Source organism: Citrobacter portucalensis (genome assembly GCF_023374935.1).
GTDB classification, from domain to species: Bacteria; Pseudomonadota; Gammaproteobacteria; order Enterobacterales; family Enterobacteriaceae; genus Citrobacter; species Citrobacter portucalensis.
The window spans coordinates 2189146-2303967 of sequence record NZ_CP092466.1 but is presented as its reverse complement, the minus strand read 5'-3'; the positions used below and the strand labels follow the sequence as shown (position 1 = coordinate 2303967).

The following is a 114822-nucleotide window of genomic DNA, read 5'->3' as shown; positions in this document are numbered from 1 at the left end:
AGCAAAGTCGTTGAAAAGCTGCCGTCCATCGCAGACAAAGACATCGGCTTTATTTTGAAAAACACCGGTATGGTGCTGCTCTCAAGCGTCGGTGGGGCCAGTGGACCGCTGTTTGGCACCTTTTTTATTCGCGCCGCCCAGGTGACTCAGGCTCATCAAAGCCTTACGCTTGAAGAGCTGTATCAAATGATGCGTGATGGCGCAGAAGGTGTGATTAGCCGCGGTAAGGCTGAACCTGGCGACAAAACCATGTGCGACGTCTGGTTACCGGTGGTCGAATCTTTACGTCAGTCCTGCGAGCAAAAGTTAAGCGTACAGGCAGCGCTGGAAGCGGCAAGCCAGCAAGCGGAAGCCGCAGCACAAAGCACCATCACCATGCAGGCTCGCAAAGGCCGTGCCAGCTATCTTGGTGAGCGCAGTATTGGGCATCAGGATCCCGGCGCAACGTCGGTCATGTTTATGATGCAAATGCTAGCTCAGGCGTCCAGAGAGTAAGGATAAAGCGATGGTAAACCTGGTTATTGTTTCTCACAGCGCCCAACTGGGCGAAGGCGTCGGGACGCTGGCCCGGCAGATGTTAATGGGCGGTGATTGCAAAATCGCCATTGCCGCAGGCATTGATGATCCTGAGAATCCGATTGGCACCGATCCGATCAAGGTGATGGAAGCCATCGAGTCCGTGGCCGATACGGACCACGTGCTGGTGATGATGGATATCGGTAGTGCATTACTGAGTGCGGAAACCGCGCTGGAACTGCTCGACCCTGGCATTTCCGCCAAAGTGCGTTTGTGCGCAGCACCACTGGTTGAAGGCACACTGGCCGCGACGGTTAGCGCCGCCGCGGGTGCTGATATCGATCGGGTCATCCGTGATGCCATGAACGCCCTCGACGCCAAATGTGAGCAACTGGGTTTACCTTCGCCATCCGCAGCGAAACCCGCATCTGCTGCACTGTCTCCCGATGCAGATGCCCGTTCTGTTGCCATTGTGGTGAAAAACCCTAACGGCATCCACGTTCGACCGGCTTCGCGACTGGTTTCCGCGTTGTCTGGTTTTAACGCCGACATGTGGCTGGAGAAAAACGGCAAATGTGTGGTTCCTGATAGCCTGAATCAGATAGCTCTGCTGCAGGTACGCTGTAATGACACGCTACGCCTGATTGCCAAAGGCGAACAGGCAGAGGATGCGCTGGCCGCATTTAAACAGCTGGCAGCAGAGAATTTTGGTGAATCGCTCGAGTCCGCTAATGCTGATAACAAGGCAACTCAGGCTCCCTCAAAAGTCACGGGGACGGCATTCTGTTACACGCCGTTCTCGCCCGAGGTAAACCCGCAGCCAGTCGCATCACTCCAGGCTGAGCAGCAGCGATTACAGAACGCCATCCAAAGTACGCTGAACGACCTGAGCGAACTCACTGCACTTGCTGAAGAACGATATTCCGCAGATATCGCCGCCATCTTCTCCGGTCACCACACGCTGTTGGACGATCCTGAACTGTTTGAAATGGCCTGCGATGTAATGCGCGAAAAGCAGTGCAGCGCCGCCTGGGCCTGGCATCAGGTGCTGAGCGATCTCAGCCAGCAGTATTTACAGCTCGATGATCCTTATCTGCAGGCGCGATACATTGATATTGAAGATTTGCTGTCTCGTTCACTGCAGCATTTGACGGGAGAGAGCGCTCAAATTCCCGCGTTCTTGCGCCCCACTATCCTGGTCGCTGATGTCATTTATCCGTCTACGGTCCTGCAACTCGATCCGAAGACCATCAAAGGTATCTGCCTGCGGGACGGCAGCGAAGCCTCGCATCCGGCGATTATCGCTCGTGAAATGGGTCTGTGCTGGATGTGTCAGCAAGGCGCGGCTCTCGATAGCATCAAGATGGGCGATACTCTGACCATTGACTGCGTCTCACAGCGGATAACTCGCGTAAACTGATACCGAAGCACCCCCTTTCCAACAAAGGGTGTGCTTCTTCTCTATTCGCGTCGGGAAATGTCTGTTTATTCGCAAAATGGGGAGCCGATCACGCGCAACGGTCATTCCTGAACTAAGGTTTTCTCATGGTAAATGCCGCTACTTCGGCACGCCGCTAAGGAGATTAACCGATGATAACGCCAGCAACTCGCCATCCTGGCCTGCTCTCTGTTGCAATAAAACTGACGCTCGCAAGCACCTTTTTTGCCCTTTCCTCTTTTACCGTCAACGCCGAGGACGCACCAGCCGCTACGCCTGCGCCGCCTGATATTCTGCTTGGCCCCCTGTTTAACGATGTACAAACAGCCAAACTGTTTCCTGACCAGAAAACCTTTGCGGACGCGGTGCCAAACAGCGATCCATTAATGATCCTTGCCGATTACCGGATGCAGAAAAACCAGTCCGGATTCGACTTACGCCATTTTGTGCAAGTAAATTTCACCTTGCCGAAAGACGGCGAGAAATACGTGCCCCCGGCCGGGCAATCATTACGCGAACATATCGATGGCCTGTGGCCGGTACTCACCCGTTCGACAACCAACGCTGAAAAATGGGATTCGCTGCTGCCGCTCCCGGAGCCGTATGTGGTACCTGGCGGGCGTTTTCGCGAAATATATTATTGGGACAGCTATTTCACCATGCTGGGGCTTGCCGAGAGCAATCACTGGGATAAGGTCTCGGACATGGTGGCAAACTTCGCTTACGAGATTGATTCCTGGGGACACATTCCTAACGGTAACCGCACCTACTACCTGAGCCGTTCGCAACCGCCGTTCTTTGCCTTTATGGTTGAACTGCTGGCGCAGCACGACGGAAATGATGCGCTGAAAAAATACCTCCCGCAGATGCTCAAAGAGTACAGCTACTGGATGGAAGGCGTCGAAACACTGCAGCCCGGTCAGCAAAATAAGCGCGTGGTTAAACTGGATGACGGCACCATTTTGAACCGCTACTGGGATGAGCGCGATTCGCCTCGGCCAGAGTCGTGGGTAGAGGATATCGCCACCGCTAAAAGCAACCCAAACCGCCCAGCCACAGAAATCTACCGCGACCTGCGTTCAGCTGCCGCGTCCGGCTGGGATTTTAGTTCCCGCTGGATGGACAATCCTAATCAGCTGGGCACTCTGCGCACCACCAGCATCGTTCCGGTCGATCTCAATGCGTTGATGTACAAAATGGAAAAAATGATCGCCCTCGCCAGCAAGGCTGCTGGTGATGATGCCAAAGCGGCGCAGTACGATGGCTTCGCTAATGCCCGACAAAAAGGGATCGAGAAGTACCTGTGGAATGACAAGGAAGGCTGGTATGCCGACTACGATCTGAAAAGCCACAAAGTACGCAACCAGCTTACGGCTGCCGCCCTGTTCCCGCTGTATGTCAATGCAGCGGCAAAAGATCGCGCCAGTAAAGTCGCCACGGCCACCCAGGCACATCTGCTGCAACCGGGCGGCCTCGCTACCACGTCGGTGAAAAGCGGCCAGCAGTGGGATGCCCCCAATGGCTGGGCCCCGCTCCAGTGGGTCGCAGCATCCGGGTTACAGAATTACGGTCAGGATGCTGTCGCCATGGACGTGACCTGGCGATTCCTCACCAATGTTCAACACACCTACGATCGCGAGAAAAAGCTGGTTGAGAAGTATGACGTGAGCACCACTGGAACCGGCGGTGGTGGCGGTGAGTATCCGTTGCAGGATGGTTTCGGCTGGACCAACGGCGTAACGCTGAAAATGCTCGACCTGATTTGCGCCAAAGAAAAGCCCTGTGACAACGTACCCGCGTCGCGACCTACCCCGGCAAGTACATCGCCAGTCGAGCCTAAAAAACAGACTCAACCGACGCCATAACATCATAGCCCGAGCCGTTTTACTTCCTGAATCCGCGCTTCGTCGCGGATTTTTCTTTCTTATATTTCCCCCTTCCAGCTGTCTCTATGGCCTCTAGCCCTTATGGGGTATCCGGGGTTTTCATCCGTGAGAAATTGATTCTGAACATGTTTTTATTCGCTATATATGTAAATATATAGCGATTTTGTAACCTTCAGGATACCGATAATGCCACTGTCAAGACGGATGTTTGCCCAACTCGTGGCATCTGCACTGCTGCTACGCCATCTTCCCGCGTTTGCTCAAACCTCGCTGACTGTGGCCATTGGAGACTCTCCGAATCCAGAAACGACCCAACGCGTGGTCAGCGCGGGCGCACCTGCTGACATGCTGCTGCTGGCCGTCGCACCGGAAAAACTGGTGGGACTTTCCTCCTTTGATTTCTTTCGCCAGACCGCCATCCCGTTTAACGATAACATTCGGACTTTGCCGAAACTCGGCAGGCTGGCGGGGCGCGCCAGCACACTCTCGCTTGAAGCACTCCTGGCGCTTAAACCTGACCTGGTTATTGACTGCGGTAATGCCGATGAAACCTGGCTTTCTCAAGCCAGACAAGTGAGCGCACAAACACACATTCCCTGGCTGCTGATTAACGGCGAATTGCGCCATACCCCAGAACAGCTGCGCGCAGTCGGTGAAGTATTGGGCGTCGTCTCGCGAACCGCAATGCAGGCCGCTCTGGCCCGTCGATTTATCGATGATGCAATAGCTTTCTCGCATTCACCCGCGGCGAATCTGCGTTTTTATGCCGCGCGCGGTGCCAGAGGACTGGAGACTGGTTTACAAGGTTCTCTGCATACCGAAGCAGCAGAACTATTGGGGTTGCACAATGTGGCGCACATCCCCGGACGACAGGGGCTCACACAGGTCTCAATGGAAAATCTTCTCAGCTGGCAGCCGGATATTATCCTGGTGCAGGATGCGGTGACAGCGCAGTTCCTACGAGAAGATCCGGTCTGGCAAGGAGTCAAAGCGGTTGCTGACCGGCGCATTCTGTTTCTCAGCGGTCTGCCGTTTGGCTGGCTGGATGCACCTCCTGGCATCAACCGTTTACTGGGGTTACGCCGCCTTCATGCCTGGCTTGATCCTCAGGTTAACGCGAGCTTTAAAGCCGATATGCAGCGCTACAGTGAATTGTTCTGGCACACCACGCTAAGCGACGCACAGTATCAAAGGTTGGTGGCAGTCTGATGAAAACATCAACCCTCGGTTTTCTGATGATTGCTGCGGTGGTGCTTTGCGCGAGCGTCGCTGCGGTATCAGGCGCGTATCGCCTGGATGCACAGCAGGTTCTGAATCTCGTGGCCGGTACAGATGGAGTTCCAATGCAGGACAAAATCGTTTTCTGGCAAATCCGCCTGCCACGCATACTGGCTGCATTGCTGCTCGGCGCGGCGCTGGCGGGCGCAGGAACCACCTATCAGGGCATGTTCCGCAACCCACTGGTCTCGCCAGACATTCTCGGCGTGGCGGCGGGTGCGGGTTTAGGTGCCTGTTTAGCAATCCTGTTAGGTTTACCGATCCTGTTCATTCAGCTGTATGCGTTCATGGGCGGTTTATTCGTGGTCGCCGGTGTCTGGTTGATTACCCGGCGAGTCAAGCGTCACGACCCGGTGTTAACGCTGGTGCTGGTCGGGATTGCGCTGGGTACGGTATGCGGTGCGGGAATTTCGCTCATCAAAACGCTGGCCGACCCGTATACCCAACTCCCGTCTATCACCTTCTGGCTGCTTGGCGGTTTATCGACGATCACGCTGCACGATCTGTGGTTCTCGGCACCGCTGATCTTCGCAGGACTGATCCCGCTATTGCTGCTGCGCTGGCGCATGAACCTGCTCACCCTGTCGGATGATGAAGCACGATCGCTTGGGATCAATGTCTCGCGATTACGACTGGGACTGATCGTCTGCGCAACGTTAATCACCGCCTGTACCGTCGCCATCGCGGGCATTATCGGCTGGATTGGGCTGGTTGTTCCGCACATCGGCAGACTCCTCAGTGGCAATAACCATCAGCAGTTGCTGCCGGTTTCCATGGGGGTCGGTGCCATTTTGCTGCTGCTCACCGATACCCTCGCCCGTACGCTGAGCAGCACGGAAATTCCGCTGGGGATCCTGACGGCATTTATTGGCGCACCGTTCTTTTTGCTGCTTTTGCTACGGGGAAATCGCCCATGACGCTACTGACCGTCCGCCATGCGTCGTTGGGATACCACTGTCACCAGCCCGTGTTACGCGATGTCTCATTTCAGGTTTCGCCCGGCTCCATCTGTTGTCTGATTGGGGCCAACGGCAGTGGAAAAACCACTCTGATGCGCACAATTCTCGGCGTTCTTTCGCCGCTTCACGGTGACATTCTGCTTGATGGCATCGCCATAAATCATCTCAACGATCGGCAACGCGCCGCCGCTATCGCCTGGGTCCCTCAGGCGCATGACGGTGCGTTTGCCTTCACTGCGCTGGACATGGTGATGATGGGGCTGGCCCCGCAACTGCAGGCATTTGCGGTTCCCGGCGCTAGAGAGCGCGAAATTGCTCATCAACAGCTGGCAATGCTGGGAATCTCTCACCTGGCGCCCCGGCGCTGGAACACGTTGAGTGGCGGAGAGCGGCAACTGGTATTAATTGCCCGCGCGCTGGCGCAACGCCCGCGCCTTTTGTTGCTGGATGAACCCGCTTCCAGCCTGGATTTTGGGCATCAGATCCGTCTGCTCGACACACTGGTGACGCTGAAAAATTCAGGTATGGCCCTGCTAATGTCGACCCATCATCCGTTACACGCCCGGGCAATCGCCGACAGTGTGGTACGCGTTGAACCGAACGGTGAAGTGTCGCAGGGGCTTCCTGAACAGCAGCTCGCCACCGATCGTCTGGCTGCGCTGTATCGCGTTACACCGTCACAAATCGCTCATCATCTCTTTGGTTCACACAATTAAGGAATAAGAATGCTCATTGACGACATTGATTTTGCCGATCTTTACCGTAAACAGTTACAGCTGGCGAACAGAACCGAGAAAAAGCCGGAGCACTGGGATAAGCGTGCGGAAAAAATGGCGGAAAATTGTGCCTCATTAACCGACAGCTATCTGTTGCAACTGTTGGGAAAAATCGACCTGAAAGGGGCGGAGTCGCTGTTTGACATGGGATGTGGTCCCGGTACGGTCTCGCTGGCGCTGGCTAAAAAGATGCCAATAATTTACGGCGTAGATTACAGCCAGGGCATGCTTAGCGTAGCTGCCCGCCGCGCTGCGCAAATGAACGCCCGTCACGTGCAGTGGGTGCAGCGGGCCTGGGAGGAACACTGGGATAATTTACCCCAGTGCGATATCGCCGTCGCCTCGCGCTCTACGCTGGTTGCCGATATGCGCCAGGCGATGACCAAACTGAATAATCAGGCCCGACTGCGGGTTTACACCACTCATCTCGTCAGTTCATCTTTCGTTTCCCCCACCATTCAGCGTGCACTGGGCCGCGAAGTGATTGAGCTCCCCAACTATATCTATGCGCTTAATGTCCTGTATCAGATGGGGATCCACGCGCATGTTGATTTTATCCGCGGGCCCAACTGCCAGCAGGACAACAGCACCTGGACGCGTTTTCTGGAAAACGTGCGCTGGAGTATGGGTGAACTGAGCGCCGATGAGGTCGAACGTCTGGAAACCTGGTATCAGCAGCAGGATCCACGCGCAATTGCCCCCGCCAGCCGTGACTGGGCGCTTATCTGGTGGGACAGCGTGCCGCCGGAGGCGCTGCGATGATCTACTTTTCGCAGGCGCAAACCGACGCGCTGCTGCTGGAAGATATTCAGGGCGGCGATCTGACTACCCGCGCGTTGGAAATCGGCGCACAGCCAGGCGTTATGGCGTTTTATCATCGCCAGGGCGGATGCGTTAGCGGCACCGCCGTTGCCAGACAAATGCTCACATCATTAGGGCTGACCGTCAGCAACAGGGTGGCCGATGGTGAACAGGTAAGTGCAGGACAGCGATTGATTCGCGCACATGGGAATGCGGCGGCGCTGCACCAGGGCTGGAAAGCGGTACAAAATGTCCTGGAGTGGAGCTGTGGGGTTTCGGGCTATCTTGAGAGCATGTTGAGCCAACTGCGCCAACGCTATCCTGATGGGCAGATTGCCTGTACCCGCAAAGCCATTCCCGGCACGCGTTTGTTGGCGACTCAGGCAATACTCGCCGCGGGAGGCATTATCCATCGCGGAGGATGCGCCGAAACGGTACTGCTGTTTGCTAATCACCGCCATTTTCTTACCAACCCAAACGACTGGTCAGGTGCGATTGCGCGCTTACGCCGCCATGCGCCAGAAAAAAAGATTGTGGTTGAGGCAGATACGCCAGATGAGGCATTAGCCGCGCTACGCGCCGCGCCCGATGTCCTGCAACTCGACAAATTTACCCCTGAGCAAGCAACAGAAATTGTTCGCCAGGCCCCTTCTCTGGCCCCCCATTGCACGCTGGCGCTGACTGGCGGCATTACCCTCGCCTCGCTGGCGAGTTATCTCGACTGTGGCATCAGACTTTTCATCACTTCCGCGCCTTACTACGCTCCGCCCGCGGATATCAAAGTTAGCCTGAGCCCGGACGCACGTGGCATATAACATTAATAAATGGACTAAAAATAATGAATTTCAACAAAAGTTGTCTTTACACAGCCCTGTCGTTTGCTTTCGCGCACAGTGCTTTTGCTGGGCAGGAAAGCGAAACCATGACCGTCTGGTCAAGTCCGGCCTCCGCCGCAACCACTACGGTTCTCGGCCAGGAAACGATGCAGCAACTGGATAAGCAAAACGTGGCGCAGGCACTGAGCGTTGTCCCCGGCGTCGTGCTGCAAAAGTCAGGCAACCGCAATGAACAGCAGGTGAAAGTCCGCGGTTTTGACAGCCGTCAGGTTCCCGTCTATTTTGACGGCGTGCCGGTATACATCCCCTATGATGGCAACCTCGATTTAGGCCGTTTTCTGACCTCCGATATCGCTTCGGTTGAAGTCTCCAAAGGCTACTCGTCGCTGTTACAAGGGCCGAACCAGATGGGCGGCGCCATCAATATCACCACCCAAAAGACTACCAAACCGATTGAAGGCAGCATTGGCTATCGCCAGGGCTGGAGTCGTAGCAAAGACAATGCCCACGATATGCACGCTTCATTTGGCGCCAGCAATGATCTCGGCTACATCCAGCTCAGCGGCAGTCAGTTGAAGCAGGATTTCCTTGGCTTACCGCACGGTGTGGACAACCCTATTGCGGGCAGCAACGGCAAGATGATTAACTCCTCCGCCGATGACAAACGCGGTATCGTGAAGCTGGGCTTTACCCCACGTGGTAATGACGAATATGTGCTGACCTATATTAATCAGGACGGTGAAAAAGATAACCCGCCGTACGCTGGAGCCAGCAGTCAGAAATCACGCTACTGGCAATGGCCACAGTACGATAAAGAGAGCTATTACTATCAGGGCACCACCCATCTGGGCGATCGTTTCACCCTGAAAAGCCGTCTGTATCGCGATACCTTTGAAAATACGCTGATGATGTACAACTCACTTGCCGATCTGAAAAACAAGAAAGGCAACTACAGTCATTATTCAGACTATAGCGATGGCGCTGGTCTGCAGCTCGCTGCGGATATGCGTGAAAACGACCTGCTCTCTTTCGCCGTAAACTGGAAGGATGATGTTCACCGCGAGAAAGGCGCTCCGAATGCAGCTTACGACCGTTACGAAGACCGCACCTGGTCCGTTGCCAGCGAATACCAGTGGGCAGCGGCGGATAACGTCGATGTCGTGGCGGGAATAAGCTATGACTGGCGCGACAGTCTGGAAGGCATGAAGCACGAGAAAAACGGCAGCGTCACCCACTATGATGACAACAATCAGTCAGCTTTCAACTGGCAGATGATGACCAAATATCACTTCGATAATGCTGACACATTAGCGCTGTCCTACTCTGACAGAACGCGTTTCCCTACGCTTAAAGAGCGCTACACCACCTCGAAACCGGCCTATAACCAGGTGGCGCTGGTCAATCCGCAGCTTAAACCGGAACGCGCCCGCAGTGTGGATCTGACCTGGAATGGTTCACTTGGCAAAGACTGGGGATTCGAAGCCAGCGTCTATTACAACCGCATCAGCGATGCCATTCTTTCGCACAATATTGATGCCGATACCATCCAGAATCAGAACAGCGGCCGGGTGGATTACACCGGTCTGGATGCAGGCGTTAAAGGTAAAGTCTTTGATATGCTGGATGTTGGGCTGAGCTATGGCCTGATTCATGCGGACGTCAAACGCAGCGACATCGGCAAAATAACCGATTTGCCGACGCAAACCCTCACCGCATGGATGACGCTGAAACCGTGGGATCCGCTCAGCATTACGTTGTCTGAAGAGGCCCGTTCGTCGAGCTATAGCAAAAGCGACGGTTCACAGAAAGCCGCTGGTTTCGCCATTACCCATTTACGCGCAGACTACGCCATCGGTCACGGGTTTAGCGTTAACGCTTCGGTCAATAACCTGTTCGATACACAATACGTGTACAGCGAAGGATTTATCGAAGAAGGCCGTAATTACTGGGCTGGGATTGAGTATCAGTTCTGATTTAACGATGCAAAGAAACGGCCCCACTTGGGGGCCGTTCGATTAATCTCGTCGTACAAGCCGGAAGACTCCCAGCACAACAATTGCGCCGACCACGGCCACCAGGAAGCTGTGGAGATTAAACCCGCTGACATCGCCGCCAATACCAAACATCGTTGCCAGCCATCCACCGACCACAGCACCGACGACACCCAGAATACAGGTCAGGATAAATCCACCGCCATCACGCCCCGGCATAATCAGTTTGGCGATAACCCCCGCAATCAGACCAAAAATAATCCAGGCAATAATTCCCATTTTCAGGCCCTCTTTCCAGTGAACGCACGCGCAAGACATTCCTGCGCCAGCACTTAAAGTATAGGCAAGCCATCGCGACATGCTTTTATCACGCAGACTTAATTCATTGGGTTTGGTAAAAAATTTCATCCATTTGTATTAAGTTCCGTCGATTAATGCCGATAACCCAACGACAAACCAGGCATCCAGGAGTCATTAGGTGTGAGTAACTACAATGAGCAGTTCCTGAAGCAAAATCCGTTAGCGGTGTTAGGTGTACTTCGGGACTTAAAGTCGCAGCAGGTTCCACTGCGTATCTCTTGGTCAGGCGGCCAGTTCATCAGCAAAATTCTGACCGTCAGTCCCGATGAACTGATCATGGATTTTGGCAGCCAGGAATATGAAAACCAGGCCGTACAGCGGGCCAGCCAGATCTCAATTATCGCCGAAACGCAGGGAGCCAAAGTAGAATTCACCCTGCCACAGCTGAAAAAAGGCGAGTATCAGCAACTGCCGGCCTTTATTTCATCGTTGCCACCTTCTCTGTGGTTTGTGCAGCGTCGGGAATATTTCCGCATCGGCGCTCCGCTGCACCCTCCCTATCGCTGCACGGCAAAAATGCCGGACAACAGCACGCTGTGTTTTCGCTTATTCGATTTGTCGCTAGGCGGTATGGGCGGGCTGTTAGAAACGGCAAAACCAGAGGGGTTGGCAGAAGGTATGCGCTTCGCGCAGGTTGAACTAAATATGGAGCAATGGGGGGTGTATCACGTTGACGCCCAGCTTATTTCCATTAGTGAGCGCAAGGTTATCGATGGGAAAAACGAAACGATTACCACTCCCCGCCTGAGCTTTCGTTTTCTCAACGTCGGCCCGGCGGTGGAGCGGAACTTACAGCGGATTATTTTTTCCCTTGAACGCGAGGCCCGGGAAAAGTCGAATAAGGTGCGCGAATAAACTCACACGAACTACATCACATCCAGCGCTTGTTGAAGCTTCCAGATATAGCGCGGGGCCTGCGGCGCCGGATGATTGTCCGCAACATGTTCAATAAATTCATCCGGGCTGAGGTCGTTGATTTTATTGATCGCTTTTTTCCTGTCGGAGGAGAACGTGCGTAGCAGTGCGCCCGCACCGTTGGCGTACGATACTACCAGCGCATACTGCATCACCTGCGGATCTTCAATCCCGGCCAGCGGCCCGGTTTCGAGAATACTCAGATATGCGGCCCCCATGGAGATATTGCGCTCGGGGTTTTTCAACTCACTGGTCGACGGCTCTCCGCTCCAGCCCATGCGGCGATAAACATCGCGTCCTGAAGTTGAGGCTTTCAACTGCATCAGACCAATCGCATTGGACTTACTGACCGCATTCGGATTTCCGCCTGATTCAATGGCGATAATAGCGGTAATCAATTGTGGACTGACACCCCAGGCCGCACCGGCTTTTTCACTGATCGGCATCCATTGCATTGCGCGTTTAACCGGAACTTCAGCATTCCACGGCGGGTTTTTGTAATCATGTTTTGAACTACAGCCCGCAAGTAATACAACCAAAAAAGCAAACCATCTCAATTTCACGTCATCTATCCTTATAGCCGGAACCTGTCGCTGAGGTGACAACGACATACCTACGCGGCATGATATACATTTGGTTTTAGTTGTAGCAAGGAAATGCCATGTCCCGGTTTCACTTAATTGCCCCGTCGGGCTACTGTATCAATCAGCAGGCAGCCTTACGTGGGCTTGCGCGTCTTACTGAGGCCGGTCATCAGGTCGACAATTCAGCGGTCATTGCACGCCGCTGCCAGCGTTTTGCGGGGACAGAGGCAGAAAGGCTTGCTGATGTGAACTCGCTCGTTAATCTGAAAACCCCCGATACCATTGTGATGGCGGTACGCGGCGGCTATGGCGCGAGCCGTTTACTGGAAGAAATTGACTGGCAGGGGCTGGCAGCTCGCCAGCAACAAGATCCGCTACTGCTGTGCGGACACAGCGATTTTACGGCGATCCAGTGTGGTCTGCTGGCACAGGGGAATGTGATTAGCTTCAGCGGCCCGATGCTGGCAGCGAACTTCGGCGCCGAGGAGATGAACGCATTCACCGAGCACCATTTCTGGCAGGCATTGCGTAATGTCCAATTTACCCTCGAATGGCAGGGTGACGGTCCGCAGTGCGCGACTGAAGGTACTCTGTGGGGCGGAAATCTGGCGATGATCATTTCGCTGATGGGTACGCCGTGGATGCCGGCTATCAAAAACGGCATTTTGGTGCTGGAAGACATTAACGAGCATCCATTCCGTATCGAGCGCATGCTGCTGCAGCTGTACCACGCCGGAATACTGGCCCAGCAAAACGCCATTATCCTCGGCAGTTTTAGCGGCAGTGCGCCGAATGATTACGACGCGGGTTACAATCTTGATTCAGTTTGTGATTTTCTGCGCGCCAGACTGTCCGTTCCGTTGATCGGCGGCCTCGATTTTGGCCATGAACAACGTACCGTCACCCTGCCGTTGGGAGCCAGTGCGGTGCTGAAAAATGATAAAAACGGCACTCAGCTCACCTTAAGTGGGCATCCGGTACTAAAATCGTAAAAAAAGCGGCTAATAGGGCTAAGTAAAACGCTGTTTCTGTCGTTATTATGGTAGGGTTTATTAATACGAAACAGCGTAATTCAGGAGTAACCGAACGTTGGATGCCGCAGCAATTATTAGCCTTTTTATTTTGGGTTCCGTTCTCGTCACCTGCAGTATCTTACTCAGTTCATTCTCATCACGTCTCGGTATCCCAATTCTGGTGATATTTCTCGCTATCGGTATGTTAGCGGGCGTGGATGGTATAGGCGGCATACCTTTCGATAACTATCCTTTCGCCTACATGGTGAGTAACCTGGCACTGGCGGTTATCCTGCTCGACGGTGGGATGCGCACCCAGGCCAGCTCTTTTCGCGTTGCGTTAGGCCCGGCGCTATCGTTGGCGACGGTCGGTGTGCTGATTACTTCCGGACTCACCGGCATGATGGCCGCGTGGCTGTTTCATCTGGATCTTATCGAAGGACTCCTGATTGGCGCGATTGTTGGTTCAACCGACGCCGCGGCGGTCTTTTCCCTGCTTGGCGGTAAGGGGCTTAACGAACGCGTTGGCTCTACGCTGGAAATTGAATCCGGTAGTAATGACCCGATGGCCGTGTTTTTGACCATCACGCTCATCGCCATGATCCAAAACCACGAAACCGGTTTAAGCTGGATGTTCGCGGTGCACATTATCCAGCAGTTTGGCTTAGGCATCGCTATCGGTCTGGGCGGTGGATATATGCTCCAGCAGATGATTAACCGCATTTCGCTGCCTGCCGGACTGTATCCGCTACTGGCGTTAAGCGGTGGGATCCTGATTTTTGCCCTGACCACTGCGCTGGAAGGCAGCGGTATTCTGGCGGTTTATCTGTGTGGTTTCTTGCTGGGTAATCGCCCCATCCGCAACCGGTTTGGCATTCTGCAAAACTTCGACGGTCTGGCCTGGCTGGCGCAAATCGCCATGTTCCTGGTGCTCGGACTGCTGGTTACGCCGTCCGACCTGCTACCTATCGTGGTTCCTGCGCTGATTTTGTCTGCGTGGATGATTTTCATTGCCCGTCCACTTTCGGTTTTCGCCGGACTGCTGCCGTTTCGCGGCTTCAATCTGCGCGAGCGCATTTTCATCAGTTGGGTGGGTCTGCGCGGTGCGGTACCCATCATCCTCGCCGTCTTCCCAATGATGGCGGGTCTGGAGAACGCGCGCCTGTTCTTTAACGTCGCGTTCTTCGTGGTACTGATCTCGTTGCTGTTTCAGGGAACCTCTCTTTCATGGGCCGCTAAAAAAGCCAAAGTGGTGGTCCCTCCCGTCGGCTGGCCCGTATCGCGCATTGGCCTGGATATTCATCCGGATAACCCGTGGGAGCAGTTTGTTTATCAGCTCAGCGCAGATAAGTGGTGTGTGGGCGCCGCGCTGCGCGACCTGCATATGCCGGAAGAAACGCGAATAGCCGCCCTGTTTCGTGACAACGTGCTGTTTCATCCCTCCGGCAGTACGCGTCTGCGCGAAGGCGATGTATTGTGTGTTATTGGCCGCGAGCGCGATCTCCCGGCTCTTGGCAAGCTGTTCAGCCAGTCGCCACCTGTGTCGTTAGACCAGCGCTTCTTCGGTGATTTTATTCTTGAAGCCAGCGCAAAATATGCCGATGTGGCGCTGATTTATGGCCTGGAAGATGGCACCGAGTATCGTGATAAGCAGCAAACGTTGGGTGAAATTGTCCAGCATCTGCTTGGTGCCGCGCCCGTCGTCGGTGACCAGGTGGAATTCGCGGGTATGATCTGGACTGTGGCCGAGAAGGAAGATAATGCAGTGCTGAAGGTCGGTGTTCGCGTTGCTGAAGATGAGGATGAGTAAAGCGGATGTTTTGCCGGGTGGCGGCTGCGCCTTACCCGGCCTACAAAATGCACTGACTCTGAAGACCTGATAAACGCAGCAGCATCAGGCAATGCTATATAAAGTTACACCGTCACAACTGGCACGCGTAGCGCCAGAGAACACATTAACTCGTAGCCTACCGTACCTGCGGCGGTGGCCACATCGTCAATTTTAATCTCTTTGCCCCACAGCTCTACCGGCGTCCCGATCCCTGCCTGCGGGCACGGTGTCAGATCTACCGCCAACATATCCATTGAGACTGTCCCCACCGTCCCGGTACGTACACCATCCACCAGCACAGGCGTTCCGCTTGGCGCATGGCGTGGATAACCGTCGGCATAGCCGGTCGCTACAATGCCAATGCGCTGCTCACCGCTGGCAGTGTAACGTCCACCGTAGCCCACCCGATCGCCAGCTTTCAGCGTTTGTATGCCGATGATCTCACTGCTCAGCGTCATCACTGGCTTCAGGCCGGTATTGGCGATGTCCCGCCATTGTCCCGAAGGCGACGCACCATACAAAATAATGCCCGGACGAACCCAGTCATAATGCGCTTCGGGGTGCCACAGCGTGGCGGCCGAATTCGATAGTGACCGTCTGCACTCCAGCCCTTCAGTCGCCTGCGCAATACGCGCCATAGCCTCCTGGATACCTTCCGGGTGCTCTGCATCGGCAAAATGCGACATCAGCGTCATTTCGCCGACGTTGGGCATAGCCCGCAGCTGTTGCCAGACCGTGGGAACTCTTTCCGGTAAAAAACCAAGGCGGTTCATACCACTGTTCACCTTCAGGTAAACATCGAGCGGCGCCTTCAGGCGCGCATTCTGCAATGCTTTTAGCTGCCAGTTACTGTGTACACAGGTGGTGAGTCGATAATTGTCATATACCGTCAGGTCTTCGGCGTGGAAAAAACCCTCCAGCATGAGTATCGGGCCTTTCCATCCGCGCTCGCGCAGGGTTATCGCCTCTTCAAGATTGAGCATGGCAAAACCATCGGTTGTGCCTAGCGCATTCCAGACGCGTTCAATGCCGTGTCCGTACGCATTGGCTTTCACCACCGACCAGACGCGAGCGTCCGGCGCGGCCTGGCGGGTAATGGTCAGATTTTGTTTCAACGCCTGCAGGTCAATGCTGGCCAGTATCGGGCGGGTCATCTCACGTCCTTATCAGTTATGTGCGCCATGTAAATGCCGTGGACGGGAGGGGGTAAACCCTGGACTGTAACGCGCCACGCTCAGATCGTCATAAGGTATGGCTGGCGTGCGGCCAGAAAGGATATCGCTCAGCAGCTGACCGGAGCCGCAGGCCATGGTCCAACCCAGCGTGCCGTGGCCGGTATTGAGCAGCAGATTCTTAAAGCGGGTGCGCCCCACCACCGGCGTTCCGTCCGGCGTCATCGGACGCAGTCCGGTCCAGAAGGTTGCCTGCTCCACATGACCGCCGCGCGGGAAGAGATCGCGTACGACCATTTCCAGCGTTTCACGACGAGGTTGTAGCAGTTCTGTATTAAAGCCGACAATCTCCGCCATGCCGCCAACGCGAATACGATTGTCAAAGCGGGTAATAGCGATTTTGTAGGTTTCATCAAGGATAGTAGAAACCGGCGCACCGTCGTCTTGCGCCACCGGAATGGTCAACGAATAGCCTTTGAGCGGATAGACCGGGATATCAACGATCCCTTTCAGCATTGCCGTGGAGTACGAACCAAACGCCATCACATAGGCATCGGCTTTAACTATCTCTTCGCCGCACTGGACGCCATAAATCTGCTCACCATCGCTCAGCAGCTTATCGACCGGGGTATTAAAGCGAAACTTAACGCCTGCCTGCTCCGCCATCTGCGCCAGACGCTGGGTAAACAGCTGGCAGTCGCCGGTTTCATCATTCGGTAAACGCAGACCGCCGGTCAGCTTGTGCGCCACTTCTGCCAGTGCGGGTTCGACTTCCGCCAGACGGTTTGCTTCTAGCAGTTGATATGGCACGCCCGCATCTTCTAGCACGGCGATGTCGCGGGTAGCGTTCTCATACTGTTGAGCGGTACGGAAAAGTTGCAGGGTTCCGCCCTGGCGCCCCTCGTACTCGATACCGGTAGAGGCGCGCAGCGCTTTCAGGCAATCACGGCTGTATTCCGCCAGTCGCACCATGCGTCCTTTATTTTCCATGTAGTGGCTGGTGTCGCAGTTGCGCAGCATCTGCCACATCCATTTCAACTGGAACTGGGTTCCGTCAAGACGGACGGCCAGCGGAGCGTGGCGCTGAAACATCCACTTAATTGCTTTTAGCGGTACGCCTGGTGCCGCCCATGGTGCTGCATAACCTGGAGAGATTTGCCCCGCGTTCGCCGCACTGGTTTCCAGTGCCGGACCGGGCTCACGATCAATGACGGTGACATCGTGTCCAGCCTGACTTAAGTACCAGGCGCTGGTCACGCCAACGACACCACTTCCCAGTATGACAACTCGCATAGCCACTCCGTTAACAGTAAAAGAACAATCATCTAATTACATCTTGATAACTCAGTTGAAAATATTATTCAACATATGGCTTTTTTATGGTGACTTACCTCACATATAGCGGTGATGGCTGGGGACTCTCCGCTTTGGCATCTCCTGCTGTGCGTTATTTTTATCCAGCATAAAATTTTGCGGCCATGCCATTTTTCGACGCCTCGCTAACGTGAAATCGCAAAGAAAAAATTTCTGCCGCAGCACGTTTTTTAACACCATGATCTATGCTTGACATGAGGTACTCCAGACAGAGAGTGCCGCCAACAATGAGGGTGCGCGAATGGCTACGATTGATTCCATGAACAAGGACAGCACACGGTTAAGCGATGGACCCGACTGGACGTTTGATCTGCTGGATGTCTATCTGGCAGAGATAGACCGCGTGGCGAAACTCTACAGACTGGATACCTACCCGCACCAAATCGAGGTGATCACCTCCGAACAGATGATGGACGCTTATTCCAGCGTCGGGATGCCGATCAACTATCCTCACTGGTCGTTTGGTAAAAAGTTTATTGAAACCGAGCGCTTGTATAAGCATGGTCAGCAGGGGCTGGCCTATGAGATCGTTATCAACTCCAACCCATGCATCGCGTATCTGATGGAGGAGAACACCATCACTATGCAGGCGCTGGTGATGGCGCATGCCTGCTACGGACACAACTCCTTTTTCAAAAACAACTACCTGTTCCGAAGCTGGACGGATGCCAGTTCCATTGTCGATTACCTGATCTTCGCGCGAAACTATATTACCCAGTGTGAAGAGCGTTACGGCGTGGATGAAGTCGAAAAGCTGCTCGACTCCTGCCATGCGCTGATGAACTACGGCGTTGACCGTTACAAACGCCCGCAAAAAATTTCCCTACAGGAAGAGAAAGCCCGTCAGAAAAGCCGTGAAGAGTATCTGCAAAGCCAGGTGAATATGTTGTGGCGCACGCTGCCGAAGAAAGAGGAAGAGAAAACCGTGGCGGAAGCCCGGCGTTATCCCTCTGAGCCACAGGAGAACCTGCTATACTTCATGGAGAAGAACGCCCCGCTGCTGGAGTCCTGGCAACGTGAAGTCCTGCGCATTGTACGCAAGGTCAGCCAGTATTTTTATCCGCAGAAACAGACGCAGGTGATGAACGAGGGCTGGGCCACTTTCTGGCATTACACCATCCTGAACCACCTTTATGATGAAGGTAAAGTCACCGAACGGTTTATGCTGGAGTTTCTGCATAGCCATACCAATGTGGTATTTCAGCCGCCCTACAACAGCCCGTGGTATAGCGGGATAAACCCTTATGCCCTGGGGTTTGCCATGTTCCAGGATATCAAACGTATTTGTCAGTCGCCGACCGAGGAGGACAAATACTGGTTCCCGGACATAGCGGGTTCTGACTGGCTGGAAACCCTGCATTTTGCGATGCGCGATTTCAAAGATGAGAGCTTTATCAGCCAGTTCCTGTCACCAAAGGTGATGCGTGATTTCCGTCTGTTCACCGTGCTGGATGACGATCGTCACAACTATCTGGAGATTTCAGCGATTCATAACGAGGAAGGATATCGTGAGATCCGCAACAGGTTGTCGTCGCAATACAACCTCAGCAACCTGGAGCCGAATATTCAAATCTGGAATGTCGATCTGCGTGGCGACCGTTCGCTCACCTTACGCTATATTCCGCATAACCGCGCACCGCTGGATAAAGGACGCAAAGAAGTGCTCAAGCACGTACACCGGCTTTGGGGTTTTGACGTGATGCTGGAGCAACAGAATGAAGATGGCAGCGTGGAGCTGTTGGAGCGTTGCCCGCCAAGGATGAACGGTCTGTAAATCTTATTGCCGGAGGCGGTGTAAACACCTAATCCGGCCTTCGAAGTGCACGTATTGTAGGCCGGATAAGACGCTTTGGCGTCGCCATCCGGCTTTGAGCAATTAACGACCCTGAATCGCCAAATCGCCCGGCAGGCTCTTTTGCATGCGATGCCAAATTTCGCCACTGTCGTGACCATAGCGGCGCACCGTTTCATACACCTGCTCATGAGCGCCCTGCTCGCAGAGTTCTGACAGTTTACGGTAGAAGCTCAGCGCCAGCGCGCGCGCTTCCGGATTGGCAAAATAATGACGGCCAATGCGGGTATATAATCCTTTCATACCGTTGAGGATCAAACCGTAAATCGGATTGCCGGAGGCAAATGCCAGGCCGCGGAAAATGTTATAGTCCAGATCGGCAAATGCGTCAGCGTGGTCGGCCACCTGATTTGCCGTCGCCAGAACCTCCTGTGCTTTATCAGGATGCTGGCGAAACGCAGTGCGAACAAAGATCGTCGAAATATTGGTACGCACGGACAGCAGATTATCAATCAACTGCGGGACACTCTCGTGATCGAGACGCGCCAGCGTTTCAAGAATATTCAGCCCGGAGGTTTCCCAGAAGTTATTCACCTTCGTCGGTTTGCCGTGTTGAATGGTCAACCAGCCATCTCGCGCCAACCGCTGCAATACTTCGCGTAGCGTGGTACGTGTCACCCCAATAAGTTCGGAGAGTTCACGTTCAGCGGGCAAAATAGTGCCAGGTGGGAAGCGGTTATTCCAGATACTTTCAATGATGTACTCTTCCGCGAACCCAGCCGGGCTTTGCGCCTTAATGACCATAGTAAAAATTCCATTACACAGCAAAACATAGTTACACACATCATACCAGATGGGTATCTTAGCTGATAGCTGACGCAATGAAGAAAAAGTGGATCAAGGCTTCATTTTCCAAATAACGCTACAGTACAGCCAACCTTACCAGTCTCGTGAATAGCTTGCCTGTGCTCCCTCCTCCCGCTAAGCTTTGCGGTCAAACATAAAAACATGATTTCATTTTTAAAGGTAGGGAAATCACCATGGAGCTATCATGGGGCCGCGCTATGTGGCGCAATTTTTTAGGTCAATCACCAGACTGGTACAAACTTGCACTGCTTGTCTTCTTAGTCGTTAACCCGATTATTTTTTTCATCAACCCTTTTATCGCCGGCTGGTTGCTGGTGGCCGAGTTCATTTTCACGCTGGCGATGGCGTTAAAATGTTACCCACTGCTGCCAGGCGGGCTGTTGGCTATTGAAGCTGTAATTATTGGCATGACCAGCGCCACGCATGTGCGTGAAGAGGTTGCCGCAAACCTTGAGGTGTTATTGCTGCTGATGTTTATGGTGGCAGGCATCTACTTTATGAAGCAGCTATTACTGTTTATTTTCACTCGTCTGCTGCTCACTATTCGCTCCAAGACGCTGCTGTCACTGTCTTTTTGTGTTGCAGCCGCTTTTCTCTCTGCGTTCCTCGATGCGTTGACCGTCGTTGCCGTGGTAATCAGCGTTGCGGTCGGTTTTTATGGTATCTACCATCGCGTTGCTTCTTCTCGCGCGGAAGACAACAACATGCTCGATGACAGCCATATCGATCAGCACAATAAGGTCGTTCTTGAGCAGTTCCGCGGTTTTCTGCGTAGCCTGATGATGCACGCGGGGGTCGGTACGGCGTTAGGCGGCGTGATGACCATGGTGGGTGAGCCACAAAACCTGATTATCGCCAAAGCGGCTGGCTGGCATTTTGGCGACTTCTTCCTGCGTATGTCGCCAGTTACCGTCCCGGTACTGATTTGCGGCCTGTTAACTTGTGTGCTGGTCGAGAAATTGCGCTGGTTTGGCTATGGCGAAACGCTGCCGGAGACCGTCCGTGATGTCCTGCAACAGTTTGACGATCAAAGCCGCCAACAACGTACCCGCCAGGACAAAATCAAACTGATTGTCCAGGCGATTATTGGCGTCTGGCTGGTCGTTGCTTTGGCACTGCATCTGGCAGAAGTCGGATTGATCGGTTTGTCGGTCATCATTCTGGCAACCTCGTTGACCGGCGTCACCGACGAACATGCGATAGGTAAAGCCTTTACCGAGTCGCTACCCTTCACCGCGCTGCTGACCGTGTTCTTCTCTATTGTCGCGGTGATTATCGATCAACAGCTCTTTTCGCCGATTATTCAGTTTGTTTTGCAGTCGTCTGAACATGCACAACTGACGCTGTTTTATCTCTTCAACGGCCTGCTGTCTTCGATCTCTGATAACGTTTTTGTTGGTACGATTTATATCAATGAAGCCAAAGCCGCGATGGAACATGGGACCATCAGCCTTAACCAATTTGAGCTGTTGGCGGTGGCGATCAATACCGGGACCAACCTGCCTTCGGTGGCCACGCCTAACGGCCAGGCTGCATTCCTGTTCCTGCTGACCTCTGCACTGGCACCGTTGATTCGCCTCTCTTATGGTCGCATGGTGTGGATGGCTCTGCCTTATACTCTCGTCCTGACGCTCGTCGGCCTGCTTTGCGTCGAGTTCACGCTAGTTCCGGTGACCGAGTGGATGACTCAAACGGGCTGGTTAGCTACACTTTCATAACAATTAACCGGGCGAATCACTGCCCGGTTTGACTTTTTGCATGATAAATATCCGATTACGCAAATTTTCAATTCCCGCTAGTGGCGCATAAAGTGAATTGGTTTAAACTGCGGTCTCTACGCATGTTGCAGGGAAATGATTATGTTGCGATTTTTAAACCAGTGCTCCCGAGGTCGTGGAGCATGGTTATTGTTGGCGTTAACCGCCTTTGCGCTGGAGCTCGTCGCGCTGTGGTTCCAGCACGTCATGCTGCTAAAACCTTGCGTGTTGTGTATTTACGAACGTAGCGCATTATTTGGCGTGATGGGGGCAGGGCTGGTGGGTGCTATCGCACCAAAAACACCGCTGCGCTATGTGGCGATGATAATCTGGATTTACAGTGCCTGGCGCGGACTTCAGTTAGCGTATGAGCACACCATGATCCAGCTGCACCCATCCCCGTTTATGACCTGTGATTTTGCCGCACGCTTCCCAAGCTGGCTTCCACTGGACAAATGGCTGCCGCAGGTGTTTTTAGCGTCCGGTGACTGTGCTGAGCGCCAGTGGTCTTTTTTAACCCTGGAAATGCCGCAGTGGCTGTTGGGGATCTTCGCCGCCTACCTGGTGGTCGCCGTGCTGGTGGTGATAGCACAACCGTTCAAACCGAAAAAACGTGACCTCTTCGGTCGCTAACAGAGACGCTCCTTCGGGAGCGTTTTTTTTGCTTTAAATTCATTGCCTGCTGGCATCTATAAGATGTATATTAAATACATCTTATAGATGCCACACCAAGGAGATGTCTTATGTCCCATTTACGCATCCCGGCAAACTGGAAAGTTAAACGCTCTACTCCCTTCTTCACAAAAGACAACGTCCCAGCAGCACTGCTTTCTCACCATAACACTGCAGCAGGCGTTTTTGGCCAGCTTTGTGTGATGGAAGGTACGGTAACGTATTACGGCTTTGCCAATGAAGACGCAAAAGATCCTGAAGTGAAAGTGGTGATTAATGCCGGTCAGTTTGCGACCAGTCCGCCGCAGTACTGGCATCGCGTTGAATTAAGCGACGATGCGCAATTCAACATCAATTTCTGGGTTGAAGATGACAACCATGGCGATGAGATGTATCAGGCGAAAAAGTCTTAAGCCTTAACGCCTGCTAATCGATGGGCGGCTTAGTCCGCCCATGAAGGTTTGTTCAAAATATGATCCTGCCAGTCACGCACTTCCGATTCTTTCACCGCAATATGACGTACTGAAATACGTTCACCGTGCATCGCCGCTTTTGATCCCGTCAGCAGTGGATGCCACTCCGGCAGCCCTTTACCTTCCGCTAGCAGACGATACGCACAGGTCATCGGCAGCCATTCAAAGGTAGGCAGATTATCGCGCGTCAGTTTGATACAGTCAGGCTCGTACTCGAATCGGCGTTCGTAATTACGGCACTGACAGGTTTTGATATTGAGCTGCTTACACGCGACGTTAGTAAAATAGATTTCGTCGGTGTCTTCATCCATCAGCTTATGCAGGCAGCATTGACCACACCCGTCACATAATGACTCCCACTCGGCATCGGTCATTTCATCCAGGGTTTTACTTTGCCAGAAAGGTATGTCGCTCATCAGGGTATCCGCTATTGCAATAAAGCTGCACCTTATAACCAGTCTGGCACGCTGATGCAAGTTTTGCCGCCCGAAAAGGCGGCAAGAAGAGATTACAGCACGCGTGTCGTCAGCGTTTGACCATGAAAACTGATAGCCAGCTCATCACCGCTGTTTAACGGCCCAACGCCCGCTGGCGTCCCCGTCAACACAACATCGCCCGCTTTGAGGGTAAAGAAACGACTCATGTAGGCAATCAAAGGAACGATGTGATGGATCATATCCGCCGTGGTGCCGTGCTGGCGCTGCTCACCGTTAACCGTTAACCCGAGCATCGTATCCTGAGGATCACCATTAAATTCCGCCACCGGAATAAACCCTGACAGCGGGCAAGAGTTATCAAAGCCCTTCGCTTTTTCCCACGGCTGCCCCGCCTTCTTCATTTTGCCCTGAATATCACGCAGGGTCAGATCCAACGCGACGCCATAGCCCGCGATGGCTTTGCGCACATGTTCTTCCGTCGCCTGACGTAGGGTCGCGCCAATTAGCACAGCCAGCTCAACTTCATGGTGAACCGAACCCATATCAGATGGGATCACCAGCGGCTGGCGTAAATCGCACAGCGCGGTTTCCGGTTTAATAAACAGCACCGGCTCTTCCGGGGTACTTCCGCCCATCTCTTTAATATGATTAGCATAGTTACTCCCTACGCAAACCACCTTACTCACCGGATAATCCAGCAGAGCACCATGCCAGTTATGATGTTGATACATTACTTTCCCCTAACGTAGTTATCAATTTCAGGTACTGCATCGATGGGGCGTGCTGCTGCCGGATGCAGTTTAACGTTTATCGTCTGGTGTATTTTGTTTCGTCGCGGCCAGATGCTGTTTAAGTAAATCTTCTGGCGGCGGTGGTATTTGTAAATAATAGCCCTGCTCGGTGAGTGCCTGTTTTACTTTTTCCAGATCGGCATTAACCAGCTTTTTACGGCCATCAAGCGGCAACATCATTGCCAGCGTCGGCTGACCAAATCCTTTCATCAGTTCTTCAGGAACTCGCGAGAAATCGTCTTTTTTTTCGACATATAAATAGGTCTGGTCACGTTTACTGCTTCGGTAGATCACACAAAACATATCTTTTACTCTGAATTCACGGAATGGTGGCTTGCCTCAATATAATACTGACTATAACATGCCTTATAGTCTTCGGAATATCACCCCGCGCTGGGGATGATAAATAGCAAATTGAGTAAGGCCAGGATGTCAAACACGCCAATCGAGCTTAAAGGCAGTAGCTTCACCTTATCAGTGGTTCATTTACATGAAGCAGAACCCGAGGTTATTCGTCAGGCGTTGGAAGACAAAATCGCGCAGGCACCTGCTTTTTTAAAACATGCTCCCGTAGTGGTTAACGTGAGTAGTCTTGAAAGCCCGGTAAACTGGTCAGCGCTGCAGAAGGTTGTCGCGTCTACCGGATTGCGCATTATCGGCGTTAGCGGATGCAAAGACGCCAGACTCAAGGCTGAAATCGACGAAATGGGTCTTCCTTTACTGACTGAAGGTAAAGAAAAAGCTATTCGTCCTGCGCCCGTTGAGGCCCCGGCTCCCGTCGCTCCGCCACAAAACGTTACTCCCATCACAAAAACACGATTAATAAATGTGCCGGTTCGTTCCGGTCAGCGCATTTATGCACCACAATGTGATCTGATTGTTACAAGCCACGTCAGTGCAGGCGCAGAGCTTATCGCTGATGGCAATATTCATGTTTATGGAATGATGAGAGGCCGTGCGTTGGCAGGCGCAAGCGGTGACCGGGAAGCGCAAATTTTTTGTACCCATCTGACGGCAGAACTGGTGTCTATCGCAGGTGTTTATTGGCTGAGTGATAAAATCCCAGCAGAATTTTATGGCAAAGCGGCACGTCTGCAATTAGCAGAGAACGCTTTGACAGTTCAACCGTTGAATTGATCCCTTTTTAACAAGGAATTTCTATGGCACGCATTATTGTTGTTACTTCGGGTAAAGGGGGCGTTGGCAAAACCACCTCCAGCGCGGCCATCGCTACAGGTTTGGCCCAGAAGGGAAAGAAAACTGTCGTTATTGATTTTGATATCGGCCTGCGTAATCTTGATCTGATTATGGGTTGTGAACGCCGCGTCGTTTACGACTTCGTCAACGTTATTCAGGGCGATGCGTCGTTAAATCAGGCGCTAATCAAAGATAAGCGTACCGAAAATCTCTTTATTCTTCCGGCCTCACAAACTCGCGATAAAGACGCGCTGACGCGTGAAGGCGTCGCGAAAGTTCTGGACGATCTGAAAACGATGGAATTCGACTTCATCGTCTGCGACTCTCCGGCGGGTATTGAAACCGGTGCGCTGATGGCCCTGTATTTTGCCGATGAAGCGATTATTACCACCAACCCGGAAGTCTCCTCTGTACGTGACTCTGACCGTATACTGGGTATTCTGGCGTCGAAATCTCGTCGCGCGGAAAACGGTGAAGATCCAATTAAAGAGCATTTGTTGCTGACGCGCTACAACCCTGGCCGCGTTAATAAAGGTGACATGCTGAGCATGGAAGACGTACTGGAAATTCTGCGAATCAAGCTGGTTGGCGTGATTCCTGAAGATCAGTCAGTCCTGCGCGCGTCTAACCAGGGTGAGCCGGTTATTCTCGACATCAATGCTGATGCCGGTAAAGCCTATGCTGATACCGTAGACCGTCTGTTGGGAGAAGAACGTCCTTTCCGCTTCATTGAAGAAGAGAAGAAAGGTTTCCTCAAACGCCTGTTCGGAGGATAAGTTATGGCATTACTGGATTTTTTTCTCTCGCGGAAAAAGAGCACAGCGAACATCGCTAAAGAGCGACTGCAGATTATTGTTGCGGAACGTCGTCGTAGTGACGCCGAGCCACATTATTTACCGCAGCTGCGTAAGGATATTCTCGACGTTATCTGTAAGTATGTACAAATTGATCCCGAAATGGTCACGGTACAACTTGAACAAAAAGACGGCGATATTTCGATCCTCGAACTTAACGTGACATTACCTGAAGCAGAAGAGTCTAAATAAGCTCTTTTGTCGCTAAATCATGGTTACGAAAAAGGCAGATTATTCTGCCTTTTTTATTTTCTGTCTCTGACTAACCTATCGAGCATTTATTCCAAAGTAAACTTTGGGTAGTTTTCGGCAAAATAGCGGCGCAAATACTCAACCGTAATACGGATTTTTGCCGACGTCGCCAGCCGGGAGACATAAACCGCCCATATATTGGCGGGTTGATAATACTCAGGCAATATATGCACCAGATGTCCGCTGGCAATGTTGTCGCAAACGTCCCACCACGAACGCAAAGCAATTCCCTGCCCATCCAGACACCATTGATGTACCACTTCGCCATGGTTAGACGACAGCGGCCCCGTAACCTTTATTGAGTGTGCGCCCTCTTTATTACGCATTTGCCAGATACCAAACGGATGGTCGCGTTCTTTAATAACCAGGCAGGGAAAAGTAGAAAGATCGTTCAGTTGTTTCGGCACTCCATGCTGCGCCACAAACTCCGGCGAGGCGCACAGAATACGATAGTTAGTCGCCAGCTTGCGGGCAATCAGGTTCGGCGCGATATCATCCCCGATACGAATATCGAGATCGACGCCCTCATTGACCATATCTACCAGACGGTCTTCAACATCAAACCTCAGTTCTAACTGCGGGTACTCTTTTGCCAGCGCAGACAGCGCCGGAGCGACCACCCGGCGGCCAAAACCAAAGCTACTGATAATTCGTAGCATCCCCTGCGGGATCTGCCTGGCATCGGACAGCTCGTCCATCATCTGATCGACATCCTGCAGGATCCGCTGTGCCCATTCGTAGATCCGCTCCCCCTCTTCCGTGATGGTTACGCGCCGCGTTGTTCGGTGCAACAGCACCACGTTCAGCGTTTGCTCCAACAGGGCAACGCGCTTACTGATAAAAGCCGGAGATACGCCCAACTCTTCGGCAACGGCGGCAAATCCCGCACGACGTGCAACCAGCATAAAGACGCGTAAATCATTTAGCAGCGGCAGATTATTCATGATCTGTGTTTTATGTTTCACCAGTTAGGGGGATTAACTATTAATAAGTCAATTATAGGATACGGGGAAAGTCAATTTTGATGGCGTACAAGTGAGAGCTGCTATGAAGAAAACCTGTCGTATTGCCGCTATCCCCGGAGATGGCATTGGTAAAGAAGTCCTGCCTGAAGGCATTCAGGTGTTGCAGGCAGCCGCCGAGCGTTGGGGGTTGTCACTCAGCTTTGAGCAAATGGAATGGGCCAGCTGCGAGTACTACGCCCATCACGGAAAGATGATGCCGGATGACTGGCATGAGCAGTTACAATCCTTCGATGCTATCTATTTTGGTGCCGTTGGCTGGCCGGACACCGTGCCGGACCACATCTCATTATGGGGCTCGCTGCTTAAGTTTCGCCGCGAATTCGACCAGTATGTCAACCTGCGCCCGGTACGTCTGTTTCCAGGCATACCTTGCCCGCTGGCTGGCAAGCAGCCTGGAGACATTGATTTCTATGTGGTGCGCGAGAACACCGAGGGAGAATACTCTTCACTCGGCGGACGCGTAAGCGAAGGTACAGAACACGAAGTGGTTATCCAGGAGTCGGTCTTCACCCGTCGCGGCGTCGATCGTATATTGCGTTACGCTTTCGAGCTGGCACAAAATCGCCCGCGTAAAACCCTGACCTCGGCGACCAAATCCAACGGCCTGGCCATCAGCATGCCGTACTGGGACGAGCGTGTAGAAGCAATGGCGGCTCACTATCCCGAGATCCGTTGGGATAAACAGCATATTGATATACTCTGCGCCCGCTTTGTGATGCAGCCGGAGCGTTTTGACGTGGTGGTTGCCTCCAACCTGTTTGGCGACATCCTTTCCGATCTGGGTCCAGCCTGTACCGGAACGATTGGCATTGCGCCTTCAGCCAACTTAAACCCGGAACGCACCTTCCCGTCTCTGTTCGAGCCAGTACACGGTTCGGCCCCCGATATCTACGGCAAGAACATCGCCAACCCTATAGCGACTATCTGGGCTGGCGCCATGATGCTCGACTTCCTTGGCAACGGTGATGCTAACTATAAAGCCGCACACGACGGTATTCTGGCTGCAATTGAGCAGGTTATTGCCAGCGGCCCGAAAACACCGGATATGAAAGGCACTGCCACCACCCAACAGGTTGGTGAGGCCATCTCTCGGGCATTGCGTTAGAGGTCAAACCACGGAATATGAGCCGCGTCACTGACGCGGCTTTTTTATGCTTTTTATGGCGCCAATAACCTGCGCCAATTCACCTTTTATTATTTCCGTTCCGTGTTTTATTGCTTCACGCATCGAGCAATTGTTTAATTCATGTAAAGAACAAATAATAAAATTGTTAAATGTAAGATCACTGATTCCCTACAGCATGATAACAACGACAGGCTAATGCCATACGCGGGCAACTGTGCCCAGGAGATCCCATGTTGAGCAACGTTAAGAAAAAAGACATGCCGCTGATAGCCATCAGTCTGGTGGCTATTCTTTTCATCGCCGCCACACTTAGTCTCTTCCCTCAGCAGTCTGCACAAGTCGCAAATACCCTTTTTAACGGCGTTACCCGGATGCTGGGTTCCGCCGTGCAGATCCTCGTTCTGATGGCGATGGGTCTGGTCGTCTGGCTGGCCACCAGCAAATACGGCAATATTCGTCTGGGAGAAGGAAAAGCGGAATACAGCACGCTGTCCTGGCTGTTTATGTTTATTTGTGCCGGACTAGGTTCCTCCACGCTCTACTGGGGCGTTGCTGAGTGGGCCTATTATTACCAGACCCCGGGTCTGAATATCGCTCCGCACTCGCAAAAAGCGCTGGAATACAGCTTACCCTACTCTTTTTTCCATTGGGGAATTAGCGCCTGGGCGACCTATACGCTGGCTTCATTAACCATGGCCTACCACTTTCATGTGCGGAAAAACAAAGGGCTGAGCCTGTCCGGAATAATCGCCGCTATCACCGGCGTGCATCCGCAGGGCGTCTGGGGCCGGCTGGTTGATTTGATGTTCCTGATCGCCACAGTTGGCGCGTTAACCATCTCTCTGGTTGTCACCGCCGCCACCTTTACCCGTGGTTTATCTGCTCTCACGGGTTTACCGGATAACTTCACAGTACAGGCGTTTGTTATCCTGTTCTCTGGCGGCATTTTCTGTCTGAGCTCCTGGATCGGCATCAACAACGGCTTGCAACGTCTGAGCAAAATGGTCGGCTGGGGGGCGTTTTTACTGCCGCTGCTGGTGCTGATTGTCGGCCCGACCGAGTTCATCACCAACAACATCATTAACGCCATCGGTCTGACGACACAAAACTTTTTGCAGATGAGTCTGTTCACCGACCCGCTAGGCAACGGTGAGTTCACCCGCAACTGGACGGTGTTCTATTGGCTGTGGTGGATCTCCTACACCCCTGGCGTGGCAATGTTTGTCACTCGCGTATCCCGAGGTCGCAAAATCAAAGAGGTTATCTGGGCGTTAATCCTGGGTAGTACCGTTGGCTGCTGGTTCTTCTTTGGCGTGATGGAAAGCTACTCCATTCACCAATTTGTGAACGGTGTGATCGACGTACCGCAGGTTATGGCCACGTTAGGCGGCGAAACAGCCGTACAGCAAGTGTTGATGTCGTTGCCTGCCGGGAAACTGTTCCTGGTGGCGTATCTGGCGATCATGATTATTTTTCTCGCCTCGCATATGGATGCCGTCGCCTACACCATGGCGGCCACCAGCACGCGTAACCTGCAGGAAGGGGAAGATCCGCAACGTAGCTTACGTCTGTTCTGGTGCGTGGTCATCACCCTGATCCCATTATCGATTTTGTTCACCGGCGCGTCCCTGGAAACCATGAAGACCACGGTGGTTCTGACCGCACTTCCCTTCCTCGCCATTCTGTTGGTGAAGGTTGGCGGTTTTCTTCGTTGGGTACGGCAGGACTATGCCCTCGTTCCTGCACATCAAATTGAAGGTCATCTCCCCGAAACGCCAGTGGACGTCCCCGTCGCACCACCGGCCGCGACATTACTCAAAGGCGACAATTAAGCGCCAGTAAAAAATCCTCTTACTCACAAATTAAAGGTATTCCAATGAGCAATCTGAGCCCTGAGTTTATTCTGCCGCAAAATTTCTGTGCCAACCCGCAGGACGCCTAGACTATCCCTGCCCGGTTCTATACCGACCATCAGGCCTTCGAGCACGAGCAGGAGAAAGTGTTCGCTAAGAGCTGGATTTGTGTAGCCCACAGTAGCGAACTGGCGAAACCCAATGACTATGTAACCCGGGAAGTGATTGGCGAGAACATCGTGCTGGTACGTGGTCGCGATAACGTGCTGCGCGCGTTCTACAACGTTTGCCCGCATCGTGGTCATCAACTGTTGAGCGGCGAAGGGAAAGCGAAAAATGTGATTACCTGCCCTTACCACGCCTGGGCATTCAAGCTTGACGGTAACCTGGCGCATGCACGTAACTGCGAAAACGTTGCCAACTTCGACAGTGAGAAAGCACATCTCACCCCGGTACGGCTGGAAGAATATGCCGGATTCGTGTTTATCAACATGGATCCGAACGCGGGCAGCGTAGAAGAACAACTCCCAGGTCTTGCAGACAAAGTTATCGAAGCCTGCCCTGATGTGCATGACCTGAAGCTGGCGGCGCGCTTTACGACCCGAACTCCAGCCAACTGGAAGAATATTGTCGATAACTATCTGGAGTGCTACCACTGCGGCCCGGCTCACCCTGGTTTTTCCGACTCGGTTCAGGTTGATCGTTACTGGCATACTATGCACGGCAACTGGACGCTACAATACGGTTTAGCCAAACCGTCAGAGCAGTCATTTAAGTTCGAAGAAGGTGTTGATGCCGCCTTCCACGGTTTCTGGCTGTGGCCGTGCACCATGCTCAACGTCACGCCAATCAAAGGCATGATGACCGTTATCTACGAATTCCCGGTGGATGCGGAAACCACGCTGCAAAACTATGACATTTACTTCACCAACGAAGAGCTGACCGAAGAGCAGAAACAACTGATCGAATGGTATCGCAACGTCTTTCGTCCTGAAGATTTACGTCTGGTTGAAAGCGTGCAAAAGGGGCTGAAATCGCGCGGGTATCGCGGTCAGGGCCGCATTATGGCCGACACCAGCGGCAGCGGTATCTCCGAACATGGCATTGCCCATTTCCATAATCTGGTCGCGCAGGTGTTTCAGGAATAACCCGGGGCTGTAACGACAGACACCGGCGCGTCGTTGAACCGCGCCGGACAGATTTTTTAGGGAGTGCCGCAATGTCTGATTATCAAATGCAAGAAGTCCGGGTCAGTCGGATTGAGACCATTACCGCGCAGGTAAAACGCTTCACCCTAATGCCAACCTCAGGCCAGCCGTTGCCTGCGTTTCAGGGTGGCAGCCATATCATCGTGCAGATGCGCGATGGCGAGAACCTATACAGCAATGCGTACTCGCTGATGAGTTCACCCTTCGATACCAGCGCCTGGCAAATCGCCGTACGACTGGAGGAGGCGTCCAAAGGCGGCTCACGATATCTGCATCAAAAGGTGAAACCCGGCGACACGCTCACGATCTCCACGCCAAACAATCTGTTCGCCCTCGCTCCTCAGGCACAACAACATCTGTTGATTGCTGGAGGTATCGGCATCACACCGTTTTTATCGCATATCCCGGAACTGGAACACTCTAAGGCGCAATGGCAACTGCATTATTGCTCTCCCAGTCAGGACAACTGCGCGTTTTATGACGAACTCCTGCAACACCCCAGCGTCGATCGTATTCATCTGCATCTGTCAAGCGCAGGGACCCGCCTTGATTTATCTCGCCTGCTGGCCGATGTCGAACCCGGAACACATATTTACACCTGCGGTCCAGCAGTGCTCAACGATGCCGTCAGAGAAGCGGCTTCCCTCCATAGACTGGAAAGCAATACGCTACATTTCGAACAATTTGCGCTGGAAGATAAAAGCGGTGATGCCTTTACCCTGATTCTGGCGCGTTCCGGACGCGAGTTTGTGGTCCCGGAAGAGATGACCATTTTGCAGGTTATCGAAAATAACAAAGCCGCGCGCGTTGAGTGCCTGTGCCGGGAAGGTGTTTGCGGCACCTGTGAAACGACGATTCTTGAAGGGGAAGCGGATCACCGCGATCAGTATTTCAGCGACGACGAAAAAGCCAGCCAGCAAAGCATGCTTATTTGCTGCTCACGCGCCAAAGGTAAGCGCCTGGTGCTTGATTTGTAGCGTTGCGCAGGCCGGGTTAGCAATGGCGCAACCCGGCGAGCCTGGTGACTTACTGCGGATATTCCTGCAGCAGCGCGTTGAGACGATCGGACATCAGTTCGCCACGCCAACCGGAAACCAACTCCGGCAGGGTCTGCTGCGGCTTTAATTTCCAGTGCCAGTTGAGTAGCTGGTTGATTTGACGGCGTGAAGCCAGCAGTTCGACGCTAAGATTATGCTCAGTACTCACCTCGGCAACCAGCGCCTTAATAGCTTTAAACGCTTTGCGGTATCCAGGCATATCCATCAAATTCAGCAGCGGCTGTGGCAGTGATTCTTCCGGTAAAGCCTGCGCTTTTTCCACCAGAGAAATCAGCGTTTTGCCGTGGAAGCGAATTTCACTACCGGAAAGGCCGAGGCTGTCCAGTTCACCCAGACTCCCTGGCATATAACGAGCGACCGCCCACAGGTGTTCTTCACGCACCACAAAGTTCACCGCCAGATCGCGCTCACGCGCTTTACGCAGTCGCCAGTCGGCAAGCAGTTGCAGGCAGGCCAACTGACGAGTACGCAACTGCCAGGCGTTAGTGATATCGCGCCATGCGTCTTCAGGCGCCAGAACCTCCTGGCGACGCTGCTGCATTAAGCGACATTCGTCCAGTGCGGCTGGCAGCCAGCCGCTGGCTTCAGTTTCAACCATCAGTTTTGTGGTGATCGGTAATAGATACCAGACATCAGCCGCCGCGTACTCACACTGACGCTCGGTCAGCGGTCTGGCCAGCCAGTCGGTGCGGGATTCGCTTTTGTCCAGCGCCACCCCCGTAAACTCTTCCACCATCGCGGCAAACCCCCACGACAGCGGACGACCGCAAAAAGCAGCCAGAATTTGTGTATCAATCAACGGCTGCGGCAGTTCGCCAAAAGCGTTGAGAAACACTTCCAGATCTTCGCTACCTGCATGCAGGAATTTGGTGATGGCAGTATTACGCAGAATATCGCGCAGCGGCGACCAGTCGGTGATCCCCTGCGGATCAATCAGAGCAACGTGTTTGCCATCAAACAGCTGGATCAGCCCCAACTGCGGATAATAGGTACGCGTGCGAACAAATTCTGTATCCAGGGCTATCGCCGGAAATTCACGGACGGCTTCGCACAGCGTGGCCAACGCGTCGTCCGTGGTGATCATTTGATAATTCAAATCGTGCTCTCTTAGGTTTGCGCCAAAAAAAACGCCGGATTTCCCGGCGTTTTCTACTGGCTGACTTAACGCTCAGCCTTTATTGTCCACTTTGGCACGCGCTTCGTCACGTAATTCTCGTCGCAAAATTTTACCAACGTTAGATTTCGGCAACTCATCGCGAAACTCCACCAGCTTTGGTACTTTATAGCCCGTCAGGTGACGACGACAGAAAGTGACCAGCGCTTCATCGGTTAACGAGGCATCTTTCTTCACTACGAAAATTTTCACCGCTTCACCGCTGCTGCCGGACGGAACCCCAACCGCAGCCACTTCCTGCACGCCAGGGTGTTGCATAACCACGTCTTCAATTTCATTAGGGTAGACGTTAAAGCCGGACACCAGGATCATATCTTTCTTACGATCGACAATACGCAGGAAGCCTTCATCATCCATCACCGCAATATCGCCGGTGTGCAGCCAGCCGTCTTTGATGATTTCGTCAGTGGCGTCTGGTCGCTGCCAGTAGCCCAGCATCACCTGTGGACCTTTCACACACAGCTCACCCGGTTCTCCCGGCGGCACTTCGTTGTCGTCGTCTTCCACCAGCTTGACCTCAGTGGAGGGAACCGGTAAACCGATACTTCCGCTGTGGTAGTCAATATCGTGAGGGTTGACACTCACCAGCGGCGCGCACTCCGTCAGGCCATAACCTTCCAGAAGATACTGCCCCGTCAGCTTCACCCAACGTTCAGCTACCGCCTGTTGAACCGGCATTCCACCACCTGCTGAAAGGTGCAGTGACGAGAAGTCCAGTTGCTGAAACTCTTTGTTATTCAGCAGCGCGTTAAACAGCGTATTTACGCCGGTCATCGCGGTAAACGGATACTTCGCCAGTTCTTTGACCAGTCCTGGGATATCACGCGGGTTAGTAATCAGCAGGTTTTGACCACCCAGCTCAATAAACAGTAGGCAGTTCATCGTCAGCGCAAAAATGTGATACAGCGGTAGAGCCGTTACCACCAGTTCTTTGCCCGGATGCAGCAACGGGCCGTAGGTGGCGTTAACCTGCTCCAGGTTAGCCAGCATGTTGCGGTGCGTGAGCATCGCGCCTTTCGCCACGCCGGTTGTCCCGCCGGTATATTGCAGGAACGCCAGATCTTCCGACACCACTTCGGGTTTCACATACTGCATGCGATAGCCGTTTTGCAGCGCACTGCGAAACGAGATGGCATCCGGCAGGTGATACTTCGGCACCAGGCGCTTGATGTACTTCACGACAAAGTTAACCAGCGTTCCTTTGGCGGTCGACAGCTGATCGCCCATACGCGTCAGGATCACGTGTTGCACCGACGTTTTGTCGACCACTTTTTCCAGCGTATGGGCAAAGTTGGACACGATGACAATCGCCGACGCGCCGCTATCGTTGAGCTGATGTTCCAGCTCGCGAGGCGTATACAACGGGTTCACGTTCACGACGATCATGCCAGCACGTAAAATCCCAAACAGTGCGACCGGATATTGCAGCAGATTCGGCATCATCAGCGCGACGCGATCGCCCTTTTTCAGCCCGAGCCCCTGTTGTAAATAAGCGGCAAACGCACGGCTACGCTCTTCAAGCTTGCGGAAGGTCATCACCTCCCCCATGTTTACAAACGCGGGCTGATCGGCATAGCGTCTTACTGAGTGTTCAAAGAGTTCCACCAGGGATTGATAACGGTCAGGATTGATCTCCGCAGGAACACCAGCGGGATAACGGTTAAGCCAAACCTTTTTCAATACATCACCTCTAAAATGCGTATTCGTCGTCATCACAACCCCAGGCAATAAACAAACTGTTAACATAATATTAACTCAGCGTACCAGTTTGTTTATTACACAACGACAAGGTTGCGAAGCACGTCACTATTTATTTTTCTTATATCCACGTTAATGCAGAAACAGCGGACGAGCCGCTGTTTCTTTTACCAATAAAACAAAGAGTTACTCTGTTACTATGGTCTGAACCTGTGCCGGGCCGGGATTGTACCAGCCCCATCCGCCGTAGCCGCCGTAAGGCCAGCCACGCGCACCGTAGAACCAGGGGTCGATAGGCTGAGGCGGCATGACAATCTGCTGAGTAATATGCCAACGTTTATAACCAGTTACCTGCATCAGCATGAATTTATACGGCGTATTACCGATTTTTCCGTCCACCGTACCGCTTATCGGGCCGACGACGGTGACCAACTGACCACGGAAATCTACCGGGTCGAGAAAGCCATTTACATCAGCATAAATCCGCCCACGAGAGGCCTCACCCAGCACGGGGCGTGCACCGCTATCGAGCGGAACGGTGGCAATTTCCAGACGGGATTTTCCCTGCTGGTTCTGAATATCCACCACTTTGCCACCGAAACGAGCTTCCTGTCCGACATACAGCTGCGGCGCATTCATCACCCGCACCAGATCCTGCTGCGGCGTCGGGCTCGAACCTTTAATCGCATCCGGGATGGTGACGCAGCCGCTAAGCATTAACGCTAAGGCCCCCGCCAACACACCTTTCAATAACTGCTTTTGCACCGCCATATTGTGACTCCCTTTTCTTAGCTTCTGCCCCGGCCTGTTCACAATGCTGTGCACTGACGACTGTACGTCTTAGCCGGGGTTCTACTACTAAGATTCATTCTTTACCGGGAAGTTTCTTCCACGCCACGGTGTTACGTAAATAAACCGGTTCAGCGTGTTCGACCGCTACGGTCTCACCCGCAGCCAGCATTTGCGTGGCGACGGGCAGCATGTCTTCAGCCGCTGGAAGCAACACGTCACCATCGCTGAGCGTCAGCCCGCTGTCTTTACCAAGCTCAGGCCATGCCGGCCAGCCCGTCCCGACCGTCACCCACTCGCCAGACAGCTGCAATAAACGCTCATGTACCTGCTCGGGGGTTAACACCGCTTCGGTTTCTTCACCGTGCCAGTTACCGTTGTCATCACGCTGGTATTCGGCCCAGTAGACTTCGCCCATTCGCGCGTCAATCGCCGCCAGTACGCGAGTCGCGCCCGACTTACGCCAGGCGCCCTGTGCCATGGTCGCCAGGGTGGAGACGCCGATCATCGGTAAGTTTGCGCCTAACGCCAGCCCCTGAGCAATGCCAATACCGATACGCACGCCGGTGAAACTGCCGGGACCGCGACCAAACGCCAGGGCGTCGATATCGGTTAACGTGAGATCGCCAGCGGCCAGGATTTCCTGAACCATCGGTAAAATTCGTTGGGTGTGTTCTCGTGGGCAAAGCTCAAAGAGAGCCTTGATAGTACCGTCATTCCACAGGGCAACAGAGCACGCCTCTGTGGCGGTATCGATAGCCAGAATTCGCATGGGTGTTTGTGATCAGATCAATAAATTTGGCGCGCATCTTACCACACTCCGTAACAAATTACTCAGTCGTTGGTATGGCAAGAAAGCGAACCGCGCGAGCGATGTCACGCGTCCGCGGCGCAGGAGGAAGACTCGCCAGGAAGGTGGCGCCGTATGGCCGCATAACCAGACGATTGTCGCAAATCACCAGCACGCCGCGATCGTCAGCATCACGTATCAGACGCCCTACACCCTGCTTCAAGGTGATTACCGCATCCGGCAACTGGACGTCTTCAAACGGATCGCCGCCGCGCAGTCGACAATCCTCCATTCGGGCTTTTAACAGCGGGTCGTCCGGCGAGGTAAATGGCAGTTTATCGATTATCACCAGCGACAGCGTATCGCCGCGCACGTCCACGCCCTCCCAGAAGCTGCTGGTGGCAACCAATAGCGCATTACCTGCGCTGACAAACTGCTGTAGCAGTTGTCCTTTGCTGGTTTCGCCCTGCAGCAGTACGGGAAGCGTCATGGTAGCGCGGAATTGTTCCGCCAGATCGCGCATCATCGCGTGCGAAGTGCACAGCATAAAACAGCGGCCGTTGTTCGCTTCGATAATAGGTCGCAGCATGGATGCTAACTGGCGCGCAGCCCCCGGCTGGTTGGTTTGCGGGAGATTACGCGGCACGCACAGCAGCGCCTGGCGCGTGTAATCAAATGGGCTTGGCAGCAGCATCGACTCGGCATCTTCAATACCCAGTCGTGCGGTGAAATGATGAAGATCGTCGTTTACCGACAGCGTCGCGGAAGTAAAAATCCAGCAGCCCGGCTTTTGTTCCATCACCTCTTTGAATTTATCCGCCACCGTAAGCGGTGTCAGCGCGAGGGTGAAATGGCGGGAGGTGCATTCATACCAGTAGCTGAAGCCTGGCTGGTTGATCTCTTTCAGGCGCTTCAGACGCGCACGATAAAGCGTGGCGCGCTCAAACGCGGCATCCAGCAATGCCGAACGCCCGAGAGACAGCTTCGCCACGTCATAACACAGCTCCAGCGTGTCATCGAGCAGCAAAAACGCGCGCTGTACGCGCTGGTCGGCCAGCAGTTCCCGCAGATTTCCGCGATAGCCCGGCTCACCAAGCTGCAAGCGGAAGTCCTGAGCGCTTTGTGCAAGGCGATCGGCGCACTTTTGCAGCTGCTGAGTGTCTTTCAGCTCGGTGCGATAGGCAATGGTGATGTCTTTCGCCAGGTCTAACAGCTGGCGACTGGAGAGCGATTGACCAAAGTACTGGCTGGCGATATCCGGTAACTGATGCGCTTCATCGAAGATCATCACATCAGCTTCCGGGATCAGTTCGCCAAACCCGCTCTCTTTTACCACCATATCGGCGAGAAACAGATGATGGTTAACCACGACGACATCCGCATCCATCGCTTTTTTACGCGCTTTAACGACAAAACACTCTTTATACAGCGGGCAGTCGCTGCCCAGACAGTTGTCATTAGTGCTGGTCACCAGCGGCCAGGCCTGAGAGTCTTCCGCCACGCTGACGCAGGTGCTGATGTCCCCATCAAGGGTTTGATTTGACCAGGAGCGCAGCAGAATGACGTCGCTTAACGTTTGTACCGGCAAGTCGCCACCCGCCAGCGCCTGCTGTTCGAGACGCTCAAGGCACAGATAGTTTGAACGCCCTTTCAGCAGCGCCAGTTTACCGGTGAACTTCAGTGCTTTCGCGACGGTCGGGAGGTCGCGGCTGTATAGCTGATCCTGCAACGCCTTCGAGCCCGTGGAGACAATGACCTTCTTTCCTGCACGCAGCGCTGGGGCAAGATAAGCGTAGGTCTTACCCGTTCCGGTTCCGGCTTCTACCACCAGTGGTTGTGATTTTTCGATGGCATGACTGACGGCGATGGCCATCTGCCGCTGTGGTTCTCGCGGTTTAAAACCCGGTATCGCTTTAGCCAACTGACCGTCTGCTGCAAAATCGTCCGTCACACTGCCCCCTGTTCATTTGAACAGGGATTATGTCAGGCCAGCGGGTCTTTCGCCAGTTGAAGAGGTGACGTGGGCACAACATTATGGCAGTCTTGGCGCAACCCAAAGCTATTATAAAAAAACGTAAATGAGGAATGATTTATGACGATTGTGCGCATTGATGCCGAAGCGCGTTGGTCCGACGTGGTAATCCACAACAACACGCTGTATTACACCGGCGTGCCGGAAAATCTGGATGCAGACGCCTTTGAGCAGACGGCAAATACGCTGGCGCAAATTGATGCGGTGCTGGAAAAACAAGGCAGCAACAAGTCACGTATTCTTGATGCCACCCTATTTTTGGCAGACAAAAACGATTTTGCCGCCATGAACAAAGCCTGGGACGCGTGGGTCGTTGCTGGCCACGCGCCGGTACGTTGTACCGTTCAGGCCGGATTGATGAACCCGAAATACAAAGTTGAGATTAAGATAATCGCTGCAGTTTAAGCGGCGTTATTCGTCTTCATCTTCAAAACGCGCCACGATCCGCTCGCCGGTATGACTGGCGCGTAACTCTTCAGCAACCAGAGCAATGGCTTGTCCGCTGCTCATCCCCTGCGACATCAGCTCCTGAATACGCTCTACCGCTTTTTGCTGCTGCTCATGACTGAGTGAAGGTAAACCTGCAAACATTGTTAACTCCTGCTAAATTGTCTGCGCTAATTATTTCATGCTACCGGGCAGTTAGCCAGTAGAGTAGCAACGAGTCAGGACTGATGAAGACGTTATCTCCCGCAGTAATCACATTACCCTGGCGTCAGGACGCCGCTGAACGCTATTTTTCGACATTAAGCCATCTGCCCTGGGCGATGCTGCTGCATTCAGGTCAAGCCGACCATCCGCATAACCGCTTTGATATTCTGGTGGCGGATCCCGTCACCACGTTGGTTACACGTGCTGAAGAGACCGTAGTGCAGGACAGGCACGCAATCACGCGCTCGCTTGATGATCCAATGACGGTATTACATTCCGCGCTAGCTGCACACAAGATTCACCCCGAGTATCATCCCGATCTGCCGTTTCAGGGCGGCGCGTTAGGTCTGTTTGGCTACGACCTTGGCCGACGCTTTGAATCTCTGCCGACTATTGCTGAGCGCGATATTACGCTACCGGATATGGCCGTTGGCATTTACGACTGGGCGTTGATTGTTGACCACCAGTTGCAGACCGTATCGCTGCTCAGCCATACCGATGTCGAGGCTCGCCTGAAATGGCTCGACGCGCAACAACCGCCAACGCGTGAGCCGTTTATATTGACCTCGGCGTGGCAGTCCAATATGAGCCGCGCCCGGTACGGCGAAAAATTCCGCCAGGTGCAGGGCTATCTGCACAGCGGCGATTGTTACCAGGTCAACCTCGCGCAGCGTTTTCAGGCGCATTACGAGGGGGATGAGTGGCAGGCATTTGTCAAACTCAATCACGCTAACCGCGCCCCGTTCAGCGCGTTTATTCGTCTTGAGGAAGGCGTTATCCTCAGTCTTTCGCCGGAACGTTTTATTCTGCTGGAGAACCAGCATATCCAGACGCGTCCTATTAAAGGTACGTTGCCCAGGCTTGAAGATGCCGATGCCGATCGTGAGCAGGCCCGGCGGCTGGCGAATTCGCCGAAGGATCGTGCGGAGAACCTGATGATCGTCGATTTGATGCGTAATGATATTGGCCGCGTTGCCGTACCGGGTTCGGTACAGGTTCCGGAGCTGTTTGTCGTCGAACCGTTCCCTGCCGTTCATCATTTGGTCAGCACCATTACCGCACGTCTGCCAGAGTCATTACACGCCACCGATCTGCTACGCGCAGCCTTCCCCGGCGGCTCTATTACCGGTGCGCCGAAAGTGCGGGCGATGGAAATTATTGACGAACTGGAGCCACAAAGACGTAATGCCTGGTGTGGCAGCATCGGTTATCTGAGTTTCTGCGGCAATATGGATACCAGCATCACCATTCGCACGCTGACAGCCACAAACGGACAAATTTATTGTTCCGCTGGCGGCGGCATAGTGGCGGACAGTCAGGAAGACGCTGAATATCAGGAAACATTTGATAAAGTGAATCGTATTTTGCACCAACTGGAGAACTGAGACGTGGAATACAGCAGCCTGACGCTTGATGATTTCTTATCGCGCTTTCAACTCCTGCGCCCGCAGGTCAATCATGCCGCGTTAAACCAGCGCCAGGCCGCCGTACTGATCCCCGTCGTGCGTCGTCCACAGCCGGGATTGTTGTTAACCCAACGTTCCGTTCACCTGCGCAAGCACGCCGGACAGGTCGCCTTCCCCGGTGGGGCGGTGGATAGCAGTGATGCCTCGTTAATTGCCGCCGCCCTTCGCGAGGCACAGGAGGAGGTGGCGATCCCACCTTCATGCGTAGAAGTGATCGGCGTTCTGCCGCCGGTCGACAGCGTGACCGGTTTCCAGGTCACCCCAGTGGTAGGCATTATCCCGCCTAATCTGCCGTATCGCGCCAGTGAAGATGAAGTTTCAGCAGTGTTCGAAATGCCGCTGGCCCAGGCCCTGCATTTAGGTCGTTACCACCCGTTGGATATTTACCGTCGTGGCGATTCACATCGCGTATGGCTTTCCTGGTATGAGCAATATTTCGTCTGGGGAATGACTGCCGGAATAATTCGTGAGCTGGCGCTGCAAATTGGCGTCAAGCCCTGACTATACTTATCTTTACGCACGCCATAGACAACTTGAAACTCAGGTCACAACATTAGTAAAACCGCGGTTATCTATTAGTTTAATTCATGTGAATAGTTAAGCCGATCGCCGCGTTCCCTCTTACACTATGCGCAGTTATAACATCGTTACTGGAAAGCCCAGTCGCCCTGTAGGAGTATTATCGTGATTAGTCTATTCGACATGTTTAAGGTGGGGATTGGTCCCTCATCTTCCCATACCGTAGGGCCTATGAAGGCGGGTAAACAGTTCGTCGATGACCTGGTCGAAAAAGGATTACTGGACAGCGTTACTCGTGTCGCCGTCGACGTGTATGGTTCACTGTCGCTCACGGGTAAAGGTCACCACACCGATATCGCCATTATTATGGGTCTGGCGGGCAATGAGCCTGCTACCGTGGATATTGATAGCATCCCCGGATTTATCCGCGACGTAGAAACGCGTGGACGCCTGCTGCTTGCACAGGGTCAGCACGAAGTGGATTTCCCGCAGAATGACGGGATGCGTTTTCACAACGGCAACCTGCCGCTGCATGAAAACGGAATGCAGATCCATGCGTACAATGGCGAAACCGTCATTTATAGCAAAACCTACTACTCAATCGGCGGTGGATTCATCGTTGATGAAGAACATTTTGGTCAGGATGCCGCGGGCGAGGTCAGCGTGCCTTATCCGTTCAAATCCGCGACTGAAATGCTGGAGTACTGCAACAGCACCGGCCTGTCTCTCTCTGGCATGGCGATGCAGAACGAACTTGCTCTGCACAGCAAAAAAGAGATTGAAGAGTACTTTGGCCACGTCTGGCAAACCATGCAGGCCTGTATCGATCGTGGCATGAACACCGAAGGTGTGTTGCCGGGTCCGCTGCGCGTTCCTCGTCGTGCTTCAGCTCTGCGTCGTATGCTGGTTTCCAGCGATAAGCTGTCCAACGATCCGATGAACGTGATCGACTGGGTGAACATGTTCGCGCTGGCCGTTAACGAAGAAAACGCCGCGGGCGGTCGCGTAGTGACAGCGCCAACCAACGGTGCCTGCGGTATCGTGCCTGCGGTACTGGCCTATTACGATCATTTCATCGAGTCCGTCAGCCCAGATATCTATACCCGCTATTTCCTGGCGGCCGGTGCAATTGGCGCGTTGTACAAAATGAACGCCTCAATCTCTGGTGCAGAAGTAGGTTGTCAGGGTGAAGTTGGCGTAGCCTGCTCCATGGCTGCCGCTGGTCTGGCTGAACTGTTGGGCGCGAGCCCTGAGCAGGTGTGTGTTGCTGCCGAAATCGGCATGGAACATAACCTCGGCTTAACCTGCGATCCGGTTGCCGGTCAGGTACAGGTTCCGTGCATTGAGCGTAACGCAATTGCTTCAGTGAAGGCGATCAACGCTGCGCGTATGGCAATGCGCCGTACCAGCGCGCCGCGCGTCTCGCTGGATAAAGTCATTGAGACCATGTACGAAACAGGTAAAGACATGAACGCCAAATACCGCGAAACGTCACGCGGTGGCCTGGCAATCAAAGTTCAATGTGACTAATACTTAATTTTCGCCCATCTGCGACGGATGGGCGAATTTGCCCCCTCTCCCTCGTCTACTGTAATTTTCCCCACTACACTTGCTCTGTTGCTGTTGGCTTCTGTGACCAACGGCTTATCGGGCGGCCCGCATGCAAACAGCACAACGGATCATTAAAAATTATCGCCGGAATCGCTTAATCGTCTGCACAGTATGTGCACTACTGACGCTCATCCTCACATTAACTGTCCGATTTATTTCGGAGCGTAATTTAAATCACCGAAATATCGTCACCTTTGCCAACCATGCTGTAGAAGAACTGGATGACGTGCTTTTACCCTTGCAGACCGGACGTGATGTATTGCTGCCGTTAATTGGCCTCCCCTGCTCAGTGGCGCGTTTACCCTTAAGCAAACATGCCGCAAGACTGCAAACAGTGCGTTCTATTAATCTTATTCAAAGCGGGATCCTCTACTGCTCCAGCATTTTTGGGTATCGCAATGTCCCCATTCGCCAACTACAGTCCGAATTACCCAGCCGGGAACCGCAACTGCTGCTGTCTACTGACCATTCGCTGATAAAAGGCAGTCCGATTCTCACGCAATGGTATCCATCCTCTGCCGATGGTGAAGATGGCGTGCTGGAAATCGTCAATATCGATTTATTGTCGTCTATGTTGCTTGAACCCCAGCCGCCGCAGATCACCGATGCCAGCTTAACCGTTGGTAATCGGCATCTACTGTATGATCAAGGTGTGGTCGATACTCTGCCTAAGCTAAATGATGAAAAACGCTACCAGCTGTCATCTCAACATTTCCCGTTTACCATTAGCGTCACCGGCCCCGGTCCCAGTGAACTGGCGATTAAACATCTGCCAACACAGTTGCCGCTGGCGGTGATCCTGAGTTTATTAGTGGGCTACCTGGCATGGCTGGCAACTGCCAGCAGAATGAGTTTTTCCTGGGAGATTAATCTGGCCCTTGCTGCTCGGGAATTCGAGCTATTTTGCCAGCCGCTGCTTAATGCGCAAACCCAGCAATGCATGGGCGTGGAGATTCTTCTACGCTGGAATAACCCACGCCAGGGTTGGATCTCTCCGGAAGTGTTTATTCCCATCGCTGAGGAGCACAACCTGATTGTGCCGCTAACCCGTCATGTCATCGCAGAAACCATTCAGCAAAGACACGTTTTCCCGATGAGCAGTCAGTTTCATATTGGGATTAATGTCGCCGCCAGCCATTTTCGCCATGGCACGCTGTTAAAAGATCTCAACCAGTATTGGTTTAGCCAGCATCCCATTCAGCAGTTAGTCATCGAACTTACCGAACGAGATGCGTTACTGGATGTGGATTATCGGATTGTACGCGAGCTAAATCGCCTTGGCGTAAAACTGGCGATTGACGATTTTGGCACCGGCAACAGCTCGCTCTCATGGCTGGAAAAACTCCGCCCGGATGTGCTGAAGATCGATAAATCATTTACTTCGGCAATAGGAACAGACGCCGTTAATTCAACCGTCACAGACATCATTATCGCTTTGGGGAAAAAATTGAATATAGAACTGGTGGCGGAAGGCGTTGAAACACTGGCGCAGGCTCAGCATTTGCGCCGACACGGCGTACATTTGTTGCAAGGTTTTTTGTACGCAAAGCCAATGCCGCTGCGCGATTTCCCTAAGTGGCTGGCGGGCAGCACGCCGCCGCCCACCCGACATAACGGGCGACACAGTATGCCCGTCATGCCGTTTCGCTAAACCCGATTACTCGTCTTCGTCGTGAGCGGGTTGTTCTTTAACAATGCGAACTAAATCCACACGATAGTCATTCGCTTCGACAATCGTAATACTCAGCGGTGCAACCTCGATAACATCACCGACACGTGGAATATGGCCGTTAGCCGCAATGACTAAACCTGCCACCGTGGCGATGTCTTCGTCTTCATTCACTAACGTATCCACGTCCAGCGCCTGTTGCAACGCATGCAGATCGGTACCGCCTTTGACCAACCAACCACCTGCATCAGCTATAATTTCTGGTGTTTCATCGGCATCCGGGAATTCACCAGCAATGGCTTCTAATACGTCCAGCGGCGTGACCAGACCCTGTACTACGCCAAACTCGTTAGTGACGATAACGAAGCTACCGCGGGCACGACGCAGAACGCCTAACAGATTGATCGGGTCCAGCGTTTCCGGAACAACGATAGCCGGAGAAGCAGAGGCAATCGCCGCCACATCCACACCGTCTTCCAGCGCCACCAGCAGCTCTTTAGCACGCACGATACCGATGATTTCGTCCAGCTCGCCACGGCATACCGGGAACAGGCTATGAGGTGACGAAAGCAACTGCTCACGAATTTCCGCCACGCTCAGGTCGGCATCAACCCAGCTGATTTCACCACGTGGCGTCATAATGCCGCGTAATGAACGCGACGCCAAAGAGAGGACGCCGTTAATCATATAGCGTTCTTCTTCCACAAACGCGCCTTCCGGGACAGGAACCGGCACCGGGTTATCGGATTCCATCTGCACGCTGGCCTGACGTTTACCGCCCATCAGACGCAGGATTGCATCGGCAGTTCGTGCACGCAGCGGCAGCGTCGACTGGTGACGAATAAAGTTACGACGGGCAATCTGGTTAAACAACTCGATGATGATCGAGAAACCAATCGCCGCATACAGATAACCTTTCGGAATATGGAAGCCAAACCCTTCGGCAACCAGGCTCAGACCAATCATCAACAGGAAGCTCAGACACAGCACCACCACCGTCGGGTGTTGGTTCACAAATCGTGTCAGCGGCTTAGAGGCCAGCAGCATCACGGCCATGGCAATCACTACTGCCGCCATCATCACTGGCAGATGGTTGACCATGCCGACCGCCGTAATCACGGCATCCAGCGAGAACACCGCATCGAGGATGACAATCTGCGTTACGACAACCCAAAAGCTCGCATACCCTTTCGTCTGCCCGGTATCATGTTCACGGTTTTCCAGCCGCTCATGCAGCTCTGTCGTAGCCTTGAACAAGAGGAAGATACCCCCCAGCAGCATAATCAGATCGCGCCCCGAGAACGCATAGTCCATTACCGTGAACAGCGGCTTTGTCAGCGTCACCATCCACGAAATCACGGACAACAAGCCCAGACGCATAATCAGTGCCAGTGACAAACCGATTAAACGCGCTTTATCACGCTGTTTCGGCGGCAGCTTATCAGCCAGGATCGCAATGAAGACCAGGTTATCAATACCCAGAACAATTTCGAGAACGACAAGCGTGAGCAAACCCACCCAAATCTGCGGGTCCATTAATAATTCCATGACAAGCTCCTGCTTAAGGAATGACCAAACTGCGCGCTGAGGATCTCAGGCGTTAAAGCGATATGCAGAGAAAATTTGTGGCAAAAAGTGCCAATCTGACAGGCTTGATACGGCCTGAAGGTGAAATGACGTCGGTGACGATCCATATGGTGGGCTACTGCCCTATACTCCTGAGTAATTAAACAGATGCTAAACATAACAGAGAGAAGCTGTTTTTAGCAAAGATTTACCTTCCTTTGCAATAAGTTGTTTCGGAGATATTTTACCCTTCGAAATTTCTTTTTATCGGAAGTTAAATTACGGATCTTCATCACATAAAATATTTTTTTCGATATCTAAAATAATTCACGAAAATCATAGGTTTTTCTTTGTAACCCTTATCTGAATCGATTCGATTGCGGACGACGATTCAAATACATCTTCACGTTGATGTGTTAACGATAATAAAGGAGGTAGCAAGTGACCATTGCTATTGTAATAGGCACACATGGTTGGGCTGCAGAGCAGTTACTTAAGACGGCAGAGATGCTGTTAGGCGAGCAGGAAAACGTCGGCTGGATCGATTTCGTTCCAGGCGAAAATGCTGAAACGCTGATCGAAAAGTACAACGCTCAGTTGGCAAAACTCGATACCAGTAAAGGCGTGCTGTTTCTCGTTGACACATGGGGAGGCAGCCCGTTTAACGCTGCGAGCCGCATTGTCGTCGATAAAGAGCATTACGAAGTAATCGCCGGTGTGAACATTCCCATGCTGGTTGAGACCTTCATGGCGCGTGATGACAACCCAAGCTTTGATGAATTAGTGGCACTGGCCGTTGAAACCGGTAGCGAAGGCGTGAAAGCGCTGAAAGCAAAACCGGTGGAAAAAGCCGCTCCTGCCCCTGTCGCGGCACCTAAAGCAGCAACTCCCGCGAAACCAATGGGTCCGAACGATTATATGCAGATCGGCCTGGCGCGTATTGATGACCGCTTAATCCATGGTCAGGTGGCAACTCGCTGGACCAAAGAAACCAACGTAACACGCATTATCGTCGTCAGTGATGAAGTTGCCGCCGATACCGTGCGTAAAACGCTGCTGACTCAGGTAGCACCTCCGGGTGTGACGGCGCATGTGGTTGATGTCGCGAAAATGATCCGCGTCTACAACAACCCGAAATATGCAGGTGAGCGTGTGATGCTGTTGTTCACCAACCCAACCGACGTAGAACGTATCGTTGAAGGTGGTGTGAAAATTACCTCCGTGAACATTGGCGGTATGGCTTTCCGTCAGGGTAAAACGCAGGTAAACAACGCAATTTCTGTCGATGACAAAGACATCGAAGCCTTCAAGAAACTCAACGAACGCGGTATTGAGCTTGAGGCCCGTAAGGTTTCTACCGATCAGAAACTGAAAATGATGGATTTGATTGCCAAGGTGAAATAATTCTCTGGCATTTACTTAGTTTTCACACTTAAGTCTGTATAGCAATAGGAGAAGTACAATGGAGATTACCACTCTTCAGATTGTGCTGGTGTTCATCGTCGCATGTATCGCGGGTATGGAGTCGGTACTCGATGAATTTCAGTTCCACCGTCCGTTGGTGGCCTGTACGCTGATTGGTGCCGTTCTCGGGGATATGAAAACCGGTATCATCATCGGTGGTACCCTGGAAATGATCGCCCTGGGCTGGATGAACATCGGTGCTGCGGTTGCACCAGATGCCGCACTGGCCTCAATTATCTCTACCGTTCTGGTTATCGCGGGTCACCAAAGCATTGGTGCCGGTATCGCGCTGGCTATCCCACTGGCAGCAGCAGGCCAGGTACTGACCATTATCGTTCGTACAATCACCGTAGCATTCCAGCACGCAGCGGATAAGGCAGCCGAAAACGGTAACCTGACTGCGCTCTCCTGGCTGCACGTATCCTCTCTGTTCCTACAGGCTATGCGTATCGCTATCCCGGCGGTAATCGTTGCGATTTCTGTTGGTACCAGTGAAGTTCAGAGCATGCTTAACGCCATTCCGGAAGTCGTAACCGGTGGTCTGAACATCGCAGGCGGTATGATCGTAGTGGTTGGTTATGCGATGGTCATCAACATGATGCGCGCAGGCTATCTGATGCCATTCTTCTACCTCGGCTTCGTCACCGCGGCATTTACTAACTTCAACCTGGTTGCTCTGGGTGTGATTGGCGCAGTCATGGCCATCCTCTACATTCAGCTGAGCCCGAAATATAACCGCGTAGCCGGTGCACCTGCTGCGGCGGCTGGCAATAACGATCTCGATAACGAACTGGACTAGCAGGTGAGCGAAATGGTTGATATGACTAAAACTACCACCGAGAAAAAACTCACTCCGAGTGACATTCGTGGCGTGTTCATTCGTTCTAACCTGTTTCAGGGTTCATGGAACTTCGAACGTATGCAGGCGCTGGGTTTCTGTTTCTCCATGGTACCGGCTATCCGCCGCTTGTACCCGGAAAACAACGATGCACGTAAGCAAGCGATTAAGCGTCACCTGGAATTCTTTAACACCCATCCGTACGTAGCGGCTCCAGTACTGGGCGTTACGCTGGCAATGGAAGAACAGCGTGCAAACGGCGCAGAGATTGACGATGGTGCCATCAACGGTATCAAAGTTGGTCTGATGGGTCCGCTGGCAGGCGTCGGTGACCCGATCTTCTGGGGTACCGTACGTCCGGTCTTCGCCGCACTCGGCGCAGGTATTGCGATGAGCGGCAGCCTGCTGGGGCCACTGCTGTTCTTCATCCTGTTTAACCTGGTTCGTCTGGCAACCCGTTATTACGGTGTGGCATATGGCTACCGTAAAGGTGTCGATATCGTTAAAGATATGGGCGGCGGCTTCCTGCAGAAGCTGACCGAGGGGGCGTCAATCCTCGGCCTGTTTGTCATGGGAGCATTGGTTAACAAGTGGACGCACGTAAACATCCCGCTGGTGGTTTCCACTATCACCGGTCAGGATGGTCAGACTCGTGTTACCACCGTGCAGACTATCCTTGACCAGCTGATGCCGGGTCTGGTTCCTCTGCTGCTGACATTCGCCTGTATGTGGCTGCTGCGTAAAAAAGTGAACCCGCTGTGGATCATCGTTGGCTTCTTCGTCATCGGTATCGCGGGCTACGCTGTCGGACTGCTCGGCCTGTAAGACTGTTGTACATCACCGGGGGCTTGCCCCCGGTTTTTCTATTTAGAGGGTTGAGGATTCATGACTATCACGGACCTGGTGCTAGTTCTATTCATCTTTTCGCTGCTGGCGTATGCCATTTACGATCAGTTCATCATGCCCCGCCGTAATGGCCCTACTCTGCTTACTGTCGCCCTGCTTCCCCGCAGCAGAGTCGACAGCGTTATCTTCCTTGGCTTGGTAGCTATTCTTATCTACAACAACATCACCAGCCACGGCGCGCAATTTACCACATGGTTATTATGTGCACTGGTATTGATGGGGTTGTATCTGTTCTGGATCCGTACGCCAAAAATCATCTTCAAGCAGAAAGGTTTTTTCTTCGCCAACGTCTGGATTGAATATAACCGCATTAAAGAGATGAATTTATCTGAAGACGGTGTATTAGTGATGCAATTAGAACATCGAAGATTGTTAATCCGCGTACGAAATATAGACGATCTTGAGAGGATATATAAACTTTTAATTTCAAATCAATAACTTATAAATATAGCCTGAACTATGTTTTTATATATCAGTATAAAAACAAACATAGCCAAGGCTATATTTAACTGTCCACAATGTTATTTATTTTAACGTTTTATTTATAAATAAATCTAAATGAAAATCGTTTTCAATTAGAAGTCAAATATTATTTCTGCGTTTCTTGTTTTATATTCTCAAAATATGTTAAGGTTGCGCCCGTCGTTGGGGAGTAGCCGATTTCCAGACTCCGGAAATGTACGTGTCAACATACTCGTTGAAAAACGTGGCGCGTACGGACTGAATTTACAGGTTCAGTCAGGCGAGACCATAGGCACATCAACTGCAATGCATATCTGAATGGCGCTGTATTTATAGTGATTCCGGCCTGTATGCATGGTTACTGGGGGCAGTGATGTGTTTTATGGATACCCCGGTCAGGACGCTGTTATGAATCTCACCGCTACAGTTCTTCTCGCTTTCGGCATGTCGATGGATGCTTTCGCTGCATCAATTGGCAAAGGCGCCACACTGCATAAACCCAAATTTTCTGAAGCATTGCGCACAGGTCTGATATTCGGCGCAGTTGAAACGCTTACGCCGCTGATTGGCTGGGGCATGGGTATGTTGGCCAGCAAATTCGTGCTGGAGTGGAACCACTGGATCGCCTTCATTCTGCTGATCTTTTTAGGCGGGCGAATGATAATCGAAGGTTTTCGCGACAACGGGGATGAAGAGGAAGAACCGCAGCGCCGTCATGGTTTCTGGCTGCTGGTTACCACCGCCATTGCCACCAGTCTCGACGCAATGGCCGTCGGGGTGGGTCTGGCTTTCCTGCAAGTCAATATTATTGCCACCGCGCTGGCCATCGGCTGCGCCACATTGATTATGTCCACGCTCGGCATGATGATTGGTCGTTTCATTGGCCCGATGCTGGGCAAACGAGCAGAAATTTTGGGTGGGGTGGTGCTGATTGGTATCGGTGCCCAGATCCTCTGGGCACACTTCCACGGTTAATTCAGACGCTGCCAGACATGAATACTAAAATCGGTCTGGCAGTCAAACGTCGTTTTCTCCGCTAACGTTTTCCACACCTCCGGCTTTGCCCGCCAGGCGAACGGCGTCATTTGCAGTAACGCAACGGCCTCGCTGCCCTGAAGCTGCATCTGATACCCCAGCGCAATACTCTGTTGCAGAACAAAACCGTCCAGTTGCTCTGTGTGTGGCGCATGCAAACGCACCTCATCATAAATAAGCCCTTTCAGTTCCATTAAATGACGCGGTCCCGGCGTGGCGGTGATAACCCATCCCCCCGGTTTAACCACGCGTGCCAGCTCTTGCGCTTTACAGGGCGCGTAGATCCTGATGATGGCATCCATTGACTCATCTGCGAACGGCAGACGATGGCTGGAGGCAACGCAAAAGGTCACCTGCGGATAGCGTCTGGCTGCAGCTTTAATTGCCACTTTGGAGACGTCAAGACCAAAGGTTGTACAACCCGTCAGCGCGTCGGCAAACGCATGGGTGTAATACCCTTCCCCACAGCCAATATCCAGGATCGCTGCATCCTCTGAAGTCGACTTCTCTTTCAGCACATTCACAATCGCATCACGCAACGGTTGATAGTGCCCGGCATCAAGAAATGCCCGTCGCGCCTGCATCATCTCAGCGCTGTCACCCGGATCGCGCGATCGTTTATGCTGAACCGGCAGTAAGTTGACATACCCTTCTTTCGCCACGTCAAACTGGTGCCGCCCGGGGCAGACAAAACTGTTATTCGCTTGAGTAAGAGGCTGGTGGCAAAGAGGACAGGAAAACGACATGACAACTCCGGCAGGTGACTTAAGGGCGCAAGTGTAACGCGAATTGCGCCCTGGGAAAATAACTTACAGCGACGGCGAGGATACGTTGCTGCCGTGCATCACCAGCAGATGATCGGAGTCAGCAGGCATGCCATCCGGTTTAACGTTCTCCAGACGCAGGACATCACCCATTATCTGGCTGAAGACAGGCGCAGAGACAGCCCCACCATAATAAGCACCGTTTTGCGGATTATTGATGACGACCACCAGTGCAAATTTCGGGTCGCTCGCTGGCGCAACGCCTGCTGTATAAGCCACGTATTTATCGACATACTTACCGTCATCACCAATTTTCTTTGCCGTTCCTGTTTTAACCGCCACGCGATAATCCCTGACCGCGGCTTTAGTTCCCCCACCACCAGGTAACGCAACGCTTTCCATCATATGTTCAACCTGGTGAACCAGCGCCTCCGGCATCACTCGGGTACCGATTACCGGCGGGTCAATACGGGTAATCGAAAGGGGCCGATAGATACCAAAACTACCAATGGTTGCATATACGTGCGCCAACTGCAGCGGCGTTACCATTAATCCATAACCAAATGCAAAGGTCGCGCGATCCAAATCGCTCCAGTAGCGGCGTTGAGGCATTAAACCGCTGCTTTCACCGGTTAATCCCAGTCCGGTTGGATCGCCAAAACCAAAGCTTTTATAGGTATCCAGCAATTTTTGGACAGGCATAGCCAATGAAAGGTGCGACACGCCGGTATCGCTCGATTTCTGTAAAATCCCGGTCAGCGACAGTTCCGGGTAAAACCCGACGTCGCGAATGCGATGTCCATCAAGGTAAAAAGGATGGGTATCAATCACGCTGTCGGGTTGTACTATCCCCTGCTGGAGTGCAGTCATGATCACCAGCGGTTTAACGGTTGAACCGGGTTCAAACGTATCGCTAATTGCACGGTTACGAAAATCATCCAGTACCGCGCCATCACGATTATTGGGGTTGAAGTCAGGAAAGCTCGCCATGGACAGTATTTCACCGGTAGCAATGTTGACCAGCACTGCGGCTCCTGATTCTGCTTTATTCCACGTAACGGCATTGTCCAACGCATCTTCGGTGACCGTCTGCAGACGCTCATCGATGCTGAGCTGTAATTCGTGTGCAGGAACAGGCGTAACTTCGGTGATATTCTCAATGACATGGCCAAATTTGTCTTTACGTACCAGACGGGAGCCAGGTTTACCCATCAGCTGGTTATTAAAGCTCTTTTCCAGCCCTTCAATGCCTTGTCCATCAATGTTGGTAAAACCAATGAGATTCGCCGCTACGTGGCCTGCGGGATAGAACCGGCGGGATTCCTCGCGCAGGTTGATGCCCGGGAGATTAAGATCATCTACCCACTCAGCCTGCTGAGGGGAAATTTGTCGTGCCAGATAAATAAAACGTCCGCCAGGATTACTGTTAACGCGTTCCGCCAGCGTACTCAGTGACAAATGCAGAGTCCTTGCCAGAGCCTGCCAGCGTTCGTTGTAACCCACGCCTCCCTTGCTGATGATGGTCTTAGGATCGGCCCATACGGCGTTAACCGGAACACTTACCGCCAGCGGTCGCCCTTCTCTGTCGGTAATCATCCCGCGCGGCGAGGCAATAGTTACCTCACGTAACGAACGCATATCTTCCTGTTTCACCAGACTCGTCGGCGTGACAATTTGCAGCCACGCAACCCGACCCAGCAGCAATCCCAGACTCAATAATATTGCCACACAAAGCAGGGCAAAACGTACGGGAGTAAAATTGCGCGCGTCGCCGTCGTTTTTCTTTTTCACCTGGTCTCCAGCAAGATAGTTTTTCAGGTGTCTGATTTAACGAGAAATGTCGTAAGAAAGCGGGGAAAACTATGCTACGAACATCACGCCTTTGCAACAAAGCGCTAATGGAAGGGCATTTAGAAATATTTAGACGTATTTTGAATTAAAAAGCCCCGCATAGGCGAGGCTTTATATCTGAGATGGTTGCGCATATGCGCTTCAAATCAGTGGTGTCGATCAGATAGCTGTTACGTTAACAGCAGCCGGACCTTTCTGGCCGTCCTGAATTTCGAACTCAACGTTCTGGCCTTCAGCCAGAGTTTTGAAGCCGTTACCCTGGATAGCGGAGAAGTGTACGAACACGTCTTTGCTGCCATCAGCCGGAGTAATGAAACCAAAACCTTTAGACTCGTTGAACCACTTAACTTGACCTTTAATCTTTGCCATTTGCAAAATTCCTTAGAGTATTTTCTTCGCCCGCAGGCATAACATAGATAAAACTGAGACATTACTGCTTGAGGCACTAATATAAGGTTCGGCAGAGAAGCGGTATTCAACGTCAACGTGTTTACTCAGGACTTCTTTACTGAAAATGCCACACATAAACAGAACTGTACCTCGTTTAACCCAAAACGTGTTATCACATACAACGTTAATAATGGCAAGCCATTTTTAAACGTGTCTCGATCGGTCGCACAAATCCCGTCGTTCATCAAACAGCAACTGCACAGTTATGCGCCACACCGAGAAGTGTTATATTCCCGCCGCTCACCCCATCCCCCGTCTGGCTTGCACCATAGCCGGGACATTTCTACCATAGCTCAATAGCTTCGGTTGTTCCAGATTAGCTGTTACAGGATGTGCCGGATATCATTTTTTATGCTTAGTAATGCATAAAATGTCACAAGCGTAAAAATGAGATCCGCCTTCTGCTTTTGCACCAAAATAATGAAAGAATGATGACAATGCACAAAAAAAGTAAGAGAAACGTTTCGCTGTTAATAAAACGATCGCTATCACAAAAATGACATAATCATATTTTTATCGTATGGGAAATTATATTTATATCAGACCGGGGATAAGATATTAATTGGTTGGAGCATCTGAAAATACTGAGTTTACACGCGTATCAGAGTGCTAATTACACGACATGTAAAGAAGAAAATAATCTGGCACATTGGTGACAGGATGAAACATCTGAGAACAAAAGCAACAGATCCTCACCCTGTCATACCATTTTTACCGCTCAGCTACCAGGCGGATGATGTCATCATCTTCATCCTTCGCTGTGACCGCAGCAGGCTCTGCTGCTTTTTCAGGTTCGTTAGCTTCGCAAAGGCGACGGAGCAATGCGTTCTGTCTTTTTTGCTGATCTAACAATGCTTCAAGCAACTCAATCTGCTCATTAGTACGCGAACTTGCCCGATTGACGAAAAACCACAGTACAAGCCCGACAACCAGAATCACCACCGATACAGCCAAAGACGCCAAACCCAACGCGCCAGAATTCAAAACTTCGTTCATTTCACCACCTCAATGTAGACAGCGTAGTTTACCACTGCCGCACAAGAAGGTAATCAACTGTGGCAAAAATGCGCTTACCAGGGAATAAATTTATTGATGGCACAAATACCGCTGAAAAATTGTACATCCTGATCGCACAAGATGTTGAACACTTGCGCCCACATCAGTATGCATACCAGCACGACAACTATCAGCACTACCCAGCGAATTTTTTTCACTCCAGCTCCACTCTTCGAATCTACATCTTATGTCTATAAATTATCATGCGTTACCTAAACCCAGCGTTAACTGTATCGGCATTCAATCTTTTTAGGAATGATTCACTTGTTTCATCCCATGTACAGGCTAATCTAATAATAACGAGAAAAGATAAGAGGTTGTAATGCGTCTGATAATCCGCGCTATTGTGTTGTTAGCTCTGGTTTGGATCGGTTTATTACTGAGCGGCTACGGAATTTTGATTGGAAGTAAGGAGAATGCAGCGGGTCTGGGCTTGCAATGCCAATATCTGACCGCCCGCGGAACCAGCACCGCACAATACGTCCACACAAACAGCGGTATCATTGGCCTGTCGGATTGCCCTTTGTTAAGAAAAAGTACGGTCATTATTGATAACGGTTAATATAGCAACAATACATACGCTACGTTATTTGCACCAACTAACGTTATGACTGTTCATAAAAAACCCCAGATACAAAAATACCTGGGGTTTTTAAGTTGACGCTATTACGCCAGATTAGAACGGATAATCGTTATAACCCATTTGTTCTGAAATTTTACGCGCAGCCGTATGCAGCATCGCCACATACTCGTGCAAACGTTCCTCTGAGAAACGCAGCGTCGGGAATGAAATACTCAAGCCTGCAATCACCACACCGAAACGGTCAAACACCGGCACACCGATGCAGCGCAGACCTTCTTCCTGTTCTTCGTTGTCTTCACCGTAGCCCTGCTCACGGACTTTATCCAGCAGTACCAGCAGCTCATCAGTATTGGTAATAGTACGGTCGGTGCTGCGTTTGTACTCAATACCGTCCAGAATTTGCTTCACTTCATCGCGGTCACGCCATGCCAGCAGAACTTTACCGATAGCCGTGCTGTACAGTGGATTACGGCGACCTACGCGAGAATACATGCGCAGATTGTACATGGAATCGATTTTATGAATGTAGACGATGCTGTCTTCATCCAGTGCGCCAAGGTGTACTGTTTCTTTGGTCAGGCGCGAAAGTTCGCGCATCTGAATATCAGCGCTACGGATAAGATCGACGTTTTGTAACGCGCGAGCACCCAGCTCGAATAGTTTCAGGGTCAGTGAGTATTTCTCAGACTCCCCTTCTTGTGCCACATAGCCCAGCGTTTTCATGGTCTGCAAAAAGCGATAAACGGTGCTTTTCGACATCATGACGCGTTGCGACAACTCGGTAATACCAATTTCGCGCTCTTCACCCAGCGCCTGCAGGATGCCAAAAACCTTCAGCACGGAAGATACAGAATCGGGTTGTTTATCCAGATCTGCGATTGCCATTTATCACCCCTTTCGAGTGTTTTATAAAAATCAGAACCGGTTTTTATTATAATTTCACGTATCAGCCCTCGCAATCGCTCTTTGCTTACTTAGTTACAAATCTGCGACCTAACGCCTGAATATCAATGCTAAAATTATTATTCTCATCATAAATTCCGACAATATTGACTTCCTATGGAAAAAACTCAGACCGATGGTCTGCCATTGCCCCAGCGATATGGCGCAATTTTAACCATTGTTATTGGCATCTCTATGGCAGTACTCGACGGCGCAATAGCGAATGTTGCCCTCCCCACTATCGCCACCGATCTTCAGGCCTCACCCGCCAGCTCAATCTGGATTGTGAACGCCTACCAAATTGCGATCGTTGTTTCGCTGTTATCGCTCTCTTTTTTAGGTGATATGTTTGGCTACCGACGCATTTATAAGTGTGGTCTGGTCGTGTTTCTGTTGGCGTCGCTGTTTTGTGCCTTGTCAGACTCGCTGCATATGCTGACGTTAGCGCGCGTGGCTCAGGGGTTTGGCGGCGCGGCGCTGATGAGCGTTAATACGGCATTGATCCGACTCATTTATCCTCAGCGCCAGCTTGGCCGCGGAATGGGTATTAACTCCTTTATCGTGGCTGTATCCTCGGCAGCGGGTCCGACTATTGCGGCGGCTATTCTTTCTATTGCCTCGTGGAAATGGCTATTCCTGATTAACGTTCCACTGGGGATCATCGCCCTGCTACTGGCTATGCGTTTTTTGCCACCCAATTCATCACGTAGCAATAAACCGCGCTTCGATCTGCCCAGCGCAGTGATGAACGCCTTAACATTCGGTTTGTTAATCACGGCACTCAGCGGATTTGCGCAGGGACAGTCGCTAAAACTGATTGGTGCTGAACTTGTGGGGCTGCTCGTGGTAGGGTTTTTCTTTATCCGCCGCCAACTCGCATTGCCAGTACCGTTACTACCGGTTGATCTGCTGCGCATTCCGCTGTTTTCACTCTCTATTTGTACTTCAATCTGTTCATTCAGCGCACAGATGCTGGCGATGGTTTCTCTCCCATTTTTCATGCAAACGGTTCTCGGGCGCAGCGAGGTTGAAACGGGCCTGCTGCTGACGCCGTGGCCGCTGGCAACCATGGTGATGGCCCCACTGGCGGGATATTTGATTGAACGTGTTCATGCGGGTCTGCTGGGCGCGCTGGGCATGGCAGTAATGGCGTGTGGGCTGTTTTCGCTGGTGTTGCTGCCCGCATCACCTTCTGATTTTAATATCATCTGGCCAATGATTTTGTGCGGTGCGGGTTTTGGCTTGTTCCAGTCACCGAATAATCACACCATCATCACCTCCGCGCCGCGTGATCGTAGCGGAGGCGCGAGCGGTATGCTTGGAACGGCGCGTTTACTGGGCCAGAGTACCGGGGCCGCACTGGTTGCGCTGATGCTAAATCAGTTTGGCGACAGCGGAACACACGTTTCGCTGATAACAGCGGGTATTCTGGCTTCGCTAGCCGCAATCGTGAGTGGCTTACGTATCACACAACCGCGAGTTCAGGCATAAAAAAAGCGCGTCTGTCGACGCGCTTTTTATTTTAAGTCTGCTGCCATTTATTTCAGGTATTCACCGCTGCGCAGCGCTTCAATACGTTTGTCCAACGGCGGGTGAGTCATAAACAGCTCACTCAACGATTTGGATTTACCGTTGATGCAGAACGCCATCATGCTGGTCGCTTCCTGCGGCTCATAGCTGGTTTTCAGGCGCTGTAGCGCGGCGATCATTTTTTCACGACCCACCAGTTTCGCTGAGCCTGCATCCGCATGGAATTCACGATGACGTGAGAACCACATCGTAATAATGCTCGCCAGAATACCAAATACCAGCTCCAGTACCGTCGCTACCGCAAAGTAGATTAACGGGTTACCGTTGCTACCCTCTCCCTCATCGCGGTTGCCTCCCATAAACCCAGCGGCAATCTGCGCCAGAATACGTGAGATAAAGATAACGAAAGTGTTCACCACACCCTGAATTAACGTCATGGTAACCATATCGCCATTAGCAATGTGGCTGATCTCATGCGCGATAACCGCTTCGGCTTCATCCGGACTCATGTTTTGCAACAGGCCAGTACTTACAGCCACCAGCGAGGCATCCCGGCGCGCACCGGTAGCAAACGCGTTAATATCTGGCGCATGGTAGATTGCAACCTGCGGCATAGCGATCCCTGCCTGGCGGGCCTGATTCGCGACTGTATTCATCAGCCAGCGTTCTCTTTCATTGCGAGGCTGTTCGATCACTTCTCCGCCAACGGACTTTAACGCCATCCATTTGGACATCAGCAGCGAAATGAAGGAACCACCAAAACCAAACAGCAGTGCCATGATCAACAAGCCTTGAACGCTGCTTGACTGAATCCCTGTCAGGCTCAATACCAGCCCGAAAACGACCATCACAGCCAGGTTCGTCAGCAGGAAGAGCGCGATTCGCATCATAATTTTCTTTTAACCTCAATTTAACAAAACGCACTATGCGATTACCCATATCGTATGGGTCTTATGGCTATTTTCAAGCATCCATGGGTGCTAAGTCACCAGAAAGACACAACTTTACATTTTATCGTATCAGACTGACGTCTTCATGCGCTTGTTAAAAAAACAGGCACAATTTCTTGTGCCTGTTTGAGGTTATTGACTGTTGGCGGGCTGTTCCGCTGGCTTTTCTTTTTCAAGATGCGCCAGGTCGAGCGCGATTTTTACCGTTTCATCCAGATACGGATCCGGCTCCTGGTAATCCTTCGGCAGATCGTCCAGTTTCTTCAGCAACGGTTTGCCTTCTCGCTTGAACCGATCGTTAATACGCGCCAGACGCATTGCGTCATCTTCGTTATTCTCTTTCTCACGCTGAGCGTAATTCAGAGAAGCGATGCTGCGCTTATCCTTCATCGCATTGAATCGCGCAATGTCCTTCATGATGTACTGGAACTCAGGATCGTTCGCAATACGTGCATTGTGCTCTTTTAGCAATTCAGGTCCAAACGGCGTCAGGTTATCAGACCTGGTGTAGGTTGCCGCATCAATGCTGTCCCACGGCAGCGCGTTATCTTCAAACTTCTCACCGGTTTCAGTTTCTTCATTACCTGTCGGCATGATGATATCCGGCGTAACACCCTTACGCTGCGTGCTGCCACCGTTTACGCGGTAGAATTTCTGGATCGTGTACTGAACAGAACCCAGCGCAGGCCATTCCGGACGCAGCATCTGATCGTAAATACGATTCAGGGAGCGATACTGCTGTACGGTGCCCTTCCCAAAGGTCGGTTCACCGACGATCAGCGCACGGCCATAATCCTGCATTGCCGCGGCAAAAATTTCCGATGCCGAGGCACTGAAGCGATCGACCAATACCACCAGCGGGCCTTTGTAGTACACAACGCCGTCGGTATCACTGTCTTCACGCACTTTACCGTTATTGTCACGAACCTGAACCACCGGGCCGGAAGGAATGAACAGACCGGAAAGTGAAACCGCTTCGGTCAGTGCGCCACCACCGTTGGTACGCAGATCGATAATCACGCTGCTGACATTCTGTTTTTCCAGTTTCTGCAACTGAACTTTGACGTCATCCGTCAGGCCAACATAGAAGCCAGGAATATCCAGTACGCCGACTTTTTCTTTGCCAACGGTTTTCACGGACATTTTAACGGCACGGTCTTCGAGACGGATACGTTCACGCGTTAGCGTCACGGTGCGCGTCTTGGTACCTTTACCGGCAGGCAGAATTTCAAGGCGCACCTTGCTGCCTTTAGGTCCTTTGATCAGCGCTACAACGTCATCCAGACGCCAGCCAATCACATCGACCATGCCCTTGCCCGTCTGCCCGACGCCGACAATACGATCGCCAACGCTGATCGCTTTGCTCTTGGCTGCCGGACCACCTGCCACCATGGAGTTAATGACGGTGTAGTCATCATCCATCTGCAGAACCGCGCCAATACCTTCCAAAGACAAGCTCATTTCAGTATTGAACTGCTCGGTATTGCGCGGAGAGAGATAGTTAGTATGCGGGTCGATTTCACGGGCGAACGCTGTCATCGCCAGTGAGAACACATCTTCGCTGTTGGTCTGCGCCAGACGGCGAATCGCAAATTTGTAGCGGCGCGTCAGCGTTTCGCGGATTTCCGCATCGGTTTTACCGGTCAGCTTCAGGCTGAGTTCGTCAAATTTAACCTTGCCGTCCCACAGCGCATTAAGCTCTGCTTCGCTCTTCGGCCACGGCGCTTTGCTTCGGTCGAGGTTAAAGGTGTCGTTACCGGTGAAATCCATTGGACGTGCCAGTACGCTTAATGCGTACTGATAACGTTCAAATCGGCGTTTTTGCGCCAGATTATAGAGATCGTAAAAGACATCCAGCTTGCCGGTGCGCAGTTCATCGCCGAGGACCGTTTTCTTTTTTGCATACTGTTCGATATCGCTCGCCAGCAGCACGTTGTGGCTGTAGTCGAGCAAATTCAAATAGCGGTCAAAAATTTTTGCCGAAAACGCCTGATCCAGATCGAACTGGCGATAGTGTGATCGCGTAAAACGCGACGTCACACGTTCGCTTACCGTCGCATGCTGGGTTTCTTCCTTTAACACGGGGATTTGATCGGCACGCGTGATGTCTTCCACAGCAAGTGCCTGGCCTGCTAATGCAAGCAGACCAGCTAACGCAGTAAGCCTAAAAAAAGTGTTCATGCCAGGCCTGGCCTCCGTTTCAGAACACCAGGTGTTCTGCGCGTACAATCAAAGACATACCCGAATTCAGCTGTACACGGACGCCATCTTTGGTGATTTCTAATACGGTGGCATCCATCGCATTATTTCCTGCTTTCACCTTCAGAGACTGCCCTACCGTCAGTACTGAAATATCAGATACCGGGGTATGCTGTTCTTCGCGAGGAGCACGCGGTGCTTTTGCTGCTGGTTTTTCAGCGCGAGGTTTACGCTCAGCACCTTCTTTACGACGCGGTGCAGGACGCGGCTTACGCTCGCGACGTGGGGCGTCTTCTTTTTCACCGGCGGCAGCAGCCGCTTCGCGTTTTTTCGCCTGTTGCTCTGCGCGTTGCGCCTGAACACGGGCTTTAGCTTCTTCCAGCTGTTTGCGAGCATGTTCAACATGTTGTTCATCCAGCTCACCACAAGGGTTGCCGTCGAGATCAACACGCGTTGCGCCCAATTTAACGCCATACAGATAGCGCCAGCTTGAAGTATAGAGACGTAAGGCAGAACGGAGCTGAGTCTTGCTGAGGTTCATTTCACCCTCAACACGCTCTACCAGATCCTGAAAAATGCCAATTTTCAGTGGGCGCGCTTCGCCTTCCGCACTAAAACACTGCGGGAAGCGTTCGGCCAGAAACGCGATGACTTCTTTACTGCTATTCAACTTAGGTTGATTTTCCATGAAATTTCCTGATTACAACGGACGTAGCCAACAAGCGCAGGCATGAACAGGCGACATTATAATGACGTCATCAGTAATTGCTACGTTATCCGTTGATTATCCTGCGACGCGCGCAAAGAATTTTTTGTAATCCGTCGTTGCAAGCACGGTTTCAAGCTGTGCCACAAGCGTACGCAGACCTTGTTCATCTTCTTCAGTAAAGCGGCCAAATGCCGTGCTATCAATATCCAGCACGCCGATTATCTGATTATCGACAGCGATCGGCAGGACGATTTCAGCGTTGCTGGCGGCATCACAGGCGATGTGCCCATCAAAAGCATGTACGTCCTCAATACGCTGAACCTGGTTCTGCGCCACTGCGGTACCGCACACACCGCGCCCTACCGGGATCCGCACGCAGGCAATTTTGCCCTGGAAGGGACCAAGCACCAGCGTATCGTCCTCAAGCAGGTAAAAACCGGCCCAATTCACTTCTGCAAGACGCTCGTACAACAATGCGCTGGTATTTGCCAGCGTTGCCAGAAAACTGGTTTCACCTGCCATCAATGCCTGAAAATCACGGTTCAGATCCGTGTATAGCTCTATTTTGTTCATTATATAATCACTTAGTTGTCTTACTTAAAACTGCAGCCTACTAAAATAAACATTAAATGCGTTAATGCTCAAGATCATTCCCGTCATGAGTTAAGATAACATTACTTCAACAATTTGATTCGCGATACATGGCCTTAACGACACCACGCATCACGCCAACTAAAAAAATAGCCATCAGGTCCATCGGTGAGGCACTACCTCATGCACATTATCATCGCTGCCCTGAATGTGACCTGATATTTAGCTTGCCTAAAATGCGTTCGCACCAAAGTGCCTTTTGCCCACGCTGCCAGGCAAAAATTCGTGACGGACGCGACTGGTCGTTAACACGACTGGCGGCAATGGCTTTCACCATGTTGCTGCTGATGCCCTTTGCCTGGGGAGAGCCGCTCCTGCACATCTATTTATTAGGCGTGCGCATTGATGCCAATGTGATGCAAGGCATCTGGCAAATGACCCGACAAGGTGATCCCCTCACCGCCTCCTTCGTGCTTTTTTGCGTCGCTGGTGCGCCACTAATTCTCGTGACCTCAATCGCTTATCTGTGGTTTGGTAATATTCTCGGGATGAACCTGCGCCCGGTGCTGTTGATGCTGGAAAGGCTCAAAGAGTGGGTGATGCTCGATATTTACCTGGTGGGTATCGGCGTCGCCTCAATCAAGGTTCAGGACTATGCTTTTTTGCAGCCTGGCGTGGGGCTGTTTGCTTTTATTGCGCTGGTGATCCTGAGTATTTTGACGCTGTCGCATCTTAACGTTGAGCAGCTTTGGGACCGTTTCTACCCGCAAAGACCGGCTCGTCGGCCCGATGAAAAGCTCCGCGTCTGCCTCGGCTGCCATTTTACAGGTTATCCGGATGCTCGCGGTCGCTGCCCTCGCTGCCATATCCCGTTGCGCTGGCGCAGAAATCAAAGTATCCAAAAGTGTTGGGCGGCACTGCTGGCCTCGATTGTCCTGCTTTTGCCCGCTAACCTGCTGCCCATCTCGATAATTTATGTCAACGGCGGCCGGCAGGAAGACACAATCCTGTCAGGCATAATGTCTTTGGCAAACAGCAATGTCGGCGTAGCGGCGATCGTGTTTATCGCCAGTATATTAGTGCCATTCACCAAAGTGATTGTGATGTTTACGTTGCTATTCAGCATCCACTTTAATTGTGAACAAGGGTTGCGCACCCGTATAAAACTACTGCGTATGGTGACCTGGATTGGCCGCTGGTCGATGCTCGATCTCTTTGTTATCGCGTTAACCATGTCGCTGATAAATCGCGATCAGATACTTGCTTTTACTATGGGACCGGCTGCGTTTTATTTCGGCGCAGCGGTAATATTGACTATTCTTGCTGTGGAATGGCTGGACAGCCGCTTACTTTGGGATGCACATGAGTCAGGAAACGCCCGCTTCGCAGACTGAAGCGCAGATTAAAACAAAACGCCGTATCTCCCCGTTCTGGCTGCTGCCGTTCATTGCACTGATGATCGCAGGTTGGCTTATCTGGGGAAGCTATGAAGATCGCGGCAATACCGTGACCATTGACTTTATGTCTGCGGACGGCATTGTGCCAGGCCGTACTCCCGTTCGTTATCAGGGCGTTGAAGTGGGCACGGTGCAGGATATCAACCTCAGCAAAGATCTGCGCAAAATTGAAGTCCGCGTCAGCATCAAATCGAGCATGAAAGATGCTCTGCGCAAAGATACCCAGTTCTGGCTGGTCACGCCGAAGGCGTCGCTGGCTGGGGTTTCTGGTCTGGATGCGTTGGTTGGCGGCAACTATATCGGCATGATGCCCGGTACTGGCGAGGCCGAGGATCATTTCGTCGCCCTCGACACCCAGCCCAAGTATCGTCTGGATAATGGCGATTTAATGCTGCATCTGCGCGCCCCTGATCTCGGATCGCTTAATAGCGGTTCGCTGGTTTATTTCCGTAAGATTCCGGTGGGCAGGGTCTATGACTACACCATCAACCCGAACCATCAGGGCGTAACCATCGATGTATTGATTGAACGTCGCTTCACCAATCTGGTGAAAAAAGGCAGCCGCTTCTGGAACGTATCCGGTGTAAATGCGGATGTCAGCCTTAGCGGTGCGAAGGTAAAACTGGAGAGTCTGGCGGCGCTGGTCAACGGTGCCATTGCTTTTGATTCACCCGAAGACTCAAAACCTGCTGCGGCAGACGACACGTTTGGTCTATATCAGGATCTCGCGCACAGCCAGCGCGGAGTAATCGTCAAGCTTGATTTACCCAACGGAGATGGACTCAAAGCAGGCTCAACATCGCTGATGTATCAAGGATTAGAAGTCGGTCAGCTCACAAAACTGGATTTAAACCCAGGCGGCAAAGTCACCGGCGAAATGACGGTCGATCCCAGCGTCGTAACGCTGCTGCGTGACAACACACGCATTGAGTTACACAGCCCTAAATTATCGTTAAGCGATGTGAATCTCAGTTCGCTGCTAACAGGTAAAACTTTCGAGCTGGTACCTGGCGAAGGCGAGCCGCGTAACCAGTTTGTCGTTATTCCCGCTGAGAAGTCGTTGTTACACGACCCAGGCGTCATGACGTTTACGCTGACCGCGCCGGAGAGTTACGGTATTGATGCTGGCCAGCCGCTAATTCTTCACGGCGTACAGGTCGGTCAGGTGATTGAGCGTACGCTTTCCAGCAAAGGCGTCTCATTTACCGTTGCTGTTGAACCACAGCATCGTGACCTGGTGCAAGGTGACAGTAAGTTCGTGGTGAACAGCCGCGTGGATGTCAAAGTTGGACTTGATGGCGTGGAGTTCCTTGGCGCCAGCGCCAGTGAGTGGCTCAGCGGCGGCATTCGTATTTTGCCCGGAACCAAGGGCGAAATGAAAAAAAGCTACCCGCTTTACGCTAACCTGGAGAAAGCGATTGAAAACAGCCTGAGCGATCTGCCAACCACTACGGTCAGCCTGAGCGCCGAAACGCTGCCTGATGTGCAGGCCGGTTCGGTGGTGCTTTACCGCAAATTCGAGGTCGGTGAAGTGATTAGCGTTCGTCCTCGCGCCGATGCGTTTGATATCGATCTGCATATCAAACCGGAATATCGCAACCTGTTGACCAGCAACAGCGTGTTCTGGGCCGAAGGCGGAGCAAAAGTTCAGCTTAACGGCAGCGGATTAACCGTACAGGCATCTCCCCTTTCACGCGCGCTTAAAGGGGCGATTAGCTTCGATAATTTAAGCGGTGCCAGCGCCAGCCAACGTAAAGGTGACAAGCGTATTCTGTATGCTTCGGAAACCGCCGCGCGTGCGGTCGGCGGCCAGATAACGCTGCATGCGTTCGATGCCGGTAAACTCGCTGCAGGCATGCCGATTCGCTACCTGGGAATCGATATCGGACAGATCCAGACGCTTGAGCTGATCACCGCCCGTAACGAAGTTCAGGCAAAAGCGGTTCTGTACCCGGAATACGTACAAACCTTCGCGCGAAGCGGTACCCGTTTCTCCGTGATCACCCCGCAAATTTCGGCAGCGGGCGTGGAGCATCTGGATACAATCCTGCAGCCGTATATCAACGTTGAACCAGGACGCGGTAATCCGCGCCGTGATTTTGAGCTGCAGGAAGCCACCATTACCGACTCTCGTTACCTCGATGGTCTGAGTATTGTGGTTGAAGCACCAGAAGCAGGTTCGCTGAATATCGGAACCCCGGTTTTGTTCAGAGGTATTGAAGTGGGGACCGTCACCGGGCTGACGCTGGGCTCGCTTTCCGATCGTGTGATGGTTGCCATGCGCATTAGCCAACGCTATCAGCATCTGGTACGCAACAACTCCGTGTTCTGGCTGGCATCCGGCTACAATCTCGACTTCGGCCTGACCGGCGGTGTCGTGAAGACCGGTACCTTCAATCAGTTCATCCGCGGCGGCATCGCCTTCGCGACTCCACCGGGTACACCGTTGGCTCCGAAAGCGCAGGCAGGTAAACACTTCCTGTTGCTGGAAAGTGAACCTAAAGAGTGGCGTGAATGGGGAACCGCCCTGCCACGTTAACCTCTCCACTTGCTCCGGCGTACTCGCGCCGGAGCACTTATGCTACACTGCGCACCTGTTTTTTTGCCGGTGGTACCAAGTGGCTTATTTTCCCGACGCCTTTCTGACTCAAATGCGTGAAGCAATGCCTTCCACGCTCTCATTCGATGAATTTCTCGCTGCCTGTCAGCGCCCGTTGCGCCGCAGCATTCGCGTCAATACGCTGAAAATCTCCGTTGCCGATTTCCTCGCGCTGACAGCACCTTACAACTGGTCTCTCACCCCGGTTCCCTGGTGTGCTGAAGGCTTTTGGATCGAGCGCGATGATGAAGAGTCAGTGCCGCTCGGCAGCACCGCAGAACATTTAAGCGGCCTGTTTTATATTCAGGAAGCCAGTTCAATGCTGCCAGTCGCAGCACTGTTCGCCGAAGGCAATACCCCGGAACGCGTAATGGATGTTGCGGCAGCCCCCGGCTCCAAAACCACGCAAATTGCCGCAAAAATGAATAATCGAGGCGCCATTCTGGCGAATGAGTTTTCTGCCAGTCGCGTCAAAGTCCTGCATGCCAATATCAGCCGTTGCGGGATAGCCAACGTCGCCCTGACCCATTTTGACGGACGCGTATTTGGCGCTGCGTTGCCGGAGTCATTTGATGCCATATTGCTCGACGCACCGTGTTCCGGTGAAGGTGTGGTGCGTAAAGACCCCGATGCGCTAAAAAACTGGTCTGTAGAAAGTAATCTGGAAATTGCCGCGACCCAGCGCGAATTACTCGACAGCGCCTTCCACGCCCTGCGTCCCGGTGGCACATTGGTTTACTCGACCTGTACGCTTAATCGTGACGAAAATGAAAATATCATGCAGTGGTTGATTGAGGCCTACCCTGATGCCGTCGAGTTTTTACCTCTGGGCGATTTATTTCCGCAGGCCGAACGCGTCCTGACGCCGGAAGGATTCCTGCATGTATTCCCGCAGATTTACGATTGCGAAGGTTTCTTCGTTGCGCGTTTGCGCAAAACAGCTGCAATCCCTGCACTACCTGCGCCGAAGTACAAAGTCGGTAACTTCCCGTTTAGCCCGCTTAAAGGGCGCGAGTCTGCGCTTGTCACGCAAGCCGCGAGCGCTTGTGGACTGCAGTGGGAAGATAATTTGCGCCTGTGGCAGCGCGATAAAGAGATCTGGCTGTTCCCAACTGAAATTGAACCTCTAATTGGCAAGGTTCGCTTTTCTCGACTTGGGATCAAACTGGCCGAAACCCACAATAAAGGGTATCGCTGGCAGCATGAGGCCGTTATCGCCCTCGCCGACCCGAACCACAGCCATGCATTCGAACTGACCCTTGCCGAAGCGGAAGAGTGGTATCGCGGTAGAGATGTTTCCCCCAAACCGCACCGACGACTGATGACGTACTGGTTACGTTCCAGCATCAGCCGATCGGTCTGGCAAAACGCATTGGATCGCGACTGAAGAATAGCTACCCGCGCGATCTTGTCCGGGATGGCAAACTCTTTACGGGATAACGCACGTTTTTACTGGCGCTTTTGCTAACGTTGACTACGCTGAAAAATGGACGCCTTAACTGGTCGTACCACAACCAGCAAATTAACGGAGAGCACGATGATGAAAACCAGTGTGCGCATTGGCGCTTTTGAAATCGACGACGCCGAGTTACATGGCGAATCGCCGGGGGACCGAACGTTAACCATTCCGTGTAAATCCGATCCGGATTTATGTATGCAACTGGATGCCTGGGATGCCGAAACCAGCGTCCCGGCCCTGTTGAACGGAGAACATTCAGTACTATTTCGCGAACACTACGATCGTAAGTCAGATGCCTGGATCATGCGCCTTGCCTGATTCAAAAAGAACCCGTCGCCAGACGGGTTATTTCTTGGTTAATTTCCCTCATCTATCAACATCTTCTACACTACAGGTATGGCTTTACCATTTGAGGATGGAATGTTCACGCTGGTTCTTTTTGTGTGCTATCTGGATGGCGGTTGTGAAGATATCGTGGTTGATGTCTACAAAACTGAGCAGCAGTGCCTGATATCGATGGACGATCAACGTATTCGTAACGGCGGATGTTTACCTGCGGACGACTACATCGACAGTTTCTGGCATCCGGCCCAGGAATACAGCGATTTTTGATTATTGCAGTTGTACCAGCGTTAACTCGCCGCCAAATACAGCACCGGTATCAATATAGTGTAAATTCTCGCGATCCAGCCGATGGCGCAGCGGCGTGTGGCCAAACCAGAAGTGATCCGCGCCCTGAATCGCACAACCACTGTTCATCAGCCTCGAACGGTCCCACAGCACGCGCTGTAAATCGATCTCTTTTAGCCACTGATAATCATCATCCGGGTAATCGGCATGAGCAATAACGTGTATACCGTTCTGACAATGCAGCTCCAGTATCCAGGGTAACTGCCAACACGCTTCAAGAGCAAATTTCGCTGCCGGTTGCTCCGCCTGCTCGAACCACGAGCCACCATTCATAAACCACATGAATTGATCCCCCGTCGCCAGCGCGTCCAGCGCCATCTGTTCATGATTCCCCCTGACCGCGACAATCCAGTGTTTACGCAGTAGTTTCAGACAACGCAAACTGTCTGGTCCACGGTCGATAACATCCCCCACTGAAACCAGCAAATCCTGCCAAGGATCAAAACGGTACTGGCGCAGCTTAGCCATCAGCATCGAGAAGCATCCGTGGATATCCCCAACCACCCAGACGTGACGCCACTGCGTACCGTCGATTCGTTGATAGATATTGCCAGGTCGTCCCATGTCGCCTCCGGAGTACAAGGGTACCTGATTATAATTTTAGCAATGTTGGTAAAAAAGCCTGGACGATCGTGGGCAGGAGTATGGTATGGTTTATGGAGAATGCAGCATGCAATACGCCGTGTTTTGCCCTGGATGGCATCGCATTCGCCACATAAAAAGAGACCGAATACGATTCCTGTTTACAACTCAAAACGCAATAACCTATAAAATTCAATAACTTAACACCAAAAACCCACTAAAAAACACCTCCTGATACTTACTATTGCAATCATTCAAGATCAATCAGTTGCCATTGGTTTCGTGGCGTCGTCGGGAAAAGTTCGGGATCGCATTGTTCCAGCGACTACCCATTTTTAAGAATTCATCAATTCACAAACAATCATTCCGGTTTACCTTACAAGCTCCTTTTTAAATCATTACCGATGCGCACCACTTTTTCTTCCTGCCCTATACTTTCAGTCTGACATATGGCTGGAGGTTTCTATGTGTGGACGCTTTTCACAGTCAATGACACGTCAAGACTATCTCGCCCTTCTCGCAGATGAAGTCGAGCAAGACATTTCACTCAATCTCGAACCAACTAGTCAACTATATTCGGCACGAGATATTAAAGTTCAGCTGTTAAATTTATATGGTACACGGTTACACGTATCTTATATAAAATTAAACAATAAAAACAATGCAATACATATTAAACCCCATTAATATCATTTACTAACTTTGTCAATTTATCTATAGATAGTGGCTGTGAGTAATACCATCCTTGGACACCGCACTCAGGGAACATTTCAGTTAAATATTTCACCTGAGCTGATGTCTCGACACCTTCGAAAACGACTTTGTTAGTTATATCTTTAAAAATCTCCACCAATCCTGATACGATATTATTATTTACAGAGGGTTCACAAATAGAATCTGTAATTGACTTATCAATTTTAATTTCATCTATTTGTAAATTTGATAGCCAGTTTAAATTTGAATGACCAGTCCCGAAATCATCAATAGCTATTGATATACCTTTATTATTAAATAAAGAAATAACCTTTTGGAGGGAATTTATTTCCGCGCTCTGCCTTTCTGTTAACTCCATCATTATCATACCAGGTTTTATATTTGATTCATCAATCATCTGAAACACTTTTTCTTGAAATGATTCCGACAGAAGGTCTTGATAACTAACATTAATGCTTATAAAAATATCAAATTCCTCAGAAAGAGACATGGTTTGCTTTACTGCCATTCGAAATACAAAATCACTTATTCCCTGGATTAAACCATGCTTCTCTGCAATAGGGATAAAAATATCAGGAGGAATGCTACCAATATCATGATCATCCCATCTAATTAGTGCTTCCACACCAATAATTTTTCCGGTTTTTATTTTATAAATAGGTTGATACACAAGATATAATGATTCGCTTCTTATCGCATTTTTTAATCTTGAAACTAATGATTGCTTACGTGCAACTCTTTGATTATAAAAAACACCCAGAAGAACACCGGTTACAATAGATGTAAAGGAAATCAACAACATCGTTAACCAACTATCGAAACTCATCCACGGAAATTTAACTCCCCCCATGACACAGACATTATTATTTTTATTACAGCTTTGCGTGGTAATAAGTCCTAGTTGGTAGGATTTATCATGCTGAGCCTCTTCAAGAAGATCGACCTGCTCACCAAGTTTGAACAAATGAAGCGAATGATCTCTGTCACCTACAATTGCAGAAAACCCCTTCTCTTCATGGTCTGTAACAAATCTATTAAATGCAAATGGTGAAATCGTTATGGCTAATTTTTGATTGCTTAGCAAATCAGCTTTTACATTATTTTCCAGTAACACACCAAAAAACCAAGTTACATTGTCCTTTTCAACTTTTCTATCATAGACATTGAGAAGCAATGGTGCTGGCAACACTCCCCATAAAGCACTACATATGACTGCACCATTTGAAATAAATGATATATCTTTTATAAGAGCATAGGGCCATAAGGCCACTCTTAGAGCATGAAGTTGTAGTTCACTACAAGGACTATAAGCATTAAATATTTCATAACTATCATTTATTTTATCAATCTGTTGAATGAGACTAACGCTTCTATTCAAAACTCGTTCTGTATATGATGCAATCCTCTCCTTGTATATATAATACATTGAAATCTCAGACAATGAGAAAAAAATAAAAAATGAAAACGTGATTGATATCACATAAGGCTTAATTCGTTTTAAATTGTGGTTATTCTTCACACCGACCTCTTTATATGCCTGACCCTATGTAACAACATACATTCTACTATCTGTCGTGAATCAAATACATACAGTTAAAACAGATTATCGGCTAAAACAAATATTTCTTTATGTTTTTTATTAGAAAAGAACGTTATAAAATAACGCAAAACCACATCCAAGTTAGATTTGTGTTTGCATTTTAGCCAAATAAGTGGCACTTCATCTTGTATTCATAGGTCTAATGTAAAGGATGTAATTCTAAGGGAAATAAGTGTGAAACCGCGCCTTTTCCCGATACTGGTACTTGGGTAAAACCGATGATGACGCTGCCGGCGATCAACACTGACGCCAGCAAGCATGAGAAGGAACAGATAAGCCGTACTGTTCAGGAAATGTTTGAAGAGTCTGATATGTGGCTGGTTTCAGATTAAACACCTTGAACCGTCATATTGCTTAAGTACAATCCGCCGTGACTGGCAATCATTCAATACTCAAACTATCGAACGTTCGTCAGTCGGCCGCAATCATGCTCCTGCATACGGCATGGTTGCGGCGACCATCAATTTTACGACTGGGTATCATGCTGATTTTGCTCGCGCTCGCGTTCAGCTTTTTCCATCGCCTCCCGTGTTTCTTTCTTCTTCTGGTTCCAGATGCTGTCTTCCGGCATCTCCACACGTACGGATACAAAAGAATCTGCAGGAATGTCAACTAGTTCACCATCCGCAACGGTCTCAGTAAACACACCGTTAATATCAGTGTTTCCTATTCTGTTTCGGGCAAACTCCGGAGCTGAACTATGTACCCGGTGATACGTCCTGATAAGCACCGAACCATCAGCATTGACTTTGTAATCCAGCCAGATTCGTGGGTTCTTGTTTCTGTCGACCGGGATTTCGAAACCACCATCAATACCACCCCATGCTGCATCGGAGTTCAGGCCAACACATCCAGTAATCAAATATTCACCTGTGGCAATACGTTTTACACAGCATCCTTCAGCCTCCGGCATACACTCACATGCTCCGTTGGCGAATATTTTAATCACTGGCGACGCCGTCTTGATAAATCCATTACCATCCACTGTCGTATTATTCGTACCGTAAACTGTCTGCCAGGTCTCAGCTCCCCCATCGGCGTAAAAAATGAATCGCATACCATGATTACCAGCGCCAACCGCAATAGCTGCAAATGCCTGTTGCCTGTAGGCATCTCCGCCAGCACCATAATCCCTGTCAGACATACGAATCATCATTGCATAAGGGTAAGGCCAGCCTCCCGTACCTGTATCTAACTTATAAACTCCAGTGGAATATTTTTTATTATAAACATCATCAATTTTTGGATTAATTCTTTTACCCAGACCGAAATCCCCGACCTTTAAAACCCTCCCCGCAGTGGTATCTGTATCAGATGTGGTAATTTCTGCCGTAGCTGCACTTTTTAAACCAAGAGCACTACGGCCTCCTGTAGCATCCGTTGCTCCGAGCCCGCCCTGCCCTATACTTAGCGGTGTTGTCAACCCAGAAAGGCTTGTGATATCGCTGTTAGCACCTTTCCCTGCCTTACCATCAAGAGTTGTAGCTATACCTCCCCATGCTGGTCCGGTATACGTGCTGCCGTCAGGTAGTTTGACGGTCACTGTTCCCGTTCCGCTGAATACCTGCTGCCAGTTCTGCTTGTCGTAGTTCAGACCGCGCAGGGCTTCTGCGCTCTGTGCCACCAGCGCAGCGGTAACCATATTCAGGGCCACACGGGGAACAGCTGACCAGGCCGCGCCAGATTGTGTTGGCCCTGTGAAATTACTGACAAGCGTCAACGCTGTACCGCTTTCCACTGATTTAATCGGGAGCGTATAGGGAACGCCGCCGACAGTGACAACAATAAAATCTCCGGCCGCTACCTCGGTGGTAAACGCGGTCCCGTTGCCAGCGACTGCAGCAGAGTTATTCGTCAGGGTTAAGGTTCCTGCTGACATAGTTTTTCCTCAGTACATGTTCGGAAGAATAAGAATGGGCATGGCGATATTTCTGTTTCGGGTCATATCCCATGAACCGGAGTTGCGATTCGCAAACACTTTGTTGTAGGCCGACCTGACGCTACCGCCTGACATGACCACCCCTTTAGTTCTGATATTTCCCCATCCGCTGAGCATACGTACCTGAACGCCGGTATAGACTATCTGGCAGAATCCACCGCCAATATCCTGAAAGGCATCGGTAATCTGGATTTGTCTGTCATATACAAAGGGGCGTTTCAGCGTGGAGAACGTCACCTGGCCTGCGGCGTTGGTCATCGTGATACCGTCGCCGCCGACAGGCGCACTCTGATTGAATATCACCAGGTCAATCGTCGCCGTTCCGGCCACATCGTCCCGTCCTGTGTAGGAAATATCGCGGACGATGATATTGCCGCCATCAAACCCTACCGACACATTCGGGTTATCCCATTTACCGAAAGGTATACCGCCCGCCGGAAGCGGCGCGCTGCCGTTAACCGTAATGCGTCCGGACCAGGCGCAGGTCATCAGCGCGGCCTGATTGGATATAGCGGTGAAGTCAGTCGAGTTTGAAACCAGTAATCCTTCGTTATATGTCGCCGCAGGCAGCAGCTCCATAACGTAGCCTGACCAGTCAGGGACAATGCTTTTCCCTCCGATTGTCTCAGCCCCGATAATGACCCCTGAGTCACCGTTTCGGGTGACGCTGGTCATAATGGCCACATCAAATTCAGCAAAGGAATAGATGTATATGGGATTGGTGGGCACCACGATAGCCTGTGAGCCAGGAACAAGCGCTGTATTGACAGGGTACTGCATGAACTGGGATGACCAGCCTGAGAATGATGTACAAAAACTCGGGGCACGCAACCCCGCAGTAATTGCCATTGCCGGACGGCCATCGTTATAGTCGATTAATAACCCCTCAGGCATATCACCACCTCCCGACTACAACCCGACCACCACCGGACAAATTAACCGTCAGCCCATTCCCGTTGATGACGACAGTGTTATTGGTACCGTTAAATGCAAACTGGCCACTGTCAGCGTAAAGTTTGCCATGTAATTCAGCGTTTCCATTTTTATCAATGCGCCAGCCTGCTGAACCCGCAACGAAGTTATTCGACTGGATAAAATTACCAATTTTGGCATTGGTAATGCTGCCATCCTGAATAAACGCATCGCTGATAAAGACCTGACCATTGACCACCGCAAACGGTGAATATTGCGTATCACCGCTGCCACTCATCAGGACGAACTGATTGGCGTTAAAGCCGACACGGGTGACTACCGGCTTACCCGCTTCGGCCAGCACCGCAATCGACATTCCGGCGTTATACATCACACCGTTAATCCGGACCCCAGTTTTGAGGGTGTAAATCGCAGAGGCTCCGGTAGCATCAACCACGGCAGTAAGCTTGTCCTCCAGTGCGGCAGTTACATTATTGAACTGCGCCTGCACCTGCGTCGACATTTCAGCCATGGCCTTATCGACCTGCGCAATGGTCGTTTTAACCACCAGAATATCCGCGCGTACCTCGCCGTACTGCGCCCACTGATGTTCCACGGTTGCATGGTTGGCCAGCGCGTTCTGCAATGCGGCTTCGAGGTTGGTATCAATGTCGCCTGTCAGGCGGTCACCGTCTGCAGACGTCAGGAAGTCATCAGCAATATCGCCCAGGTAGTCGTCAGCATTCGCGTTGGATACACCACGAACCCAGTCGGTCCAGCCTGATTCATTACCCGTTCTGTCAACCAGCTGCGCGCGGTACCAGAACTCCTGTCCCGCCTTCAGTCCCAGTTGGGTATATGTGTGTTGCGGATACGGAACTCCTGCAAGCAGCAGAGGATTATCCCCATTACCGTTTGCTGAATACTGCAGTTCGGTCTGGAGGGTATCACCTGTATCTGTCGGAAAGGACCAGTCAACCTGTATACCCCAGTTGATTGCTGTGGTGCGCAGACCAACCGGTTTGGGAACATCCCCAGTACGTCCAGTGAGATGAGTCAGAACAGAAGATGACCACAGACTGGACGCGCCTCCAGAGTTAATAGCGCGAACTCGCACAAGATAATCGCCTGAGAAAATCCCGGGCACCTCGATATTGCGCAGACCTGTTTCGGGAATGTTGATCCACTCATTATCACCACGTTTCCACTGTGCCTGATACGCGACAATATCCGCCTGAGGTTTCCCATTTTTATCTACTGGCGCATCCCAACTCGCAACCATGGTCGCAATACGCTGCCCCTGCCGGACCGAGTCGTAACTGCTAATCGCGATATTCGTGGGCTGGCTAACCAGGCCTGTCGGTAACAGACTAATCGGCGGCGTATCCAGCCGGGCGTTGTTATCAACGGCATCGTACTTAGCCCCGTTGTACTCTGCACCGGTGATACTGTAGGTGTTCTCTTCATCGTTAAATGTCAGATTGGTTACGCGGAAATACTGGAGGCGCAACTGGCCAGCATCAATAACAAAAATGGCATTAGGTAGTGGCTCAGTGGTAAAGGCAGTTGCCAGTATCAGTTGCTGGCCGTTAACCGCCTGAATGGTTCTGCTCTCAACGACACCACCCTGAGTACGAATCATCAGCGTATCGCCAGCAACAGCGCTGGTACCGCGGTCGGTAGTTACAGATTTCAGCGCGGCGTTGTATTCAGTAATACGTCCACCATAGACACGGCCAGATAGCCGTTCATCTGCAAACGCAAATACGGCCCCCGGCACATAAGCGAAGCCATCAAGTCCCGTCTGAACAGTGATAATACGGTCCAGAGAGTTAGAGTAGATGGCCCACCCTCCGCGGCGCTGCGCTTCGCTTTCACGCGTGCATCCGATCGCAGTGAGTTGTGTCTGCTTAAACTTGAACTGTTTCACCAGATCAGGAAACATCACTGCCGTTGTGCGATCCTGATAGTGGTTATCCGGATCACTAAAGTTAATCAGCGCAGAGCTATAGCGGTTCTTTTCACTGCCACTGGAGTACGTTGGCTTACCGACAACAGAAGCGCGGGTGAGTATCTGAAGTTTTGACGTATCAGCTGGCATATCCGAGACAACATTGAACATATTGTTGCCCCAGAACGTCATGCCATTGAAACCAGCCGCAATATCCTTAATCACCTGCCAGGCATCGGCCTGAGCCTGGATATAAACGTCAAACATAAAGCGAGGCTCGGTACCGCTGCCACCCTTACCATCCGCCACCTTCTGGTCGCAGCGCTGGGCAATACGATATAACTCCCATTTATCGAGCATCGCTGGCGTAACCCTGCGACCCAGGCCGAAGCGAGGTTCAGTAAGAATATCGAACCAGATCCATGCAGGATTATTCGTCCATCCCCATTTGAATGTACCGTCCCATGTACCGCCATAAGTGCGTGTAATCGGATCGTAGTTCTGAGGGATGCGGATTACCCGACCTTTAGGTTTACAAGAAATCTTCGGGATATTGCTGAATGACTTTGCGTTGAATGACACATACAGCAGCGCAGTATGCGGATAGCGCAGGCGAGCATCTATCACCTCGGTGATCGCCTGTACCTGCGTTTTGTTCTGGAGCATCTGGCTGGTACTGTCGTCGGTATCGCGCACGACCCGAATCTGCCAGCCTGTGTTCGCTTTCGGCAGGTTAATACGGTGGGTTAGTTCGTAGAGCGTACTGAGCTTTTCTGTGACGGTTTTAGTCATGACTGTCGAGTAAGCCCCACCGTCCACAGCAAGGTCGATATGGTACTGAACCGTTGTGCCGACAATATCCCCATCGTTTTCCTGCTGCTGTAATCCAGGGATACCAATACGTACCAGCACCGCGTCAATCTGGGTGTTACTGATCGCACGAGTCCATGGGGTAACTTTCGTCAGCGACACGCCAATACTTGTTTCATTTTCAACTGCTGGGAAGCCGGGGATTGGTGTCTGAACCTGAGTGCCGGGACGGAAGTCCCAGGTAACGTTCTCAAAGTTCATTGAACCGTCTGCATTTCCCAACGGGGTTCCGTCAAGGAAGATGCGCGTGGCATCCAGTTCACCAGCAAATTCACCTTCACCCAGCGCCAACAACATACGACAACGCGCCATTGATTGGGCTGAATCAGGCTGTTCTACAGGCGTGTGCTGTTTCTGGCTACCGCCCTTCGCACCAGTAATCGTTGCCATATTGCATCCATAAAAAAACCCGCCTAAGCGGGTTGGTTTTTGCTGTGGCTAATCACTGAAAATACGTGACTAACCTTATCTCGTAATCGAACGTATTTTCTATTCCAGGCTTTTCCACATGAGTGATGATACCTCCGGGGCTCAGTCGTCTGCCAAGGACATTAATTGTAGAATTGAATTTCTGGTAGTCCCGTCCCCAGTCCATTTTTAAGCATCCCTGCTCACTCTTTTCGCCCGTGAAAGGATAATCCCCGGGAGGTAAAGAACCGTAGCCATATCCCGTAATTAGGCCATATACCTTTTGTTCAGGTTTGATATGTCCGTTGAAATCAATAGCTGCAACAAACTCTAAAGTAGATTCCATACGAGGATCATTTTCCTCTTTCAACCATACAGCGACTATTTTTACAGCTGGCATTGTTGTTTTCCCATAGTGAAATGCTGTTGAAGGTAGCATAACACTACGCATGTTAACCGCGAGCTATGTTGCTGAAACTTAAATATCTTCTGCAACGATTCCTGCACTAATAATTGCACCGCCGATCTCCCGCTCCCCATAGAGCGCAGCAACCGGGTTACCCATTGCCAAGGTGTTTACTGAGCTGCCGAAAGCATAGCTGGGTTTGTTATCGGGATCATCTCGCCCCTGAAGTCCTTTTGGTTGGGGTGATAGCATCTGGTAGATACCTCCGGCCATCATCCCGATACCCGCAGATATCATGGCACCACCTACAGGGGAAGCCCAACCAAACGAAAGACCAGTAACCACGATACCAGCTACCACCATCACGGCTCCGAGAATGGTCTGAAATATACCGGCCTTCTTTGCACCTTCCATAACCGGTGCAATACGAATATCGCTATTCCCAGCAAGGTTCTGGTAGTCCTCAACCCCGATGTTTCTTTTTCCACGAAACACCGCGAACGTCATTCCGTTTTTCTTCGCATTCATCAGGAAACTTTCCAAACCGTCCTGGTTGATACATAACGCCTTCACGGCTTCCGCTGGCGTCTGCACCGCCAGTTTATGCACGCGCCCAAATCTCGCGCCCAGCGCACCGTACAGGCGAATTGTCGTTAACCGCGCCATGGTTTTATTTCCTGAGATAAGTTTTTATGTCGGACGCATATCATCGTCCGGTCTTTGAAATAGCCGCGCGAGTACGGCGTGATGCAGGATGGTTGCCCGTAGAGATGATGAAGTATCTCACCTTCTTCGGTAATGATCCCCGCATGGTTCCACTTAGCAGATTCAACCTGCATGATGACCATGCAGCCTGGCGACGGGCCGCATTCTATGAATCCCTCTTTCTCCCAGTTATCGAAATAGAGGTTGTCAGGATACTGGCTTTCCCACCACGGGTAATCGACCCGGAAATCAGTCAGCGTTACACCCTGGGTGGCATGCCAGTCCATGACCAGCCCCCAGCAGTCGTGAGAGCCCAGAATGAACGGGCGCCCAATAAGCGGGATGGCATCCGGCATAATTTCGGCATAATCATCGCAATCAGGTGCGTAGATACCCCATACCACGCCTGACTGGTTGCATTGCTGGCGATCGAGGTCTGAGGGGATAGTCCTAGCGCCATCGCCAGGATGCGAGTGAATGACTCGAATAATGGTCCCTGTATCCTCAGCATTTGCCCAGTGCTCGCCATCAATACGGAAATGCCCAGACGGGTTTTCATGACTGTTCGGTACCGGAATATATCGCTGACGCCGTCCTGACTGGATGACGAAGCCGCAGCACTCGCGTGGCGATTCCTCCAGAGCATGCACCCGGATAGCGTTCATTATCGTTTTGTTCATATTGAAGTCCGGTTATCGGGAGAAGAGAACAGTTGCCGGGAATCCACCAAAATCGAGGGTGGCAGTATTGGGTTCAACCAGGCCCGCACCAAATCGCTTGCGGCAATCACAGAGGCAGCCACCACATACATCCAGTGCCGGATCGGCAACCGAGTTGCCCTTGGCATCAAAGTAGGCCGTGCCGTTGTAGGTGCAACCGTCTCCACTACGGTATTGGCCACGCAACGCCCACTCGCACATCGATGTAATTTGACGGGTGGGAATAACCAGGTTCTGCAAATCCGCAGGGCTACTCAACGACCACGTAACCACCTCATCATCCTCGGAGGTTTTGGTATCCAGCCAGAAGGTCTGGAGAGTGAACATCGTCGAATCTGCTGTTGGGTTCGCGTCGCCCGGGAAATTCACGGCATCCAGATAAACGGCGTAGGTGTCGATGATGCTTACCTTCGCGTTAACCATGTCCTTGAACTGCAGGCAGAGCGCAGTTATATGCCCGTCAAGGTTCGATACGCTAAGTTTCGGCTCAGCGGCCTGGTCGGTCGAAAGAGCGAGGTCAGAAATCTGGAAAGGCCAGAAGTCGAATATTTTGCCATCCCAGATGATGGGCTTTGGTCCAAGCCTAGTCTCATCACCGTTCGCCGCTTCAATCTCGGCGGACGTATGGGGAAACGGACTGTAGTGAAAGCGGTGAATGCCGCCGCTGAACTCTGAAGCATCTACTTCGACCAAGCGGACTCGACCGCCCGGCGCCAGCATTGCAGCTGTATCAATCAGTGCTGTCATGCTCCACCTCAGGCATAGACGCCGTAGGCGCGCTTAATGGTGAAGGTCAGCTCGGCGAACTTACTGCTGATCTGGTTCTTTCGCACTGAATCGGCCACGACGCGATAAAGCCCCTTCACTTCGCCAGGAGGCTCGATGATAAAAGCCTTAACGGTATGCGCCAGCAGAAAGTCACGGACGGTATTCACTTCAGAGTCAGTGCCCACATGCTTCATCGGTACCTGAATAGCAGTCGAGTTAATGCCGTTCTCGGCTACCTGCTCATAACCATCACCGAACTGCGCAGACCTTATTGTTTGGCTGTATTCGACGGCACCAGCGCCGAGCTGCGAGTGCCAGTTGTATGTTTCAACGGCCATATTTACCCCATAAAAAAAACCCAGCCAGGGCTGGGTTCATAGATTGCCAATTATGACTTTCACTTACCGCGATTCTCTTTCATTTCTTTGTACATATTTAAAGCGAATTCAAGATCATTAGCGCTACTGTCAACTTTTTCTTGGCAACGATTGAATCCGCGCAGGGGTTCTTTCCCATCACTAGCAGGTTCTTGAGATAACCCTTGGGCTTCACGCTGAACTCTGTCAGCCTCTTGTATGGCTAAATTTGGCGCGTCAATGATGCAAATCGTTTTTGGAACAGCCATTTTTGTAGATAATTTAAGATATCCCCAATAGCTTCCAGCAACTCCAAAAATAAACGACACGAGCACACCAAATAAAAAACAAAACACTCTATCTTTTGTCACCTAATACTCCTTATGGTTTTCCCATTTATATTCTTTGTCTCGGTATCGTTTGGACCATTCCCTGAGTTCGTAATAATTGGCATTTCTAATCCCGCAACCGTGAAGACTTTATTCACCATCATTCCCTGATTAATATTGTTTGCGCATAATAGCCAGGTGATGCTTTGATGTAACCTGGTGCGCATGATATTGCTCTCTCAGGATCACATTCAGGCTATTATTTTGTCTGGAATTGCCTTCCAAGCAACCCATCACTTCTGGTAGCCCTCATTAAGACCTCGGTCACTTTGGCCTCAATTTCCTTTCCTAACGCCCTTGCTGCGGCATTCCCATCTCCAGACGAGTTTGATGATGTGTTGCCCTTATTATCGACATAAATATCTATGTTGACCTGCGGTTGCCCACCGCTCCCCCCTTGGGCTCTTACCCCGAGACGACCTGATGAGTCGCGCGTGAGTGGCATGATTGCCTCCGCCCCGGCTTCAGCGAAAACGCCACCTTTGGCGAACTTAGATGCACCCTGGAATGTGAAATACTGGGGAGTGTCGTAGACACCGTTCACGTATTTACTGAGGCCCGAAGATTCATAGACTCCACCTTTAGCGTTGAACGTTACCCCTGCTGCAGCATTTGCATACGATCCACCAGGTGTGGCTCCACCTCCCGAACCACCACTTATCCATCCCATAGCTGCCTGCACTGTATAGGCCACCATGAGACGGTTCGTCACATCAAGGATCATCTTGAGCATGGATTTGCCGAATTCTTTAACTGATGCTTTGCCAGTGGTCATCAGCTCAGTCAACATGTCGCTCAGACCTGTTAGCGTGGAACTGGCAACATTCTTAACGGCGTCGTAAGTGTTCGTGGCTGCATCAAGATATTCATTCCAGCCACTCACCGCACCTGCTTTCCAGTCTCCCCGTAATTTGTCTTCTTCAGCGTAATACTTTCTGAGAGCTGCCAGTTCTTTTTCATAACCGGCATCCTCAAGTTTACCACCACCGTTGAGCCAGCCCTGGCGAAGCTGCGCTTCTTCCATCATGCGTTGAGTTTGGCGACTGCTGAAGCCTGCACTAGCACGCAAAGCATCGGTCTTTTCCGACATCTGGGTGACGTACTTATTAGCCTGCTGTGCCAGGCCGTTAATCTTCTGCTGGGCCTCTACTTCTTTGTTCTTCTGATCCACAACCTTAGCGGCATTCAGAATGGCTTCACGGCTCGACAGGAGTGACTTCTCCTGCGCGGTCAGCGCGCGGTTTTTGGCGACCTCGTCCAGTTCCGCAAAGCGTGACTGTTGTTTGCTGAATTCGGTATTTTTGGCGTGAATATCGCCGGTCTGACGCAGCGTTTCGAGCGTTTCAGTTAGGGTTCTGGCCTGAGCGCGGTAGTTCTCCAGGGTGCGATCGCCAGAATCCAGCGTAGCTCTTGCCTCTTTGGTCTTTTTCGCAGAGTCTTCTGCAAGCTTCGAGACTGCGTTTCTCGACTCGCGGCTCGAGCCCCCTTCCCCTTTAACGCTGGCACCTCGCGCTTCGGCTTCATAGCTTGCCTGTGCATTAGGCGCAGTGACCCGCTTCCAGAGTTCATCGTAGCGTTTTTTGTTCGCTGCGATCTCTTTGTCAGCTTCCGCCCCGGCCTTTTTCATAGCCTCAACATCCATGCCAAGGAAGTCGGTTATTGCTCCGCCGCCCGGGATTTTCTCAGCCCATCCTGCAATGGTCCCAGTAAACTTGGAATCCAGAGAGGTGATGTTGAGGAACAGGTCCTTTATCGAAGCTTCAACCAGGTTGAAAATATCGATCACCTGATTTCCCCAGGCGCGGACAGTAATCCCGATATCATCAAAAGAGTCAGATGCTGTTTTCTTCAACCACTGCCAGGACTGCCCAATATTGTCGGTGGCCCTGTTGGTCTCTTCTGCGCGCTTTGCCATAACGCCAGCAAACAGGTTGATGGCTTCGTTTACCGCCGCCTGCTCCCCCTTCTGCTTACGCAACTGGATGATGTGCTTCATCATGGCTTCGTCGACAAAGCCATATTGCTCATTCAGGCTCGCTAGGCCCTTTACCGGGTCGCTGACAATCTTGCCGAAGTCTGACATTGCCGCTTTGGTGTCGCTGCCTGCCTTGCCCATGAGCGTGATGGAGGCGGTGATCTGCTTTATCTGGCTGGCGGTATATTTACCAGTGTCATTCAGCGTAACCAGCGTATCTACGGCGGAACTGATGGATGTATTTGTCTTGCCGGCCACCTCTTCAGCAGCCTCATTAAGCTGCTGCATTGAGGCGAAGCCAGCGCCGCCCATCATGATGACCGACCGGGCAACCTGGTCGAACTGTTCAGACGAACTGTATGCCGCAGCAGCCAGCAGACCAACCGTACCGACCAGACCTGCCAGCGCAATAGTGGTTGGGTTAATCATCCCGGCCATGCTGCGGATGTATTCGCCAACACCCGACAGCGCCCCCTGCACCGAGCCGAACTGGTCTTTAATCTGGCCGCCCTGCTGGAGCAGGATCAGGAATGGGGACTGCCCACCAGCCAGCTGGGTGGCGATATCGGTGAACTGAGCCGGAAGCGTGCGCATTGCTGCGCTGTACTGACCAACGGAGATTCCAGCGCGGCGTGCTGCTGCCTCCTGGCGAGATAGTGCCTCGGGCAGCACATCAGCAACGCCAGAAAGGCGCTCACGCGTCTGATTGAGTATGGTATTGAAGTGCTCGAATTGAGCGCTATTGATCCGACCTGACTCGAAGTGCGCCACCAGCTGCGCGTGTTGTTCATCCAGCGAGTTGAATGCACGGATCGTCGGGTCAATGGAACCCAGCAGGTTCTTCAGCGCGGCGGACTGCTTCTCAGCGGCCTGAGTCGCTGCCATTTCGGCTTGTGCCCTGGCAGCAGCTTCGCCGGTATCCGTCAGCTTTAGTCGCGTATCGTCGAGGATTTTGTTGTAGTGCTGAAAATCATCGGTATCCAGGAAGCCTTTGCTTTGGAAGTTACGCAGGGCGGCCTGCTGTTCATCCAGCCGGTTCAGCGCCTTGTTAACTGGATCGATATTCTCCAGCAGCCCCTTCAGCGCGGTCTGCTGTTCCTTGATACCTTCAGTGCCCTGTTTCGCAGACTCAGCACCAGCACGGAATACGCTATTAAGGTCATCAGCTTTGCTTACGGCACCCGCCGCAGCTTCACCGAGTTTATCTAGTTCGTTGCTGGCTGTTTTCAGGTCAGAAACATCGGCCCGCAAAGTAATCGAGGCGATCTGGTCTGTCATTATTTCGTCTCCTTATGCATTACCTTGAGAGCCTCGCTTTCCATAATTTGAAGGTCAGCCATACAGGTCGCCGCATCCTCAACCCCGTGTAACTCGAACATCCAGGGGAGAACGTTGTAATCAAGACCGGTCGCCCCGCTCACGCCGACTCGCCACTGGGTCGCCAGGGAAGAGAAGATGGTGAAGGACCTCCACACCGAGGGCAGAATCCCCACCTCTTCCTCCAAGTCCTCAGGCGTCAAACCAAAAGCGCTCAGCTCCGCGAGCGTCGGTCCCGGCGTGTACAACGCTGCGGCGACCTGCCTCAGTTTTTTTCGCGGATACCCATCAGCTCTTTGGTGTAGGCCAGACCGATGCTGTCGAACGCGCGTGGATAGTTCTTTAGCAGGACGATTACGTTGTCGCGGGTAAACTCGTCAGGCAGCGCCCATCCTTCGACTATCTCCATCAGGTAATCGGCCTGCGGTTCGATAGAGGCTTTTTTACCCTCAGCTTTTTTTTGCAGTTGCTCATCCATAGCGCGCAGCTCGTCCAGCGTTTTATGGCGGAAGGTGAAGGTCAGTTTGCCGTCTTCGGCGCCAGCTCGCGGGATGCTGGCAGTAACGGAAAATGTCGGATTGGGGATCAGGGAGAATTTGGTCATTTGTTCATCTCGGTAAGGCCCGGCTTACCGGGCCAGATTAATCAAGTAATGCTGACGGTGCATCCGGCAGAAGTGAGCGTCTTGCCTGCGGCATCGGTAACTTCGCAGGTATACACCCCAGCATCGGAAGACTGAGCGGACGGAATGTTGAGCGTGGATGCGGTTTTGCCCGGAATGGCGGTGCCGCCTTTCTTCCACACATAGGTGTACGGCGCGGAACCGCCCTGCATGACCACCGACAGATCCAGAGCTGCATTAGCAGCAACAGACTTGGTTGCTGGCAGGTCAGTCAGGAATGCCAGAGGTGTGGCGGAGGAGTCAGCGATCGGGTAAATCTGCATATCCGATTCGAAGTTCATGCGCGCTTCATTACTTTCAACAGCGTTGATTTCAGTACGTGGTACACGCTGGAAGGATACTTTGGCAGAGTAGTATCGATCGGCTTTGCCGCGCGGATTGTGGAACCAGACCGCCGTAGTATCGCTGGAGTCGTCCAGGTCAATCAGGCGCTTGTATATCGCCAGTTGAGGGTCGTGGGCGAAGGTATAGACCTGAACCACCGCGTTTTTGAAAGTCGGAATGGTACGGGCCTTATCATCCTCCAGGAACTGGACACTGATAGTCTGCTGGTCGCCGCCTTCAGTGGACAGCGTCATGACCTGCGGCATGGTGATCCACGAATCGATTTTACGCAGCGTACCTGCGCCGGTGCCCGCCGGGAATTTCTTGGTATCGGTGGTATCAAACGCTTCCAGCACGATTTTCGTACCGGTTACTGACTTGACACGCACCACCATGTTGTCAAGCTTCAGCCATCCTGAATTAACCTGAACAACATCGCCTGCGAGGATGCCAGCCGCAGAGGCAACGGTCAGTTCGCATTCCGTCGCATTGGATGCCGCAGTGAAGACAATCGGCGCAAGATACGCCTTGGCCACGTTAACACGCGACCCGTTAGGGATTGCGAATGCCATAGCACTCTCCTGAATTTAGGTAATAAAAAACCCACCAGGTGGCGGGTCAGTAATCAGCGCGGTACTGCATGCTGACAGGGGTGGTGTAGGTGATAGAGCCGGTAGTGCCGTTGGGTGATGATGTGGAGCGATCCTGTATAGGTTGGCGCACCTGCGGCGGGCCATTGATATAAACGGTCAGATCACCATCCACCAGCGGCAGCCCTTCGGGAAAAGCATCTGCGACAGACTTTGCCAGCCCTCTGGCCAGAGTCACACCGCTACCTGCTGGTGCAATGATATTGAGCTGGAGTATGCCCTGGTATGTACGCAACTGACCTTCCAGGTCCTGCCCCACGGTTTGCGCAGGTAAGACATAAACGCGCCCGTAAGGGGCATCATCAGGCGGGGTAAAGGCGATGTTTGGCCAGGCGATCGGCAATCCGAGCGACTCAGCGATAATCGCCACCCGGCTCTCCAGCAGGTCAGCTATTCGCATGGACTGGTCACCGGCCATTGCGCACCTCGCTCATTGCCTCTCGGAAATATATAGCAGCATCCAATGCGGTCAGTCCGACCATGCCGCCGGGCGCCTGATTCGAATGACCATTCTCCAGAGCCGAGGCATATGGCAGGTTGTTGGTAAAGTAAATCGAGTTCACCTGCCCCACCCTGAACACTTCAAGCACCGCCAGACCGCGGGAGTTGGAACCCTGGCCGGAGGCATCCGGAGTATCGTTGGATTGGGTCGGTTGGCTATCCAACCCCACATACCAGTTGTTCTTGAAGCGCCCGCCGACATAACCATCTGGCTTTTTGATGTCCATCGAGTCGTTTACCCGCAGGCCACGTTTAAGGCGCCCGGACTTCGTCACGTTTGTTGGGTCATCGCGAAGCGCTGCGTTATGCTCACGAACGGCAGTGTTATAAGCCGACGCCGTCTGATTCACTTCCCACGTTTCAGGCTGCCCAACTGGCGACACATCGACAAGGCGCCCGAGGATTTTGATACCCGTCCGGCGCACCACCTCGTCCATCTCCTGCTTTGAGCTATCAACGAACAACTGAATGGCATCCAGGAACGGCTGATTAGCTGTGCTGACCATACTCACGCCCTCAGTTGGATGTTGTAGGAGATAAGCACGTCAGCAGGCTTAACCGGGTTCGGTTGCACTACGCGCCATTTCTTGCCGTCGATTTCGATGCGGTCATCAATACGCACTTCCGTTTCGAACGTGGCAGCCAGTTTCTTATCGCCGGTGGCGATAAGAGAGCCATCGATTTCGCGGGAGGAATATTCGGTGATAACGCCGGTGACGGTCGCAGTGATCGCCAGGGTGGTGACCTCTTTCCCGAACTGATCGCGGGTAGTGCCGCCGCCGCGGGTAAGCTGGTAAGCCTTCCCGTTCTCGGTCAGCAGCCGGGTCGCAGTGTTGCGCATGCGTCGGTAGTCGATTGGCATATCACCCCCTTTCGATGCGGATCTGATTGCCACCGACCACCAGCCCTCTCAGCAAGGAGTAGAACCAGGGGAATGATGGTGCAGCTTTATTGGTACCCGCCTCGTACTGAACAGTTACCGCACCCTCGACGCGCTCCATTGTCACCGCCCCACCACCAGCAACCGAAGGCGTTAAGTCAATGTCCTGCGATTCGACAGCCAGACGGCACTGCGCGTCAACCAGGCGCTTCGGGATAGCGTCATCCGGTAGATCAACACCATCAAAACGAACGCCAGAGCGAGGCCAGGATAGCGGCTGTGAAGCAACGCTGCGCTGCCCGCGCCATGACTTGCCCTCCAGATAATCCATCGCCTGCATCAGCATCTGATCGCACTCACCATCATCGGCAGGCACGGTGTAACCGCGTCCGGCAGCGAACGTGCGCAAGTCGATAACGCTGGCGTAAGTGTTGAAGTCAGGCGAATGGGGATCGGCAACCAGCATGGTTACTCCTCCAGGCGCCAGTCCAGCGCCAGCCAGTTGTCTACTTCGTCAGGATGAACATCAGCGATTAACGGGCCGCCGGGGAACTCTGGGGTATCACGCACCATGACCACCAGTTCAATACCAGGCCGTTCCTGCTGCTGTTCCTGCTGCTGTTCCTGCTGCTGTTCCTGCTGCTGTTCCTGCTGCTGTTCCTGCTGCTGTTCCTGCTGCTGTTCCTGCTGCTGTTCCTGCTGCTGTTCCTGCTGCTGTTCCTGCTGCTGTTCCTGCTGCTGTTCCTGCTGCTGTTCCTGCTGGGCAGGAGTTTGTTCAGCACCATTCTGAGCCGCAAGCTTTTCAGCCTCACGCTGCGCGCGCTGCTCTTTGGTTAATCCGGCCATTGGGCCTCCTGAAAAACAAAGGGGCCGAAGCCCCTGCGGTTAGCCCATGATGATGGTGGAATGTTCAGGCTGCACGGATGCCACACCCCATGCCACACCAACCTCGTAACGTACCTGGCGGTACTGGCGGTACAGCGCGATCTGGAAGGTGATGCCCGATACTGGGTCGGTCACGTTCATCACATCGTCAGCGGTGTCGCCGCCTTTTGGCATGGCCGGGGTACGGCAAGCCAGCAGGAATGCGTTACGGTCAAAGGCAACGTTTGGCACGAACTCGCTCAGCACAGTGACAGTTGCCTGATCTGCCAGATCCTGACGCAGGCCCGGTGCGCCGATGGTGATAGTCGAAGAGGTTGCCGCTACGACCATGTACTGGTTGTCATCGCCATCGAACTTCACTGCGGTCCCGGCAGCAATACCGCCAGTGCCAGCAGAGATAGCAATAATGATGTCGCCCTCTTTCTTCGCGCCGTTTACCTTATAGCCCGCCGCAGTGCTTTTCGCGGTACGCTTGATGTTGGCGGATTCATGCAGGTTAAAACCCATCACACGGCCGATGATGCCTTCGCGCAGCAACTGATCGGTACCGGCTTCGTTTGCTTTGAACAGTACGGACTGCTTACCACGGATGGACGCCATCGCTTCGCCGCCCAGCACCATGCGAAGGTCAGTGGTAGGGGCGCCGTTATCGGTCAGAATTTGGCGAGCGTTCGCTGCATCAGACAGGTCGTCTTTGATGCTAAACGGGGTGTCTTTAGGCGTTCCGACGGCGCGGGAAGATTTGTAGGCCAGCGCTGCCAGGTCAGCATCCATTTCGTTGCTCAGCGCGCGGAAGGCCTGAGAGAACTGGTCAGCCAGGACAATGTCATAGGTACCTGATGGCCCGATAGCAAGCTGCTCTTCACCATTCCATTTGACTGGGGCCATTTTGGATTTGGTGATCTTGACGTCCACGGTACCGATGTTCTGATCGCCGTCGTTTGGCGCGGTTGCCGCCGGGGTGATATCAACGGTGGTGGTTTTCGGTGCAACGGGCGCGGTCACGGTCTGGTCTTTTGCTGCGGCATCGGCCTTAGCGTTACGGGCCACCGCGGGGATAAAGCCCACCTGCTCGCGGGATACGCGATTAAGCGCGGTGAAGATGGTTGGGATGAGGCCAGTAAGGGTATTGGACATTCAGGTTTCCTTTCAATTAATCAACGATGCTCGTGCCGCCGCCAATTACCGTTTGTTGTTCAACTGGCGGTAAGGCGTCAAAAGCAGCGCGTTTCATGGTTTTTTGCCCGGCCTGGTGCTGCGACTGGTGAGAACCGCCGCCGCTGTTACCGGACGCTTTGAGGATGTAATCTTTCTGCGGATGCGACTCGACCAGAGACTCCAGGGCCTCATCAAAGCTGGCTAACTCGCCGGGCTTGGTGCGTGAGAACACCTTATTGCCCTGGCCGTCGTAGGCCACAACCTTCCCTTCTTCGATTTTGAAGTTCTGACCGAAGTAGGAACGAACGAACTCAGTCGGGATCGCCATCTTCTCGGAAATGAACTTAGAGCCACCAAAGCGGCCGCCGATCATCTCATCGTAGAGTTGAGTTTCCAGCTGCTGGGTCTTGCCGTTCGCTTCGTCCAGCTGCTGTTGGAAAACTTTGGTGATCTCCGCCTTTACCTGGTCAACAGCACCAGCATCGATCAGTTTTTTCTGGTCGATTTTGGTCATCATTTCCAGAGCTTCGAGCGCCTTGGCCGGGTCGGTGATGCCAGAGAATTTCGCGAGATTGGCTTCCGCCGCTTCCTTCGCTTCACGGTGAGTTTTCGCCTCGCCATTCAGAGAGGTGATTTTGGTCATCGCTGCGACCGCATCGAACGGGATTTCTTTGCCGTCATCATGGATGTACACAGGCATACCGTTTTCAACGACCACATTTCCGTTAGCATCAAGTTTCAGTTTCATTATTTTTGCTCCAGCCTTCCGGCCATACGTAATGGGTCATCCGACCCGGGCACCGCGTCGCATCCGCTTAGCGGCAGGCATAAAAAAGGCCACCCGAAGGCAGCCTTGAGTTGAATTTTGTAATGCTCAGAGCTTATTGATTATTTGCTCTGCGATTTTTGCGTCTTCTTCTGACGCCTCACCAGATAAGGCATAGGCAATCATCGCAATCATGATGAATTTGCGCTCAGCCTCTGTCAGGGTGATAGTTTTGTCTTTCTCATTTTGCATGGCTAACCCTCAAACGCCGACGCATCCACGCGGCGCAGTTCATCCAGAGTGAGAAATTCCCCGGCATCGTTAAACATCTCCGGCACCGTGATTTTGCCGTCGCGTAGCATCCGCGCGCGAGTAACGCCCAGCACCTGTTCCTGCCGCGCGTACGGCTGCCTGACGAGCCATTCGGCATAGCTGATATGCGCTGGCACCTGTCCGTCCATTGAGGCGCGCGTGGCGTTGCTCAGTTCGCCTGAGGCTATTTGCATTTCCTCCCACGATTTAGTGATCAGGATTTCGCAGGAGCGGCAGCAAAAGTGGATTTTGCCGGGTCCGCGCAGATACGGAATTGCATGGCCCAGCGGCTTGCCATCGAGCGAGTAGAGTTTGCGGTCGCGGATGATGCACCACTGGCTGGTGTGGGTGTCCAGAGTCGAAGACCACTGTTTGGCCTTCACGATATCGCTATTGGCTTGTGCAAACTCCTGGCGCGCCGTTGCTGCCATATGGTTCACCGCGGTGCGGGCAACAACAGCAAGGTCACGACGTGAGGCATTGATAACCCCGTCTTGGCGGTTAAGTTGCGGCGTGCCGGCGACGCGCTTCACGATCTGCTCGACGGTTTCACCCTGAAGAAATCCGGTACGCACCGCACTGGTGATTTTATCCAGCCGATCGGATTCAAGCTTTTGGCCCCACTCTTTCAGCAATCTCCCCTGAAAAGGTTGCGCCACCGCAGAGGCGTAGACCTGCTCTGGGGCAATGCTTTGCAGCGGGACGTGTTTCAGCACCTGCCCGGGTATAAGGCTGCTGAACAGGTCCATCTGATACCCGGTCTCATAATCCGTGTAACGTGCCAGCTCACGCGCCAGGGACGCATTAACCGGTTCGTAGGCTTGATGGTTCAGTTCACGAACACCGGCCAGTAGAGAGGCCAGACGACGCGCACTGTAGGTATCAGCGCGCTTGCCATCCAGCAGCACCAGCAGCCTGGCGGCCAGTTCAGCATCCAACTTGTTCAGCAGCGCGACCATGCGCCGGGCGACGCCGGTACCGTAACGCGTCACGTACAAGCCGTGCGCGATGGTCTCGTCCAGTAGCCTGTCATTCACGGAACGAGCCATTTCACACCCCCGGCGGTGGTTCACTCAGTGACGCAGACTCGGCCAGCAACTCGCTCAGCACCGTATCAGGATCCGCATCGGCATCAATCAGGTTGAGTTTTTGCAGGGCTTTAATCGCATCGATACGGCGAAGGTCACCGCCCTGGCGCAGGGACTGAATAGCCAGCGCAGCAGGCGGGTTGAATTCTTTCGACTCAACATCCAGCTCGGTGCGCACATCTACGTTACCGCCCTCCTTCTCGCCGATGTACTCAGCCATGATCTGCAGGATGTTGTCGATCGCGTCTTCGAGGCTGGTGGCCATTGTGTAGAGCGGCGACTGCTCCTGCATTTTCTCTTCGGAGGTCTGGTCTACCGATTTGGTAGAGGTGTTTTCCGTACGCAGCAGCTTCGCGCCAGCCTGGCGCATCTGCTCCACCAGCTCTGCCAGAGACTCTTTGCCGGCACCAATGGACGAACCGGTATGTTCAACGTATTCCAGACCCTGAGTTTGCCGATCGGTGAACGACGTGGCAGACGAAGACCCAATTACCAGCTCTTCTCCCTGCTCAAGCCCGAACACCGTCAATATAGGCACCCGGGCGACGTGCAGGATGTTGTCCTGCTCACTTTGGCTTTGCCAGTGCTTGATATTCAGCATGGCCATGTTGAGTAGCGGCGGTGAACCACACATAAACCCGGTGCGCTTGGTGTAGAGCGTCACCAGGGTGAGATCTTTACGAGAGGTTTGCCATTGATCGAATATCTCCCAGTTCGCCGCGCCTTCGGTACCGCTGGACTTGCGGTAGATTTCCACCTTCCCCGGCGTCAGATAACGTATCTGCTCCACCTTTGTTTGCCCGAAGTCGTCACCGTCCTCGACAACCACCTCTTTGATGCGCAGCGCGGTGAGCTCCAGCTTACCGTCCACCATCTTCGACTTCCATCCGATTACCTGGCGGGGATTAAGCATTGTGACGTACGGGCGCGCGCCGGTAGCTTTCTCATCCGCTTTGGTTTTCACCCTTTCGGGGTCCACTCGGGGATAGTCTACCAGCGCATGGGAGAGGCCATACTGCATCGCCAGGCCGAAGAATGACTGAGCCCAGACATCGAGGCGGGTACCTTCCAGATCGATGTTCTTCGCAAACTCTCGCAGTTGCTCTGGAACGTTCTCGGCCAGCTTAATCGGCTCGGCAAATACGCGCCCGATGTTTTGCTTAATGGTCTCTTCGTAGGCGGGCAAAAGCGTGGCCACAGAGAGGCGTTTTTTATAGTCCTCTTTGTCTTCTTTCGGCCAGCGCGGGAGATATGCCTCGCCCAGTTGTCGCATATAGAGCGTGCCGCCCATCAGGGCATCGTTGATATCCCACGCCTCGACCATGTTCCCATAGTCCAGATTGGGTGTTGAGATGTCAGGCATGGAGTTACATCCGTAGTTGAGTGACTTTTCCGGTGGGCTTGATGATCGGGAATTGCTTCACGATGAAATAGCCACCAGCGTCGTTTGGGTGATCGTTGTCGGCTGATTTATCCGGCTCGCCGTTTGCCGCCCATACCTGCTGTTCAAGGCTGTCTGTATAGACCGGGCAGCGAGCAACGTTAACTTTGTAGCGGCGCTCACCGTTGCCGTTGCCGAACATGGCATTCATGGAGTTAATGCGATCCTTTACCGGCGGGTTGGCGGCGTTCACCACCACGCTGAATCCGGCCTGCTTGAGCTGTGCAATATCGGTGGCGCTGGCGTTATTGGACTTGCGTGAATCGCCGGAAGCATCCGGATAGATGTAAATCTGCCTGGAGGCAACATAGCGCCCGCCCTCGTAGCGCCAGAACTCTTCCTGGATACGCTTTATCATGGCCGGCGTGTCATAAACTTTTATCAATTCGCGTACCGCGCGCGGCTCGCCATTGCGAAGCACATGGACGATGGACGCCATTTTGCCAACGTTAAAGTCCATGCCGATATAGAGCGGTTCGCCTGCCTGTTCTTCATCAGTACAGTTATTCAGACGTCGATCGAACTGGTGATAGATGGTGCCGCTGTTCAGGTTGGTGAAGCGCCCCCTCAGATACGCCTTAATCAACTCCGGCGGGTAGGAATTCATCAGCGAAGGGATGTAATCCGCGGGCAAGTTCTTCGCGTTGTCGAACGTGCTGGCCTGTATCAGACCGTACAGGGCTGAGAGCTCTGGCTTTTCACGTACTGCCTTCACGAATTGCTGGTAAACGAATTTGAACCCCTCCGGCGTTGTCGTGACGTCAATACCGTTACGCAGTCCATCTACCTTGTAACGCATACGAGCGATGATTTTTCTCCAGGCCTGTTGCGCTTTGGCAGCCGCCATGACATCCAGCTCATCCACCATCGCGTTACCGATTTTGAAACCAACTATCGAGCCGGGCTTCTCCATCGAGCGGCAGATTGTGGTCCCGCGGAACCTTCGCCCCTCGTAGAAGTGAACCTCTTTGTTACCCTCGTTGATTTTGACACTCAACCCCCAGTCAAATGCCACCTCTTCAATCGTTGGATAGAAGATGTCACGAATCTGCGGGTAAGTTGGCGCGAAGTAGCCCTGGTTGATTTTTGGGTGTTCCCACATACCTTTGCAGATGCCGCCACAACCCACCCACGTTTTACCGGAACCGAACCCGGCAACGTAGGCTTTAAACTTGTGCTCCATCGCGAGGAAGCGAGCCTGTGGGATGTTAAGTGTCGGGCTGATCCCCATCTTCTTCCCTCGCATCCACTACGTTGATATTGATCTGCACTGGTGTTGGTTCGTCATCATCACCATCACCGGCCATCTCTTTGCGGAGTTTCTCAATCTCCAGCTGCCGGCGCTCGATTTCAATCTGTTGAAGTCGCTGCGCAAACTCACTATCAGCCAGGCCAAGCCGCTTCATGACGGCTTCATACATCCGTTCACGGCTTATCGCGGTAATTTCCACACCATGTTTGCCGAGCTTCACGCCGGAATAAGCCAAGGCAGCATCAGGGGGAAGTTTTCGGGTATCAGCAAAGTATGGCTGTCCGATCCCGTCACCATTGCAGCGCGGACAGGCAGGGTTTGGCTCCCGGTTGTGGTCGTAGCCATAACCTCCGACGTCTACCGGCTCTTTGCCCTTTCGCTCAAGGGCTTTAAGCCGTTGCTCCTCGAACTCCACCATGTCACGCCACTGATAGTGATGACCGAAGCCCCAGCAGTAACGGCATGCGCCACGACGATACTGTGAAAGCTGGTTTGCATCGAAGGTGGCGAGTTGCCACATCTGCTCCAGGACCTCATCAGCACTGCCAAGCGTGCGCGCAATGGAGGCTTTCTGCTGCTGCGCAATGGCCTGTGCAACTGAAGTTTTCTTAAGGAGTTGATAGCCGATTTGTTCAGCTGATTTTTTACTGTAGCCCGCCCGGATAGCTGCCTGTGTGGCATTACCATCCTTCAGGTACTCCGCGACAAATAAGCGCTGCTGAGCAGTAAGCCCATCATCGTCCACCAGCTCATTTGCGCTTTTATCTTTCTGCGCAGTGCGCATTTTTTTCTGCGCAGGTTTTTGCGCAGAAAGTTTTTTGATATATCGACGGGCGGTAGCGTAGTTCAGTCCCTGCGCTTCACACCAATCCTTTGGTGATACGCCGGTTGCGGCATGTTCGGACAGGAACCGTTGCTGAAGCTCGCCCCAGTCCGGTTTTGCCATTGCTTACTCCAATAAAAAAGCCACCAGCGGATGCCAGTGGCTTGGGTGTGGTAATCAGGAATGGATTCGGACCATTGAGCCAGAAGATATTGGTCGTCTGCACCATCCTCCAACTTATAGCAGCGTCACGCTTCGTCCGGACCGGTATTACCCGACACTCGCGCACCTGATTAATGAGTTTCGACATTATCACAGGAACTCGGTGAATGCCTGTTGTAAAATCTAAACTAATAGCAACTAACCGGAGGTGGTGATGAAATCATCACGCGAAAATAATCAATCTTGCAACTTGTTAACTACGCTTCGCAAATCATTTTTAAGCTGCTTAGTTATGATTTCAATATTAGTATCGAACCAACCCGCATCCTGATCAGAAAACTCATAACCAGGTGAAATGAGCCCAAGCATACCTTTCTTAGACTCTAACGGGGAACGACCTTCCACCCCTTTCGTTATGGCAAGCACCTGATACGGAAGATAACTTAAATCCTCTTCGGTCATGCCTGCTCTAGCCGCCACATCAGCAACACATGTCATGATTATGCCACTACAAACTTTTGCCTCAGTGATTGCAGTGCTAATAATAACAAGGCTAATTCTGTCTAAATCCTTCTGGTCAATATAATTTCCTGCCATAGAATTTCTGAATGTAAGCGACATAACTTCCATCCAGTGAGCTATATACTTTCTTACCTTTGCAGAGGCAATATTGCGCCTGAATTGCTTAAACATTAAATTCTCCATTTTATGAGAACTAATATTTTAACCTAAAGACAACAAAGTCAAAAGCCCAGTGATCACCGCTGTTAAAACCCCTTCTATTGCGAGGCTATAGGGTTATTGTTTGACTCTCTCACCGAATCGTAAATACGTTCACACGTCATCCCGGCGGTGTAGCGTTCGTCAGCGATTCCAGCATATCGCTTAGCTTCTGCTGCAATATCTCCGAGCATGTCGGCGAGCACTGCGGCGTCGGCTCCGGCTGTTTTGCTTCTGACGGCAGTGGCAAGATCTGAGGTGTGCTTTGCGGCGTCCAGGCGGGCGGCAAGCTTTGTTGCTTCGGTACGCAACTGGCTAACAGTGGCAGACAGGCCAGCAGCAGTGGCAGCAGATTTAGCGGCTTGTGCTTGTGCATCTTTAACGGCCTCATCCCGGGCAATAATTCGCCCTTGTTCAATCATGCGGGCTGCGGTCTGCGCGTTCGCTGTTTGCGATGATTCAACGCTGTCACGTTCTGCCCACTTTTTTTCCCAACCGCGGCTGCTCCATACACTACCCGCGATGAATGCTACGGCCACCAGCAACGAAATAACAATGAACTGATAGCGCAGGCTCACTGGTCTATCCCCCAGCACGTCAGCGCGCTTTCCTGGTCTCGACGCTCTACCTGCCCATAGCAGCCATTTTTCTGGCCTTTGGTCAGGCGACAATCGCGGCCGCCGTCTTTAATCCACCAGCGGATCGCTTCACAAGCACCTTTACGGTCGCCAGCATTTATTCGCTTATAGAACGTAGATGGGAAACATTTTCCGGGGCCGATGTTATATGGGCAGAAAGATGCTATCCCGGCTTTCTGTGGTTCGGTCAGTGCTACCTTGATATTTCGGTCCACCCAGGCCAGCGCTTTATCGCGTTCTATGGCGTTTACCTGGGCACATTTCTCAGCAGACAGCTTCATGCCCTGAACTACTGGTTTGCCATCAACCATCGTGCCGCCACGGCAAATTGTCCACACTCCGCTGCCGTCGCGATACGCCGTCAGACTATTACCCTCTTTCTCATCCAGAAACTGATCGAGAATAACGGGGGCGGAAGCCCCGGCAAGAATCAAACCAATGACCGCTGCGCTCAGTTTATTCTTCAGCTTTGGTGGCATAGCCATTGCGCCGATCCTCCCGTTCTTTCCAGCGGAAATACCAGTTCACCGCACACGTGATTACCGTGCATGCGATACCGACAATAATTGCCCAGTCGCTCAGGCTTAACCCTGCAATTCTGTCGGCCAACATCCAGGACACCTCTTTTGCTGTTTTAGCTGTTTCGGCATATGCCTTCGCTGATACACCGCAGCCGGTCAGCGTGGTGCCTGTTCCATATGAAAGTCTGCTGTAAATGGTGCTCATTCTGGTCATAGCCTCACCTCCGATTCTTCGGATGGCGCTGTGTGTGTATGAAAAGGGTCAGGCTTCACGGGCTGGATTTATCAACAAAGCACGTAGCGGATGATTCCCGTGAGGCCTGAAATTAAAAAGGCCGCCAATGGGCAGCCCTGTTTTAATGAAAAAAAACCGCTGACATCACGGGAAGCAGCGGCTAATAGGCACGGTCAAAGTTTTACTTATAGTTATTCGTCAAATATTGCATGAATGAAAAAACACATCAAACGCAAAAATTGAACACTTTTGGACAATGAGCTGAACACTCACGCTCCAGAAACGCAAAAGCCCCACGGTGTTATCCGCGGGGCTTGAAACGAAGGCGTTAACCCATCGTTGGGATAAAATTAACACAGATTCGGGAAAAGTAAATAGCTGGAATTAACTTCCATAACCGTTATCGTGTTATTTGTTTCAGTTGGTTTTCTGCCCATGCCTCTTCAATATCGAATTTCGTAATCAGCTGATCATAGAACGGTTTAACGGACTTCTTCCACGTATCCAGGCTGATTACATCCGTAATCTGGCAAACAGCTGCGTGGGCCTCAGTTGACGGGATGCGCTCATATCCGCGACCGCCACAGCGCTTGCAGGTGCTGAATACTGGAACGCCTTGCTGCTTCGTTTCCTTCTGATTCACCGCTTTCCCACGGCCACGGCAATCACTACATGCGCAACTGATGGCTTTTTTCCCTTTGCACTGAGGACAGAGAACGCGCGTTATCTCTTTTACCTCACGCCTGTTTTGGTGCTGCGAAGGTATCACCTTCAAACCAAACGCTTTTGATGCCTTAATGATTTCTTTTGCATGTGCCGGCGTATTGGTTTTCATACTGAATACCTCAGCATCAATAAAGCCCTCACCGTTGCAGCAATCGCACCGTTTTACACTGGCTGCGCTGCGGGAATAATCCTCAAATGCGAAGGTGGCCAACTGGTGCATCACCTGAGGCTTAACCCCGAAATCCAACTTACGCAGCGCGGCAACCTTGTCACATTTGGTCATCGCGTACTCAGCCAGCAGTCCGATAGCCCGATCCCGGTCGTTATTGCTTATGCCCATCTTGCCGAGGAAAGCACTGTACCCCATAGCAGCGCGTTCCTGAGTCATGCCTATTGCCGCCATGATGTCGGTACCGGTCAGTGAATCGGAGGCGGTAGCGCGCGGAGAATCGCTAATCAGCGTGGATTTTGCGAAGTGGTATTTCACTGTGTTTTCAAGGTTCATAGCGCTTCTCCAGCATAAGTTTTCACGTAATTCTTCAGTATTCGGTAGTCCGTCAGCACAGAGCCGGGAAAGTGATATAAGCGCAATCGTTGCCAACGAACGCGGAGGTGATCGGCAAAGTAGGATTCGAATGTCATGCGGCCTCCCTTGCTTTGACGAGTTGTCGCCTCAGCGCGCTGTAATGCTTTCTGATGGCTTCGAGTTCTTCGATGGTGTATCGGTGCGGGGTGTTATTGTTTTCGAGCGCCTCAACGCGTTCAGCCCCAATTTTCTCTATAAGGCCAAGGCGGTACTGCTGCTGATTGCCCGACAACTGCACGTTACAGTGGTGACATTGTTTATTGATATTGTCTTCGTGGTAGCGCAGGTGTGATGCCTTACCTCGCGATCGGTAATGCCCAGCTTCCCACTGGACAGTGTCGAACGTTCCGCAGCTGATACACGGCAGGTCATGGTCACGCTCTCGGATGTAGTCATTAACGACGCGCTGGGTTAAATCCTCCCAGTGCTTCAGCGGCTTAACTGCAGCTTTACGCTGGCGCCAGGCTGCACGTTCTTTCTTCTCAGTGGCGCGCTGCTTGGCAGACTCTTTGCGTTGTGCAGCCTCCCGGGCTTTTCTGACCTGCTCCTTGCCGACGGAGCTGGCGCACTCGTAACCGCAAACGGTCTGCGTTTCACGCACCGGATGGAACCATTGGCGACATTCCTTATTGGCACACTTACGGCGCGGTAGCTTAGCCATACTCACCCCCACGCCCTGTTTTGCCAGACTTTACTCGGGCGCGGCGCTTTCTCGCTTTCCGGCAACTGCACGCTGACAGTCCAGGTGATGTTGTCGCGATTAAGGCTGCGTTCTACCGTGGCGCCACGACGGCGATAACTGGCCACCAGCTCGTCGGCCTGTTCGGTTGTGCATTCGTGATGGTGAAACCAGGAATATTTCATCGCCATCACCCCGCAAAGCTCATGAGTTGCGCAGCGGCGTTTTCCGCTTCTCGCTGGTCCTTGAATGACCGGGACAATACCCAGCGCCACAGAACATCGAGCGCTGCTTTGTACAGTTGCTGGAACTCTGTTTCATCCATGTTGGCGAAGGCAATACTGCGGGGATGTTTGCGAAGAGTGCCGTCGGGCAGCTGTATGGCGTCGTAGTGACCGGATTCGACAATTACCCATGAACGGTAAGCATCAAAAGATTTGCAGACACTGATACTTCCTGCACGTCTGTCAGCGATTCGATCGAGGTAGTGCTCGGCAGCATCCAGCAGTGCGCCTTCGTTTCCACCAAATGCCGCGAGGAATTTAGCGTACCCGGTCACCAATTTACGTTCGTTGGAAGAAATCGCCCCGCCGGTGGGTTCCCAGTATTCAAACCCGAGATTCAGGAGCGCAAAGAAACGGCGATGGAATGCTGGATTCCTCACCTGACGAAATTCGGCTACCAGTACGGCACCAAGTTTGATTTTTGATTGCAGAATATCGCTGGTCTCCGGCGTCGCGGGGATCAGGATTCCTGAAGACTGCTTGATGAGTTGTAGTTCGTGCGCCATGGTTTCTCTCCGTGGCGCAGTAGGTTACGGTTGTTCAGACCGTTGATTTCATATTATCAGAAGGTGGAGTTACCCGGTAGCCGAGACGGCGGATAAATTGCACAAAACCATTGGGAGTAAAGACTTCTTCATCATCGAGCAAAGGTCGCATTGATACCATTCCATTAACGCGATAAATCAGATGCCTGCCAGATGAAGGAAAGCTAAACATAACACAACCATCAGAACGTCTGACAAGGTCGTACCAATGATCATCTGATGCCTGCAATGCTGAATTACTCACTTTTTATTCTCCCTTCAATCGACACAGACGCGGTTAAAAGTTGTCGGCAACAGCATCAAAGGGATACACATTTTCGGTATTCTGTTATCTGCGCGCCGGCTAACCCAAGTTCAATAAAACCAGTCGTCGGCGCTTTCCCATGTTTCCTGCAGGATTTCCTCCACCTTCGTTTTATCGCCCTTATCGCCACCGAAAACAGTCAGGCTATCGCCGCCAGCCCTGCGGATAACCAGAGAACAATTTTCATATTGATTCTGAAGTCGTTTAAGCAACTCTTTCTCAAGTGCAGGTATGGCGCCGCGCGGCAGGTCTTTTGATTTGTTGATGGTAAGTTCTATCTTCATAATTCCCTCTACATCAATATACTGTACATTTATACAGTATACCTATTGACCATCATATTCAAGTGGTTAATGGCACTTTTTGCCAAAGCCATGCCGTTGTATCTGCTAAGTTTTTCCGAGTGTTCGGAATTTACTAAATCAGATTAGTAAAACTGTCCAGACAAGAAAAAACCCGCAAAAGCGGGCTTTTCGACAGTAAGATTATGGATATACTAGCGGGAGGGATATGGGGGCAACGTCATCCAGTATTTAGGATCGACTTCCGCTTTTTTATCGAATCTACCATCATCGAGGTAAAACCATCCTTCGGTCTTGTACATAGCCAGTTCATAAACTCTATTTACATATGCCAATACTGGCAGTCCTCTTGGAGGAAATCCGCTTTCCCATTGGCGTTTTTGAGGAAGTTTATCTCGGTAGAAGCTTAACCTTTCCTTGAAAAAATCCTGCAAATAGGAAGGTTGCATGCTTGCAACCTCCTCAATGGGTACAAACTGTTCTAGCCACTCTTTGAATGCAACTCCTGAAGCCGCCAAATCAACGTTAACCTTGTCCTGCTCTTCTTTCGATTTTGCTGCGATGTTGAAATCAGACATAATGAATCCCCCTCGTTGCTTTGAGAGGGATTATACATCAATCAATGCCAGGTAAATTTCCATGGGTGACTGATACGTGCCTTTCGAACAGCTTCATCGATCTGATCTTGCGTAGGCAAATCGCCATGACATACGATGATGGCATGTTCTGGTGTGCATTGAATTGGAGTAAAATTAAGGTATGGATAATCTACTTCACTCTTCCCTCTCACGACCCCCATTTCACTATAAGTTACTTGTCTGCCTAGATTTATAACTTTAAATGAATCTGCTACATCCCCGTTCATACCATGACCAAACATAATGATTACGGACATTACACTCCCCTTCGTGAATTAGGTTCAAAGGAAGGTTATCAAGATATGCAACCAACAGGAAATTATTTACAATTAAATAGTTAAATATTTCAATAACTTAATATTATATTATTCTATTTATGCGGCGATTTCTTTCTGCTGACAAAGTTCCGGTAAATTGGCTCGAACCAATGCTTCAGCGAACGGCGGTGGCACCGCGTTACCGCAGCGGGCAACCTGCTTGTCCTTCGCGTACTTCTTCCCCTGATAGTCTTGGTCGATGATGTACCAGTCCGGGAATCCCTGCGCGCGTTATAGCTCATATGGTTGCAGCATGCGCGTGTCAATATCAACGATGCGGTAATTTATGCAGTCTACTGACAATGGTCATTCGACCTCCTTAACGTAATTCGCTGAATACAGGAAATCGAAGGTGCATTTCTGCATCTGTGACAAGGTGAGGAGTTCAGATTGCGGCCGCATTTAAGTCCCCTTAAATGCGCAGAAGTCACCGGAGTTGTTTAAACTCTGATGACTTAATTATGGAGGGTTGATTTAAGAAAATTAATTTGCGAATAGTGACAAAACTCTAATTAAGGCATCCAGCCTTCACCGCAATTTCCTGTCTCTCTCATCCACTCATGACCGCATTCTGAGCACTTGTAATAACGCTCGTTTGCTTCGCGTCCATGATGGCTGAAGTTAACAGATTTATCACCTTGCAAGACCATGCATGCAATAGGAGGATCCCTTCGTCCGAGAGGTTGTTTATTACACACTTCACAAGTCATAAATTTCGGGCCTCACACGTTATTCGCCTGTACAAAAGATTATACCGACAAAAAAATGATTAAGATGCAAGCGAAATGTAAAACATGTGTATACCTCTGAAATCCGTCCTAGGTGATTTATATTTTAGCGTCAAACCCTACATGATGGGACGCAACTTCAGTAAATTTACGAACAACATCCATGGCGAAATCACCTCTCTCAGCAATTTTCCAAACCCAATGTACCACCTGCTCTGCGTTCGTTAGGCGGGAAAGAGGAATTGAATAAACCTGACCATGGATGTCTATTACCTCAAGCTCATCAAGGCATACCTTAACCAGATCATCAAGCTCTCTTTCTCTTTCAAGAATCCTTGTAATGCTCATGCTATTTTCCACTTCCACCTCCTAATAAGCTATTTTGATCAGCCATTTCAATGTAACGAGGATCCGATGGCTTCGGTAAAGTTATTGACGCTTCCCGATAAAAGTTCAACCTCTCCAAAAAATAATCTCGCAAATGCGCTACCTGCTCAGCGATAACCGGCATGTTCAGGCGCTCTTTGTACGCTACGCCACTGGCAGCAAGGTCGACGTTAACCTTGTCCTGCTCTTCTTTCGATTTTGCTGCGATGTTGAAATCAGGCATAGTAATAACCTAAAAAATCTCCAAAAGCATTGATAATCGATGAAATAACAATCATCAAAACACCATAAAGTATATTTCTCGACACCGCCCTACCTTTTGGGCTTGTTACTACCAAATTCCCATCTTCATCCTCATGCCCGAATGCAATAGCCGCCTCAGAACGAGACAGGTAAACTCCTTGAGCAAAAAGAGGGGATAATGTCAAAAGAGTTCCAATCATTATCCCCATGCAACCAAATCTGGGTAATATAGACCACTGTTTTAAGCAGTAAGAAGCAACAACCCCAGCCGCCATAGTTAATAGCCAGGCAGAGATCATTATGGGTTTGCTTGAAAGCCATTTAATATATTTATCAAAAAAATGGATATCATGCTTACTTGGATTATTTCTCATACTCCCTCCACAGAATGGCGAGAGTATATCACTTCACCTCCTGCTGCGGTGCTGCTGAATGATGCCCAAGACCTTCGTCTGTGAACGAGATGATTACCTTTGTAGAGTCAGCGCACTGAGGTTCCTCGCCATGCCTGAACACAAAAAAACTGCAGCCATGTATCTCGGCCAGTCGTTCTGCCTCTACCTTCCAACCATCCGGAGCTACCGGAGAGTTGCCAGCCTGTTTGAAGTTTGGCTTCGCATCCTGAACCAACAGAATGTAGCCATTCTTTGCCGCGTCCAGTTCAGATATTTCAGTTACAGTGCCGAAATAACGATGGCCAGCATCTGTATCACAGGTGCTGACGTCTACGGATACCTCCATGCCTTCGATGTGTTTAAGCAACTCTCCAGTGTCAATTGCTGGATTAGCGGTAGGCGTATTCATGTGGTTATTCCATGAGCCAACTTCGTCCAGTTGTTCGGAATTATCGAACGACTGAAGCATGGCTGCGCGGCAGGCGTCTTCGCTATCGCCAAATATAGCTGCTTCCAGCACATCGATAGCCTGCGAAGGCGAGTGAGTGTATTTGTCAAATGACGGCCCCTTGATGCGCTGAGCAAGTTTGAATAATCGCTTTACCTGTGCGTGATACAGTTCACTAAGATGACGATATTCATCCGGCACTCCCGTCTCTGCGTTCCTTGCTTCCAGCACCCCATCAATCACCTTCACCGCATCAGCCATTGCGTAGCCGAGATTACCGCCGTCGCTTTGTGCTGCTGCTTTGCTGAGTATTTCGCTTATCTGGTGCAGGCGATCGAGTGATACAGGACCGTTCGCCGGGTGGTTAGTTGTCATGGATTAGTCCTCAACATTTTTGCCACACATTGGGCAATGATTAAATTTATTGGCAAATCCGGGATGAGGAATTGCAAAGTGCCGTGTGCGTTCATTCCAGTCCTCAACTTTCCGTTTAAATAGGGCCTCTCTTTGCTCCCAATCACCCTCGTAAATCCTCGTCGCCCCGATCATCCCTGTTACGCAGCGAAGGCATCCACTAGCCATCTCACTCTCCCTTCACGCCAATGCCAGCGGCGGCTAATTCAGCGTTAACCTCTGCCTCCGGATAGGCGTAAATTGCTCGGTGCACATCATTGAAATCTCGACGATGCAAAACGCTAATAGGCTTCGGCAATTCAACCTCCCGCGCCTCCAGTTCAGCAATCCGCTTGGCTTGCCAGTCAACAAATTCAACCAATGAGCCTTTCAGTCCATAGTCTTTGCGCAGCATGTAGTAGATATCAGATTTCTGTTTAAGCTCCCTGCACTTGCTCTCGGCGTTAGCGAGCTGTACCGACAGATCGAGCACCTGCTGTTCCAGTTCTTCATAGGTTGGTTTCATGCTGGCATTCTCCCCACGATATCCATAACCCGGCGCATAACTGCACTTCCCCGAAAATCTGCTGGTAATTCAATCGCAGACTTACTCGAGCCGTATGAAAAACGCTGGAGATCGAAATCAATCACAGCCTTCTGGTCCCGGAACAAACCAAGACGACCGTAACGAATGAGTTCGCCGCGTTCGGCTGCTACGCGGAAATACTTCTCCGCTGTTTGGCGATGCAGCGACAACATCTGTGATGCCTCGCTAACGGTCAAACGACCGCGGATTTTCACCTCTTCGATGATCACCCGGATAAGTGCCGCCTGCTCTTCTGGTGTATTTGGTCTTGGCATGCTTACCCCCTGAATCCGGTTGGGATGGTTTTATCTGGCTCGGAAATGCGGTTCACATCCCTGCCCGTTTTGCGGTCGTTGAGAGCGAACTTCGGTTTGAACAGTCCCTGGTACCCGTTGGCGATACTGGTGTTGATCACATCAACCGGGTCATGCCCTTCGTCCAGGCATGCCTTCAGCAAGCTGAAAGCCTTGATGACGGTCAGCTCGGTTTTAATGGACTTGCCTGACTGCTGGCGATATGTGACCCATTCTTTCCACGACGCAGCATTCAGCCATTCGGGAAGCTCGACATCCAGCGGGTTGAATTTTGCTGACCTATCTTTTTTTGCAGATTCAGAACCGCCGATGATCAGAACTCCCTGTTCAGTACGCCTTACGATGTCGCTACGGCGTAACACGCAAATGCCCATCTCAACTGCGCCAAGTTTCAGTAGAGATTTTTGGCGTGGGGAATTTCGATCAAGCTCGATACCACACTGAGTCCCATGTCCATCAGTCACGACGATATCAATCCTCCCTTCACACCCATCACCGCGTTCAGGAACCGGATACTCACGGTGAAAATCCAATCCGACAGCTTGCAACGTGGCGATCGCAGAATCGTGAAATTCCGATGCCGAACCCCCCGATAATTTCCCTTCGAGTAGACCGGCAACGTAATCCCGAAAAGCCCTTCCAGATGGGAAGGGTTTGGGTTGGGTTAGATCTGTATTTATATTTGTATTTGGAAGAATGTCTTTGGTGTTCCCTGTTTTCAGGGATACCTCTCCCTGTTTTTGGGGATGGTTATCCCCGTTTTCAGGGATGGCTGAATGGGTAAAATTGCTATCCCTGAATTCAGGGATGGTAATAACCCATGTAACAACTTCAGCAGCAGGAAACACCGCTGGACACTTCGTGCAATTTGGCTTGGTATACGCCCATTTATCCAGGCTGGTGTTAATCCCTATGTATCTGGTTTGCCCAATTCGGCGCAGGATGATGATGTTCCGATAGGCAAGGCTAAGCACGGCTTCAGACACGTGTTTCACCTTCAGCGTCGTTTTGTCTGCAATGAGGCTATTGGCGATGCGGTCTGATTTCTTAGACCAGCCATAGGTCAGGCGAACGATAGCATTCAGCACCCGGAACTCGCGCCCGGATAGCTCGACGATACACAGGGCATCCTGAATCTGGTTGGCTAAGCGTAGATAGCCTTTCTCCAGCTCAGCCATGCTGCTCTCCTGTTTCCCCTGCTGTGTGGGGAATTTGAATATTTCAGCGGTATTTGACATACTGTTCTCCGCAATTACGCACAGTTTTTGCACCTGAAGGCCGTTGGTGTTCTAGCACCGCGGCTTTCGCCATTTTTGAGTCAGTCATACAACCCCCAGCATCATCTGCACCATCTCCATCAGCGGACCGGTTAAGCCAGGGTCAACGCGGTACATCTCCACGATCCCCTCGCTCAGCTCTTTCAGCTTCTGATGACGCGGCGCATCCATCGCGACGGCAATCTTCGCTTCGCTGGTTTCCTTCTCCATACGCGCCAGGCGAGCCATAATGTTGTCTTCTGGCAGCAGGCGGTTGCGGAACTCAATCGGCAGAACTGCGAGGATTGCGGGAGTCAGCTGGCGAACGTTTTCGCGGTACCGTTCGCTGTTGAAATGGTTATCCAGGAAGCGGAAAAGCTTCTGGCGCTGTCGGCTGAGGTCACCAGAGAAAGTGATCTCGTCACCCCCTTGCGCCCGGTACTCTTCGATGATCAGAGCCGTAACTACGTCCTGACCATCTACACCCGCCCACGCACGAACGGCATCGCGGATCTGGTCATGTTTATCTACCAAAACAGGTTGATTGCGATTTATCATCGCAGCCGGTTGATATCCGCTATTTTGATGAAGTGACAGTGACTGCATGGTTATGCCCTCGCCTCCTGAACTGGTAACCCATCCGTAGGGTTGAGGTACAAATCAGGGCGTAACTCATGTGGAGTTACACCTGTAGCATTGAAAATAGGAATGACACGGTTAGCCGGTACGAATCCATTGTCACGGTGACGCCAGTGACTGACCGTCATTGGGGATACATTGAGCTTTTCTGCTAAACGGGTTGCACCCCCTACGATGCATATTGCTTTATCAAGTGCTTTCATATTTGGCTCCAAGTAATAACGAACCAAATTAAACATTATGTTTACATTCAAGTCAACATTATGAATGTTGAGGCGATAAACTTTTAGTTTAGAATCTTGATATATGAGAAAAAACACACACCAAACAGATAACCCGCAGGTTCGGCGGTTAAATGAAATCATCGAGAAGAAGCGCATATCCAAAGCGGATATAGCGAGAATCTGTGGTGTGAGCGCACAATCAGTCAACAACTGGTTTGTCAGAGGAGCGATAGGAAAAAGCTCAGCAATAAAACTTGCCGATGCGCTAGGCGTAAGTCTTGAGTGGGTTCTAGGTCAGGACGTGGATGCTAAGGACGGTTTGAGACACGACGAACGGAGACTGTTGGAACTCTATAATCAACTCCCAAACGAAGAAGAACAACAGAACATGTTGCGGATCGTATCTCTGCGATTGAAAGAACTCGACGAACTGTACGCCAAGTACATGGGGCGGCGGATTAAGGGTGATGTGGAGTAACACTTCTCAGACACACAGGAAGCATGAATAGAAATGGATAGTGAAAAAGAGATATCTGGAAAGATAGCCTTTATGTTTCCGGCTAAGTTCAACCTGGAAGGCGCGAGAGCACCCACATTGAATTTCACCGTTCGCGATGATGGTGTTATAGCTATGAGTGTCGGCATATCTTTTCTAGAACTGAAAAATACCCTGCCTTATTTTGTGAGCCTCAAGCTTGCCGACCCAAACTTACAAGATGTACCCATATCCTCATCTATGGATGCCATCCCTGAAAACTACATTGACCCAGTAAAGAGATCTTCCTTTCTCACAGCAAGCTTTTATTTTAACCCAACGTTAAATGGTACCTATCGTTTCACCTGTGAACTTCTCAATCCCTATGATAGTGAAAATCCCCTTGATAGCATGAGTGTTTTCTTCAATGTTTTGGGGGTGGCGTAATCCTATGGCAGCTAAAGACTACGTAAGACTCGTAAGCGCTACGTCTCCAGAAGACTTGGTGGATGGACATGAGGAGGATAATAAGTCATCATTTCATGATGGTAATGGTGGAGGTGGTAACATGCTTGAAGCCAGAGTAGCTAAACTGGAAGCTGATATTAGCTATATTCGACGTGATGTTGATGAGCTTAGAATAGATGCGAAATCAATTAGCCAAAACATGACTATTGCTCTTGAGAGACTGGAAAGTATTAAAGCCTCTCTCGATAAAAAACCTTCAACCGATACAGTAGATAAAAAAATATCTGACGCAAAACTAGCCGTCTTACTTGGAGTTCCGACCCTCATCGCAATAATGACCGGCCTCTACAAACTAGCTCAGCATTATCTTTAACCCGGCCACAGCGCCGGGTTTCTTTTGCCTACCCTTTTCGCACTTCCTCAGCTGCAAACCTGAACACCTGTCGCCAAAAATCGTTCTGCTCAATATCCCCCAGCGACTCAAGCATTGAAATGATCGCCTCAGTAGTTGGCGCGTCTCCATGTGATATCAGATTCAGCGTCGCTCTACCTACCGCCTGACATACATCGTTGTAACCCACGTAGAACTTTTCCATAGCCCGCCCTAATCGATTTTTTTATAACCACAAAATAGACCACAAAACATACTACTCGTGCCAACGAGCGCAACCAACTAAACTTTTTGTTTATACAAAAACACTCATTATGTTGACACGAAAATAAACATTGTGTTTAATTACTCCATCAACACAACCACCGAGGCAGGACGCCCACGAAGTAGCCGTCCGGGGCATACGAAGACCGGAATGAGGTGGTGAGATTAACGCGCAGTAGGTTTGAAACGTTCCGCCAGCCTGGCGACAAGGGCAAAACAGAGAAGTGAGCTTCGCGGTGGTGAACTGCAGAGTTAAAACGCTCAACTGTGAAGATCAGCATCACGGCGCCACCAGCGAAGTTCACTCAGAAAAACTGGAGAACATCATGGTTCATCAGCACTACGGTACACAGACAGTAAACCGCGGCGCAGTTCAGCCGGGGATGCTCGTCAAACACAAAGACTCAACCTGGACGGCATCAGCTAACGCTCGCGGACGTTTGTATCTGCATCGCGGCGTGGAGATGACTTACACCAAGGATTTGCTGGTTGAAGTTTATCTGAACGGTCTGGGGCATGGACTCAGCCATTAACGGAGAGTGTCATGCAAGACAAGAAATGCGGCTACTGCGGTAAGCCGGTTAAACCAGAGGACGTAATCAAAAGCACCCTTCTCTATCGCAACGGCTCACAGCTGGCGCGCAAAGAGAAAGAGTATTGTTCCAAACGTTGCGCTTCGCACGACCAGATGGCTCACGAAGGCTAACGTAAAACCCGCGCAAGGCGGGATCTACGTCCGGTGGTACCGACCAAAGTTACACCGGAAACAACATTAAAACCAAAGTTAACCCAATGGGCGCTATCAATGGTCCGGGGATTCTAACACCCAAAAATGAGGATCTCACATGGAATTCTTTAATGTGGTTAAAGCCACTCAGAAATCCGGAAAGCAAGATGCAGTGGTCTGGTTCACTGCCAAAACCGAGGCTCGCGCCAATCTGCAGTTGGATGTTGCACTGGAAGATGCTGGTATCGAAACCGGGCGCGGTAAGGATTACGCCAAGCCAATTCGCACTGATTTCCCGGTTGTTGATGACCTGCCAGAAGAAGGTGAAGTTGATTTCACCTGGTGCGATCGTTACGAACTGGCCGAAGACCAGCGCACCTGGAATGTTAAACAACAGGCTGAAGATGAGTCTGTCGACGACGCGGATACTGAAGACAGCGCCGCAGAAGAATCTCAGCAGCCAGATCAGCCGAACCTGATCGTCGTAGCTACCCTGCCATTCCGTCAGCGCGTACTGGCTCAGTTCATCGGTGATGGTGAATATCTCTATCACATCGACGCTGGGCAGAAAAACGAGATTGTCCGCCTTGAGATGGACACTGATGACACGTACATCCAGAACCTGCTGCTGGCTGCTGAGAATGTGGAAGCATTCAAAAAAGCCATTGAGCACGATATTCATAAAGTCGTAAATGCCGTTAAGAAAGTCTTCCCTGTCGACGGTAAAAAACCGGAGCTGGCAACAGTTATTCAGTTCCTGACGGTGTGGTTCAAAACTGAATACATCGATCGCGGCCTGCTGGTTAAAGAGTGGAGCCAAGGTAATCGTGTAACAACCATTAATCGCACACCTTCAGGTGCGAACGCCGGCGGCGGAATTATCTCTGACCGTAAATTCCCGCAAACCATTCTCGGTCTGGAGCATGAGATTGCTCTGGCGCTACGTGCCCGTGACCGCGAATTTGATATTTACAACGTCCCTCTGGATATAGAACTGCTGGCAAACTCCATTATGAATAAGATGGACGATCCCGAATGGCTGGCGACTCGAGAGAGATTCGTTTCAATGCCTGGTGGCCTGGACTACTCACGTGCCTGCATCATCGCAACAGTAAAAACCACACCAGAAGGGCTTTACGCTGATCCTGCAAAACACCAAGAATATTTGAATAGAGTACTGACGGAAACCGACCACGCCAACCCAGATCCATTGCTCGTTGATATAGCCTGCGGTCGTTCGTCTATGCCTGTACCTATGAAACAGGAAAAAGTAACGGCCGAAGAGGTAAACAAAATTCTTGCAGCTTCCCGCGGCGAATATGTCGAGGGGATTAGTGACCCTACAGACCCGAAATGGATCACAGAAGACCTCGCATTAACCGCCCAACAAATAGATGACCGTTCACCACTTAATGAGGACACCACCAGCGATGTGCAGATGGAAGAAACTGTCAGTGATGAAGAACAGGCTGGTGATGAAGTGCAGCCAGGCGAAAGCAGTCTGGAAACTGGTGAAGAGTCACATACCGGCCAGCAAGCCGATGTGAACCAGAATACGGATTCTGTCGCCCAAAATAGCGATTCTGTAAACCAAACTGAACCAGTTGCGGCACAAGCCGAGCCAGAAGCTCAATCTGACGAACCGGCAGTTGTTTACCCTGCTTACTTTGAGCCAGGCCGCTATGAAGGTTTGCCGAACGAGGTTTATCACGCAGCGAACGGAATCAGCAGCACGCAGGTAAAAGATGCCCGCGTTAGCCTGATGTACTTCAATGCGCGCCACGTTGCCAAAACGATCACCAAAGAGCGTTCTCCGGTACTGGACATGGGTAACCTGGTGCACGGCCTTGCGTTGCAGCCAGAGCAGCTTGATGAAGAGTTCAGCGTTGAACCGATGATCCCGGAAGGCGCGTTCACCACAACGGCAACAATCCGCGCGTTTATCGATGAGTACAACGCCACCCTGCCAGCGCAATTGAGCGCCGACGACATCAAAGCGTTGTTGGAAGAATACAACGCCACTCTGCCTGCTCAGGTGCCACTGGGTGGTTCAGTCGAGGAAACTGGTCAGAACTACATGTCGCTGCCAGAAGAGTACCAGCGGATCGAAGCGGACCAGAAGCAGACCGCAGCGGCGATGAAAGCCTGCATCAAGGAATACAACGCCACTCTGTCTGCTCAGGTGAAAACCAGCGGTAGCCGTGATGCGTTACTCGAGCAACTGGCAATCATCAATCCTGACTTGGTTGCACAGGAGGCGCAGAAGCCCCAACCACTGAAAGTGTCCGGTACCAAATCAGACCTGATACAGGCCGTGAAGTCTGTTAATCCGGACGCCGTCTTCGCCGACGAATTGCTGGATGCTTGGCGCGAGAATCCGCAAGGAAAAGTGCTGGTCACCCGTCAGCAACTAAGCACCGCGCTGGCTATTCAGTCGGCATTACTGGCACACCCAACCGCCGGGATGCTGCTTCAGCATCCGAGCCGCGCTGTTGAGGTGAGCTACTTTGGCTTTGACGACGTAACCGGTCTGGAAGTCCGCGTTCGTCCGGATCTGGAGATCGACCTGGATGGCGTTCGCATCGGTGCCGACCTGAAAACCATCAGCATGTGGAACATTAAGCAGGAAGGTCTGCGCGCCAAACTGCACCGGGAAATCATCGACCGTGACTACCACCTGAGCGCGGCTATGTATTGCGAGACCGCAGCACTGGATCAGTTCTTCTGGATTTTCGTCAACAAAGACGAGAACTACCACTGGATCGCCATCATTGAGGCATCAACCGAACTGCTGGAACTGGGCATGCTCGAGTACCGCAAGGCGATGCGCGCTATCGCTACCGGTTTTGACACTGGCGAGTGGCCAGCGCCGATCACCGCAGACTACACCGACGAACTGAACGACTTCGACCTGCGCCGCCTTGAAGCGCTGCGTACTCAGGCATAAGGGGAAAAGAACATGTCTACTGCAATTACTACCAACGAAAACAAGACGCAAATGATCGATAACATCTCAATTTTGACTAATGGGGAACTTTTCGACCGCCTACGCACCTTGTCGACAGTGATGGCAAATAGTGGCGCTTTTGTACCTGACCACTTCCGCGGAAAACCAGATGCCTGCATGGCTGTGGTCATGCAGGCCGCACGATGGGGTATGGACCCCTTTGCCGTAGCTCAGAAGACCCACATCGTCGGTAATAGCGGAGTATTGGGATACGAAGCTCAACTGGTTAATGCGGTTGTTACCAACATGTCGCCTACAAAAGATCGCCTTCATTACGATTGGTTTGGTCCATGGGAAAACATAATTGGTCGATTTGTAGAGAGAACCAGTTCTAAAGGCAATAAGTACATCGCACCCGGTTGGGATTTAAAGGATGAGGCCGGTGTAGGAATTCGTGTGTGGGCAACTATGAAAGGAGAGGATGAACCACGCGAACTGGTACTCATGCTTTCTCAGGCTCAGGTTCGTAATTCGACACTATGGGCAAGTGATCCGCGTCAGCAGCTCGCTTATCTCGCGGTAAAGCGCTGGGCTCGCTTGTACTGCCCTGATGTGATTCTCGGTGTTTACAGTGCCGATGAAGTCGAAGAACGAGAAGAAAAAGTTATTAACCCTGGCTCAACCCAACGAATGAGCGTTGCTGAAATCGCAGGTGACACCGTCACAACTACGCAAAGCGCACACGAATCGTCGGTAAATATCGACGCTCTTGCCGATGATTTCCGCGAGCGCATCGAGGCAGCACAGGATGTTGATAGCGCCAAAGCACTGCGCGCTGATATCGAAAGCGCGAAGGCCTCGCTCGGATCTGCCCTGTTCACCGAGCTGAAGAATAAGGCAGTGAAGCGCTACTACCTGGTTGATTCACGTAACAAGGTTGAAGCCGCGATAAACTCCCTGCCGTCTCCGGATGAACCGGATGCAGCTGAACGGTTTGGGGAAGTTGAGCGAGTTCTTGCAACGGCGAAACGTCATCTGGGCGACGAACTGCACGATCAGTTCAGCATCACCCTGGCGGATATGAAACCGGAATACGTGGCCTAAGGGAGGCGGGAGGGCGAACCCTCCCGGTAACGAGATGAGTAAATCTTTAAACGCACGCTGCATCCGCCGCTGGGAAATTGAGTTCAAAGGACGTTGCGATTCGAAAGTAAGTCCTTGGTGGCGCAAACACCACCTTCGCGGTTACATCCGGGAATGCGCCCTGACAACTGCCGACTGCATGGTTGAGCGTATGGCTGAGGACAACGCTCTG

At 51.7% G+C, this 114822-nt stretch carries 121 protein-coding genes and 7 pseudogenes (2 of these 128 cut by a window edge); 49 read left to right on the top strand and 79 right to left on the bottom strand.

The features are described from left to right. The 9 genes from dhaL to LY264_RS11225 all read left to right on the top strand — a co-directional run. On the top strand, window positions 1-495 hold the 3' portion of the coding sequence (gene dhaL / locus LY264_RS11265) for a dihydroxyacetone kinase subunit DhaL (protein WP_020996617.1). Its footprint begins 138 nt before the window's first position; the window shows 495 of its 633 coding nt (coding positions 139-633); its start codon lies beyond the left edge, outside the window; it ends in the stop codon at window positions 493-495. Between the two features lie 10 nt (window positions 496-505). Further along, window positions 506-1936, top strand: a complete 1431-nt coding sequence (gene dhaM, locus LY264_RS11260) for a dihydroxyacetone kinase phosphoryl donor subunit DhaM (protein WP_048224108.1) — start codon at window positions 506-508, stop codon at window positions 1934-1936. A 170-nt stretch (window positions 1937-2106) separates the two neighbouring features. Beyond that, window positions 2107-3819 carry an alpha,alpha-trehalase gene (locus tag LY264_RS11255; RefSeq protein ID WP_048224111.1) on the top strand — a complete coding sequence of 571 codons (1713 nt, stop codon included), beginning with the start codon at window positions 2107-2109 and terminating at the stop codon, window positions 3817-3819. Window positions 3820-4026: 207 nt separating this feature from the next. Beyond that, window positions 4027-5049, top strand: coding sequence for an ABC transporter substrate-binding protein (locus tag LY264_RS11250; protein ID WP_048224114.1), 1023 nt, complete (start codon window positions 4027-4029; stop codon window positions 5047-5049). 26 nt (window positions 5050-5075) lie between these two features. Then, window positions 5076-6035 carry a FecCD family ABC transporter permease gene (locus LY264_RS11245; protein WP_375293805.1) on the top strand — a complete coding sequence of 320 codons (960 nt, stop codon included), beginning with the start codon at window positions 5076-5078 and terminating at the stop codon, window positions 6033-6035. Next, window positions 6032-6793: an ABC transporter ATP-binding protein gene (locus LY264_RS11240; protein ID WP_048224118.1), complete on the top strand. Its 762-nt coding sequence runs from the start codon at window positions 6032-6034 to the stop codon at window positions 6791-6793. The genes LY264_RS11245 and LY264_RS11240 overlap by 4 nt, the downstream gene beginning before the upstream one ends. Window positions 6794-6802: 9 nt before the next feature. Beyond that, entirely contained in the window at window positions 6803-7615 is an 813-nt protein-coding gene (locus LY264_RS11235; protein ID WP_048224121.1) for a class I SAM-dependent methyltransferase, read from the top strand. Continuing rightward, the gene (gene modD, locus LY264_RS11230) at window positions 7612-8469 is read left to right on the top strand and encodes a ModD protein (RefSeq protein ID WP_048224127.1); all 858 of its coding nucleotides are present in this window, start codon (window positions 7612-7614) and stop codon (window positions 8467-8469) included. The genes LY264_RS11235 and modD overlap by 4 nt, the downstream gene beginning before the upstream one ends. Before the next feature lie 23 nt (window positions 8470-8492). Beyond that, complete coding sequence (locus LY264_RS11225) at window positions 8493-10463, top strand: TonB-dependent receptor plug domain-containing protein (RefSeq protein ID WP_249457669.1); 1971 nt, start codon at window positions 8493-8495, stop codon at window positions 10461-10463. A 42-nt stretch (window positions 10464-10505) separates the two neighbouring features. Here LY264_RS11225 and LY264_RS11220 read toward each other — a convergent pair whose 3' ends face one another. Further along, window positions 10506-10760, bottom strand: a complete 255-nt coding sequence (locus LY264_RS11220; protein WP_003020908.1) for a GlsB/YeaQ/YmgE family stress response membrane protein — start codon at window positions 10758-10760, stop codon at window positions 10506-10508. A gap of 201 nt (window positions 10761-10961) precedes the next feature. Between LY264_RS11220 and ycgR the strand changes: the two genes are divergently transcribed. Then, entirely contained in the window at window positions 10962-11696 is a 735-nt protein-coding gene (gene ycgR / locus LY264_RS11215; RefSeq protein WP_048216205.1) for a flagellar brake protein YcgR, read from the top strand. 11 nt (window positions 11697-11707) lie between these two features. Here the strand turns inward: ycgR and emtA are convergent, their stop codons facing one another. After that, window positions 11708-12319: a membrane-bound lytic murein transglycosylase EmtA gene (gene emtA, locus LY264_RS11210; protein ID WP_003020914.1), complete on the bottom strand. Its 612-nt coding sequence runs from the start codon at window positions 12317-12319 to the stop codon at window positions 11708-11710. A 98-nt stretch (window positions 12320-12417) separates the two neighbouring features. On the opposite strand from emtA, the gene ldcA reads away from it, so the two are divergent. Together ldcA and LY264_RS11200 are read left to right on the top strand one after the other, a co-directional pair. After that, a complete protein-coding gene (ldcA, locus tag LY264_RS11205) occupies window positions 12418-13332 on the top strand; it encodes a muramoyltetrapeptide carboxypeptidase (RefSeq protein ID WP_048224132.1) in 915 nt (304 codons plus the stop codon). A gap of 97 nt (window positions 13333-13429) precedes the next feature. Then, window positions 13430-15097, top strand: a pseudogene (locus tag LY264_RS11200) (potassium/proton antiporter); the annotation flags it as partial. A gap of 6 nt (window positions 15098-15103) precedes the next feature. On the opposite strand, the pseudogene LY264_RS26065 reads toward LY264_RS11200, so the two are convergent. From LY264_RS26065 to LY264_RS11190, 3 genes and pseudogenes are all read right to left on the bottom strand, one after another. After that, window positions 15104-15157, bottom strand: a pseudogene (locus LY264_RS26065) (hypothetical protein); the annotation flags it as partial. Between the two features lie 110 nt (window positions 15158-15267). Then, window positions 15268-16338: a catabolic alanine racemase DadX gene (dadX, locus tag LY264_RS11195; RefSeq protein ID WP_003833552.1), complete on the bottom strand. Its 1071-nt coding sequence runs from the start codon at window positions 16336-16338 to the stop codon at window positions 15268-15270. Between the two features lie 12 nt (window positions 16339-16350). Next, window positions 16351-17649: a D-amino acid dehydrogenase gene (locus tag LY264_RS11190; RefSeq protein ID WP_003833553.1), complete on the bottom strand. Its 1299-nt coding sequence runs from the start codon at window positions 17647-17649 to the stop codon at window positions 16351-16353. Window positions 17650-17971: 322 nt separating this feature from the next. On the opposite strand from LY264_RS11190, the gene LY264_RS11185 reads away from it, so the two are divergent. After that, window positions 17972-19504 (top strand): SpoVR family protein, encoded by a 1533-nt coding sequence (locus LY264_RS11185; RefSeq protein ID WP_003833557.1) that lies wholly within the window; start codon window positions 17972-17974, stop codon window positions 19502-19504. A gap of 102 nt (window positions 19505-19606) precedes the next feature. Here the strand turns inward: LY264_RS11185 and fadR are convergent, their stop codons facing one another. Continuing rightward, the gene (gene fadR, locus LY264_RS11180) at window positions 19607-20326 is read right to left on the bottom strand and encodes a fatty acid metabolism transcriptional regulator FadR (protein WP_003833559.1); all 720 of its coding nucleotides are present in this window, start codon (window positions 20324-20326) and stop codon (window positions 19607-19609) included. 236 nt (window positions 20327-20562) lie between these two features. On the opposite strand from fadR, the gene nhaB reads away from it, so the two are divergent. The 3 genes from nhaB (at window position 20563) to LY264_RS11165 (ending at window position 23231) form a co-directional block, all read left to right on the top strand. Continuing rightward, window positions 20563-22107, top strand: coding sequence for a Na(+)/H(+) antiporter NhaB (gene nhaB, locus LY264_RS11175; protein ID WP_008785014.1), 1545 nt, complete (start codon window positions 20563-20565; stop codon window positions 22105-22107). A gap of 141 nt (window positions 22108-22248) precedes the next feature. Beyond that, entirely contained in the window at window positions 22249-22779 is a 531-nt protein-coding gene (gene dsbB / locus LY264_RS11170; protein WP_003844060.1) for a disulfide bond formation protein DsbB, read from the top strand. Window positions 22780-22889: 110 nt separating this feature from the next. Continuing rightward, window positions 22890-23231: a TehB family protein gene (locus LY264_RS11165; RefSeq protein WP_048224138.1), complete on the top strand. Its 342-nt coding sequence runs from the start codon at window positions 22890-22892 to the stop codon at window positions 23229-23231. Between the two features lie 29 nt (window positions 23232-23260). Here LY264_RS11165 and LY264_RS11160 read toward each other — a convergent pair whose 3' ends face one another. The 3 genes from LY264_RS11160 to LY264_RS11150 all read right to left on the bottom strand — a co-directional run bounded on the left by LY264_RS11160 (window position 23261) and on the right by LY264_RS11150 (window position 24822). Continuing rightward, complete coding sequence (locus LY264_RS11160) at window positions 23261-23707, bottom strand: YcgN family cysteine cluster protein (protein ID WP_003020944.1); 447 nt, start codon at window positions 23705-23707, stop codon at window positions 23261-23263. Between the two features lie 92 nt (window positions 23708-23799). Continuing rightward, on the bottom strand, window positions 23800-24459 hold the full coding sequence (locus tag LY264_RS11155) for a fumarylacetoacetate hydrolase family protein (RefSeq protein ID WP_048235224.1): 660 nt from the start codon (window positions 24457-24459) through the stop codon (window positions 23800-23802). Window positions 24460-24528: 69 nt separating this feature from the next. Then, a complete protein-coding gene (locus LY264_RS11150) occupies window positions 24529-24822 on the bottom strand; it encodes a YcgL domain-containing protein (protein WP_003833735.1) in 294 nt (97 codons plus the stop codon). Window positions 24823-24948: 126 nt separating this feature from the next. On the opposite strand from LY264_RS11150, the gene minC reads away from it, so the two are divergent. Genes minC through minE form a run of 3 tightly spaced genes read left to right on the top strand, consistent with a single transcriptional unit; the run spans window position 24949 to window position 26762 of the window. Beyond that, entirely contained in the window at window positions 24949-25656 is a 708-nt protein-coding gene (minC, locus tag LY264_RS11145) for a septum site-determining protein MinC (RefSeq protein WP_048224142.1), read from the top strand. Between the two features lie 23 nt (window positions 25657-25679). Beyond that, entirely contained in the window at window positions 25680-26492 is an 813-nt protein-coding gene (gene minD, locus LY264_RS11140) for a septum site-determining protein MinD (RefSeq protein ID WP_003020956.1), read from the top strand. Window positions 26493-26495: 3 nt separating this feature from the next. Continuing rightward, window positions 26496-26762, top strand: a complete 267-nt coding sequence (minE, locus tag LY264_RS11135) for a cell division topological specificity factor MinE (protein ID WP_003833739.1) — start codon at window positions 26496-26498, stop codon at window positions 26760-26762. A gap of 86 nt (window positions 26763-26848) precedes the next feature. Here the strand turns inward: minE and LY264_RS11130 are convergent, their stop codons facing one another. After that, a complete protein-coding gene (locus LY264_RS11130; protein ID WP_003833741.1) occupies window positions 26849-27766 on the bottom strand; it encodes a LysR family transcriptional regulator in 918 nt (305 codons plus the stop codon). 103 nt (window positions 27767-27869) lie between these two features. Here LY264_RS11130 and LY264_RS11125 point away from each other — a divergent pair, with 103 nt between their 5' ends. The 4 genes and pseudogenes from LY264_RS11125 to LY264_RS11110 all read left to right on the top strand — a co-directional run bounded on the left by LY264_RS11125 (window position 27870) and on the right by LY264_RS11110 (window position 33011). Further along, a complete protein-coding gene (locus tag LY264_RS11125; RefSeq protein ID WP_048224144.1) occupies window positions 27870-28952 on the top strand; it encodes a tartrate dehydrogenase in 1083 nt (360 codons plus the stop codon). Between the two features lie 251 nt (window positions 28953-29203). Continuing rightward, window positions 29204-30805 (top strand): BCCT family transporter, encoded by a 1602-nt coding sequence (locus tag LY264_RS11120; RefSeq protein WP_048224147.1) that lies wholly within the window; start codon window positions 29204-29206, stop codon window positions 30803-30805. A gap of 44 nt (window positions 30806-30849) precedes the next feature. Next, window positions 30850-31974: pseudogene (yeaW, locus tag LY264_RS11115) on the top strand (carnitine monooxygenase, oxygenase subunit YeaW). 71 nt (window positions 31975-32045) lie between these two features. After that, window positions 32046-33011 carry a PDR/VanB family oxidoreductase gene (locus tag LY264_RS11110; protein WP_048224152.1) on the top strand — a complete coding sequence of 322 codons (966 nt, stop codon included), beginning with the start codon at window positions 32046-32048 and terminating at the stop codon, window positions 33009-33011. Window positions 33012-33060: 49 nt separating this feature from the next. Here the strand turns inward: LY264_RS11110 and rnd are convergent, their stop codons facing one another. From rnd to LY264_RS11085, 5 genes are all read right to left on the bottom strand, one after another. Then, complete coding sequence (rnd, locus tag LY264_RS11105; protein ID WP_048224155.1) at window positions 33061-34176, bottom strand: ribonuclease D; 1116 nt, start codon at window positions 34174-34176, stop codon at window positions 33061-33063. Window positions 34177-34260: 84 nt separating this feature from the next. After that, window positions 34261-35946, bottom strand: a complete 1686-nt coding sequence (gene fadD, locus LY264_RS11100; protein WP_122984018.1) for a long-chain-fatty-acid--CoA ligase FadD — start codon at window positions 35944-35946, stop codon at window positions 34261-34263. Between the two features lie 204 nt (window positions 35947-36150). Then, window positions 36151-36735: a Slp family lipoprotein gene (locus tag LY264_RS11095; RefSeq protein WP_048224161.1), complete on the bottom strand. Its 585-nt coding sequence runs from the start codon at window positions 36733-36735 to the stop codon at window positions 36151-36153. 94 nt (window positions 36736-36829) lie between these two features. After that, entirely contained in the window at window positions 36830-37525 is a 696-nt protein-coding gene (gene tsaB, locus LY264_RS11090) for a tRNA (adenosine(37)-N6)-threonylcarbamoyltransferase complex dimerization subunit type 1 TsaB (RefSeq protein WP_048224163.1), read from the bottom strand. A 58-nt stretch (window positions 37526-37583) separates the two neighbouring features. Next, window positions 37584-39494 (bottom strand): DNA repair helicase YoaA, encoded by a 1911-nt coding sequence (locus tag LY264_RS11085; RefSeq protein ID WP_003020980.1) that lies wholly within the window; start codon window positions 39492-39494, stop codon window positions 37584-37586. Between the two features lie 141 nt (window positions 39495-39635). On the opposite strand from LY264_RS11085, the gene LY264_RS11080 reads away from it, so the two are divergent. Beyond that, on the top strand, window positions 39636-39980 hold the full coding sequence (locus tag LY264_RS11080) for a RidA family protein (RefSeq protein ID WP_003020984.1): 345 nt from the start codon (window positions 39636-39638) through the stop codon (window positions 39978-39980). Window positions 39981-39986: 6 nt separating this feature from the next. On the opposite strand, the gene LY264_RS11075 is transcribed toward LY264_RS11080, so the two are convergent. Then, window positions 39987-40166, bottom strand: a complete 180-nt coding sequence (locus LY264_RS11075; protein WP_003020986.1) for a YoaH family protein — start codon at window positions 40164-40166, stop codon at window positions 39987-39989. Window positions 40167-40249: 83 nt separating this feature from the next. Between LY264_RS11075 and pabB the strand changes: the two genes are divergently transcribed. The 4 genes from pabB to LY264_RS11055 all read left to right on the top strand — a co-directional run bounded on the left by pabB (window position 40250) and on the right by LY264_RS11055 (window position 45473). Further along, complete coding sequence (gene pabB, locus LY264_RS11070) at window positions 40250-41611, top strand: aminodeoxychorismate synthase component 1 (RefSeq protein WP_048224166.1); 1362 nt, start codon at window positions 40250-40252, stop codon at window positions 41609-41611. 3 nt (window positions 41612-41614) lie between these two features. Then, entirely contained in the window at window positions 41615-42193 is a 579-nt protein-coding gene (locus LY264_RS11065; protein WP_003020991.1) for a CoA pyrophosphatase, read from the top strand. 183 nt (window positions 42194-42376) lie between these two features. Further along, window positions 42377-43741 carry an L-serine ammonia-lyase gene (gene sdaA, locus LY264_RS11060; protein WP_003833765.1) on the top strand — a complete coding sequence of 455 codons (1365 nt, stop codon included), beginning with the start codon at window positions 42377-42379 and terminating at the stop codon, window positions 43739-43741. A 130-nt stretch (window positions 43742-43871) separates the two neighbouring features. Continuing rightward, window positions 43872-45473 carry an EAL domain-containing protein gene (locus tag LY264_RS11055; protein WP_048224169.1) on the top strand — a complete coding sequence of 534 codons (1602 nt, stop codon included), beginning with the start codon at window positions 43872-43874 and terminating at the stop codon, window positions 45471-45473. Window positions 45474-45479: 6 nt separating this feature from the next. Here the strand turns inward: LY264_RS11055 and yoaE are convergent, their stop codons facing one another. Both yoaE and LY264_RS25990 read right to left on the bottom strand, forming a co-directional pair. After that, complete coding sequence (gene yoaE, locus LY264_RS11050) at window positions 45480-47039, bottom strand: CNNM family cation transport protein YoaE (RefSeq protein ID WP_008785026.1); 1560 nt, start codon at window positions 47037-47039, stop codon at window positions 45480-45482. Continuing rightward, window positions 47027-47185: a protein YoaL gene (locus LY264_RS25990; protein ID WP_370766360.1), complete on the bottom strand. Its 159-nt coding sequence runs from the start codon at window positions 47183-47185 to the stop codon at window positions 47027-47029. The genes yoaE and LY264_RS25990 overlap by 13 nt, the downstream gene beginning before the upstream one ends. A gap of 313 nt (window positions 47186-47498) precedes the next feature. Between LY264_RS25990 and manX the strand changes: the two genes are divergently transcribed. The 5 genes from manX to mntP all read left to right on the top strand — a co-directional run bounded on the left by manX (window position 47499) and on the right by mntP (window position 51702). Beyond that, window positions 47499-48461 (top strand): PTS mannose transporter subunit IIAB, encoded by a 963-nt coding sequence (manX, locus tag LY264_RS11045; RefSeq protein WP_003833768.1) that lies wholly within the window; start codon window positions 47499-47501, stop codon window positions 48459-48461. A gap of 58 nt (window positions 48462-48519) precedes the next feature. Further along, on the top strand, window positions 48520-49320 hold the full coding sequence (locus LY264_RS11040; RefSeq protein ID WP_003021004.1) for a PTS mannose/fructose/sorbose transporter subunit IIC: 801 nt from the start codon (window positions 48520-48522) through the stop codon (window positions 49318-49320). Between the two features lie 12 nt (window positions 49321-49332). Continuing rightward, a complete protein-coding gene (locus LY264_RS11035; protein WP_003833769.1) occupies window positions 49333-50184 on the top strand; it encodes a PTS mannose transporter subunit IID in 852 nt (283 codons plus the stop codon). 60 nt (window positions 50185-50244) lie between these two features. Then, a complete protein-coding gene (locus tag LY264_RS11030) occupies window positions 50245-50703 on the top strand; it encodes a DUF986 family protein (protein ID WP_003021010.1) in 459 nt (152 codons plus the stop codon). 432 nt (window positions 50704-51135) lie between these two features. Continuing rightward, window positions 51136-51702 carry a manganese efflux pump MntP gene (gene mntP, locus LY264_RS11025; protein WP_003021013.1) on the top strand — a complete coding sequence of 189 codons (567 nt, stop codon included), beginning with the start codon at window positions 51136-51138 and terminating at the stop codon, window positions 51700-51702. Here mntP and rlmA read toward each other — a convergent pair. The 6 genes from rlmA to mgrB all read right to left on the bottom strand — a co-directional run bounded on the left by rlmA (window position 51699) and on the right by mgrB (window position 56041). Next, window positions 51699-52508 (bottom strand): 23S rRNA (guanine(745)-N(1))-methyltransferase, encoded by an 810-nt coding sequence (gene rlmA / locus LY264_RS11020; protein WP_048216189.1) that lies wholly within the window; start codon window positions 52506-52508, stop codon window positions 51699-51701. The two genes, mntP and rlmA, sit on opposite strands and share 4 nt — an antisense overlap. Window positions 52509-52571: 63 nt before the next feature. Further along, the gene (gene ftsI, locus LY264_RS11015) at window positions 52572-54317 is read right to left on the bottom strand and encodes a peptidoglycan glycosyltransferase FtsI (protein ID WP_003833773.1); all 1746 of its coding nucleotides are present in this window, start codon (window positions 54315-54317) and stop codon (window positions 52572-52574) included. Window positions 54318-54536: 219 nt separating this feature from the next. After that, window positions 54537-54746, bottom strand: coding sequence for a transcription antiterminator/RNA stability regulator CspE (gene cspE, locus LY264_RS11010; protein WP_001062678.1), 210 nt, complete (start codon window positions 54744-54746; stop codon window positions 54537-54539). 12 nt (window positions 54747-54758) lie between these two features. Continuing rightward, window positions 54759-54902 (bottom strand): DUF2627 domain-containing protein, encoded by a 144-nt coding sequence (locus LY264_RS11005; protein ID WP_003034983.1) that lies wholly within the window; start codon window positions 54900-54902, stop codon window positions 54759-54761. 636 nt (window positions 54903-55538) lie between these two features. Then, a complete protein-coding gene (locus tag LY264_RS11000; protein ID WP_048216188.1) occupies window positions 55539-55823 on the bottom strand; it encodes a YebO family protein in 285 nt (94 codons plus the stop codon). 74 nt (window positions 55824-55897) lie between these two features. Beyond that, window positions 55898-56041, bottom strand: a complete 144-nt coding sequence (gene mgrB / locus LY264_RS10995) for a PhoP/PhoQ regulatory lipoprotein MgrB (RefSeq protein ID WP_048216187.1) — start codon at window positions 56039-56041, stop codon at window positions 55898-55900. Window positions 56042-56205: 164 nt separating this feature from the next. On the opposite strand from mgrB, the gene LY264_RS10990 reads away from it, so the two are divergent. Continuing rightward, window positions 56206-56445: a YobH family protein gene (locus tag LY264_RS10990; protein WP_003034975.1), complete on the top strand. Its 240-nt coding sequence runs from the start codon at window positions 56206-56208 to the stop codon at window positions 56443-56445. Window positions 56446-56559: 114 nt separating this feature from the next. Here LY264_RS10990 and kdgR read toward each other — a convergent pair whose 3' ends face one another. Beyond that, a complete protein-coding gene (gene kdgR, locus LY264_RS10985) occupies window positions 56560-57351 on the bottom strand; it encodes a DNA-binding transcriptional regulator KdgR (RefSeq protein ID WP_003833778.1) in 792 nt (263 codons plus the stop codon). A 174-nt stretch (window positions 57352-57525) separates the two neighbouring features. Here kdgR and LY264_RS10980 point away from each other — a divergent pair, with 174 nt between their 5' ends. Next, entirely contained in the window at window positions 57526-58899 is a 1374-nt protein-coding gene (locus LY264_RS10980; RefSeq protein WP_048216186.1) for an MFS transporter, read from the top strand. A gap of 47 nt (window positions 58900-58946) precedes the next feature. On the opposite strand, the gene htpX is transcribed toward LY264_RS10980, so the two are convergent. From htpX to LY264_RS10960, 4 genes are all read right to left on the bottom strand, one after another. Beyond that, a complete protein-coding gene (gene htpX / locus LY264_RS10975) occupies window positions 58947-59828 on the bottom strand; it encodes a protease HtpX (RefSeq protein WP_003034964.1) in 882 nt (293 codons plus the stop codon). Between the two features lie 192 nt (window positions 59829-60020). Further along, window positions 60021-62069 carry a carboxy terminal-processing peptidase gene (gene prc, locus LY264_RS10970; protein WP_048224172.1) on the bottom strand — a complete coding sequence of 683 codons (2049 nt, stop codon included), beginning with the start codon at window positions 62067-62069 and terminating at the stop codon, window positions 60021-60023. Window positions 62070-62088: 19 nt separating this feature from the next. Then, window positions 62089-62775: an RNA chaperone ProQ gene (gene proQ / locus LY264_RS10965; RefSeq protein WP_003833781.1), complete on the bottom strand. Its 687-nt coding sequence runs from the start codon at window positions 62773-62775 to the stop codon at window positions 62089-62091. A gap of 96 nt (window positions 62776-62871) precedes the next feature. Next, window positions 62872-63369: a GAF domain-containing protein gene (locus LY264_RS10960; protein WP_003833782.1), complete on the bottom strand. Its 498-nt coding sequence runs from the start codon at window positions 63367-63369 to the stop codon at window positions 62872-62874. 128 nt (window positions 63370-63497) lie between these two features. On the opposite strand from LY264_RS10960, the gene yebS reads away from it, so the two are divergent. The 5 genes and pseudogenes from yebS to LY264_RS10935 all read left to right on the top strand — a co-directional run bounded on the left by yebS (window position 63498) and on the right by LY264_RS10935 (window position 69514). Then, window positions 63498-64781 (top strand): membrane integrity lipid transport subunit YebS, encoded by a 1284-nt coding sequence (gene yebS / locus LY264_RS10955; protein ID WP_048224174.1) that lies wholly within the window; start codon window positions 63498-63500, stop codon window positions 64779-64781. After that, on the top strand, window positions 64750-67383 hold the full coding sequence (locus LY264_RS10950; RefSeq protein ID WP_048216184.1) for a PqiB family protein: 2634 nt from the start codon (window positions 64750-64752) through the stop codon (window positions 67381-67383). Before yebS ends, LY264_RS10950 begins: the two co-directional genes overlap by 32 nt. Before the next feature lie 112 nt (window positions 67384-67495). Further along, window positions 67496-68883: pseudogene (gene rsmF, locus LY264_RS10945) on the top strand (16S rRNA (cytosine(1407)-C(5))-methyltransferase RsmF). A 100-nt stretch (window positions 68884-68983) separates the two neighbouring features. Beyond that, the gene (locus LY264_RS10940; RefSeq protein WP_165612495.1) at window positions 68984-69220 is read left to right on the top strand and encodes a YebV family protein; all 237 of its coding nucleotides are present in this window, start codon (window positions 68984-68986) and stop codon (window positions 69218-69220) included. 102 nt (window positions 69221-69322) lie between these two features. Then, entirely contained in the window at window positions 69323-69514 is a 192-nt protein-coding gene (locus LY264_RS10935) for a YdfD/YebW family protein (RefSeq protein WP_003034941.1), read from the top strand. On the opposite strand, the gene pphA is transcribed toward LY264_RS10935, so the two are convergent. Beyond that, entirely contained in the window at window positions 69515-70156 is a 642-nt protein-coding gene (gene pphA / locus LY264_RS10930; RefSeq protein ID WP_048224177.1) for a protein-serine/threonine phosphatase, read from the bottom strand. It abuts the gene before it with no gap. A gap of 691 nt (window positions 70157-70847) precedes the next feature. Continuing rightward, window positions 70848-72407, bottom strand: a complete 1560-nt coding sequence (locus LY264_RS10920) for an EAL domain-containing protein (protein WP_071692420.1) — start codon at window positions 72405-72407, stop codon at window positions 70848-70850. Window positions 72408-72676: 269 nt separating this feature from the next. Between LY264_RS10920 and LY264_RS10915 the strand changes: the two are divergent. Beyond that, window positions 72677-72820 (top strand): annotated as a pseudogene (locus tag LY264_RS10915) (DinI-like family protein); the annotation flags it as partial. Window positions 72821-72954: 134 nt separating this feature from the next. On the opposite strand, the gene LY264_RS10910 reads toward LY264_RS10915, so the two are convergent. The 48 genes and pseudogenes from LY264_RS10910 to LY264_RS10670 all read right to left on the bottom strand — a co-directional run bounded on the left by LY264_RS10910 (window position 72955) and on the right by LY264_RS10670 (window position 108214). Next, window positions 72955-74367 (bottom strand): phage tail fiber protein, encoded by a 1413-nt coding sequence (locus LY264_RS10910; RefSeq protein ID WP_071692421.1) that lies wholly within the window; start codon window positions 74365-74367, stop codon window positions 72955-72957. A 9-nt stretch (window positions 74368-74376) separates the two neighbouring features. Then, window positions 74377-75321 carry a DUF6453 family protein gene (locus LY264_RS10905; protein WP_071692422.1) on the bottom strand — a complete coding sequence of 315 codons (945 nt, stop codon included), beginning with the start codon at window positions 75319-75321 and terminating at the stop codon, window positions 74377-74379. Between the two features lies 1 nt (window position 75322). Beyond that, window positions 75323-78550, bottom strand: coding sequence for a TipJ family phage tail tip protein (locus tag LY264_RS10900; protein ID WP_249457667.1), 3228 nt, complete (start codon window positions 78548-78550; stop codon window positions 75323-75325). A 52-nt stretch (window positions 78551-78602) separates the two neighbouring features. Then, a complete protein-coding gene (locus tag LY264_RS10895) occupies window positions 78603-79007 on the bottom strand; it encodes a hypothetical protein (protein WP_131820869.1) in 405 nt (134 codons plus the stop codon). A gap of 39 nt (window positions 79008-79046) precedes the next feature. Further along, a complete protein-coding gene (locus LY264_RS10890; RefSeq protein ID WP_071692425.1) occupies window positions 79047-79640 on the bottom strand; it encodes a tail assembly protein in 594 nt (197 codons plus the stop codon). Then, window positions 79628-80359, bottom strand: a complete 732-nt coding sequence (locus tag LY264_RS10885; protein WP_071692426.1) for a C40 family peptidase — start codon at window positions 80357-80359, stop codon at window positions 79628-79630. Before LY264_RS10885 ends, LY264_RS10890 begins: the two co-directional genes overlap by 13 nt. 12 nt (window positions 80360-80371) lie before the next feature. Continuing rightward, window positions 80372-81145: a phage minor tail protein L gene (locus LY264_RS10880; RefSeq protein ID WP_071692427.1), complete on the bottom strand. Its 774-nt coding sequence runs from the start codon at window positions 81143-81145 to the stop codon at window positions 80372-80374. An 8-nt stretch (window positions 81146-81153) separates the two neighbouring features. Further along, entirely contained in the window at window positions 81154-81504 is a 351-nt protein-coding gene (locus LY264_RS10875; protein ID WP_071692428.1) for a phage tail protein, read from the bottom strand. Between the two features lie 59 nt (window positions 81505-81563). Next, window positions 81564-81893: a hypothetical protein gene (locus tag LY264_RS10870; RefSeq protein WP_032943631.1), complete on the bottom strand. Its 330-nt coding sequence runs from the start codon at window positions 81891-81893 to the stop codon at window positions 81564-81566. Between the two features lie 217 nt (window positions 81894-82110). Continuing rightward, complete coding sequence (locus LY264_RS10865) at window positions 82111-85164, bottom strand: phage tail tape measure protein (RefSeq protein ID WP_249457665.1); 3054 nt, start codon at window positions 85162-85164, stop codon at window positions 82111-82113. Continuing rightward, window positions 85164-85361, bottom strand: coding sequence for a DUF1799 domain-containing protein (locus LY264_RS10860; RefSeq protein ID WP_240498922.1), 198 nt, complete (start codon window positions 85359-85361; stop codon window positions 85164-85166). Before LY264_RS10860 ends, LY264_RS10865 begins: the two co-directional genes overlap by 1 nt. Before the next feature lie 107 nt (window positions 85362-85468). Next, window positions 85469-85807 (bottom strand): phage tail assembly chaperone, encoded by a 339-nt coding sequence (locus tag LY264_RS10855; protein WP_071692431.1) that lies wholly within the window; start codon window positions 85805-85807, stop codon window positions 85469-85471. A gap of 41 nt (window positions 85808-85848) precedes the next feature. Next, the gene (locus LY264_RS10850) at window positions 85849-86781 is read right to left on the bottom strand and encodes a phage tail tube protein (RefSeq protein WP_071692432.1); all 933 of its coding nucleotides are present in this window, start codon (window positions 86779-86781) and stop codon (window positions 85849-85851) included. A gap of 46 nt (window positions 86782-86827) precedes the next feature. Further along, a complete protein-coding gene (locus LY264_RS10845; RefSeq protein WP_240498923.1) occupies window positions 86828-87259 on the bottom strand; it encodes a DUF4128 domain-containing protein in 432 nt (143 codons plus the stop codon). Window positions 87260-87266: 7 nt separating this feature from the next. Then, window positions 87267-87866: a hypothetical protein gene (locus LY264_RS10840; RefSeq protein WP_071692434.1), complete on the bottom strand. Its 600-nt coding sequence runs from the start codon at window positions 87864-87866 to the stop codon at window positions 87267-87269. A gap of 2 nt (window positions 87867-87868) precedes the next feature. Then, on the bottom strand, window positions 87869-88222 hold the full coding sequence (locus LY264_RS10835) for a hypothetical protein (RefSeq protein WP_071692435.1): 354 nt from the start codon (window positions 88220-88222) through the stop codon (window positions 87869-87871). 1 nt (window position 88223) lies between these two features. Further along, a complete protein-coding gene (locus tag LY264_RS10830) occupies window positions 88224-88706 on the bottom strand; it encodes a DnaT-like ssDNA-binding protein (RefSeq protein WP_071692436.1) in 483 nt (160 codons plus the stop codon). 2 nt (window positions 88707-88708) lie between these two features. Continuing rightward, window positions 88709-89086, bottom strand: coding sequence for a hypothetical protein (locus LY264_RS10825; RefSeq protein WP_249457663.1), 378 nt, complete (start codon window positions 89084-89086; stop codon window positions 88709-88711). A gap of 39 nt (window positions 89087-89125) precedes the next feature. Beyond that, the gene (locus tag LY264_RS10820) at window positions 89126-90262 is read right to left on the bottom strand and encodes a major capsid protein (RefSeq protein ID WP_071692438.1); all 1137 of its coding nucleotides are present in this window, start codon (window positions 90260-90262) and stop codon (window positions 89126-89128) included. 16 nt (window positions 90263-90278) lie between these two features. Beyond that, the gene (locus LY264_RS10815; RefSeq protein WP_071692439.1) at window positions 90279-91031 is read right to left on the bottom strand and encodes a DUF6651 domain-containing protein; all 753 of its coding nucleotides are present in this window, start codon (window positions 91029-91031) and stop codon (window positions 90279-90281) included. A 126-nt stretch (window positions 91032-91157) separates the two neighbouring features. Further along, entirely contained in the window at window positions 91158-91301 is a 144-nt protein-coding gene (locus LY264_RS10810) for a hypothetical protein (RefSeq protein WP_165612491.1), read from the bottom strand. Between the two features lie 2 nt (window positions 91302-91303). Next, window positions 91304-92410 (bottom strand): phage minor head protein, encoded by a 1107-nt coding sequence (locus tag LY264_RS10805; RefSeq protein WP_071692440.1) that lies wholly within the window; start codon window positions 92408-92410, stop codon window positions 91304-91306. Between the two features lies 1 nt (window position 92411). Further along, entirely contained in the window at window positions 92412-93812 is a 1401-nt protein-coding gene (locus LY264_RS10800; protein WP_071692441.1) for a DUF4055 domain-containing protein, read from the bottom strand. A gap of 4 nt (window positions 93813-93816) precedes the next feature. Then, window positions 93817-95121, bottom strand: coding sequence for a terminase large subunit domain-containing protein (locus LY264_RS10795; protein ID WP_071692442.1), 1305 nt, complete (start codon window positions 95119-95121; stop codon window positions 93817-93819). Beyond that, complete coding sequence (locus LY264_RS10790) at window positions 95099-96088, bottom strand: terminase small subunit (RefSeq protein ID WP_071692443.1); 990 nt, start codon at window positions 96086-96088, stop codon at window positions 95099-95101. Before LY264_RS10790 ends, LY264_RS10795 begins: the two co-directional genes overlap by 23 nt. Before the next feature lie 276 nt (window positions 96089-96364). Beyond that, entirely contained in the window at window positions 96365-96820 is a 456-nt protein-coding gene (locus LY264_RS10785) for a hypothetical protein (RefSeq protein WP_021571192.1), read from the bottom strand. A gap of 86 nt (window positions 96821-96906) precedes the next feature. Next, window positions 96907-97425: a DUF2514 domain-containing protein gene (locus LY264_RS10780; RefSeq protein ID WP_071692444.1), complete on the bottom strand. Its 519-nt coding sequence runs from the start codon at window positions 97423-97425 to the stop codon at window positions 96907-96909. After that, on the bottom strand, window positions 97422-97970 hold the full coding sequence (locus LY264_RS10775; RefSeq protein WP_071692445.1) for a lysozyme: 549 nt from the start codon (window positions 97968-97970) through the stop codon (window positions 97422-97424). Before LY264_RS10775 ends, LY264_RS10780 begins: the two co-directional genes overlap by 4 nt. Next, window positions 97942-98220, bottom strand: coding sequence for a phage holin (locus LY264_RS10770; protein ID WP_001568784.1), 279 nt, complete (start codon window positions 98218-98220; stop codon window positions 97942-97944). The genes LY264_RS10775 and LY264_RS10770 overlap by 29 nt, the downstream gene beginning before the upstream one ends. 421 nt (window positions 98221-98641) lie before the next feature. Further along, the gene (locus LY264_RS10765) at window positions 98642-99472 is read right to left on the bottom strand and encodes an antitermination protein (protein ID WP_057064561.1); all 831 of its coding nucleotides are present in this window, start codon (window positions 99470-99472) and stop codon (window positions 98642-98644) included. Continuing rightward, window positions 99469-99609 carry a YlcG family protein gene (locus LY264_RS10760; RefSeq protein WP_001568781.1) on the bottom strand — a complete coding sequence of 47 codons (141 nt, stop codon included), beginning with the start codon at window positions 99607-99609 and terminating at the stop codon, window positions 99469-99471. The genes LY264_RS10765 and LY264_RS10760 overlap by 4 nt, the downstream gene beginning before the upstream one ends. Further along, on the bottom strand, window positions 99606-100214 hold the full coding sequence (locus tag LY264_RS10755) for a recombination protein NinG (RefSeq protein WP_071692456.1): 609 nt from the start codon (window positions 100212-100214) through the stop codon (window positions 99606-99608). Before LY264_RS10755 ends, LY264_RS10760 begins: the two co-directional genes overlap by 4 nt. Window positions 100215-100216: 2 nt before the next feature. After that, a complete protein-coding gene (locus tag LY264_RS10750) occupies window positions 100217-100423 on the bottom strand; it encodes a hypothetical protein (RefSeq protein ID WP_071692457.1) in 207 nt (68 codons plus the stop codon). Continuing rightward, window positions 100423-101022 carry a DUF1367 family protein gene (locus LY264_RS10745; protein WP_071692458.1) on the bottom strand — a complete coding sequence of 200 codons (600 nt, stop codon included), beginning with the start codon at window positions 101020-101022 and terminating at the stop codon, window positions 100423-100425. The genes LY264_RS10750 and LY264_RS10745 overlap by 1 nt, the downstream gene beginning before the upstream one ends. 34 nt (window positions 101023-101056) lie before the next feature. Then, window positions 101057-101305 (bottom strand): hypothetical protein, encoded by a 249-nt coding sequence (locus LY264_RS10740; protein WP_071524344.1) that lies wholly within the window; start codon window positions 101303-101305, stop codon window positions 101057-101059. A 110-nt stretch (window positions 101306-101415) separates the two neighbouring features. After that, window positions 101416-101649, bottom strand: a complete 234-nt coding sequence (locus tag LY264_RS10735; protein ID WP_032944444.1) for a DinI family protein — start codon at window positions 101647-101649, stop codon at window positions 101416-101418. A 407-nt stretch (window positions 101650-102056) separates the two neighbouring features. Continuing rightward, a pseudogene (locus LY264_RS10730) lies at window positions 102057-102245 on the bottom strand (DNA polymerase III subunit theta); the annotation flags it as partial. Between the two features lie 41 nt (window positions 102246-102286). Further along, window positions 102287-102562, bottom strand: coding sequence for a hypothetical protein (locus tag LY264_RS10725; RefSeq protein WP_071692460.1), 276 nt, complete (start codon window positions 102560-102562; stop codon window positions 102287-102289). Between the two features lie 117 nt (window positions 102563-102679). Then, window positions 102680-102910 (bottom strand): annotated as a pseudogene (locus tag LY264_RS10720) (DNA cytosine methyltransferase); the annotation flags it as partial. Window positions 102911-103449: 539 nt separating this feature from the next. Next, window positions 103450-103698 (bottom strand): hypothetical protein, encoded by a 249-nt coding sequence (locus LY264_RS10715; RefSeq protein WP_196239009.1) that lies wholly within the window; start codon window positions 103696-103698, stop codon window positions 103450-103452. Window position 103699: 1 nt separating this feature from the next. After that, entirely contained in the window at window positions 103700-103960 is a 261-nt protein-coding gene (locus LY264_RS10710; protein WP_071692463.1) for a DNA polymerase III subunit theta, read from the bottom strand. Then, complete coding sequence (locus tag LY264_RS10705; RefSeq protein ID WP_071692464.1) at window positions 103953-104354, bottom strand: hypothetical protein; 402 nt, start codon at window positions 104352-104354, stop codon at window positions 103953-103955. Before LY264_RS10705 ends, LY264_RS10710 begins: the two co-directional genes overlap by 8 nt. A gap of 28 nt (window positions 104355-104382) precedes the next feature. Next, entirely contained in the window at window positions 104383-105198 is an 816-nt protein-coding gene (locus tag LY264_RS10700) for a hypothetical protein (protein WP_249457661.1), read from the bottom strand. A 208-nt stretch (window positions 105199-105406) separates the two neighbouring features. Continuing rightward, window positions 105407-105742, bottom strand: a complete 336-nt coding sequence (locus tag LY264_RS10695) for a hypothetical protein (protein ID WP_071692466.1) — start codon at window positions 105740-105742, stop codon at window positions 105407-105409. Further along, window positions 105739-106077 (bottom strand): DUF977 family protein, encoded by a 339-nt coding sequence (locus tag LY264_RS10690; protein ID WP_071692467.1) that lies wholly within the window; start codon window positions 106075-106077, stop codon window positions 105739-105741. The genes LY264_RS10695 and LY264_RS10690 overlap by 4 nt, the downstream gene beginning before the upstream one ends. Before the next feature lie 2 nt (window positions 106078-106079). Continuing rightward, window positions 106080-107354: a replication protein gene (locus tag LY264_RS25985; protein ID WP_071692468.1), complete on the bottom strand. Its 1275-nt coding sequence runs from the start codon at window positions 107352-107354 to the stop codon at window positions 106080-106082. Window positions 107355-107438: 84 nt separating this feature from the next. Further along, window positions 107439-107978 carry a toxin YdaT domain-containing protein gene (locus LY264_RS10675; RefSeq protein ID WP_071692469.1) on the bottom strand — a complete coding sequence of 180 codons (540 nt, stop codon included), beginning with the start codon at window positions 107976-107978 and terminating at the stop codon, window positions 107439-107441. A 2-nt stretch (window positions 107979-107980) separates the two neighbouring features. After that, the gene (locus LY264_RS10670; protein WP_071692470.1) at window positions 107981-108214 is read right to left on the bottom strand and encodes a transcriptional regulator; all 234 of its coding nucleotides are present in this window, start codon (window positions 108212-108214) and stop codon (window positions 107981-107983) included. 103 nt (window positions 108215-108317) lie between these two features. On the opposite strand from LY264_RS10670, the gene LY264_RS10665 reads away from it, so the two are divergent. The 8 genes from LY264_RS10665 to LY264_RS10630 all read left to right on the top strand — a co-directional run. Continuing rightward, window positions 108318-108713 (top strand): helix-turn-helix domain-containing protein, encoded by a 396-nt coding sequence (locus LY264_RS10665; protein WP_071692471.1) that lies wholly within the window; start codon window positions 108318-108320, stop codon window positions 108711-108713. A 33-nt stretch (window positions 108714-108746) separates the two neighbouring features. After that, window positions 108747-109157: a hypothetical protein gene (locus LY264_RS10660; protein WP_071692472.1), complete on the top strand. Its 411-nt coding sequence runs from the start codon at window positions 108747-108749 to the stop codon at window positions 109155-109157. Window positions 109158-109161: 4 nt separating this feature from the next. Next, complete coding sequence (locus tag LY264_RS10655) at window positions 109162-109551, top strand: hypothetical protein (protein ID WP_240498925.1); 390 nt, start codon at window positions 109162-109164, stop codon at window positions 109549-109551. 608 nt (window positions 109552-110159) lie between these two features. Further along, window positions 110160-110366, top strand: coding sequence for a hypothetical protein (locus LY264_RS10650; protein WP_001568763.1), 207 nt, complete (start codon window positions 110160-110162; stop codon window positions 110364-110366). Window positions 110367-110377: 11 nt separating this feature from the next. Further along, window positions 110378-110539, top strand: coding sequence for a YdaE family protein (locus LY264_RS10645; RefSeq protein WP_071692473.1), 162 nt, complete (start codon window positions 110378-110380; stop codon window positions 110537-110539). 139 nt (window positions 110540-110678) lie between these two features. Further along, entirely contained in the window at window positions 110679-113507 is a 2829-nt protein-coding gene (locus LY264_RS10640) for a RecE family exodeoxyribonuclease (protein ID WP_071692474.1), read from the top strand. 12 nt (window positions 113508-113519) lie between these two features. Continuing rightward, window positions 113520-114611 (top strand): RecT family recombinase, encoded by a 1092-nt coding sequence (locus LY264_RS10635; RefSeq protein WP_071692475.1) that lies wholly within the window; start codon window positions 113520-113522, stop codon window positions 114609-114611. A gap of 34 nt (window positions 114612-114645) precedes the next feature. After that, window positions 114646-114822: the 5' portion of a hypothetical protein gene (locus LY264_RS10630; RefSeq protein ID WP_171845942.1), read on the top strand. Its footprint extends 168 nt past the window's final position; 177 of the gene's 345 nt are visible here — the first part of the coding sequence; the start codon lies at window positions 114646-114648; its stop codon lies beyond the right edge, outside the window.

Coding starts and splice junctions, on each gene's coding strand:
- LY264_RS10855 (WP_071692431.1), bottom strand. CDS start 85,807: ATGACCAAATTCTCCCTGATCCCCAATCCGACATTTTCCGTTACTGCC.
- LY264_RS10675 (WP_071692469.1), bottom strand. CDS start 107,978: ATGCAGTCACTGTCACTTCATCAAAATAGCGGATATCAACCGGCTGCG.
- LY264_RS11055 (WP_048224169.1), top strand. CDS start 43,872: ATGCAAACAGCACAACGGATCATTAAAAATTATCGCCGGAATCGCTTA.
- LY264_RS11155 (WP_048235224.1), bottom strand. CDS start 24,459: ATGTATCAACATCATAACTGGCATGGTGCTCTGCTGGATTATCCGGTG.
- htpX (WP_003034964.1), bottom strand. CDS start 59,828: ATGATGCGAATCGCGCTCTTCCTGCTGACGAACCTGGCTGTGATGGTC.
- LY264_RS11185 (WP_003833557.1), top strand. CDS start 17,972: ATGGCTACGATTGATTCCATGAACAAGGACAGCACACGGTTAAGCGAT.
- LY264_RS10990 (WP_003034975.1), top strand. CDS start 56,206: ATGCGTCTGATAATCCGCGCTATTGTGTTGTTAGCTCTGGTTTGGATC.
- LY264_RS11190 (WP_003833553.1), bottom strand. CDS start 17,649: ATGCGAGTTGTCATACTGGGAAGTGGTGTCGTTGGCGTGACCAGCGCC.
- rnd (WP_048224155.1), bottom strand. CDS start 34,176: ATGATCACCACGGACGACGCGTTGGCCACGCTGTGCGAAGCCGTCCGT.
- LY264_RS10735 (WP_032944444.1), bottom strand. CDS start 101,649: ATGAAGATAGAACTTACCATCAACAAATCAAAAGACCTGCCGCGCGGC.
- LY264_RS10800 (WP_071692441.1), bottom strand. CDS start 93,812: ATGCCTGACATCTCAACACCCAATCTGGACTATGGGAACATGGTCGAG.
- LY264_RS11080 (WP_003020984.1), top strand. CDS start 39,636: ATGACGATTGTGCGCATTGATGCCGAAGCGCGTTGGTCCGACGTGGTA.
- LY264_RS10980 (WP_048216186.1), top strand. CDS start 57,526: ATGGAAAAAACTCAGACCGATGGTCTGCCATTGCCCCAGCGATATGGC.
- LY264_RS10820 (WP_071692438.1), bottom strand. CDS start 90,262: ATGTCCAATACCCTTACTGGCCTCATCCCAACCATCTTCACCGCGCTT.
- LY264_RS10880 (WP_071692427.1), bottom strand. CDS start 81,145: ATGACAGCACTGATTGATACAGCTGCAATGCTGGCGCCGGGCGGTCGA.
- LY264_RS10655 (WP_240498925.1), top strand. CDS start 109,162: ATGGCAGCTAAAGACTACGTAAGACTCGTAAGCGCTACGTCTCCAGAA.
- dadX (WP_003833552.1), bottom strand. CDS start 16,338: ATGACCCGCCCGATACTGGCCAGCATTGACCTGCAGGCGTTGAAACAA.
- LY264_RS10810 (WP_165612491.1), bottom strand. CDS start 91,301: ATGCAAAATGAGAAAGACAAAACTATCACCCTGACAGAGGCTGAGCGC.
- LY264_RS11110 (WP_048224152.1), top strand. CDS start 32,046: ATGTCTGATTATCAAATGCAAGAAGTCCGGGTCAGTCGGATTGAGACC.
- yebS (WP_048224174.1), top strand. CDS start 63,498: ATGGCCTTAACGACACCACGCATCACGCCAACTAAAAAAATAGCCATC.
- pabB (WP_048224166.1), top strand. CDS start 40,250: ATGAAGACGTTATCTCCCGCAGTAATCACATTACCCTGGCGTCAGGAC.
- LY264_RS10890 (WP_071692425.1), bottom strand. CDS start 79,640: ATGGCGCGGTTAACGACAATTCGCCTGTACGGTGCGCTGGGCGCGAGA.
- LY264_RS10895 (WP_131820869.1), bottom strand. CDS start 79,007: ATGCTACCTTCAACAGCATTTCACTATGGGAAAACAACAATGCCAGCT.
- LY264_RS10755 (WP_071692456.1), bottom strand. CDS start 100,214: ATGGCTAAGCTACCGCGCCGTAAGTGTGCCAATAAGGAATGTCGCCAA.
- modD (WP_048224127.1), top strand. CDS start 7,612: ATGATCTACTTTTCGCAGGCGCAAACCGACGCGCTGCTGCTGGAAGAT.
- LY264_RS10910 (WP_071692421.1), bottom strand. CDS start 74,367: ATGTCAGCAGGAACCTTAACCCTGACGAATAACTCTGCTGCAGTCGCT.
- LY264_RS10940 (WP_165612495.1), top strand. CDS start 68,984: ATGAAAACCAGTGTGCGCATTGGCGCTTTTGAAATCGACGACGCCGAG.
- minD (WP_003020956.1), top strand. CDS start 25,680: ATGGCACGCATTATTGTTGTTACTTCGGGTAAAGGGGGCGTTGGCAAA.
- LY264_RS10705 (WP_071692464.1), bottom strand. CDS start 104,354: ATGAGAAATAATCCAAGTAAGCATGATATCCATTTTTTTGATAAATAT.
- LY264_RS11030 (WP_003021010.1), top strand. CDS start 50,245: ATGACTATCACGGACCTGGTGCTAGTTCTATTCATCTTTTCGCTGCTG.
- ldcA (WP_048224132.1), top strand. CDS start 12,418: ATGTCCCGGTTTCACTTAATTGCCCCGTCGGGCTACTGTATCAATCAG.
- LY264_RS11225 (WP_249457669.1), top strand. CDS start 8,493: ATGAATTTCAACAAAAGTTGTCTTTACACAGCCCTGTCGTTTGCTTTC.
- dsbB (WP_003844060.1), top strand. CDS start 22,249: ATGTTGCGATTTTTAAACCAGTGCTCCCGAGGTCGTGGAGCATGGTTA.
- LY264_RS10725 (WP_071692460.1), bottom strand. CDS start 102,562: ATGTCCGTAATCATTATGTTTGGTCATGGTATGAACGGGGATGTAGCA.
- yoaE (WP_008785026.1), bottom strand. CDS start 47,039: ATGGAATTATTAATGGACCCGCAGATTTGGGTGGGTTTGCTCACGCTT.
- minE (WP_003833739.1), top strand. CDS start 26,496: ATGGCATTACTGGATTTTTTTCTCTCGCGGAAAAAGAGCACAGCGAAC.
- fadR (WP_003833559.1), bottom strand. CDS start 20,326: ATGGTCATTAAGGCGCAAAGCCCGGCTGGGTTCGCGGAAGAGTACATC.
- LY264_RS10710 (WP_071692463.1), bottom strand. CDS start 103,960: ATGCCTGATTTCAACATCGCAGCAAAATCGAAAGAAGAGCAGGACAAG.
- LY264_RS10845 (WP_240498923.1), bottom strand. CDS start 87,259: ATGCGAATAGCTGACCTGCTGGAGAGCCGGGTGGCGATTATCGCTGAG.
- LY264_RS11035 (WP_003833769.1), top strand. CDS start 49,333: ATGGTTGATATGACTAAAACTACCACCGAGAAAAAACTCACTCCGAGT.
- rlmA (WP_048216189.1), bottom strand. CDS start 52,508: ATGTCGTTTTCCTGTCCTCTTTGCCACCAGCCTCTTACTCAAGCGAAT.
- LY264_RS11245 (WP_375293805.1), top strand. CDS start 5,076: ATGATTGCTGCGGTGGTGCTTTGCGCGAGCGTCGCTGCGGTATCAGGC.
- LY264_RS10745 (WP_071692458.1), bottom strand. CDS start 101,022: ATGGCGCACGAACTACAACTCATCAAGCAGTCTTCAGGAATCCTGATC.
- LY264_RS10875 (WP_071692428.1), bottom strand. CDS start 81,504: ATGGCCGTTGAAACATACAACTGGCACTCGCAGCTCGGCGCTGGTGCC.
- LY264_RS10640 (WP_071692474.1), top strand. CDS start 110,679: ATGGAATTCTTTAATGTGGTTAAAGCCACTCAGAAATCCGGAAAGCAA.
- LY264_RS10695 (WP_071692466.1), bottom strand. CDS start 105,742: ATGAAACCAACCTATGAAGAACTGGAACAGCAGGTGCTCGATCTGTCG.
- pphA (WP_048224177.1), bottom strand. CDS start 70,156: ATGGGACGACCTGGCAATATCTATCAACGAATCGACGGTACGCAGTGG.
- tsaB (WP_048224163.1), bottom strand. CDS start 37,525: ATGCGAATTCTGGCTATCGATACCGCCACAGAGGCGTGCTCTGTTGCC.
- LY264_RS10865 (WP_249457665.1), bottom strand. CDS start 85,164: ATGACAGACCAGATCGCCTCGATTACTTTGCGGGCCGATGTTTCTGAC.
- LY264_RS10750 (WP_071692457.1), bottom strand. CDS start 100,423: ATGGCGATGAAATATTCCTGGTTTCACCATCACGAATGCACAACCGAA.
- LY264_RS10830 (WP_071692436.1), bottom strand. CDS start 88,706: ATGCTGGTTGCCGATCCCCATTCGCCTGACTTCAACACTTACGCCAGC.
- LY264_RS10650 (WP_001568763.1), top strand. CDS start 110,160: ATGGTTCATCAGCACTACGGTACACAGACAGTAAACCGCGGCGCAGTT.
- LY264_RS11000 (WP_048216188.1), bottom strand. CDS start 55,823: ATGAACGAAGTTTTGAATTCTGGCGCGTTGGGTTTGGCGTCTTTGGCT.
- nhaB (WP_008785014.1), top strand. CDS start 20,563: ATGGAGCTATCATGGGGCCGCGCTATGTGGCGCAATTTTTTAGGTCAA.
- LY264_RS11250 (WP_048224114.1), top strand. CDS start 4,027: ATGCCACTGTCAAGACGGATGTTTGCCCAACTCGTGGCATCTGCACTG.
- LY264_RS10660 (WP_071692472.1), top strand. CDS start 108,747: ATGGATAGTGAAAAAGAGATATCTGGAAAGATAGCCTTTATGTTTCCG.
- proQ (WP_003833781.1), bottom strand. CDS start 62,775: ATGGAAAATCAACCTAAGTTGAATAGCAGTAAAGAAGTCATCGCGTTT.
- LY264_RS11075 (WP_003020986.1), bottom strand. CDS start 40,166: ATGTTTGCAGGTTTACCTTCACTCAGTCATGAGCAGCAGCAAAAAGCG.
- LY264_RS10850 (WP_071692432.1), bottom strand. CDS start 86,781: ATGGCATTCGCAATCCCTAACGGGTCGCGTGTTAACGTGGCCAAGGCG.
- LY264_RS11005 (WP_003034983.1), bottom strand. CDS start 54,902: ATGTGTGGCATTTTCAGTAAAGAAGTCCTGAGTAAACACGTTGACGTT.
- LY264_RS10665 (WP_071692471.1), top strand. CDS start 108,318: ATGAGAAAAAACACACACCAAACAGATAACCCGCAGGTTCGGCGGTTA.
- LY264_RS11240 (WP_048224118.1), top strand. CDS start 6,032: ATGACGCTACTGACCGTCCGCCATGCGTCGTTGGGATACCACTGTCAC.
- prc (WP_048224172.1), bottom strand. CDS start 62,069: ATGAACACTTTTTTTAGGCTTACTGCGTTAGCTGGTCTGCTTGCATTA.
- LY264_RS10635 (WP_071692475.1), top strand. CDS start 113,520: ATGTCTACTGCAATTACTACCAACGAAAACAAGACGCAAATGATCGAT.
- LY264_RS25985 (WP_071692468.1), bottom strand. CDS start 107,354: ATGTCAAATACCGCTGAAATATTCAAATTCCCCACACAGCAGGGGAAA.
- LY264_RS11150 (WP_003833735.1), bottom strand. CDS start 24,822: ATGTTTTGTGTGATCTACCGAAGCAGTAAACGTGACCAGACCTATTTA.
- LY264_RS11255 (WP_048224111.1), top strand. CDS start 2,107: ATGATAACGCCAGCAACTCGCCATCCTGGCCTGCTCTCTGTTGCAATA.
- LY264_RS10815 (WP_071692439.1), bottom strand. CDS start 91,031: ATGAAACTGAAACTTGATGCTAACGGAAATGTGGTCGTTGAAAACGGT.
- LY264_RS11125 (WP_048224144.1), top strand. CDS start 27,870: ATGAAGAAAACCTGTCGTATTGCCGCTATCCCCGGAGATGGCATTGGT.
- LY264_RS10840 (WP_071692434.1), bottom strand. CDS start 87,866: ATGGTCAGCACAGCTAATCAGCCGTTCCTGGATGCCATTCAGTTGTTC.
- LY264_RS10950 (WP_048216184.1), top strand. CDS start 64,750: ATGAGTCAGGAAACGCCCGCTTCGCAGACTGAAGCGCAGATTAAAACA.
- LY264_RS10835 (WP_071692435.1), bottom strand. CDS start 88,222: ATGCCAATCGACTACCGACGCATGCGCAACACTGCGACCCGGCTGCTG.
- LY264_RS11120 (WP_048224147.1), top strand. CDS start 29,204: ATGTTGAGCAACGTTAAGAAAAAAGACATGCCGCTGATAGCCATCAGT.
- LY264_RS25990 (WP_370766360.1), bottom strand. CDS start 47,185: ATGGATCGTCACCGACGTCATTTCACCTTCAGGCCGTATCAAGCCTGT.
- LY264_RS11160 (WP_003020944.1), bottom strand. CDS start 23,707: ATGAGCGACATACCTTTCTGGCAAAGTAAAACCCTGGATGAAATGACC.
- LY264_RS10785 (WP_021571192.1), bottom strand. CDS start 96,820: ATGTTTAAGCAATTCAGGCGCAATATTGCCTCTGCAAAGGTAAGAAAG.
- LY264_RS11165 (WP_048224138.1), top strand. CDS start 22,890: ATGTCCCATTTACGCATCCCGGCAAACTGGAAAGTTAAACGCTCTACT.
- LY264_RS10805 (WP_071692440.1), bottom strand. CDS start 92,410: ATGGCTCGTTCCGTGAATGACAGGCTACTGGACGAGACCATCGCGCAC.
- LY264_RS10960 (WP_003833782.1), bottom strand. CDS start 63,369: ATGAACAAAATAGAGCTATACACGGATCTGAACCGTGATTTTCAGGCA.
- LY264_RS10765 (WP_057064561.1), bottom strand. CDS start 99,472: ATGAACCTTGAAAACACAGTGAAATACCACTTCGCAAAATCCACGCTG.
- LY264_RS10905 (WP_071692422.1), bottom strand. CDS start 75,321: ATGCCTGAGGGGTTATTAATCGACTATAACGATGGCCGTCCGGCAATG.
- cspE (WP_001062678.1), bottom strand. CDS start 54,746: ATGGCAAAGATTAAAGGTCAAGTTAAGTGGTTCAACGAGTCTAAAGGT.
- LY264_RS10795 (WP_071692442.1), bottom strand. CDS start 95,121: ATGGGGATCAGCCCGACACTTAACATCCCACAGGCTCGCTTCCTCGCG.
- LY264_RS10690 (WP_071692467.1), bottom strand. CDS start 106,077: ATGCCAAGACCAAATACACCAGAAGAGCAGGCGGCACTTATCCGGGTG.
- minC (WP_048224142.1), top strand. CDS start 24,949: ATGTCAAACACGCCAATCGAGCTTAAAGGCAGTAGCTTCACCTTATCA.
- LY264_RS10790 (WP_071692443.1), bottom strand. CDS start 96,088: ATGGCAAAACCGGACTGGGGCGAGCTTCAGCAACGGTTCCTGTCCGAA.
- LY264_RS10760 (WP_001568781.1), bottom strand. CDS start 99,609: ATGACATTCGAATCCTACTTTGCCGATCACCTCCGCGTTCGTTGGCAA.
- LY264_RS10885 (WP_071692426.1), bottom strand. CDS start 80,359: ATGAACAAAACGATAATGAACGCTATCCGGGTGCATGCTCTGGAGGAA.
- LY264_RS11130 (WP_003833741.1), bottom strand. CDS start 27,766: ATGAATAATCTGCCGCTGCTAAATGATTTACGCGTCTTTATGCTGGTT.
- LY264_RS10715 (WP_196239009.1), bottom strand. CDS start 103,698: ATGAGCATTACAAGGATTCTTGAAAGAGAAAGAGAGCTTGATGATCTG.
- LY264_RS10770 (WP_001568784.1), bottom strand. CDS start 98,220: ATGACCAGAATGAGCACCATTTACAGCAGACTTTCATATGGAACAGGC.
- LY264_RS10825 (WP_249457663.1), bottom strand. CDS start 89,086: ATGGCCGGATTAACCAAAGAGCAGCGCGCGCAGCGTGAGGCTGAAAAG.
- LY264_RS10775 (WP_071692445.1), bottom strand. CDS start 97,970: ATGGCTATGCCACCAAAGCTGAAGAATAAACTGAGCGCAGCGGTCATT.
- LY264_RS10900 (WP_249457667.1), bottom strand. CDS start 78,550: ATGGCAACGATTACTGGTGCGAAGGGCGGTAGCCAGAAACAGCACACG.
- dhaM (WP_048224108.1), top strand. CDS start 506: ATGGTAAACCTGGTTATTGTTTCTCACAGCGCCCAACTGGGCGAAGGC.
- LY264_RS11220 (WP_003020908.1), bottom strand. CDS start 10,760: ATGGGAATTATTGCCTGGATTATTTTTGGTCTGATTGCGGGGGTTATC.
- LY264_RS11040 (WP_003021004.1), top strand. CDS start 48,520: ATGGAGATTACCACTCTTCAGATTGTGCTGGTGTTCATCGTCGCATGT.
- LY264_RS11095 (WP_048224161.1), bottom strand. CDS start 36,735: ATGGCGGTGCAAAAGCAGTTATTGAAAGGTGTGTTGGCGGGGGCCTTA.
- mntP (WP_003021013.1), top strand. CDS start 51,136: ATGAATCTCACCGCTACAGTTCTTCTCGCTTTCGGCATGTCGATGGAT.
- LY264_RS10645 (WP_071692473.1), top strand. CDS start 110,378: ATGCAAGACAAGAAATGCGGCTACTGCGGTAAGCCGGTTAAACCAGAG.
- kdgR (WP_003833778.1), bottom strand. CDS start 57,351: ATGGCAATCGCAGATCTGGATAAACAACCCGATTCTGTATCTTCCGTG.
- LY264_RS10935 (WP_003034941.1), top strand. CDS start 69,323: ATGTTCACGCTGGTTCTTTTTGTGTGCTATCTGGATGGCGGTTGTGAA.
- LY264_RS10700 (WP_249457661.1), bottom strand. CDS start 105,198: ATGACAACTAACCACCCGGCGAACGGTCCTGTATCACTCGATCGCCTG.
- LY264_RS10670 (WP_071692470.1), bottom strand. CDS start 108,214: ATGAAAGCACTTGATAAAGCAATATGCATCGTAGGGGGTGCAACCCGT.
- LY264_RS11235 (WP_048224121.1), top strand. CDS start 6,803: ATGCTCATTGACGACATTGATTTTGCCGATCTTTACCGTAAACAGTTA.